General features: G+C 60.5%; 112 protein-coding genes, 1 tRNA gene and 2 pseudogenes (2 of these 115 running past the window's edge). 58 read left to right on the forward strand and 57 right to left on the reverse strand.

Annotated elements, in window-relative coordinates; translation table 11 throughout:
• A protein-coding gene (katG, locus tag ACZ5C7_RS05320) for a catalase/peroxidase HPI (RefSeq protein WP_464375314.1) crosses the window boundary here: on the reverse strand, positions 1-507 show its start. Its footprint begins 1,632 nt before the window's first position; 507 of the gene's 2,139 nt are visible here — the first part of the coding sequence; the start codon lies at positions 505-507; its stop codon lies off the left edge, out of view.
• 293 nt (positions 508-800) lie between these two features.
• Here katG and ACZ5C7_RS05325 point away from each other — a divergent pair, with 293 nt between their 5' ends.
• The 5 genes from ACZ5C7_RS05325 to argS all read left to right on the forward strand — a co-directional run bounded on the left by ACZ5C7_RS05325 (position 801) and on the right by argS (position 6,322).
• Entirely contained in the window at positions 801-1,076 is a 276-nt protein-coding gene (locus ACZ5C7_RS05325; protein ID WP_464375315.1) for a hypothetical protein, read from the forward strand.
• 384 nt (positions 1,077-1,460) lie between these two features.
• Complete coding sequence (locus ACZ5C7_RS05330; RefSeq protein WP_464375316.1) at positions 1,461-2,420, forward strand: succinylglutamate desuccinylase/aspartoacylase family protein; 960 nt, start codon at positions 1,461-1,463, stop codon at positions 2,418-2,420.
• A gap of 1 nt (position 2,421) precedes the next feature.
• Positions 2,422-3,552: a pyridoxal-phosphate dependent enzyme gene (locus ACZ5C7_RS05335; RefSeq protein ID WP_464375317.1), complete on the forward strand. Its 1,131-nt coding sequence runs from the start codon at positions 2,422-2,424 to the stop codon at positions 3,550-3,552.
• A 128-nt stretch (positions 3,553-3,680) separates the two neighbouring features.
• Positions 3,681-4,403 (forward strand): DUF6517 family protein, encoded by a 723-nt coding sequence (locus ACZ5C7_RS05340; RefSeq protein ID WP_464375318.1) that lies wholly within the window; start codon positions 3,681-3,683, stop codon positions 4,401-4,403.
• A gap of 134 nt (positions 4,404-4,537) precedes the next feature.
• A complete protein-coding gene (gene argS / locus ACZ5C7_RS05345; protein WP_464375319.1) occupies positions 4,538-6,322 on the forward strand; it encodes an arginine--tRNA ligase in 1,785 nt (594 codons plus the stop codon).
• 228 nt (positions 6,323-6,550) lie between these two features.
• Here the strand turns inward: argS and ACZ5C7_RS05350 are convergent, their stop codons facing one another.
• On the reverse strand, positions 6,551-7,093 hold the full coding sequence (locus tag ACZ5C7_RS05350; protein ID WP_464375320.1) for a DUF8159 domain-containing protein: 543 nt from the start codon (positions 7,091-7,093) through the stop codon (positions 6,551-6,553).
• Between the two features lie 367 nt (positions 7,094-7,460).
• Entirely contained in the window at positions 7,461-8,327 is an 867-nt protein-coding gene (gene minD / locus ACZ5C7_RS05355; protein ID WP_464378404.1) for a cell division ATPase MinD, read from the reverse strand.
• A gap of 226 nt (positions 8,328-8,553) precedes the next feature.
• Here minD and prf1 point away from each other — a divergent pair, with 226 nt between their 5' ends.
• On the forward strand, positions 8,554-9,813 hold the full coding sequence (gene prf1, locus ACZ5C7_RS05360; RefSeq protein ID WP_464375321.1) for a peptide chain release factor aRF-1: 1,260 nt from the start codon (positions 8,554-8,556) through the stop codon (positions 9,811-9,813).
• Between the two features lie 72 nt (positions 9,814-9,885).
• Positions 9,886-10,680 carry a helix-turn-helix transcriptional regulator gene (locus tag ACZ5C7_RS05365; RefSeq protein ID WP_464375322.1) on the forward strand — a complete coding sequence of 265 codons (795 nt, stop codon included), beginning with the start codon at positions 9,886-9,888 and terminating at the stop codon, positions 10,678-10,680.
• Positions 10,681-10,692: 12 nt separating this feature from the next.
• Here ACZ5C7_RS05365 and ACZ5C7_RS05370 read toward each other — a convergent pair whose 3' ends face one another.
• Positions 10,693-10,935 carry a PRC-barrel domain containing protein gene (locus ACZ5C7_RS05370; protein ID WP_464375323.1) on the reverse strand — a complete coding sequence of 81 codons (243 nt, stop codon included), beginning with the start codon at positions 10,933-10,935 and terminating at the stop codon, positions 10,693-10,695.
• Between the two features lie 538 nt (positions 10,936-11,473).
• On the opposite strand from ACZ5C7_RS05370, the gene ACZ5C7_RS05375 reads away from it, so the two are divergent.
• Positions 11,474-12,217, forward strand: coding sequence for a hypothetical protein (locus ACZ5C7_RS05375; RefSeq protein ID WP_464375324.1), 744 nt, complete (start codon positions 11,474-11,476; stop codon positions 12,215-12,217).
• 116 nt (positions 12,218-12,333) lie between these two features.
• Here ACZ5C7_RS05375 and ACZ5C7_RS05380 read toward each other — a convergent pair whose 3' ends face one another.
• The 3 genes from ACZ5C7_RS05380 to ACZ5C7_RS05390 all read right to left on the reverse strand — a co-directional run bounded on the left by ACZ5C7_RS05380 (position 12,334) and on the right by ACZ5C7_RS05390 (position 13,987).
• Entirely contained in the window at positions 12,334-12,660 is a 327-nt protein-coding gene (locus tag ACZ5C7_RS05380; protein ID WP_464375325.1) for a DUF7577 domain-containing protein, read from the reverse strand.
• Positions 12,661-12,737: 77 nt separating this feature from the next.
• Positions 12,738-13,637, reverse strand: coding sequence for an acyltransferase (locus ACZ5C7_RS05385; RefSeq protein ID WP_464375326.1), 900 nt, complete (start codon positions 13,635-13,637; stop codon positions 12,738-12,740).
• Between the two features lie 110 nt (positions 13,638-13,747).
• Entirely contained in the window at positions 13,748-13,987 is a 240-nt protein-coding gene (locus ACZ5C7_RS05390; protein WP_464375327.1) for a hypothetical protein, read from the reverse strand.
• 273 nt (positions 13,988-14,260) lie between these two features.
• On the opposite strand from ACZ5C7_RS05390, the gene ACZ5C7_RS05395 reads away from it, so the two are divergent.
• From ACZ5C7_RS05395 to ACZ5C7_RS05405, 3 genes are all read left to right on the forward strand, one after another.
• Positions 14,261-15,334: an aldo/keto reductase gene (locus tag ACZ5C7_RS05395; RefSeq protein ID WP_464375328.1), complete on the forward strand. Its 1,074-nt coding sequence runs from the start codon at positions 14,261-14,263 to the stop codon at positions 15,332-15,334.
• 160 nt (positions 15,335-15,494) lie between these two features.
• Positions 15,495-16,481 (forward strand): bile acid:sodium symporter family protein, encoded by a 987-nt coding sequence (locus ACZ5C7_RS05400; RefSeq protein ID WP_464375329.1) that lies wholly within the window; start codon positions 15,495-15,497, stop codon positions 16,479-16,481.
• A gap of 149 nt (positions 16,482-16,630) precedes the next feature.
• Complete coding sequence (locus ACZ5C7_RS05405; protein ID WP_464375330.1) at positions 16,631-17,110, forward strand: NUDIX hydrolase; 480 nt, start codon at positions 16,631-16,633, stop codon at positions 17,108-17,110.
• 54 nt (positions 17,111-17,164) lie between these two features.
• On the opposite strand, the gene ACZ5C7_RS05410 is transcribed toward ACZ5C7_RS05405, so the two are convergent.
• Positions 17,165-18,667, reverse strand: coding sequence for a ribonuclease FAU-1 family protein (locus ACZ5C7_RS05410; RefSeq protein WP_464375331.1), 1,503 nt, complete (start codon positions 18,665-18,667; stop codon positions 17,165-17,167).
• Positions 18,664-19,041 (reverse strand): DUF7532 family protein, encoded by a 378-nt coding sequence (locus ACZ5C7_RS05415; protein ID WP_464375332.1) that lies wholly within the window; start codon positions 19,039-19,041, stop codon positions 18,664-18,666. Before ACZ5C7_RS05415 ends, ACZ5C7_RS05410 begins: the two co-directional genes overlap by 4 nt.
• A gap of 86 nt (positions 19,042-19,127) precedes the next feature.
• Here ACZ5C7_RS05415 and ACZ5C7_RS05420 point away from each other — a divergent pair, with 86 nt between their 5' ends.
• On the forward strand, positions 19,128-20,144 hold the full coding sequence (locus ACZ5C7_RS05420) for a PrsW family intramembrane metalloprotease (RefSeq protein ID WP_464375333.1): 1,017 nt from the start codon (positions 19,128-19,130) through the stop codon (positions 20,142-20,144).
• 27 nt (positions 20,145-20,171) lie between these two features.
• Here ACZ5C7_RS05420 and ACZ5C7_RS05425 read toward each other — a convergent pair whose 3' ends face one another.
• Together ACZ5C7_RS05425 and ACZ5C7_RS05430 are read right to left on the reverse strand one after the other, a co-directional pair.
• Positions 20,172-20,615 (reverse strand): hypothetical protein, encoded by a 444-nt coding sequence (locus ACZ5C7_RS05425; RefSeq protein ID WP_464375334.1) that lies wholly within the window; start codon positions 20,613-20,615, stop codon positions 20,172-20,174.
• Between the two features lie 168 nt (positions 20,616-20,783).
• Positions 20,784-21,386 carry a riboflavin synthase gene (locus tag ACZ5C7_RS05430; protein ID WP_464375335.1) on the reverse strand — a complete coding sequence of 201 codons (603 nt, stop codon included), beginning with the start codon at positions 21,384-21,386 and terminating at the stop codon, positions 20,784-20,786.
• A gap of 99 nt (positions 21,387-21,485) precedes the next feature.
• Here ACZ5C7_RS05430 and ACZ5C7_RS05435 point away from each other — a divergent pair, with 99 nt between their 5' ends.
• A complete protein-coding gene (locus ACZ5C7_RS05435) occupies positions 21,486-21,749 on the forward strand; it encodes a DUF7533 family protein (RefSeq protein ID WP_464375336.1) in 264 nt (87 codons plus the stop codon).
• Positions 21,750-21,797: 48 nt separating this feature from the next.
• On the opposite strand, the gene ACZ5C7_RS05440 is transcribed toward ACZ5C7_RS05435, so the two are convergent.
• Together ACZ5C7_RS05440 and ACZ5C7_RS05445 are read right to left on the reverse strand one after the other, a co-directional pair.
• Complete coding sequence (locus ACZ5C7_RS05440; RefSeq protein ID WP_464375337.1) at positions 21,798-22,718, reverse strand: LLM class oxidoreductase; 921 nt, start codon at positions 22,716-22,718, stop codon at positions 21,798-21,800.
• A gap of 282 nt (positions 22,719-23,000) precedes the next feature.
• Positions 23,001-24,971, reverse strand: a complete 1,971-nt coding sequence (locus tag ACZ5C7_RS05445; protein ID WP_464375338.1) for an aconitate hydratase — start codon at positions 24,969-24,971, stop codon at positions 23,001-23,003.
• 267 nt (positions 24,972-25,238) lie between these two features.
• Between ACZ5C7_RS05445 and ACZ5C7_RS05450 the strand changes: the two genes are divergently transcribed.
• The 5 genes from ACZ5C7_RS05450 to ACZ5C7_RS05470 all read left to right on the forward strand — a co-directional run bounded on the left by ACZ5C7_RS05450 (position 25,239) and on the right by ACZ5C7_RS05470 (position 27,974).
• The gene (locus tag ACZ5C7_RS05450) at positions 25,239-25,724 is read left to right on the forward strand and encodes a deoxyuridine 5'-triphosphate nucleotidohydrolase (RefSeq protein ID WP_464375339.1); all 486 of its coding nucleotides are present in this window, start codon (positions 25,239-25,241) and stop codon (positions 25,722-25,724) included.
• A gap of 229 nt (positions 25,725-25,953) precedes the next feature.
• Positions 25,954-26,364: a hypothetical protein gene (locus ACZ5C7_RS05455; RefSeq protein ID WP_464375340.1), complete on the forward strand. Its 411-nt coding sequence runs from the start codon at positions 25,954-25,956 to the stop codon at positions 26,362-26,364.
• Between the two features lie 66 nt (positions 26,365-26,430).
• On the forward strand, positions 26,431-26,898 hold the full coding sequence (locus tag ACZ5C7_RS05460) for a VOC family protein (RefSeq protein WP_464375341.1): 468 nt from the start codon (positions 26,431-26,433) through the stop codon (positions 26,896-26,898).
• A gap of 57 nt (positions 26,899-26,955) precedes the next feature.
• The gene (locus ACZ5C7_RS05465) at positions 26,956-27,510 is read left to right on the forward strand and encodes a metal-dependent hydrolase (protein WP_464375342.1); all 555 of its coding nucleotides are present in this window, start codon (positions 26,956-26,958) and stop codon (positions 27,508-27,510) included.
• An 86-nt stretch (positions 27,511-27,596) separates the two neighbouring features.
• Entirely contained in the window at positions 27,597-27,974 is a 378-nt protein-coding gene (locus tag ACZ5C7_RS05470) for a hypothetical protein (protein ID WP_464375343.1), read from the forward strand.
• Positions 27,975-27,997: 23 nt separating this feature from the next.
• Here the strand turns inward: ACZ5C7_RS05470 and ACZ5C7_RS05475 are convergent, their stop codons facing one another.
• Positions 27,998-28,381, reverse strand: a complete 384-nt coding sequence (locus tag ACZ5C7_RS05475; protein ID WP_464375344.1) for an HIT family protein — start codon at positions 28,379-28,381, stop codon at positions 27,998-28,000.
• Between the two features lie 76 nt (positions 28,382-28,457).
• Positions 28,458-29,450, reverse strand: a complete 993-nt coding sequence (locus ACZ5C7_RS05480) for a DMT family transporter (RefSeq protein ID WP_464375345.1) — start codon at positions 29,448-29,450, stop codon at positions 28,458-28,460.
• A gap of 231 nt (positions 29,451-29,681) precedes the next feature.
• Here ACZ5C7_RS05480 and ACZ5C7_RS05485 point away from each other — a divergent pair, with 231 nt between their 5' ends.
• The 3 genes from ACZ5C7_RS05485 to ACZ5C7_RS05495 all read left to right on the forward strand — a co-directional run bounded on the left by ACZ5C7_RS05485 (position 29,682) and on the right by ACZ5C7_RS05495 (position 31,406).
• The gene (locus tag ACZ5C7_RS05485; protein WP_464375346.1) at positions 29,682-30,476 is read left to right on the forward strand and encodes a helix-turn-helix transcriptional regulator; all 795 of its coding nucleotides are present in this window, start codon (positions 29,682-29,684) and stop codon (positions 30,474-30,476) included.
• An 87-nt stretch (positions 30,477-30,563) separates the two neighbouring features.
• Positions 30,564-30,881 (forward strand): hypothetical protein, encoded by a 318-nt coding sequence (locus tag ACZ5C7_RS05490; protein ID WP_464375347.1) that lies wholly within the window; start codon positions 30,564-30,566, stop codon positions 30,879-30,881.
• Entirely contained in the window at positions 30,882-31,406 is a 525-nt protein-coding gene (locus tag ACZ5C7_RS05495) for a PIN domain-containing protein (RefSeq protein WP_464375348.1), read from the forward strand.
• A 16-nt stretch (positions 31,407-31,422) separates the two neighbouring features.
• Here ACZ5C7_RS05495 and ACZ5C7_RS05500 read toward each other — a convergent pair whose 3' ends face one another.
• Complete coding sequence (locus tag ACZ5C7_RS05500) at positions 31,423-31,914, reverse strand: hypothetical protein (protein WP_464375349.1); 492 nt, start codon at positions 31,912-31,914, stop codon at positions 31,423-31,425.
• A 99-nt stretch (positions 31,915-32,013) separates the two neighbouring features.
• Positions 32,014-33,171, reverse strand: a complete 1,158-nt coding sequence (locus ACZ5C7_RS05505; RefSeq protein ID WP_464375350.1) for a thiamine pyrophosphate-dependent dehydrogenase E1 component subunit alpha — start codon at positions 33,169-33,171, stop codon at positions 32,014-32,016.
• A 194-nt stretch (positions 33,172-33,365) separates the two neighbouring features.
• Between ACZ5C7_RS05505 and ACZ5C7_RS05510 the strand changes: the two genes are divergently transcribed.
• The 3 genes from ACZ5C7_RS05510 (at position 33,366) to ACZ5C7_RS05520 (ending at position 35,643) form a co-directional block, all read left to right on the forward strand.
• Entirely contained in the window at positions 33,366-33,779 is a 414-nt protein-coding gene (locus ACZ5C7_RS05510; RefSeq protein WP_464375351.1) for a universal stress protein, read from the forward strand.
• 237 nt (positions 33,780-34,016) lie between these two features.
• Complete coding sequence (locus ACZ5C7_RS05515) at positions 34,017-34,628, forward strand: VOC family protein (RefSeq protein WP_464375352.1); 612 nt, start codon at positions 34,017-34,019, stop codon at positions 34,626-34,628.
• A gap of 151 nt (positions 34,629-34,779) precedes the next feature.
• On the forward strand, positions 34,780-35,643 hold the full coding sequence (locus ACZ5C7_RS05520; RefSeq protein WP_464375353.1) for an SDR family oxidoreductase: 864 nt from the start codon (positions 34,780-34,782) through the stop codon (positions 35,641-35,643).
• 368 nt (positions 35,644-36,011) lie between these two features.
• On the opposite strand, the gene gltB is transcribed toward ACZ5C7_RS05520, so the two are convergent.
• Both gltB and ACZ5C7_RS05530 read right to left on the reverse strand, forming a co-directional pair.
• Entirely contained in the window at positions 36,012-40,562 is a 4,551-nt protein-coding gene (gene gltB / locus ACZ5C7_RS05525; protein ID WP_464375354.1) for a glutamate synthase large subunit, read from the reverse strand.
• 317 nt (positions 40,563-40,879) lie between these two features.
• Positions 40,880-41,146, reverse strand: a pseudogene (locus ACZ5C7_RS05530) (zinc ribbon domain-containing protein); the annotation flags it as partial.
• A gap of 81 nt (positions 41,147-41,227) precedes the next feature.
• Here ACZ5C7_RS05530 and ACZ5C7_RS05535 point away from each other — a divergent pair.
• Positions 41,228-42,556 (forward strand): IS4 family transposase, encoded by a 1,329-nt coding sequence (locus tag ACZ5C7_RS05535; RefSeq protein WP_285253032.1) that lies wholly within the window; start codon positions 41,228-41,230, stop codon positions 42,554-42,556.
• Between the two features lie 220 nt (positions 42,557-42,776).
• Here ACZ5C7_RS05535 and ACZ5C7_RS05540 read toward each other — a convergent pair.
• Positions 42,777-43,760, reverse strand: a pseudogene (locus tag ACZ5C7_RS05540) (RNA-guided endonuclease InsQ/TnpB family protein); the annotation flags it as partial.
• Between the two features lie 246 nt (positions 43,761-44,006).
• Entirely contained in the window at positions 44,007-45,494 is a 1,488-nt protein-coding gene (gene proS / locus ACZ5C7_RS05545) for a proline--tRNA ligase (protein ID WP_464375355.1), read from the reverse strand.
• Between the two features lie 174 nt (positions 45,495-45,668).
• On the opposite strand from proS, the gene ACZ5C7_RS05550 reads away from it, so the two are divergent.
• Entirely contained in the window at positions 45,669-47,978 is a 2,310-nt protein-coding gene (locus ACZ5C7_RS05550) for an alpha-amylase domain-containing protein (protein WP_464375356.1), read from the forward strand.
• Positions 47,960-48,931: a quinone oxidoreductase family protein gene (locus ACZ5C7_RS05555; protein WP_464375357.1), complete on the forward strand. Its 972-nt coding sequence runs from the start codon at positions 47,960-47,962 to the stop codon at positions 48,929-48,931. The genes ACZ5C7_RS05550 and ACZ5C7_RS05555 overlap by 19 nt, the downstream gene beginning before the upstream one ends.
• A gap of 103 nt (positions 48,932-49,034) precedes the next feature.
• Here the strand turns inward: ACZ5C7_RS05555 and ACZ5C7_RS05560 are convergent, their stop codons facing one another.
• The 5 genes from ACZ5C7_RS05560 to ACZ5C7_RS05580 all read right to left on the reverse strand — a co-directional run bounded on the left by ACZ5C7_RS05560 (position 49,035) and on the right by ACZ5C7_RS05580 (position 57,635).
• Positions 49,035-49,562 carry a polymer-forming cytoskeletal protein gene (locus tag ACZ5C7_RS05560; protein WP_464375358.1) on the reverse strand — a complete coding sequence of 176 codons (528 nt, stop codon included), beginning with the start codon at positions 49,560-49,562 and terminating at the stop codon, positions 49,035-49,037.
• 251 nt (positions 49,563-49,813) lie between these two features.
• Positions 49,814-50,302 carry an 8-oxo-dGTP diphosphatase gene (locus tag ACZ5C7_RS05565; protein ID WP_464375359.1) on the reverse strand — a complete coding sequence of 163 codons (489 nt, stop codon included), beginning with the start codon at positions 50,300-50,302 and terminating at the stop codon, positions 49,814-49,816.
• Positions 50,303-50,382: 80 nt separating this feature from the next.
• Entirely contained in the window at positions 50,383-54,225 is a 3,843-nt protein-coding gene (locus tag ACZ5C7_RS05570; RefSeq protein ID WP_464375360.1) for a UvrD-helicase domain-containing protein, read from the reverse strand.
• A complete protein-coding gene (locus ACZ5C7_RS05575) occupies positions 54,218-55,261 on the reverse strand; it encodes a hypothetical protein (protein WP_464375361.1) in 1,044 nt (347 codons plus the stop codon). The genes ACZ5C7_RS05570 and ACZ5C7_RS05575 overlap by 8 nt, the downstream gene beginning before the upstream one ends.
• Positions 55,254-57,635, reverse strand: a complete 2,382-nt coding sequence (locus ACZ5C7_RS05580; protein ID WP_464375362.1) for a PD-(D/E)XK nuclease family protein — start codon at positions 57,633-57,635, stop codon at positions 55,254-55,256. The genes ACZ5C7_RS05575 and ACZ5C7_RS05580 overlap by 8 nt, the downstream gene beginning before the upstream one ends.
• A gap of 199 nt (positions 57,636-57,834) precedes the next feature.
• Between ACZ5C7_RS05580 and ACZ5C7_RS05585 the strand changes: the two genes are divergently transcribed.
• Together ACZ5C7_RS05585 and ACZ5C7_RS05590 are read left to right on the forward strand one after the other, a co-directional pair.
• Positions 57,835-58,245, forward strand: a complete 411-nt coding sequence (locus ACZ5C7_RS05585) for a CBS domain-containing protein (RefSeq protein ID WP_464375363.1) — start codon at positions 57,835-57,837, stop codon at positions 58,243-58,245.
• Positions 58,246-58,494: 249 nt separating this feature from the next.
• Positions 58,495-59,133 (forward strand): NAD(P)-dependent oxidoreductase, encoded by a 639-nt coding sequence (locus tag ACZ5C7_RS05590; RefSeq protein ID WP_464375364.1) that lies wholly within the window; start codon positions 58,495-58,497, stop codon positions 59,131-59,133.
• A gap of 219 nt (positions 59,134-59,352) precedes the next feature.
• On the opposite strand, the gene ACZ5C7_RS05595 is transcribed toward ACZ5C7_RS05590, so the two are convergent.
• Entirely contained in the window at positions 59,353-60,801 is a 1,449-nt protein-coding gene (locus ACZ5C7_RS05595) for an APC family permease (protein WP_464375365.1), read from the reverse strand.
• Between the two features lie 176 nt (positions 60,802-60,977).
• On the opposite strand from ACZ5C7_RS05595, the gene ACZ5C7_RS05600 reads away from it, so the two are divergent.
• Positions 60,978-61,133, forward strand: coding sequence for a hypothetical protein (locus ACZ5C7_RS05600; RefSeq protein WP_464375366.1), 156 nt, complete (start codon positions 60,978-60,980; stop codon positions 61,131-61,133).
• 136 nt (positions 61,134-61,269) lie between these two features.
• Here ACZ5C7_RS05600 and ACZ5C7_RS05605 read toward each other — a convergent pair whose 3' ends face one another.
• The 7 genes from ACZ5C7_RS05605 to ACZ5C7_RS05635 all read right to left on the reverse strand — a co-directional run bounded on the left by ACZ5C7_RS05605 (position 61,270) and on the right by ACZ5C7_RS05635 (position 69,403).
• A complete protein-coding gene (locus tag ACZ5C7_RS05605; protein WP_464375367.1) occupies positions 61,270-65,097 on the reverse strand; it encodes a S8 family serine peptidase in 3,828 nt (1,275 codons plus the stop codon).
• Positions 65,098-65,488: 391 nt separating this feature from the next.
• On the reverse strand, positions 65,489-65,899 hold the full coding sequence (locus ACZ5C7_RS05610) for a VOC family protein (protein WP_464375368.1): 411 nt from the start codon (positions 65,897-65,899) through the stop codon (positions 65,489-65,491).
• A gap of 523 nt (positions 65,900-66,422) precedes the next feature.
• The gene (locus tag ACZ5C7_RS05615) at positions 66,423-66,638 is read right to left on the reverse strand and encodes a hypothetical protein (RefSeq protein ID WP_464375369.1); all 216 of its coding nucleotides are present in this window, start codon (positions 66,636-66,638) and stop codon (positions 66,423-66,425) included.
• Positions 66,639-67,064: 426 nt separating this feature from the next.
• The gene (locus ACZ5C7_RS05620; protein WP_464375370.1) at positions 67,065-67,490 is read right to left on the reverse strand and encodes a type II toxin-antitoxin system VapC family toxin; all 426 of its coding nucleotides are present in this window, start codon (positions 67,488-67,490) and stop codon (positions 67,065-67,067) included.
• On the reverse strand, positions 67,490-67,714 hold the full coding sequence (locus tag ACZ5C7_RS05625; RefSeq protein WP_283835926.1) for a hypothetical protein: 225 nt from the start codon (positions 67,712-67,714) through the stop codon (positions 67,490-67,492). The genes ACZ5C7_RS05620 and ACZ5C7_RS05625 overlap by 1 nt, the downstream gene beginning before the upstream one ends.
• A 427-nt stretch (positions 67,715-68,141) precedes the next feature.
• Positions 68,142-69,155 carry a tyrosine-type recombinase/integrase gene (locus ACZ5C7_RS05630; RefSeq protein WP_464375371.1) on the reverse strand — a complete coding sequence of 338 codons (1,014 nt, stop codon included), beginning with the start codon at positions 69,153-69,155 and terminating at the stop codon, positions 68,142-68,144.
• On the reverse strand, positions 69,152-69,403 hold the full coding sequence (locus ACZ5C7_RS05635; protein ID WP_464375372.1) for a hypothetical protein: 252 nt from the start codon (positions 69,401-69,403) through the stop codon (positions 69,152-69,154). Before ACZ5C7_RS05635 ends, ACZ5C7_RS05630 begins: the two co-directional genes overlap by 4 nt.
• 395 nt (positions 69,404-69,798) lie before the next feature.
• On the opposite strand from ACZ5C7_RS05635, the gene ACZ5C7_RS05640 reads away from it, so the two are divergent.
• Both ACZ5C7_RS05640 and ACZ5C7_RS05645 read left to right on the forward strand, forming a co-directional pair.
• Positions 69,799-70,053, forward strand: coding sequence for an ArsR family transcriptional regulator (locus tag ACZ5C7_RS05640; protein ID WP_464375373.1), 255 nt, complete (start codon positions 69,799-69,801; stop codon positions 70,051-70,053).
• A 235-nt stretch (positions 70,054-70,288) separates the two neighbouring features.
• The gene (locus tag ACZ5C7_RS05645) at positions 70,289-70,513 is read left to right on the forward strand and encodes a hypothetical protein (protein WP_464375374.1); all 225 of its coding nucleotides are present in this window, start codon (positions 70,289-70,291) and stop codon (positions 70,511-70,513) included.
• Here ACZ5C7_RS05645 and ACZ5C7_RS05650 read toward each other — a convergent pair.
• Positions 70,510-70,695 carry a hypothetical protein gene (locus ACZ5C7_RS05650; RefSeq protein ID WP_464375375.1) on the reverse strand — a complete coding sequence of 62 codons (186 nt, stop codon included), beginning with the start codon at positions 70,693-70,695 and terminating at the stop codon, positions 70,510-70,512. The genes ACZ5C7_RS05645 and ACZ5C7_RS05650 overlap by 4 nt on opposite strands.
• Before the next feature lie 113 nt (positions 70,696-70,808).
• Here ACZ5C7_RS05650 and ACZ5C7_RS05655 point away from each other — a divergent pair, with 113 nt between their 5' ends.
• The 7 genes from ACZ5C7_RS05655 to ACZ5C7_RS05685 all read left to right on the forward strand — a co-directional run bounded on the left by ACZ5C7_RS05655 (position 70,809) and on the right by ACZ5C7_RS05685 (position 77,350).
• Complete coding sequence (locus tag ACZ5C7_RS05655; protein ID WP_464375376.1) at positions 70,809-71,243, forward strand: hypothetical protein; 435 nt, start codon at positions 70,809-70,811, stop codon at positions 71,241-71,243.
• Positions 71,244-71,265: 22 nt separating this feature from the next.
• On the forward strand, positions 71,266-71,397 hold the full coding sequence (locus ACZ5C7_RS05660; RefSeq protein WP_464375377.1) for a hypothetical protein: 132 nt from the start codon (positions 71,266-71,268) through the stop codon (positions 71,395-71,397).
• Entirely contained in the window at positions 71,397-74,120 is a 2,724-nt protein-coding gene (locus tag ACZ5C7_RS05665) for an outer membrane protein assembly factor BamB family protein (RefSeq protein WP_464375378.1), read from the forward strand. The genes ACZ5C7_RS05660 and ACZ5C7_RS05665 overlap by 1 nt, the downstream gene beginning before the upstream one ends.
• A 71-nt stretch (positions 74,121-74,191) precedes the next feature.
• Positions 74,192-74,734 (forward strand): hypothetical protein, encoded by a 543-nt coding sequence (locus ACZ5C7_RS05670; protein ID WP_464375379.1) that lies wholly within the window; start codon positions 74,192-74,194, stop codon positions 74,732-74,734.
• Entirely contained in the window at positions 74,731-75,543 is an 813-nt protein-coding gene (locus ACZ5C7_RS05675) for a hypothetical protein (RefSeq protein WP_464375380.1), read from the forward strand. Before ACZ5C7_RS05670 ends, ACZ5C7_RS05675 begins: the two co-directional genes overlap by 4 nt.
• Entirely contained in the window at positions 75,536-76,714 is a 1,179-nt protein-coding gene (locus ACZ5C7_RS05680; RefSeq protein WP_464375381.1) for a hypothetical protein, read from the forward strand. Before ACZ5C7_RS05675 ends, ACZ5C7_RS05680 begins: the two co-directional genes overlap by 8 nt.
• Positions 76,715-76,954: 240 nt before the next feature.
• Positions 76,955-77,350: a hypothetical protein gene (locus ACZ5C7_RS05685; protein ID WP_464375382.1), complete on the forward strand. Its 396-nt coding sequence runs from the start codon at positions 76,955-76,957 to the stop codon at positions 77,348-77,350.
• Here the strand turns inward: ACZ5C7_RS05685 and ACZ5C7_RS05690 are convergent.
• From ACZ5C7_RS05690 to tuf, 13 genes are all read right to left on the reverse strand, one after another.
• Positions 77,347-77,601 (reverse strand): DUF7692 domain-containing protein, encoded by a 255-nt coding sequence (locus ACZ5C7_RS05690; RefSeq protein WP_464375383.1) that lies wholly within the window; start codon positions 77,599-77,601, stop codon positions 77,347-77,349. The two genes, ACZ5C7_RS05685 and ACZ5C7_RS05690, sit on opposite strands and share 4 nt — an antisense overlap.
• Positions 77,602-78,265: 664 nt before the next feature.
• Complete coding sequence (locus ACZ5C7_RS05695; protein ID WP_464375384.1) at positions 78,266-79,891, reverse strand: DUF7845 domain-containing protein; 1,626 nt, start codon at positions 79,889-79,891, stop codon at positions 78,266-78,268.
• Positions 79,891-80,409 carry a DUF488 family protein, N3 subclade gene (locus tag ACZ5C7_RS05700; RefSeq protein WP_464375385.1) on the reverse strand — a complete coding sequence of 173 codons (519 nt, stop codon included), beginning with the start codon at positions 80,407-80,409 and terminating at the stop codon, positions 79,891-79,893. The genes ACZ5C7_RS05695 and ACZ5C7_RS05700 overlap by 1 nt, the downstream gene beginning before the upstream one ends.
• A complete protein-coding gene (locus tag ACZ5C7_RS05705; protein WP_464375386.1) occupies positions 80,406-80,897 on the reverse strand; it encodes a hypothetical protein in 492 nt (163 codons plus the stop codon). Before ACZ5C7_RS05705 ends, ACZ5C7_RS05700 begins: the two co-directional genes overlap by 4 nt.
• Complete coding sequence (locus ACZ5C7_RS05710) at positions 80,894-81,106, reverse strand: hypothetical protein (protein ID WP_464375387.1); 213 nt, start codon at positions 81,104-81,106, stop codon at positions 80,894-80,896. The genes ACZ5C7_RS05705 and ACZ5C7_RS05710 overlap by 4 nt, the downstream gene beginning before the upstream one ends.
• Positions 81,106-81,498, reverse strand: coding sequence for a hypothetical protein (locus ACZ5C7_RS05715; RefSeq protein WP_464375388.1), 393 nt, complete (start codon positions 81,496-81,498; stop codon positions 81,106-81,108). The genes ACZ5C7_RS05710 and ACZ5C7_RS05715 overlap by 1 nt, the downstream gene beginning before the upstream one ends.
• Positions 81,495-81,779, reverse strand: coding sequence for a nucleoside triphosphate pyrophosphohydrolase family protein (locus ACZ5C7_RS05720; RefSeq protein ID WP_464375389.1), 285 nt, complete (start codon positions 81,777-81,779; stop codon positions 81,495-81,497). The genes ACZ5C7_RS05715 and ACZ5C7_RS05720 overlap by 4 nt, the downstream gene beginning before the upstream one ends.
• The gene (locus ACZ5C7_RS05725; RefSeq protein WP_464375390.1) at positions 81,769-82,128 is read right to left on the reverse strand and encodes a hypothetical protein; all 360 of its coding nucleotides are present in this window, start codon (positions 82,126-82,128) and stop codon (positions 81,769-81,771) included. The genes ACZ5C7_RS05720 and ACZ5C7_RS05725 overlap by 11 nt, the downstream gene beginning before the upstream one ends.
• A gap of 292 nt (positions 82,129-82,420) precedes the next feature.
• Positions 82,421-82,645 carry a DUF7563 family protein gene (locus tag ACZ5C7_RS05730; RefSeq protein ID WP_464375391.1) on the reverse strand — a complete coding sequence of 75 codons (225 nt, stop codon included), beginning with the start codon at positions 82,643-82,645 and terminating at the stop codon, positions 82,421-82,423.
• Between the two features lie 168 nt (positions 82,646-82,813).
• Positions 82,814-82,885 (reverse strand) — tRNA-Ala (locus tag ACZ5C7_RS05735).
• A gap of 88 nt (positions 82,886-82,973) precedes the next feature.
• Positions 82,974-83,609, reverse strand: coding sequence for a rhomboid family intramembrane serine protease (locus ACZ5C7_RS05740; protein WP_464375392.1), 636 nt, complete (start codon positions 83,607-83,609; stop codon positions 82,974-82,976).
• 90 nt (positions 83,610-83,699) lie between these two features.
• Positions 83,700-84,008 carry a 30S ribosomal protein S10 gene (gene rpsJ / locus ACZ5C7_RS05745; protein WP_049953579.1) on the reverse strand — a complete coding sequence of 103 codons (309 nt, stop codon included), beginning with the start codon at positions 84,006-84,008 and terminating at the stop codon, positions 83,700-83,702.
• Between the two features lie 4 nt (positions 84,009-84,012).
• Complete coding sequence (gene tuf, locus ACZ5C7_RS05750; RefSeq protein ID WP_464375393.1) at positions 84,013-85,281, reverse strand: translation elongation factor EF-1 subunit alpha; 1,269 nt, start codon at positions 85,279-85,281, stop codon at positions 84,013-84,015.
• A 420-nt stretch (positions 85,282-85,701) separates the two neighbouring features.
• On the opposite strand from tuf, the gene ACZ5C7_RS05755 reads away from it, so the two are divergent.
• Positions 85,702-86,223, forward strand: coding sequence for a DedA family protein (locus tag ACZ5C7_RS05755; RefSeq protein ID WP_464375394.1), 522 nt, complete (start codon positions 85,702-85,704; stop codon positions 86,221-86,223).
• 42 nt (positions 86,224-86,265) lie between these two features.
• Here the strand turns inward: ACZ5C7_RS05755 and ACZ5C7_RS05760 are convergent, their stop codons facing one another.
• The 5 genes from ACZ5C7_RS05760 to ACZ5C7_RS05780 form a co-directional block, all read right to left on the reverse strand.
• Positions 86,266-87,213, reverse strand: a complete 948-nt coding sequence (locus tag ACZ5C7_RS05760) for a homoserine dehydrogenase (protein ID WP_464375395.1) — start codon at positions 87,211-87,213, stop codon at positions 86,266-86,268.
• Positions 87,213-87,806 carry an amino acid-binding protein gene (locus ACZ5C7_RS05765; RefSeq protein WP_464375396.1) on the reverse strand — a complete coding sequence of 198 codons (594 nt, stop codon included), beginning with the start codon at positions 87,804-87,806 and terminating at the stop codon, positions 87,213-87,215. Before ACZ5C7_RS05765 ends, ACZ5C7_RS05760 begins: the two co-directional genes overlap by 1 nt.
• A gap of 251 nt (positions 87,807-88,057) precedes the next feature.
• The gene (locus tag ACZ5C7_RS05770) at positions 88,058-88,423 is read right to left on the reverse strand and encodes a NifU family protein (protein WP_464375397.1); all 366 of its coding nucleotides are present in this window, start codon (positions 88,421-88,423) and stop codon (positions 88,058-88,060) included.
• Between the two features lie 162 nt (positions 88,424-88,585).
• The gene (locus ACZ5C7_RS05775) at positions 88,586-89,974 is read right to left on the reverse strand and encodes an LVIVD repeat-containing protein (protein ID WP_464375398.1); all 1,389 of its coding nucleotides are present in this window, start codon (positions 89,972-89,974) and stop codon (positions 88,586-88,588) included.
• A gap of 199 nt (positions 89,975-90,173) precedes the next feature.
• Complete coding sequence (locus tag ACZ5C7_RS05780) at positions 90,174-91,154, reverse strand: ROK family protein (RefSeq protein WP_464375399.1); 981 nt, start codon at positions 91,152-91,154, stop codon at positions 90,174-90,176.
• 146 nt (positions 91,155-91,300) lie between these two features.
• Here ACZ5C7_RS05780 and ACZ5C7_RS05785 point away from each other — a divergent pair, with 146 nt between their 5' ends.
• Positions 91,301-91,714, forward strand: a complete 414-nt coding sequence (locus ACZ5C7_RS05785; RefSeq protein WP_464375400.1) for a hypothetical protein — start codon at positions 91,301-91,303, stop codon at positions 91,712-91,714.
• Between the two features lie 144 nt (positions 91,715-91,858).
• Here the strand turns inward: ACZ5C7_RS05785 and ACZ5C7_RS05790 are convergent, their stop codons facing one another.
• The gene (locus ACZ5C7_RS05790; protein WP_464375401.1) at positions 91,859-92,314 is read right to left on the reverse strand and encodes a universal stress protein; all 456 of its coding nucleotides are present in this window, start codon (positions 92,312-92,314) and stop codon (positions 91,859-91,861) included.
• Between the two features lie 296 nt (positions 92,315-92,610).
• Between ACZ5C7_RS05790 and ACZ5C7_RS05795 the strand changes: the two genes are divergently transcribed.
• From ACZ5C7_RS05795 to ACZ5C7_RS05815, 5 genes are all read left to right on the forward strand, one after another.
• The gene (locus ACZ5C7_RS05795) at positions 92,611-93,351 is read left to right on the forward strand and encodes an SDR family NAD(P)-dependent oxidoreductase (RefSeq protein ID WP_464375402.1); all 741 of its coding nucleotides are present in this window, start codon (positions 92,611-92,613) and stop codon (positions 93,349-93,351) included.
• Positions 93,352-93,455: 104 nt separating this feature from the next.
• The gene (locus tag ACZ5C7_RS05800) at positions 93,456-94,175 is read left to right on the forward strand and encodes a TetR/AcrR family transcriptional regulator (protein ID WP_464375403.1); all 720 of its coding nucleotides are present in this window, start codon (positions 93,456-93,458) and stop codon (positions 94,173-94,175) included.
• Positions 94,176-94,374: 199 nt separating this feature from the next.
• Positions 94,375-95,346, forward strand: a complete 972-nt coding sequence (locus ACZ5C7_RS05805; RefSeq protein ID WP_464375404.1) for an ABC transporter ATP-binding protein — start codon at positions 94,375-94,377, stop codon at positions 95,344-95,346.
• On the forward strand, positions 95,343-96,194 hold the full coding sequence (locus ACZ5C7_RS05810; protein ID WP_464375405.1) for an ABC transporter permease: 852 nt from the start codon (positions 95,343-95,345) through the stop codon (positions 96,192-96,194). The genes ACZ5C7_RS05805 and ACZ5C7_RS05810 overlap by 4 nt, the downstream gene beginning before the upstream one ends.
• Before the next feature lie 208 nt (positions 96,195-96,402).
• Complete coding sequence (locus ACZ5C7_RS05815) at positions 96,403-97,293, forward strand: lysostaphin resistance A-like protein (RefSeq protein WP_464375406.1); 891 nt, start codon at positions 96,403-96,405, stop codon at positions 97,291-97,293.
• A gap of 61 nt (positions 97,294-97,354) precedes the next feature.
• On the opposite strand, the gene ACZ5C7_RS05820 is transcribed toward ACZ5C7_RS05815, so the two are convergent.
• The gene (locus tag ACZ5C7_RS05820; RefSeq protein WP_464375407.1) at positions 97,355-98,587 is read right to left on the reverse strand and encodes a digeranylgeranylglycerophospholipid reductase; all 1,233 of its coding nucleotides are present in this window, start codon (positions 98,585-98,587) and stop codon (positions 97,355-97,357) included.
• A 336-nt stretch (positions 98,588-98,923) separates the two neighbouring features.
• Here ACZ5C7_RS05820 and ACZ5C7_RS05825 point away from each other — a divergent pair, with 336 nt between their 5' ends.
• The 12 genes from ACZ5C7_RS05825 (at position 98,924) to ACZ5C7_RS05880 (ending at position 109,043) form a co-directional block, all read left to right on the forward strand.
• Positions 98,924-99,328 carry a DUF2267 domain-containing protein gene (locus tag ACZ5C7_RS05825; RefSeq protein WP_464375408.1) on the forward strand — a complete coding sequence of 135 codons (405 nt, stop codon included), beginning with the start codon at positions 98,924-98,926 and terminating at the stop codon, positions 99,326-99,328.
• A 69-nt stretch (positions 99,329-99,397) separates the two neighbouring features.
• Positions 99,398-99,835, forward strand: coding sequence for a universal stress protein (locus tag ACZ5C7_RS05830; RefSeq protein WP_464375409.1), 438 nt, complete (start codon positions 99,398-99,400; stop codon positions 99,833-99,835).
• A gap of 145 nt (positions 99,836-99,980) precedes the next feature.
• Positions 99,981-100,220: a hypothetical protein gene (locus ACZ5C7_RS05835; RefSeq protein ID WP_464375410.1), complete on the forward strand. Its 240-nt coding sequence runs from the start codon at positions 99,981-99,983 to the stop codon at positions 100,218-100,220.
• Between the two features lie 64 nt (positions 100,221-100,284).
• On the forward strand, positions 100,285-100,791 hold the full coding sequence (locus tag ACZ5C7_RS05840; RefSeq protein ID WP_464375411.1) for an Lrp/AsnC family transcriptional regulator: 507 nt from the start codon (positions 100,285-100,287) through the stop codon (positions 100,789-100,791).
• 125 nt (positions 100,792-100,916) lie between these two features.
• Positions 100,917-101,219 (forward strand): HalOD1 output domain-containing protein, encoded by a 303-nt coding sequence (locus ACZ5C7_RS05845; protein ID WP_464375412.1) that lies wholly within the window; start codon positions 100,917-100,919, stop codon positions 101,217-101,219.
• Positions 101,203-101,403: a hypothetical protein gene (locus tag ACZ5C7_RS05850; protein WP_464375413.1), complete on the forward strand. Its 201-nt coding sequence runs from the start codon at positions 101,203-101,205 to the stop codon at positions 101,401-101,403. Before ACZ5C7_RS05845 ends, ACZ5C7_RS05850 begins: the two co-directional genes overlap by 17 nt.
• A gap of 158 nt (positions 101,404-101,561) precedes the next feature.
• Positions 101,562-104,519: an excinuclease ABC subunit UvrA gene (gene uvrA, locus ACZ5C7_RS05855; RefSeq protein ID WP_464375414.1), complete on the forward strand. Its 2,958-nt coding sequence runs from the start codon at positions 101,562-101,564 to the stop codon at positions 104,517-104,519.
• Between the two features lie 230 nt (positions 104,520-104,749).
• Positions 104,750-105,454, forward strand: coding sequence for a helix-turn-helix domain-containing protein (locus ACZ5C7_RS05860; protein WP_464375415.1), 705 nt, complete (start codon positions 104,750-104,752; stop codon positions 105,452-105,454).
• Positions 105,455-105,562: 108 nt separating this feature from the next.
• Complete coding sequence (locus ACZ5C7_RS05865; protein WP_464375416.1) at positions 105,563-106,660, forward strand: WD40/YVTN/BNR-like repeat-containing protein; 1,098 nt, start codon at positions 105,563-105,565, stop codon at positions 106,658-106,660.
• 142 nt (positions 106,661-106,802) lie between these two features.
• Positions 106,803-107,129, forward strand: coding sequence for a 30S ribosomal protein S24e (locus ACZ5C7_RS05870; protein ID WP_464375417.1), 327 nt, complete (start codon positions 106,803-106,805; stop codon positions 107,127-107,129).
• Positions 107,130-107,264, forward strand: a complete 135-nt coding sequence (locus ACZ5C7_RS05875; protein WP_464375418.1) for a 30S ribosomal protein S27ae — start codon at positions 107,130-107,132, stop codon at positions 107,262-107,264. It abuts the gene before it with no gap.
• A 3-nt stretch (positions 107,265-107,267) separates the two neighbouring features.
• Positions 107,268-109,043: a bifunctional N(6)-L-threonylcarbamoyladenine synthase/serine/threonine protein kinase gene (locus ACZ5C7_RS05880; protein WP_464375419.1), complete on the forward strand. Its 1,776-nt coding sequence runs from the start codon at positions 107,268-107,270 to the stop codon at positions 109,041-109,043.
• 21 nt (positions 109,044-109,064) lie between these two features.
• Here the strand turns inward: ACZ5C7_RS05880 and ACZ5C7_RS05885 are convergent, their stop codons facing one another.
• Together ACZ5C7_RS05885 and ACZ5C7_RS05890 are read right to left on the reverse strand one after the other, a co-directional pair.
• Positions 109,065-109,406: a hypothetical protein gene (locus ACZ5C7_RS05885; protein ID WP_464375420.1), complete on the reverse strand. Its 342-nt coding sequence runs from the start codon at positions 109,404-109,406 to the stop codon at positions 109,065-109,067.
• On the reverse strand, positions 109,403-109,756 hold the 3' portion of the coding sequence (locus ACZ5C7_RS05890) for a MarR family transcriptional regulator (RefSeq protein ID WP_464375421.1). It continues 6 nt past the right edge of the window; the window shows 354 of its 360 coding nt (coding positions 7-360); the start codon falls outside the window, past its right edge; it ends in the stop codon at positions 109,403-109,405. The genes ACZ5C7_RS05885 and ACZ5C7_RS05890 overlap by 4 nt, the downstream gene beginning before the upstream one ends.

Raw genomic sequence — 109,756 nt, forward strand, 5'->3', positions numbered from 1 at the left:
CCAGTAGACGGCCTCGTCTGGAGCGTAGGCGTCTTCGCGTCCGCCGGCGAAGCCGTACGTCTCGAATCCCATCGACTCGAGGGCGACGTTCCCGGTCAGGACGATCAGGTCGGCCCACGAGAGTTTGCGGCCGTACTTTTGCTTGACGGGCCAGAGCAGACGACGCGCCTTGTCGAGGTTGACGTTGTCCGGCCAGCTGTTGAGGGGCGCAAAGCGCTGTCGGCCGCCGGAGGCACCGCCGCGGCCGTCGGTGGTACGGTAGGTGCCCGCGCTGTGCCAGGCCATTCGGATCATCAACGGCCCGTAGTGTCCGTAATCCGCCGGCCACCACTCCTGAGACGTCGTCAGCACGTCTTCGATGTCCGCCTTCACTTCGTCGAGGTCGAGTTTTTCGAACTCCTCGGCGTAATCGAAGTCCTCGCCCATCGGGTCGTCGTCACGAGCGTTCTGGTCGAGGAGCTTCAGATTCAACTTCTCCGGCCACCAGTCTTGGTTAGACCTAGTCATCATCGGGGTATTGCTACTTTCGCATATTAAGATTTTCTATCCACTAACGAAGTCTTCGCTGTGGGACAAGGGATTTTTTGAATCCGTGAATTTTTTCTCAGTGATGGAGTCATCGCCGCGTACTCAGTACGATCATTTTCGAGACACGAGGACAAACTCGGTCGAATCTGCTCGAGTTGCCCCAAGTTTGCCCGGCTCTGCCCGAGGAAGCGACGCCTCATCGCGAGGTCGTCAGCCCGCGCCATCGTGTTCGAAGACGAAATCACTACATACGCCTACTGTGAATCGCGAGTATGTCACTCGTCAAGTATCTCTCGTCGCTGTTGATGATCGTCATCGGAATCGCCGTCATGGTGCTGCTCGCAACGGTCGTCTTTTTCATCACGATCTTCGTCGTTTCGACGGGATCGGACCTCGCGGGGTACAATCCCGGCGACGATTACGTGGTTCTCTCCTCGACGCTGATCGTCGTCGCGGTCATCCTCACCGGCGGCTTCACGCCCCGTCTCTCCGGTAGCAGCGACGACGATGCAGCGGACGACGAATTCGGCGACCGAACGTTCCGATAGACTCTTGCTGAGGGCGCTTCCGTCGATATCGTAGCGGAAGGGAGATTTTTCGCGAACCCACGACGCTGGAGACACAGGTCTCCTCGAGGAGAGAGTATTTGATACGGTCTGCTGATTTGATACAGTCTGCTGAAACGATTTACCGGTGGTGAGTCGAGCCGTGTGAGACGAGCCTCGGCGGAGGAGCGAAGCGAGTCAACCGTTGCAACCGCAGGAAGGGACGCGGTTGTGCCGACAATGAATTACAGCAGTCCGCATGAGAGCCCAACGGATGGGTCTTTGAGAGAGCAGATATCGATTCCCAGCGGACAGCGATCGGAGGAATGCGCGATCGGGGACCAGAAGACCGAACCAGTAAAGGCGAGCGCTCTCGTCGTCGGTGATATGACGACGACGCTCGGAACCGCAAGCGCGGGGCCCGGCGAGATCGACACGGGCCGTCTCGAGGTCGGGGAGACGAGAGACGGCAGCCCGTTCGGATTACCCGTCGCCGTGGTAAACGGCGCGAAACCCGGGAAAACGCTGTACATGCAGGCGGCGAGCGACGGTGACGAATTGAACGGTGTCGGGGTGCTCACGCGAGTCGTTCCTCGGCTCGATCCCGCCGAAATTTCGGGAACGATTCTCATCGTCGGGATCGTCAACTATCACGCGTTTCAGGTCGCCGAACATCGAAATCCGATCGACGATACCAAGATGAATCGAGCCTTTCCCGGCTCGGAAAACGGCACCTCGAGCGAGCGGATCGCCCACACCGTCTTCGACGTGGCACAGACCGCCGATCTGATCCTCGACCTCCACCAGGGGTCGACGAGTCGGATGATCGACGAGGTTCGGGTTCGCTGTGGAAAGCGCCACCGCATGCACGAGGATTGTCTCGAGCTCGCGAAGGCGTTCGGCTGTGGCTACGTGCTCGACCAGAAAGGACCGGAGGGACAACTCGCACGGGCGGCACCCGACAAGGGGATTCCGACCGTCGATCCGGAACTCGGCGGCTGCGTTGGTTGGGACGAGAGTAGTATTCAGAAAGGTGTTGAAGGCGTCTTCAACGTGCTCCGGTACTACGACTTCCTCACGACGGGCCACGATCTCAATCGACAAATTCGCGCGAGCAGCTTCGAGCAATACGGCTCGCCCGTCGGCGGACTTGTCAGGATTCAAAAGGAACTCGGCCAGCAGGTTCGATCCGGCGAGACCCTGTTCGAAGTAACGAGCGTCTTCGGCGAGACGAAAGCGGAGGTTACGGCAGACAGTGACGGCGTCCTCTGGCGGACGCGACGACTCCCGCAGGTCGCGACCGGAGAGTACGTCTGCTCGGTCGGAACCGACGTCGACTCCTACTGATATGCCGGCGGATCTCGTTTGTCCGGACTGTAACACCGTTTGCGAAGCGGGTCCCGACGAGCCCTGGCGCTGTTCCTGTGGGCGCGCACTCGAGTTTATCGAAGACGCACCGCTCGCAGAGACCGTGAACGCGCGGCCGGAGTTGGACGTCGAGACGTCGAACGACGGGCTCTGGGCGTTCGCCGACTTGCTTCCGATCGACAAACGCGTCTCGCTTCACGAAGGATTCACGCCGCTGGTCGAGACACCGCAGTGGGACGCCTCGTTCAAACTCGAGTACGTCTTCCCGACGGGATCGTTCAAGGATCGCGGCGCGACGACGACGCTCTCTCGAGCGGCCGGCCTCGGCGTCGAGAAAGTGATCGAAGATTCGTCGGGGAACGCGGGTGCCGCGATCGCTACCTACGCTGCTCGCGCCGGCCTCGAGGCGGACATCTACGTTCCGTCGGACGTCAAACGCTCCAAACTGCGGGCCATCGAACGCGTCGGCGCCCGACCCGTGCAGGTCGAGGGGACGCGAAAAGACGTGACCGACGCTTGCATCGACGCCGTGGAGGACGGGGGAGCGGGATGGTACGCGAGTCACGCGTGGAACCCGGCGTTTTACGCGGGGACGATGACGTTCGCGTTCGAGCTCGCGGCCCAGCGCGGGTGGGACGTGCCGGACGCCGTCGTCCTACCGATCGGCCACGGAACGCTCTTTCTCGGGACCTACCGGGGGTTTACCCGCCTCGAGAAAGCGGGGATCACCGACGACTGTCCGCGACTGCTCGGTGTCCAGGCGACGAGCCACGCGCCGATCGTTCGACGACTCGAGGGGGAAACTGACGCGAGAGCGTCGGACGAAGACGGCGAAACACAGACGACGGTCGCCGACGGCATTCAGATCGCCGAACCGGCCCGCGAAGCGGAACTCCTCGAGGCGATCGAGGCGAGCGATGGGGATGCGATCGCAATCGAGGACGGGCCGATCGAAACCGCGCTGGACCGACTACACCGGAGCGGTTTCTACGTCGAACCGACCAGCGCGATCGCGCCGGCAGCAGTTTCTCGATACCGCGAATTGGGGATACTCGGAGACGATGACGATATCGTCGTCCCGTTGACCGGAAGCGGCCTTAAAATCTCGTAGACGGGCTGGAGTCTGGGACGTCCCCACGATCCACAGCGGGCGTAGACGTCGATCGAAGAGCTGTTAGGCCGGCGACAGTCCCTCACGTATCCAACAAACACTTATAAACCGGACAGTAATTCTCACGTATGAATCGTCGAAGCCTGCTCGCCGGCGCGGCCGTCCTCGGGATATCGAGCGTCGCCGGTTGTCTCGGGACGATCGGGATGGACGAACACGAAGCGTCGCCCGCGAGCGTCGACGAAGTCGCACGCGAAGAGACCGGATACGAACAGAGTGCGGTCGTCGAAGACACCGTTGAGGAGTCGGTCGACCTCCTGTTGTTCTCGGAAGACGTCTCCGTAACCAACTACATCACCGAACACGAGAAGCCGGTGTCGGTCGGGCCCCTCACGCTGGACGACGGCGGCGTCTTCCTCGTCGTTTCGACGCCCCAGGCCAGCGTCCTCGGCCAGCAGTTCAACCCAGTCGAAGAGATGTCGGCCGAAGAGTTAATCGAAGAGATCGAAGGTAACTACGACGGCATGGACGACGTTACCCACGAATCGGACGACACCGTGACGATTCTCGATCAAGAAACGACCCAGTCCAGATTCACGGCCGAATCGAGCTACGACGGCTCGAGCGTCGAAGTCTCGATCCACATCAGCGAAGCGGTCGAAACGGACGAGGACCTTATCCTGACCATCGGCGTGTATCCGAACGAACTCCGAGACGAAGAGGAATCGAACATCGTCTCGCTCATGGAAGACGTTTCGGGCGCCCCGCCCGAAGGCGACGATGAAAACGAGAGTGGATCTGACGAAGGCGAAAGCGACGACGACGAGGACGGCAGCATTTTGGAGCTATAACCGGTTCGAGGCGAAATTCGGACCGATCGTCCGATCCGATGGGATCCCCACATCCGAATCGGTCGGCCCGTGATCACGACGTGAGATCGTTCGAACCCGACACCCCTTTACTCGAGCCCTGAATACGGATCCGTATGTTCCTCACCTTACGCGAATCGGTCGAAGACGCCCTCGAGGGGGCGCTCTCGGCCCTCGAGTTCCCGACCGGGGATCTCGGGATCGAAAAGCCGCCCGAAGACGTCGACAGCGTGATCGCCTCGAGCGTCGCCTTCCGACTGGCGAGCGAAGCGGGCGCACCGCCGCCGCAGGTCGCCCAGCAACTCGCAGACGAAATCGATACCGACGAACTGACGTCCGTCGCTCGAGTCGAAACGCAGGGGCCGTACCTCAACTTTCTGCCGAGCGACGCGTACTTCGAGGCGACCCTAGACCGGGCCACTGACGAGCGCTACGGCCACCTCGAGGATCGGGACGAATCCGTCGTCGTCGAGCACACGAGCGCGAACCCGACGGGGCCGGTCCACGTCGGTCGCGCCCGGAATCCGATCATCGGCGACGCCGTCTCGAACCTGCTGGATACGGCGGGCTACGACGTCGATCGCCACTACTACGTCAACGACGCGGGACGGCAGATGGCCGTCTTCACGTGGGCCTACGAGACCTTCGACGAAGCGGCCCTCGAGGACGAGCCCGAACGCGACCGCATCGAGTACGATCTGGTTCGATACTACCGCAAAGGAAACGCCTACCTCGAGAACGCGTCCGAATCCGAGGTCGAGGAAGCCGAGGCCGAGATCGAGTCGATCATGCAGGGACTCGAGGCCGGCGACGAGGAGGCCTACGAGCGCGTCACGGAGGTCGTCGACCAGGTGCTCTCGGGGATGAAAACCTGTCTCGCTCGACTCCCCGCCGAGTTCGACGAGTTCGTCAAGGAAACGCGGTTCATGAAAGATGGCTCGACCGACGACGTCGTCTCGCGACTCAAGGAACTCGACGGCGCGGTCTACGAGGAAGACGCCTGGCAACTCGAACTCGAGGAGCAAGGAATCGACAAGAACCTCGTCTTCTTACGCTCCGATGGCACCTCGCTGTATCCCACTCGAGATCTCGCCCACCACGAGTGGAAACTCGAGAACTACGACCGCGCGGTGACGGTGCTTGGCGAGGATCACAAACTGCAGGCCAAACAGATTCGAACGACGCTCGAGTTACTCGGCGACGACACGGACGGCCTTCAGCAGGTGCTTTACTCCTACGTCAACCTCCCCGAGGGGAAGATGTCGACTCGCCGCGGAACGGGCGTCGACCTCGACGACCTCCTCGACGAAGCGATTTCTCGCGCACGCGACGAAGTCGAAACGCGTCTCGACGACCGCATCCGCGACGACGACCTCGAGGAGGACGACATCGAGCGCATCGCCCACCAGGTCGGTATCGGCGCGGTTCGGTACGATATCGTCTCGAAACAGCCGACGAAGGCGATCACCTTCGAGTGGGAGCAAGCACTCGATTTCGAGGCCCAGTCCGCGCCGTACGTCCAGTACGTCCACGCGCGCTGTTGTGGGATCTTAGAAGAAAGCGACGCTGCGGACGACGCCGACGCGGCCGTCGAAAACCTGTCGGCGGCTGCGGACGCGGATCTCCTCGAGACCGAGGCCGAACGAAACCTTCTCGAGACCATCGCGCGATTCCCGTCGGTGATCGACGAGGCGGCCGAAGACCTCCAGCCACACCAGGTGGCGACGTACACCCGCGAATTCGCGGACGCGTTCAACACGTTCTACCGCGAGTGCCCGGTCCTCGCCGACGACGTCGACCCCGAGGTTCGCGAGGCGCGACTCGCGCTCGTCGCCGCGTCGCGACACACCGTCGCGAACGCGCTGTCGGTGCTCGGCGTCGCCGCGCCGCGCTCGATGTGAAAAACGGGCGTCACAATCTCTTCGCGAGATGATCCGATAGCGGTGGCGGCGGAGACCTCCCTTGCGGAACCGGTCCGGTGACGTGGAATGGTGTCCCTTGAGAAGCGGCGGGATACTTCGAAATAGTGGATCGGCCTCGGTGTAGCCGGTAACGCTCGGTCCAGACGGTGAAACGGCGACTCTGGGCACTCATCGCGTTCCGTTTCTCCGAAAAAAGTCGGTGTCCGACTACGCGGTTGCGAGCGCTTTATGTTTGAACTCTTCTTCGGACATGTTGTTCTGGACGAACGCGACCGCCCACGCGACATCGACGTAGAAGCTCAACACCGTGTTTCCGTCCGCGTTGAAGATCGTAAACTCGATGGTTTCGACCGATTCCACGAACGTTTCCGGATCGTCGATCGCCTCCGCGGCGACGATGCCGAGCTCTTCGACGACCGCGTAGAGTTCGTCTTGGCTCAACGTGTCCTCGAGGGTCACCTCGACTTCGACGTGGTAGCCGTCGCGTTTGATGTCGTCGACTTTCACGTCCGTGTGACCCAGATCGAGCTTGTCTTTGTCGAACCCGGGGACTTCGTCCGATTCCTCGTCGTCGGAATCGTCGTCGCTTTCGTTTCCATTACTGTCATCGATACCGTCGGAGCCGTCATCGCCACCGCCACCACCGTCGTCGTCATCACCGCCGTTCTCTTCGCTTGTACTGTCTGAACAACCCGCGAGTGCGGTTGCGAACACGGCACCACTGCCGAGGAGGATCTTTCTTCGCTCCATATTCACCCACTCCAGACCACCCCTGATTAGTAATCAGATCATTCTTTCTGGAATGGATTGCTATCCGGAACGTTCACGTGTAGTCCCTCGCTATCGGGTTGTTGACCGCGAATAACCGTTCAGAAGCTGTGATGGTGTGTCGTGCAACTGTTCAGGTACCGGTTTACCCGGGATCGCTTCCGAAAGAATCGGTATTCGGCTATCGGCCGCTATGGGACTGTCCCCGCCAAAAAGTAGAAAGGCGGAGTGGTAGCAAACAGCTACCCGACGAAAGTCGGCGAACGTAGAAGAAACGGCGGTGAACGTCCAAACTACCTTCGCGGTAGCGGAAGACGGAATACTGGTCAACGCACGAGGCAGTCGTCGATCAGGAATCGGTCTCGACTTCCGTTGTACTCTTCGAGCGGTTTTCCCTGGAATCTGAATCCCCACCGGAAGAATCCGACGAGCTGGACGCCTCACCGCCGGTGATATCTTGCTCGGTGTTCGGGTCGTCGGACGGATCCGCAGTATCCATCTCCGCAACGATCTCGGAAAACTCGGCTGCCAACTGTTTGTACGCGACCGCGGCAGGCTGCTGGCTGTCGTAGACGACGAGCGGCGTCCCCGCATAGAGGCTTTCGCGGACGGCGGGATCGTCCGGAATCGCACTCACCAGCGGAATGTCGAGTCGGGCGGCGATATCCTCGGGAGAGACGTTGCTCCCTGATCGGGTCCGGGTAACGATCAATCCGCCAGCCTTTCCGCTGGCGTGGTCGGTCAACTCGAGGGTCTTTTTCGTGTCGTGAACCGACGCGGGTTCCGGCGTCGAAACGAGCAAGACGGCGTCTGCGAGTCCGAGCGGGAGAACGGTTTCGTGGCTGACGCCAGCGCCGACATCGAGAAAGACGTACGAGAATTTATCGCGCAGTTCATCGACGACCTCCCGGAGTCCCTCGGGCGAGGTCTCGGCGTACTCCTCAAGTCCGGTTCCGCTCGGAACGGCCACGATATTGTCCGTCAACGGATACGTGGCGTCCGCTACCGACGCGTTTCCGGCCAACACGTCGTGGAGGGTGGTCGAATCCGTACTCAAACTGACGAACCCCGCGAGGTTCGCCATGCCGAGGTCGGTGTCGACGATCGCCACGCGTTCACCCGTCTGAGCGAGCGCAGTACCGAGGTTTACCGTCGTCGTCGTCTTCCCAACACCGCCCTTTCCACTCCCGATGGCGAATACCGTCTTGTCGGACATATTGATTATACCGCCACAGTGTAGCGGGAACACCTTAAATCGTGACATATATCCGTACGGTACCGGTCCGAAATATAACGTTTCGAGGACGACCGAACCGAATTTGCAGATCCGAGCCCCACCGACGACGGAAAAAGCGCGTTGACGGCGACGACGAGCCCCCCGTCTACGCGCGCACTCGGGCAGGTCAACAAATACTTACCCGCAGCAGTGCTTTGTACGACCAATGAGTCAGGAGGGCGAGCAGGAACACTCCGACCGGAAGAAATACGAATTCCGGAAGGTTATCGAGGATCTCAAGAATTTCGAGGGGTCGGGAACACAACTCGTGACGATCTACGTTCCCGACGACCGCCAGATCAGTGACGTCGTCGCACACGTCACCCAGGAACACTCCGAAGCGGCCAACATCAAGTCAAAACAGACACGGACCAACGTTCAGGACGCGTTAACGTCCATCAAAGATCGCCTTCGGTACTACGATACGTTTCCGCCGGACAACGGTCTCGTCCTGTTCTCGGGGGCCGTCGATTCCGGCGGCGGCAGGACAGAGATGGTCACGAACGTCCTCGAGAGCCCGCCCCAGCCCGTCGAATCCTTCCGCTATCACTGCGATTCGGACTTTCTCACCGAACCGCTCGAGCACATGCTCGCGGACAACGGCCTGTACGGCCTGATCGTGCTCGACCGGCGCGAGGCCAACGTCGGCTGGCTTCGGGGCAAACGCATCGAGCCGGTCAAATCCGCCTCGTCGCTGGTTCCCGGCAAACAGCGAAAAGGTGGCCAGTCCGCTCAGCGATTCGCTCGGCTCCGTCTCGAGGCGATCGACAACTTCTATCAGGAGGTCGCCGAGATGGGCAACGACCTGTTCGTCCCCAAACGACACGAGATGGACGGCATCCTCGTCGGCGGCCCCTCGCCGACCAAAGACGAATTTCTCGACGGTGACTACCTCCACCACGAGATTCAGGACAACGTCATCGGCAAATTTGACGTCTCCTACACCGACGAGTCCGGTCTAAAGGAACTCGTCGACAACGCCGAGGACGCCCTCGCCGACGCGGAAGTGATGAAAGAGAAGAAGGAGATGGAGCAGTTCTTCGAGGAACTCCACGCCGGCGAGAAGGCGACCTACGGCTTCGAGCAGACGCGAGATAATCTCATCATGGGGTCGGTCGAGACGTTGTTAATTAGCGAGGATCTTCGGTCCGATGTCGTCATCTTCGACTGTCCGGAGTGTTCGAACACCGATTACGAAGTGATCGACCGGCGCAAATCGATACCGAACCACGAGTGCTCGGAGTGTGGAACGGCCCTCGAGGCCGACGAGGAAGATCGGGAAGACGCGATCGATCACCTCATCGAAATCGCCGAACAGCGCGGGACCGAAACGAAATTCATCTCGACTGACTTCGAGAAAGGCGAGCAGCTCTACAACGCCTTCGGCGGCTTCGCAGGTATCTTGCGCTACAGTACGGGCGTCTAACGATAGCGGTTCCAGGAGGGAGTCAGCCGGACCGGGAACTTTTTAGCCGTTCCTCCGCGTCCAATAGGTGAGATGGGGAATCCGAGCGCTGATCCCGATATTCTTCAAACGGTCGCCAAGCGCTCGCCACTCCTCGAGCGACTCGAGGAGGGGCCGGCCGCCAAGCCCGAACTCATCGAGGTCCTCGATTGCTCCCGATCGACGATCGATCGAGCCATCCGCGAACTCGAGTGGTTAGACTGTATTCGGCGCACCGACGACGGCTTTCGACTGACTGTCGCGGGTCGACTCGCATTGTCCGAGCACCGCCGGAGTTTAGAAACCTTCGAGTCGGTTTCGCAACTGAGCGATCTGCTGCGAGAGTTGCCAGCAGAAACGCCGATAACCGTCGATATGGTTCGTAATGCAACATTACTCGAGATCCCACCCCACGCCCCGAGCGAACCGCTCGAGGAAATCGTCGACCTGATCGGTCGAGCCGATCGGGTCCGAGGAATGGCCGCAGCCGACAGGATGCCACAGTTTCGACGGCAGTTCTACGAGCGGTCCGTGAACGGTGATCTCGACGTCGAATTGATTCTCACGGAGGATCTCGCGAGGCATACGCTAACGGAATACACCCAGCGGCTCCGCGAAGTACTCGTCGACGGTGAGGGTGATTTCTACGCAGTCCAAACGGTCCCCTACGAGCTATCGATCGTCGAAACGCCGACGGAATCGGTGGTCTACGTCATCCTGCTCAATTCGGACCTGACACATCGGGGAGTGATCCGAAACGACTCGACAGAGGCACTCGAGTGGGCTCACGACGTGTTTCGGCGGTATCGAGCGAGTGCAACCTCGTTGTCTCCGTTCGACGATCAGTAATCCACTACTCGCTCACAGCGTCCCGCGTAAATAGACCGCATTCTCGGTGATCTTCTCGATACTTCCCGCGTCGAGAGGGTGTGCTTCTTCGGTAACGGACCCCCAGCCGAGTTTCGCTTTGATCGTCTCGGTGAGGCCGGGATCGAGAACGACGTATCCGCGACCGTTTTCGACATCGGCGATGCGTCCGACTGCAGTTCCGTCGGCGTTCAGTACGCGTTTTCCCGTGTCCGAAGGTTCGAGATTCTCCCGCATGGTGTGATTCAGTTTTCGACGTCGCTGGATTCGAGTGACGCGCTCGAGAACGCGCCGTCTTTCGTCTCCCCCAATGGACCGCACCGAACAACGATTGACGCTCCTTGAGGAGGCCGAGCGCCCGATACTGTTGCTTCGTTCGGCAAGCGACTGGTTCTTCGTTCGGCGAATGGTCGCTTCTCAGTTCGACACGCGTCTGGTCGCCCGACGTGCAAACGATTCGTCCGTAACCGCGGGACGGTTTTCGCTACCGAGTATCCACCGTCATGGAGGGACCCAGACCAGATAAACCACCGAAACCGTTGTCATAGCTCACAGAATGTTACCTGCCGGAACGAGCCCGAACAGCGGGCGCGGCTCCGAGAAGGCCATCTCAGCCACTTGAGTACGGATAGGGCGGAACTGACACTCAAGCAAGACTCTCCCGGTAACAAGTAACTAGTGTCACGCCGAGCGATCGTTTCACGAAAGAAACGAGCGACTTCCGCGAATAACAGAAGGGTTATGGTCGCCCTACCGTAGTACTATTCGTCTCCACATGGCTGCGTCTTCGATCGCGACCGCCGTCGATGATCCCCGAGTTACCTCCCAGTTCTGTCGCTCCGTCGGGCGTCCCGATGACGATATCGTTCTCCTCGGTGTCGTCCACGACCACCCCGCGAGCGTCGGCCGCGTCCGGGCCGTCCTCGAACGGACCGAACCCGATATCCTCGCCCTCGAGTTGCCTTCGGCCGCCGTGGCGTTGTACCGAGCCTACGCTCGAGACGAGCGGTCACCACCCCGGTTTGGTGGCGAAATGAGCGCCGCGATCGGAGCCGTTTCGAACGCAGAAATCACTGGTATCGACGCGCCGAACTGGCCGTTCTTCCGCCGCCTCGTCGCTCGACTCGTCGCCGATCGCGTCTCGCCCTCGACCGCTCGGCGCGTGGTCTCGAGTCTCGGCGGGGCGACGCGGGACGCGCTCGCCTGTCGCGTCGCCGCAACGCTTACTGACGTGACCTCGATGACCGTCGCCTGTGACGAACCGATCGAGTACTCCTGTGGGCACGACGACGAGCCGGAAACGCAGGCCGCCCACGAACGGGCACACGTCGCCGGCGTCCAGGCGCTCCTCGGCGGAACGGACGGGGCGTCCTCGAGTTCGCTCGCGTATCGCGACGAGACCCGCGAACGGTGCATGATCGAGAAGCTTCGGGAACGGGGGGAAGAAGGGTCCGTCGTCGCCGTCGTCGGCGTTGACCACCTCGACGCGCTCGAGGCCGGGTTACCCGATTCAACGTAGGTCACTCGCCGTCGTATCCGCGATTCTTCGATCTCGAGAGTTGGTCCCGCTCGGTCCAGAAGCGTGCGTTCTTCGACGCGCCCGACGGTCTTCGAAAGAATAGATTACCGACGACGCTATCGGTGAATCGATGAGACGCAGTTCCAACAGTACGTGAACGTCTGGTCGGACTCGTTTCGAGCGCCACAGTGGGGACACTGCATCGTTTCGCCGTCGAATTCGAGGCTCTCTTCAAGTTCTGACGGGTCGTCGAACTCCTCCTGAGTAGGATAGCGATCGTACGGCGTCTGGGGTGAGGATTTCGGACGACCCTGATCCGGCTCCGAAAACGACGGCGACGACGTCGTGTCGTCGCTCGCTCGACGGACGTAGAAATAATACAGTAACAGGTGGAGGAGGGCGAACAGGACCACGTAACCGGCGAGCCACCCCCAGGGGTCCATGTGTGAACATAACGCACTCCACACACTTGGCTATTCCCTGCGTTCAAGCAACGAGAGAGTCAGTACCGGCGGACAGTTCAGCTCGACGGCTCGAGATCGCGCTGGAACTCGTCGAAGTCCTCGAGGTCGTCTTCGAGATCGTACTCGAGGTGACGCTGTTCCTGTCGGTTGACGCCGGCGTCCTCGATCGGCGTGGCGACGGACTCCCAGCCGGGCTTGATTTTGACGCTTTTTGCGGGCATTCCGACGGCGATGTGGTGGGCGGGGATATCGTGCTGGACGATCCCACGCGCGCCAACGATGGCGTTCTCGCCGACCTTGTTACCCGCACGCACCATCGAATCGTACGTGAGACGAACGTCGTCTTCGACGATCGTGTGGAAGTTTCGAACCGCCGTCTGGTCGACGACATCGTGATCGTGACTGTAGACGTGGACGCCGTCGGAAACGGAGACGCGATCACCGATCGTCAGTTTCCCCCGGTCGTCGAGGTGGGCATCGTCGTGGACGACCGTGTTGTCGCCGATCGTGATGTTGTGGCCGTAGGTGAACGAGATGCCCTTGAAAAATCGGCAGTTCTCCCCGCAGTCCTCGAAGAGGTGGTTCGCGAGCATTCGGCGGAACCGAAGCGCGAACTCGACGTTGTCCGCGATCGGGAGACTGTCGAACTGCCGCCAGAGCCACTGGAGGTGTTTCGACCTGCGAAACTTCTCCTCGTCCTTTTCGGCGTAGTACTCGCTCTCGAGGGTCGTGTGACACGGGTCGTAGCTCTGCAACCGGACGCGTTCTGCCGTCGACACCGATTCGCCGGCCTGCCATCGATCGTAGGCCTCTCTGTCCCCTGAAAGGTCGATGAGAACGTCTTCGACGACGCTGCACGTGTCTTCGTCGCTCGAGAGTCGTTCGTCGACCTCCGCTACGAACTCCCGCATACCCGCCTCTGCCTCCTCGGGAAGCGAGACGTGCCGCTTTGTCATATAGACGTATTACTGGCGGGGAGGTCATAGGGGTTCGGTTGTCCGATCGACTTGCCGGACAGTCGCGGTTCTATCCGATGAGATCGGGTACTCGGCCTCGAGTACCAGTTTCAGGAAAACAGCAGTGATGCGAGACGAGCAAGCGCGAACGCACACAACGCCCCGGCGAGCAGAACCGCCACGATGATCGCCAGAAATCCGGCGACGCTTCCGAGGACGACCCCCACCATTCCCAGCGGATCGGGGAAAGATACCGTCCCGGACTGGAGGAGAAAAATGCCGACGAGCGCGACGATGACGGCGATCGATGTGAGGATCCAGTGTCCCTTCCGGGAGCGGAGCTCGGCCATACGCATCTCTAGTACACAAATTACCGTAAGGGGTTCGATCTCTCTCCGGTCGATCACCTCTGACCGACGACGGTGACGACGTGATCGGTTGGGCACTAACACACTAACCGCCTCGAGAGACTGTTACAGTGACCGCCTCGAGACGGTGAGACGCCGACGGCCTCGAGAGAGTTCCGATTCGTCCGAGTTGAAAGGCCACCGTATAACGGGTGAGTTCCCACCGGATGGGCACGTTCCGTACACCCTAAGTCCCCTCGCTTCGAACGACCGCGTATGCACTACAGCGAACTCGGCGACTCCGGCCTCGAGGTCAGCGAGGTCGGCTTCGGCGCGTGGGTCGTCGGCACCGACTGGTGGGGCGACCGTTCCGAGGAAGACGCGATCGAAATGGTTCGGTACGCCGTCGATCAGGGCGTCACCTACATCGATACGGGCGATGTCTACGGACACGGGCGAAGCGAGGAACTCATCGGCGATGCGCTCGCCGACGTTCGCGAGGACGTGACCCTCGCCACAAAGGTCGGCTACGACTTCTACAACAACCCCCAGGCGGGCCACGGCGAACTCCCCAAGGAGATGGACCCCGAGTATCTCCGCGAGGCCGTCGAGAAGAGCCTCGATCGCCTGCAGGTGGACACGATCGACGTGCTCCAGCTCCACAACGCCGACGTCTCCGAGATCACGCCGGACGTCCTCGAACTGCTGGACGAACTCGAGGAAGAAGGCAAGATCGACGCGACGGGGCTCGCGCTCGGCCCCTCGATCGGCTGGCTCGCGGAGGGCGACCTCGCCATCGAGGAGGAATTCGACTCCGTCCAGCTCGTCTGGAACATGCTCGAACAGGAGGTCGGCAATCACTTCCTCGAGACGATCGAACGAACGGATTCGTCGACGAGTCTCATCCCGCGCGTTCCCCATTCCTCGGGCATCCTCAACGAGCAGGTCACCCCCGAGACGGAACTCGGCGAGGGTGACCACCGCGGCTTTCGCCCCGACGAGTGGTACGAAACGGGCTGGGAGAAACTCGAGTCGCTGCGGTTCTTAGAGCGCGCGGAATCCGACGCCGCGGAGGGAGAGCGAACGATGGGCCAGGCCTCGATCGCGTGGCTGCTCTCCCACGACTCCGTCGCGACCGTGACGCCGACGTTCCGGACGAAGGCGGATATCGACGAGTGGGCGGCCGCCAGTGACGTGCCCAAACTCACCGACGAGGAGATGGCTCGCGTCGAGGAACTGTACCAGAACGACTTCGACATCGACCGCGACGACGGCATGGACTCGCTTCGCTCGTCGGTCGACGGATCGGATATCGAGTCGGCGGGACTCGACAAGCTCGCGGCCGACTGAGACTTCGGTGAGCGGGCTCGAGCCCCGGCGGACCGTGGACCGGTTCCCATTTTGACGCGGTTTTCACCCTCGAGAGAGTGACTGTCGGTCGACCACCGATTCGTTTATCAGCCGCCACACTCCCATGAAAGAGTATGGCAGGGTCCGAGGAGGCGAGCCGATGCGCCTGATACGACACCTCGAACGCGTCGGGGCGTTTACGAGCACGTACTTCGTCGTCTGGATTCTCCTCGGGTCGGCACTCGCGTTGTATTCGCCGTCGACGTTCACGCCGCTGGGGGCGTATATTTCGGTGATGCTCGGCATCATCATGCTCGGAATGGGGCTCACGCTCACGCCGGCGGATTTTCGCCGAATTCTCGAGCGACCTCGAGACGTGTTCATCGGTGCGGCGGCCCAGTGGGTGTTCATGCCGATATTCGCCTATCTACTCGTCGTGCTTCTCGGCCTTCCGTGGGAGATCGGCGTCGGGCTGATTCTGCTCGGTGCCGCACCGGGCGGAACGGCCTCGAACGTGATGACCTACCTCGGCCGCGGCGACGTCGCGCTCTCGGTGACGATCACGTCGGTGACGACCCTCGCCGCGCCGCTGGTCATGCCCGCGTGGATCGTCCTGCTCGCGGGCGAAGAGATCACCGTCACCTTCGGCGCGATGGCCGAGGAGATCGTCCTTATCGTCTTGATTCCGGTCGTCGCGGGCCTCCTCTTGCGCGTCCTACTCGACAGGTACGCGCCGACAGTTGCGAACGCCGGGCTCTCTATTTTTCCCGCGATCAGCGTACTCGCCATCGTCCTCATCGTCGCGGCGATCGTCGGCCTCAACGTCGAGGAGATCCTCACCGCGAGCGCAATCGTCTTCCTCGCGGTGATCGTCCACAACGCGCTCGGGCTCGGCGCGGGCTACGGCGTCGGCTCTTTAACGGGAATGAGCACGGATCGAGCACGCGCCTGCGCGTTCGAGGTCGGCCTCCAAAACAGCGGACTCGCGGTCGCGCTCGCGGTTGCGTTTTTCGATCCGATCGCCGCGCTGATCCCGGCGTTGTTCAGCGTCTGGCACAACATCTCCGGACCTGCCCTCGCGACGGTTTTCACACGGCGAGACGACGAGTCGGTCACAGAACGCGACGCGACATCGACCGCGGATTGAATCGAATCCGTATCGGTCCGCCATCGGCGAAGGCGGGTTGCCCACACTGTAATTACGGAACTGACTCCCGTTTCACCCGAATTCCCTTAATCACATTTAATCCCCTTGAGGATACGCTTTTCACTCCGGTCGTTGTGCTACTTGGCATCATGTCTGAGATTACGTACGTCCAAAAGGCGTGCGCCTACATTACGCGCGCTACGGGCGAGTTGTTGGTGTTCGAAGGGCCGGGACACGACGGCTTACAGATCCCGAAGGGGACCCTTGAGCAGGGCGAAACCCCACGAGACGCGCTGTTCAGGGAAGTCATCGAGGAGAGCGGACTCGGAACGCTCAACGCGACCCGACACCTCTCGACCGACGTTTGGACGCGACGAGAATCTCCCCCAAAGCGGTACGTCCGCCACTTCTTCCACTCGAGCGTCCACGAACCGCGCGACGAGTGGACCCACACGGTGACCGATGGCGGCGAAGAACACGGCGCAGAATTCGACCTCTACTGGGTCAACCCGGAAACCGCCCGCGAATTCGCACTCGACCTCGACGACTACGTTCATCTTCTCCCGACAGCCGATCTTCCCGGCGAGCCAGTCGAATCCGTCGGCGACATCGCAGCGGCCTCGGACTAACGACGGATTCTCCGCGTTCAGACCGGAAATCTCCCGACGACTCGTCCGCCACCGCTACTTCGAAAGCGCCCGCTCGACCGCGCCGGCGACGCTTCGTGCCTTCTCCGCTAACGCCGCGGAAACGACGCCGTCTTCGAGCGCGGCCTCGAGTTCCGCCTCGTCGACGATTTCGACGTCCCCGGCGGGCGTCCGAATCACGTCCACGTAGAGATCGACGTACCGAACCGTGTCAGGGAACAGTTCGACCGGCGTACAGACGTTGACGTAGGTTCCCTTCGTCGAGCCGTCGTCGGCTTTGTACGTCGTCGGATACCACCAGCGTCCCTCGCGGAACTTCGTGACGGCCGCGTCGCCGTCCTCCTTCGGCGTTCCCAGCGCGTCGTAGCTGCCGCCCCCGCGCATCGACCGCTCGAGCGTGAGCCGCCCGTCGGATTCCCAGTCGACGACGTCGCCGTAGCCGAGCGAGATCAACCTCCCGTCGGGTTTTCCGTGCCCGATCTCGAGACGGTCGCCCGGTTCAGGGCCGAACTGGCCAGCGACGGCGGCGAACGGGAACGAGCCGTTCGCATCCGCGTCCGAACCGGAGTTTGCGTCTAGATCGGAGTTCGCGCCCGAACCGAAAAGAGCGCCTGACCCCATCTCACCCGCGAGAGAGTCACAGACGGCTTCCGCAAAGTCCACCGCAGAGCTCGCCGTCCTGTCCGCGGCCTTCGTTCGGTGGTGACCCGGCATCGTCGTCTCGACGGCGCGTCTGGCCTCGTCGAGTGCGAACCGCGACTTGCGGCCGAACCAGAGCCAGATGGTCGCCCTGGGCACGGCGACCTGTGCTGGTTCGTCAGGCTCCGAATCGGACATCGAAACCGCCTCCTCGAGCGTCTCGGCTCGGTCGACCGCACGCTCTACGGCCTCTCCCATCGCCTCGAGATCCGCGTCGGCGGCGGTGTGGTGCCAGCGGAGTCCCCAGTCGTCGGGCACGTCCGTCGAAAGCAGGTCCGTCATGCCGACGAGTTCGTTGGCGCGTTCGCCCGATAGCGCCGCCGAGATCCCGTTACGGTCACGTGAGACGGTACAGAGGCCGCTTCGGACCTCGAGTGTTGGCGCGACCCGCGGCCGGTCGTCGGCCCACGGTGGCGTCGACTCGCGAACCTGCACGCGATACCGATCGCCCGAGTCGACGTAGCCGTCAGCGTCGTCGTAGTTGAGAGAGCCCCGACGGCCGTCGCCGAGATCGACGACCGCGCCGCTTCCGCCCGACGCCTCGAGTACCTCGGCGTCGAACACGGCTCCGACGGGGACGTCGCTCTCCCAGCGGAAGGCGTCGATCGCGACGGATTCGAGTTCACTCGCAACGGTTTCGACGGCCTCCGGCGGGCCGGAGATCCCGACACCCTGTCTGTCTCGAGTCGTGTCGACGCTCACGGCCGCGGGAGCGACCGCGAACTCGGCGTCGAACCGTTCCCGGATCGGCTCGGAGGCCTGAACGACCTCGAGCCCTGCGTTCCGTAGCAACTTGGTAATGGCAGTCGTGTAAATACCGCGGACGCGGACCCCGGTCATCGCAGCGTGTCTCGGTCCGGCGCGAATCTGACCCGGCCGTCGACCGTCGGGCCCAGCGTCAACTCGACATACTCGTCCTCGAGGAGCCGCCCGTCCTCGACGTAGACGCCCCAGCTATCGAATCGAAGCCAGCCGCGCATCTCGTCGGCGTGGGTCATCAGATCGAGGTACTCGACGGCGTGTTCGGGGTACTCCTCGCTCGAGTGGGCCATGTCCATGTCCGAGTAGACCGTCTCATACTCGTCGAAAAAGGACTCGAGCGCGTCGGCGTCGGCCTCGACGGCCTCGACGACGGCCGTCGACGCCTCGCGGAGATCCTCGGTCTCGAGGCCAACGTCTCGAAGCGCGCGTTGGGTTCGCTGATCGAAGTGCATACGACCTTATACGAAGGGGAGGCCTTTGTGGATTCCGTGTTCACCGGGCGGAAACGTCTTTCCGAACGGGCGGTGATTTGGGTGATATGTCACGGCGACGCGATCCGATCGAACGGGCCGCAGACGACTCGATGGACTTACAGGAGGTATCGACGTGGGAGCCGCGCTCGCTGCTCGACCGGTTCGCTTACAGCGTCTATACCGCTCTCAGTTACGGATTCCCCGTAATCGTTCTCCTGGTCGCACTGGGGATCACGGCCTCGATTTTGCTCTCACCTGCGATCATCGTCGCCGAGGAACCGCTCATCAGCGTCTTCTTCCTGCTGTCGGTCGTTCCCGCGGCGTTACTCGCTGCCTACATTTGGTACGCGGATATCACGACCAGAGAGCCCCTCGGCTTGCTCGTCGCGACGTTCGTTTTGGTCGTTTTATTCGCCCCCTTCGCAGCAGTTATCAACACGGTCGGCGGCGAATTCCTCAATAGAGCGACCGTCCTCGGGAGTCTCCTGTTTTTCTTCCTGATCGTCGGCCCGGTCGAGGAAGTCGTCAAACTGCTCGCCGTTCGCGTCTACGCCTACCGAAGCGACAGTTTCGACGCGGTGATCGACGGGGCGGTCTACGGTGCCGTCGCGGGGCTCGGGTTCGCCTCCATCGAGAACGCGATCTACATCGGCGGCTATCTAACCGATCTCGAGGCCGGCACCGGCCTGCTCGTCGGGGCGACTGAAATCGCGACGACTCGAGCGCTCGCGGGCCCTGGTCACGTCATCTACTCTGCGATCGCTGGCTTCTATCTCGGCCTTGCGAAATTCAACCCGCAAAACGCCGGCCCGCTGATCGTCAAAGGACTGCTCGTCGCTGCGTTCGTTCACGGGTTGTACAACTCCACCGTGCAGTTCGTTCCGGCAACGGCCGCCGAGCTGTTGGCGATCAGCCCAGATGCCGCCTTCGTCGGCTTCATCGTCGTGTTCAATGCCATCTTCGGTTACTACCTCTACCGGAAAATCGCCCGCTACCGTCGAACATACCGCGAGGTTCGAGAGGATATCGATGGAACGGACCTGACGCCCGAACGGACGGAGTTCGAGCCGGCACAGCGATAGCAGTCGGTAGTGGTTTTCGTCGCCCGATCAGAAAAGCCACGTCGTCGGAGAGGATCGACCGAGCAAAAAGACGACGACGAACAGTAGTATCCCCGTGAACGATCCGGTCGCGCGGCGGGACGGTGGAGTGAGCAAAACCGAGGAGATGATAACGATCAGACCGCCGAGCCAGTATCCCGCATGTATCCCGATGAACCCCCATCCAACTACCAGCAGCGAAACGACGTACGAGAGACGATCGTAGCCCGTTGACGGCACTATCGCACCAACAACGGCCGCAACCGGAAACAACAGCCTGGATCCGCTCGAGTCCTGTACACGTTCTGAGTCGCCGTCTCTCGATTGATCGCGAAGGCGCGTGTAGGTGCCGAAGGAGTCTAGCTCCCGGAGAGGCGTCAACTGTGTTCTACAATCGGTACACTCCGTTCGCTCGGACTCGAACTCTCGGCCGCACGCCTCACAGATATACATTAGCTTCCCCCTGTAGCGCGTCGTATTCGGTGATCCTTGGATTCCAACTCAAAGGTACCCACCCATACCGTCGAATAGTTTGTCTCGAATTATAAATACTTTGATATATACTATCGCGAACGAGAGAAAGAGGCGATAACACCATATCGATACGGTCGAGGCCCGTCGCTACTCGAGGTGGGACTCGACCAATCGTTCGACGTACTTCGCGAGCACGTCGACCTCGAGGTGGACCGGATCGCCGGGCGACTTCTCGGAGAGGGCGGTTTCGTCGTACGTGGTCGGGATAATCGCGACCGTCACGTTCCCGTCGTCGGTCAGCTCCGCGACCGTGAGACTGATTCCGTCGAGGGTGATCGACCCCTTCTCGACGACGTAGCGGTCGTAGCCCTCGGGGAGCGCGAACTCGAAGTACCAGTCCTCGCCGACGGGTTCGACGGCCTCGACCGTCGCCACGGCGTCGACGTGACCCTGGACCACGTGGCCGTCGAAGCGCCCGTCGGCGGGCATCGCTCGCTCGAGATTGACGGCGTCCCCTTCGTCCAGTTCGCCGAGGTAGGTCCGCTCGACCGTCTCGCTCGCCAGAAAGACCTCGAACCACGATCGGCCCTCGAAGCGCTCGACGGTGAGACAGGCACCGCTGACGCTGATGCTCTGGCCGTGCTCGAGACCCGTCGCAACCTCCTCGGCCGCGATCCGGAATCGAAGCCCGTCCTCGGTCTCTTCGCGCGAGACGATTTCGCCGGTTTCCTCGACGATTCCCGTGAACATAGTTGACTTTCGAGTGGAGATGACGGGCGGCGAGCCAAAGCCGTTCCGGGTCGGCCGACGTCGGCGTCTTTTTGAGGCTGTCGTTCGTAGCCCGACCCAATGGCCGGCATCATCGACACGATCAAGCTCGCGGGCGTGCTCATCCTCGCGATTCCCGCCGCCCTCGCGGGGCTCGAGTTCCTCTTCGTTCGGGGCGATCCGTTCGTCGGCGGGACGTTGCTCGTTCTCTCGGCCGGGCTCGTTCTCATCCAGCGCCGGCTCACGATGCCCTCCGACGTTCCCTCGGTGGTCGCCAAACGCGTCGCCGGGTCGGTCACGAGCGATCCCGGGGGAGAGTCCGACGAATCGGCCGACAGGGAGTGAGACGAGCGAAGAACCGTCCGCGGTGAACGCTTTTCCACGACGACCGCGTCAGGACAATTCCGCGAGTATTTCGGCTTCGAACGTCTCGAGCGCTCGCTCTCGGTCGTCGCCGCCGAGCCCGACGATAACGTGATCGACACCCAACCGCTCTATGTCCCGGAAGTACTCTACGAACCACTCGGGATCGGCTCGCATTCCCTGGTGAATGGGCGTCGGTTCGGTCCCCACCTCGTCGGCGAACTCGACACCCATCGCCATGGAGAAGGGCTTCTCGCCCGCGTGCTCGCGCCAATCCGTGAGGAAGCTCTCGAGGGTCGACTCCGGGAGGTGATAGAACAGCCAGCCGTCGCCGTTTTCTGCGATCCACTCGAGATCCTGTCGGGCGTGGCCCGTCGGAAGCAAGGGAAGCGTCTCCGTCGTCGGCTTCGGAACGAGTTCGAGTTCGCCCGAAAGCGTTCCCCAGCGGGTCTCAAGTTCGGGTGCCGATTCCCGCCAGACTGTCCGAAGGACCTCGACGGCGTCCCGAAAACGGGCACCGCGACTCGAGGGGTCGACGTCGAACGCCGGAAATTCGGGGTCTCGATCGCCGGTCGCGACGCCGAGGACGAGTCGCCCGTCCGAGAGTCGATCGATGCTCGCCGCGGACTTGGCGACGTGAAGCGGATGGCGAAGCGAGAGGACGATACTGGCCGTCCCGAGCGCGATGTCGTCGGTGTGGGCGGCGACCTGTGAGAGCCACGTCCACGGGTCGAACGTCTGGCCCGCATCGCCGAACGACGGCCAGTAGGTCGGCACGTCGCGACACCAGAGCGCGTCGAAGCCCAACGATTCGGCTCGGCGTACGAGGCGCATCTCCTCGTCGACGTTCGGCCTCGAGCGGTTCGAATCCGTAAGAGGAAAACTCAAACCGAACGTGAGTTCCTCACCTTCGAACAGCCGCCGATACCCCGCGTTTTCGTATCCAGGCATTCGAATATCAGCAGTAGCGGACCGGGTCGGATATGTCTTCTCAGACGAGCGGACTCCGCCGGCGGATACGGAGCCATAGTTGTCCGTCCGAAGGGCCGTCGGCCTATCGTCATCGCGAGAATCGTCGACCTGCGTACGAGCCGAGACACTCGACTGCTCCGCTCGTAGAGACCGCACAACCGCGTGGCCCGTCGAAATCGACGAGCGACTGGTGGGACAGTATCAGACAAAAAAGATAGAAAAGCGCAAACCTGTAAGCTCGGAACCTCGAGTTGGTTCCGATCAGTCGTCGGCGGGCGCGGCGCCGGTTCCCTCTGCCTGTTCTTTCGTCCAGGAGAGCTTGCCACCGGCTGCGAGAATGTCGCGTTCGCGCTGGGAGGCGTCGAGCGTCGCCGTGACTTCGTAATCGCCGTTGACGCGGACGGTGAACTCCTCCTGTCCGCTCGCGACTGCCTCGTAGACGTCGTCGACGACTTCGATCTCGTCGCCCTGATCGATGTTCTCGTAGGTTTCCTCGTCGATCGTCAGCGGGACGATACCGAAGTTAAAGAGGTTCGCGCGGTGGATCCGGGCGAAGCTCTGTGCGAGGACGCCCTCGATACCGAGGTACATCGGACAGAGTGCCGCGTGTTCTCGCGAGGAGCCCTGGCCGTAGTTCTCGCCGGCGACGAGGAAGCCGCCGTCGGCGTCGAGTGCGCGTTCCGCGAAGGTCTCGTCGACGCGGCTAAGCGTGAACTCCGAGAGCTTCGGCACGTTCGACCGGTACATCAGGATGTCCTGGGTCGCAGGGATGATGTGGTCGGTCGTGATGTTGTCTTCCATCTTCAGGAGCGCTTCGCCGGAGACGTCCGAGCCGAGCTGGTCTCGGATCGGGACGTCGCCGATGTTCGGTCCTTTGATGAGTTCGTCGTCGACCGCCTCGTCGGGTGCGATGAGGTCGGTCTTGGAGCCGTCGTACTCCTCGGGGAGTTCGACGCCGGGTGCCTCGAGGTTGTCGAGTTCGTCCTCGAGGTCCCGTGGATCGACGATTTCGCCTTTGATCGCCGCGGCGGCGGCGACCTCAGGGGAGCAGAGGAAGACGTTGTCGTCTTCGATTCCGGAGCGACCCTCGAAGTTTCGGTTGAAGGTTCGCATGGAGACCGAATCGGAGGCCGGCACGTGGCCGATCCCGATACAGGCACCGCAGGTCGCCTCGGAGAAGTTGACGCCAGCGGCCATCATCTCGGCAACCCAGCCCTGACGGGCGAGCATCTCGGAGGCCTGCTTGGAACCGGGTGCGACGATCGTCTCGGTTTCCATCGCGACCTCGCGGTCTTCGAGCATCTTGGCGACGGGGAGGATGTCCTCGTAGCCGCCGTTGGTACAGGAGCCGACGATAACCTGCTCGACGTCCTGACCGGCGACTTCGCTGACGGGAACGACCTTGTCGGGCATCGAGGGCTTTGAAACCAGCGGCTCGAGGTCCGAGAGATCGACGACGATCTCGTCGTCGTACTCCGCGTCGTCGTCGGGCTGAAGCTCGACGTACTCGTCTCCGCGGCCGAGGCGTTCGAGGTAGTCCTCGGTCTGGTGGTCGGTCGGGAAGATCGACGTCGTCGCGCCGAGTTCCGTTCCCATGTTGGTGATCGTCATCCGCTCGGGAGCGGTGAGCGTTTCGACACCTGGGCCGGTGTATTCGAGAATCTTGCCGACGCCACCTTTGACGGTGAGACGACGGAGCATCTCGAGGATGACATCCTTCGCGGTCGCCCAGTCGGGAAGTTCGCCTTCGAGTCGAACGTTGACGACTTCGGGCATCTCGACGTAGTAGGGTGCACCGCCCATCGCGACGGTGATGTCGATTCCACCCGCGCCGATTGCGAGCTCGCCGAGCCCGCCGGGCGTCGGGGTGTGGCTGTCGGAACCGAGCAGCGTCTTGCCGGGCGCTGCGAAGTTCTCGCGGTGAACGTTGTGACAGATACCGTTTCCGGGTCGGGAGAAATGAGCGCCGAATGTACCGGCCGCAGAACGCAGGAAGCGGTGGTCGTCCGTGTTCTTAAAGTCGAACTGGTACGTCTGGTGGTCGCAGTACTGGGCGGCGATTTCGGTCTGGACTTCGTCCAGTCCCATCGCTTCGAACTGCAGCCAGACCATCGTACCGGTCGTGTCCTGTGTAAGTACCTGATCGATCTCGATGCCGATCTCCTCGCCAGTTTCGAGTTCGCCCTCGACGAGGTGATCCTCGAGAATCTTTTCGGTGAGAGTCTGTCCCATAGCGTCCGAATCTCGGCTTTCCGTCCTGATAAATCCAGCGTGTTTCCGTCCGGGTCGACCATGCTAGTTCCTGAAAAATCGGTATCAATGGCGCAAATGTTGCGCCGAAAGTACACGGATGTACACACCCAAAATTAACTGCCCACGAGCCACGTACACTAATAGCATACTCGACACTATGACTGAAACCACCGTGAGAATGAGACACCTCCGCGAATCGGGGAGAACGCGATACGCTTTTCCCGGTTCCGTCCCGTTTTCGAGGATATGTTCCGTTCCGGTGCCTTCGTCGCCGACTACGTTTCCCCGGCGACCGACGAGCAGATTCAACCCAACGGCGTCGATCTCACGCTCGAGATCGTCTTCGAGCAGCTCGAGCCAGGCCGCATCACGAAAGACGGCAAGTCCGTCGGCGAGCGCGTCGCCCGACCGCTCGAGGAACTCGAGGAGAAGATGCCCCAGACGTACTACCTCCCGGAGGGAGCCTACGTGGCTCGCTACGGCGAACAGATCGAGATTCCGGAGGGCCACATCGGGTTCGTCTACCCGCGCTCCTCGCTCATGCGCAACTCCTGCATGCTCAACACGGCCGTCTGGGACGCCGGCTACGAGGGCCGCGGCGAAGGGCTGTTGCAGGTCCACCACGACATCGAAATCCAACGCGGTGCCCGGATCGCTCAGCTCGTTCTGGTCAAAGCCGATCACGAGGACTTCTACGACGGAAGTTATCAGGGGGAGAACCTCAAGGGGTAGCGACGATATCTCGCGCCGAGCGATCCGTTCTGCACGTTTGACGCCGCCTACTCCTCAATGGTTGAGGCCATTAGTGATGCTGCCAGAGGAGCGAAATAAGTGGTTAGACAGACGAGATCGACAGTACCGAGACTATGTAGGGGTACTCTGTCTGCTTTTATTATATATTTGAGAGAGAGTCCACCCTTATTAACGGTGAGAATAAGACGAGGATGTGAGACGCAGACACGTGCTAACCGCAGCTAGCTTCCCAGTAGTAGGTGGGTGCATCTCCTCGGACAGCGAGGTACAACTTGGCGGGGTTCGAGTAGAAAATTTTCACGATGAGGAGATGACTGTTGAGATTCGGATAGACGAGGACGAAAAAACGATTCAGCAAACAACGATCACGGCCTCATCTGCTTCAGAGTCTCCGTCAACGCAAATCGTCGACTGTGAATGGGACACTGAAGCGGAACACGAATACAGTGTTGCGGCGAGAACTGACGAGTCTGCAGAGTGGAGTGATGTTATTCTCGGCACCGATACTAGCGATACCAGTTGTCAGTGGATCGGGGTGCAACTCGAAGCAGACGCTCCGTATCTGGTTGAACGGGATTGCGAGAACTATCCTGAAACCCCCTGCGAAAAAACGCTGTAGTGAGTGCGGACTCGAGGACGAAAGTTGTCCCTATCGTTATTGGCATCAACGACGTTCAGCCGAACGATGACCGACTCATCCGCCGATGCGGTCCGTCCCGTCGGAATCAACCACGTCGCCCTCGAGGTCGGCGACATCGACGACGCCCTCGAGTTCTACGGCGACCTCTTCGAGTTCGACCTGCGCGGACGAGGCGACACGAGCGCCTTTATCGACATGGGCGACCAGTTCATCGCGTTATCAGAACACGAGACGCCGAACGAAGACGAGCACCGCCACTTCGGGCTGGTGGTTGATGATACCGAACCCCTCGAGCGGCGACTCGAGGAGTTCGACGTCGACGTGCTCGATACGCGCGGACTCGACTTCCGAGATCCGTGGGGCAATCGCGTGCAGGTCGTCGATTACGAGGAGATCCAGTTCACGAAAGCCGAATCCGTTCGCGAGGGGATGGGAATCGACCACCTCGAGAAGACCGATGAAGCGCTCGAGGAGTTAGCCGAGAAGGGGATGGCTCCCGAGGACATCGAATGATGGCTAGTTGAGCGCGATTCGCGTACAGTTTTCCCGCTCGCCCGCGTACTGAGGCGTATGATGGCGACGACGCACGTGTTCGCGGGCCTCGCAGTCGTCGCCCCCGTCGCTTACGCCGTTCCCGAACTCGCTGTGCCCCTCGCCGTCGGTGCGATCTGTGGCGGTCTCTTTCCAGACTTCGACCTCGTGCTCGAGCACCGGCGAACGCTTCACGCACCGGTGCTGGGAAGCGTCGTCGCGGGCGTTGCAGTCGCCGTTTCACTCTTCGTTCCGACCGCCGTAACCGCCGCGGTCGCCGCGTTCGCCGTCGCCGCGTGGCTCCACGCGATGAGCGATGCCCTCGGCGGCGGCCCCGAGATGGACCCGTGGAACGACCGGAGCGAGCGAGCGGTGTACGACCACCTCCGCTCCCGATGGATCCGTCCGCGGCGGTGGGTCAGATACGACGGCGCGCCCGAGGACGCCGCGCTCGCTATCGCACTCGCGGTGCCGGGCTTGCTCGTCTTCGACGGCTGGATCAGCGCCGTCATCGTCGGCGGCCTCGTCCTTTCGGTGGGGTACGCACTGGTTCGTCGACGGATCGTGGACTGGACGCCGGAGTGGCTCGAGTAGGCCGAGTCGAACTCCGCTCGAGTCCTCGCCCGATCGAATCTCGGCTCGAGCGAGAGTTTTTACGTGAAAACGAGGCCAGCGAGCCCATGGCGAACAGCTGCCTGAACTGCGGGAAACCGCTGGGAAGCCGGACGACGCTCTGTTACGACTGTGAATCCGAGGACGAGAAACCGACATCGCTAGAGGGGATCGACGATTCGGTCGTCGAACGCCTCGAGCAGTACTTCGTCATCGCCTCGACGCGGTGCTCGAACTGTGGCGATATTCACGGTACCGTCACCGTCGACGGCGACACCTACACCGCCGCGGATTTCGGTATCGACTCTCACGAAGAGTGGTCGGACAGACTCGACGAGGAAGAGGCGTGGATGCGAGAGAATCGAACCGACGTCGAGGCCGCGTTGGTCGAACTCGAGGACGACTGGCCGCACTCGGTTGCGGCCCTTCGAAACCACGTCCTTTGAGGACGACAGTGGTTTCCCCGGCCTCAGTAGGTTCGCTCTTCGGGGATCACGCCTCGCACGCCGCCCGTCGGGTCGTCCATATCGCCCTCGTACCGAGGGATGATATGCCAGTGGAGGTGCGGGATCGTCTGCCCGGCAGCCGGCCCGTTGTTGATCCCGACGTTGGTCGAGTCCGGTTCGTACCGCCGGTTCACCTCAGCTAGCGTCTCTCGCAGGAACTCGTAGAGTCCCGGATCCTCGAGGTCCTCGAGGTAGCGAACGTGCGTTTTCGGGACGACGAGCGCGTGACCCTCGTTCACGGGATAGGCGTCGAGAAAACAGCAGTAGTCCGCCGATTCGAGAAGCACCTCCGATTCTCGTTCGCCGCGAACGATCTCGCAAAACGGACACTCGTCGGATTCGGTCATCGAGAGCAGAGTCGGCGCCGGCCACTATAATCGTTTTCCGTCGGACGGTCGAGCCATCGACTCCGTCAGGAGGTCGTTAGTCGCCGTCGGTCTCGAATCTCGAGTCTCGGCGGTCGTCCCCCCGCAGGTGAATCGGCGGAAGACGGCGAATCGCCCGGAGTATCGGTTCCTCGAGCGAGGTGACGATCGTTCGGTAGCCGATGATCGTAAAGCCGGCGACGATGACCGCGAATCCGGCGACGGCGAGTCCCGAAAGCTGTTCGCCCAGGAAGAGCCAGCCGCCGAGCGTTGCGAAGACCGGGCTGGCGTAGAAGGTTAGGCTCGAGCGGATCGCCCCGACCTCGTCGATGAGTTCGAAGTAGGCGATGTAGGCGATGGCGCCGGCGAAGACGCTGACGTAGACGAGCGCGACGATCGCCCCGGTCGTCCACTCGATCGCACTGAACGATTCGCCCGCGCCGAAGCTCATCGCGTGGAGCATCAGCGCGCTCACCGGGAGCGCCCAGGCGGTCCGGACGGTACTCGAGGTCGTCACGTTCGCGCGGCGAATTAGGACGCCGCCGAGCGCGCCGCTAATCGCGCCGAAGAGGACGATTGCGGTGCCGCCGTTCGCGGCTCCGAGGAGGTTCCCCGGCTCGATGCCGATCACCATCGCGACGCCGACCAGCCCGACGGCGGTGCCGACAGCACCCGTTGCCGTCAGGCGCTCGTCGGTGAGCAACACGCCGGCGAGCAACGGCGAGAAGATCGGGACCAGGCTGAAGACGATCGAACCGACCGCGCTCGTGACGTAGCCCTGCCCGACGAACAGGAGCCCGTTCGCCAGTCCGATGGCGAAGACGCCTGCGGCGAGGATGCCCGCGATATCGCCTCGAGTTTCGGGGACGAGATCTTCGCGAGGCGTCGTCAAGACGGCGTAGCCGATCAGCAGGACCGCGGCGATATCAAAGCGAAGCGCGACGAACAGTAGCGGCGGGATGAACTCCTGTCCGGCTCTGGCCGCGACGAAGGTCCCGCCGAAGAAGACGCTCGCGAGGGCGAATAGAACAAGAGTTCGAACTCGAGACACGTTAGGTCGACACCTCCATGGCGTCTCGTTCGAACCGACCGAATGTCAGCAGTTCCGTGATCATCTCTTATGAGAACGGAAGAGCGTGAGCCACATAAATTAATTCAGTAAAAATTACACGGTAAGAAACTATGTAGTGGCGTGCTATTCTTTCGAGCGCTGCAGTCGTTCACGGAGTGAAATCTATTCACGGCCCGAAACACACTTTTCGGAACGGTTCGAACGACGGGTATGGACCTCGCGCTCGAGGAGATCGAGTTTCTCGCGCTCTCTCCGAACCGGGTCGCAGTGTTGAACGCGTTACGCGAGTCGCCGTCGACGAGGCGCGAACTCGAGGACGCGACGGGTGCCTCACAGCCGACGCTCGGGCGCATCCTTCGGGATTTCGACGAGCGAAACTGGATCATCCGAACGAGCGACGGCTACGACGTGACGGCGACGGGGCGGCTCATCGCGGCCGGATTTACGGACCTCCGGAAGATCGTCGAGACGGAACTCACGCTCCGGGACGTCGTCGAATGGTTGCCGACCGACGAGATGGCATTCGATCTCCTCGCGCTCCGAGACGCGACGATTACAACGCCGTCACAGACGAGGCCGGGGGCACCGGTTGGGCGAGTAACCGAAACGATTCGGGGTGCAAGCAGCGTTCGAATCGTCTCCTACGCGTTCAACGAGCGGAGTCTCGAGACGGTGTGGCGCCACGTGCTCGAGGACGACCAAACCTTCGAGGGCGTGTTTTCGGCGGCTGCGATCGATGCACTCGCGGACGATTCGGCGCTCCGGGAGCGGCTTCGAGAGTTGCTCGAGAGCGATAACGCCGCGATTCGGGTCTTCGACGGCGACGTTCCCCACGCCGTGACCGTCGCCGACGACGTGGTGAGTCTGATGGTTCGCGACGACGACGGCGTGTTACAAGCGGCGCTCGACACTGACAATCAGCACGTCCGCATGTGGGGCGAAGACCTCCACGAGCGATACTGGGAAGAATCGAATCCGCTCGAGGCAGATGCGCTCGAGGGATAAGCAACCCCCCAGTCCATCCCGGACGAAAACTATCATCGGATCCAATCCACAGCAAGAGCTATTTATTTACGCTCACAATGTACACACATGAGTTCCAAAAACAAGAAACGAGTGCAGTTTCGGGCTCCCCAGGGAATGATAAACCGAGCAGATGCGCTCGCGACTGTCTTCGAAACCGACCGGACAGACATCCTCACCGATGCACTGCGTGAGTACCTCCGTGACGCAGCCCACGACGACGACATTACACAGGAGATCGCCGGTGCGTACTACGACGACGAGATCACTTTCGAACAGTTAAAGGAACTCGTCGGACACGAAGAAGCCGCGAACTTCCGGGTCCTCAAGGACCAGCTAAGCGACGAGTTCATCGACGATGCCGCGGCGGAACTCACCGACTCGTAAATGGGACGTATCATTGCAGATACGTCCGCCCTAGTTAGTTTCGGGACTGTACGAAACCACGAGCAGAATCCACTCGTGCTCCTCTTCGACGAATATCAAGTCATCGTTCCGGAACAAGTCGTCTCGGAACTCCGTGAAACCGCTTCATACGAGGATCAGTCGGGAGACGCAGCACAAGCCGTCCTCGATCATCGGTCAGGTTTCGACGTTCGTTGCACGGAACTCGACGAGACGTTTCCACTCGACGACGGCGAAAATGCAGCTGTCACGTTAGCAAACGACCTCGATGCAGCGCAATTCCTCTGTGACGAATTTAATCGACTCGCGCTTATCCACGCATCCTTAGCCGACACTCGTCTCGTGACGACGCCGAGCTTTCTCACGCTGTTGGTCCGAAACGATCTCCTTTCGCCGTCGGAAGCCGAGAACCTCGTGTCAATTATGAGTGGTGCTCGGAGTTGGGACACAAACTCCTATGTCGCACGGGCAACGGCGACTCTTCGACGGGAGCAAGATTCACGATAAGAATAGTAGACCCGGGTTATTGTATTTCGAATATCTCTCGATACAGTCCGTTCGCGAGCGTCTCGAGGTCGTCTTCGGCTTCGTCCGCCGACATCGAGTCGCTGATTCCGTTCCGTTCAATAGACAGCCGCGACATCGGAGCGAGTGCGAGGCCGCCGATGGTTACCTCGCCGTCGACGGTGTGGAGCGTCCACTCGGTTCGCATCCCGCTCGAGGAGCGGGTAACCTCTTCGATCGTGACACCCTTCGCGCTCCAGCGCTCCGCGAGACCGTCGGTGATCCGGCGCAATTTTCGCTCGCCGAGGACGTGACCGACGACGCCGATGACGGTGAGCGTCGCGAACGCGACGCCCGCCATCGGGAAGCCGCCGTAGGGGAAATTGACCGAAGCTGCCAGTGCGGCGAGGACCACGACGATCCCGAGAACCCTGGCGTCGAATGCGTTCGGAATGGTGTCGGTCCAGTCAGTGTCGGTTCCTGTCTCTGTCGCTGGTTGCTCGAGTTGCATGGAGAGCTATGAAAGAGTGTTCTTGGGAGGCACCCAAAGCGATTGGCCTGTCCCAGTTGCCGTTTTAAGAGTGAGCCTGCAGTAGCCGGGAAGTGTCCGCTATTCGTCCTCGAGAAGCGCGTCGTCACCGTGGGTCGAGCGGAGCGACTCGAGGTGTTCGCGCTGTTGCTCGAGTCGCGGCGTCGGCTCGTCGTAGGTGTACTCGAACATCGCCCGGGGATCCGCCTCGTAGTCTTCCGCCCGCTCGAGGAGCTCCGCGAGGGTCTCCTCGACGTCGGCTTCGACGGCCTCGATGTGACCGTTGTCGATGAGTCCCTGATTCCGGAGGTAGAGTTCGAACCGGTCGATCGGATCCCGTTCGCGCCACTGCTTGACCTCCTCGTCGTCCCGGTAGACGCTCGGATCGTCCGCGGTCGTGTGTGCGCCGAAGCGGTACTGAACCGCCTCGATGAGCGTCGGTCGCAACTGCTCGCTCGAGCCGTCCTCATCTTCGGCTCCCCGTCCGTCTGGTGCGTCCGAAGGCGAGCCGAGCGCTTTCTCTCGAGCGGCCTTCGTCACGACGTAGGTCGCGAGCGGATCCATCCCGTCGACCTGCACGCCGTCGAAGCCGTAGGCGTTGGCCTTCTGGGCGATCGTCTTCGAGGCCGTCTGGCGCTCTCGAGGAACCGAAATCGCCCACTGGTTGTTGTGACACAGAAAAACGGTCGGGGTGTCGAAGACGCCCGCGAAGTTCATCGCCTCGTGGAAGTCGCCCTCGGAGGTCGACCCGTCGCCGAAGTGGACGACTCCAACGCGTTCGTCGCCCTTGAGTTTGGCCGCCCAGGACCAGCCGACGGCGTGGGGGATGTGTCCAGCAATAGAGATGTTCAGCGGGAAGACGTTCACGTCGGTCAGGGCGGCGTTTCCGTCCTCGTGGCCCATCCAGTACAGCAGGTACTCCCAGGGGAGCTCCCGCGAGACGATCGCTCCGTGCTCGCGGTACTGAAAGGAGAGCATATCCTCGTCGGAGAGGGCGTACGTCGACCCGATCTGAGAGCCCTCCTGGCCTGCGAGCGAGGCGTAGGTTCCCAGCCGACCCTGTCGCTGGAGGCTGATCATCCGCTCGTCGAACCGCCGGCAGAACTTCATATCTCGGTACATCGAGTAGAGCGTCTCCGCCTCGAGATCGGGCATGAGATTCGGGGCGATCACCTCGCCGGTCGGGTCGAGGATCTGCACGCGGTCGTCGGGGTCCCGATCGAGCACGTCACGTGACATCTGATACTTCCACGGTGGCAGTGAACCACCTTAAAATCGAGTGACGAACGGTGACCGTCAGTACCACTGACCGGTCGAACGGGAGTTCGTCGATCAGTCCACGAGAGCGGGTCGGGCTACGCGGGGTCGAACCCTCTCGAGCGGGTTCGAAACCCGGAGTCGATTTTATAGTTGCCGAAACCGAACCTATTCTCATGTATCAGGTTCTGGTGCCCGTCGATACGAACGAAGACCGCGCGAGAGCACAGGCGAGGTACGTCGCTTCGCTTCCACACGAAACGGACGACATCGAAGCGACCCTGCTGTTCGTCTTCGGCGAGGACGACGAAATTCCCGAAGAGTACAGCCAGTACAAGACCGCGACTCGAATCGCGTCGGTCCGACGCGCGAAAGAGATCCTCGAGGAGGCGGATATCGAGACCGTCGTTGCGGAAGAAAGCGGCGACGCAACCGAGGATATCCTCGTCGAAGCCGACGACCTCGACGTCGACCTGATCGTCCTCGGCGGCCGAAAACGGTCGCCGGTCGGTAAAGCGGTCTTCGGGAGCGTAACCCAGTCGACGATCCTCAACGCGGAACGGCCGGTCGTCGTCACCGGCAGTGCGTAGCACAGGCGCACCGGTACGTAACACAGGCGCTCCGTTCCGATCGTGTGTCCGTTCGACGGTGTCCTCGAAAGGGTTCGTTGTTCCTCGCCCTCTGGCCCTCACACGTTTCCGACGGTGGTCATCCTTCCGACGGTGTCCGTCGTTCAGACGCGTGAAAGGCCAGCAGAGGCGTGAAAGCCGGGACGGGCGGAAGGGATCACAGGTATACGGATGGCGACCGTAGACCGAAAACGAACGATGACTGACGAACCCGAGATCACCGCGACGCCGCCGGAAAGTCCGATCAGTGTCACCGGAACCGACCACATCACGCTGATCGGAAGCAACGAGGAGGACACGATCGAGTACTACCGCGATCTGCTCGGCATGCCGCTGGTGCTCAGACAACCAAACCTGGACGACCCGGACTCGACGCACCTGTTTTTCGACACGGGCGACGGGCGAATCCTCACCTTCTTCGTGACCGACGACCGCCAGTCGGATCACCGACCGCTTCGCAATCAGGTCGGGTCCGTTCATCACCTCTCGTTTTCGATCGACGCCGAGGACTTCGTCGAGATCCGCGACGAACTCGAGGAGTCACGCTACGGCTACAACGAGTTCGATCGCGGCATCTTCCACTCGCTGTACACGCGCGACCACAACGGACTCACGATCGAACTCTCGGCCGACAAGTACGACATTCCGGACGACCGCCGCGCCGAAGTGCTCGCGACGACCCAGCGCATCCGCGAGGAGGACGGCTCCGAGTTCGCCGAAGACGAGCATCTCGCCGCCGCGCTCGAGGAACTCGGCCTCGACGCCGAGCCGGCTGACCTGCCGGACGCGCCGACCGGCGCGGGAATCTGAGCACCCCATCGCGTCTTCGCCGTCGTCCCCGACGCGAGAATTTGAGTCGTCCCGTCACCTTGCGTCTCTGCGACCTCGTCACCACCACTGACGACAGAGACAATTCTCCACTAGGTTGAAGTTTTATAGTCGTGCTGAGCAATAGTGTACCATGGCACTCGAGAAGCCGGACCTGACCGGACAGACCGCTTTTATCACCGGAACGACGCGAGGAATCGGCAAGGAAATCGCACTGGCGCTCGCCGAGCAGGGCTGTAACATCGTCTCGACCGGAAAGACGAGCGAGGAAGACGATTACGGCGAGGACCGAGACCTCGAGGGGACCATCGAGCAAACCGCTCGGGAGGCTCGCGAGCGGGGCGTCGAAGCCCTGCCGATTCAGGTGAACGTCCGCGACGAAGAGGAGGTCGAGGCCGCCGCCGAACGCGCGATCGACGAGTTCGGCGAGGTCAACATCGTCATCAACAACGCGAGCGCGATTCAGATCGCCAACGTCGAAGATATCCCCGCAGACCGCTTCGACCTGCTGACCGACGTGAACGTGCGCGGAACCCACCTCACTTCTCGAGCGTTCCTCGACCACCTCAAAGAAGTGGACGACTCGTGGCTGTTGACCAATGCGCCGCCCGTGACCGTCGACCGAGCGCCCGGCGAGGCACCCTACGCCTGGTCGAAACTCGGCATGACCTTCCTGACGCTCTCGCTGGCGAGCGAACTCGGAAACCACGACGTGGGGTGTAACGCCTTCTGGCCCGTCACCGCGATCGACACCCGCGCGACGCGGTACTTCGGGCTCGGCACCGAAGACGACTGGCGAACGCCCGAGATCGTCTCCGACACCGTCCTCGAGATTCTCAGTCGCGACCCCGCAGCGTACACCGGGAACGCGGTTTACGACGAGGAACTGCTTCGAGAAGCGGGGCTCGAGGACTTCTCTGCATACAACCTCACCGAGGGCGATCCGGCGCCGATGTCGGCCCAGATGTTCGACCCCGAGTTCAGTCGTTCGGAGTGACCTGTTAAATCCGTTCGTCAATGTGAGCGGCCACGTATCCGAAAGAGAAGACGAGGGTCGTGACGATTCCCGCATAGAGCGCGAATTCAACGAGTTCGGAGTCGACGGGGAAAACGAAAACCCTAATCGCAGATCCGACAAAAACGGCTAATAGGCAGCTCGAGAGGAGGAGCCAGCCGTGATTCCATGCTTTTCTCGTGAGTAGCTTCCTTTTTATGCTCGACATTATTATTAGCTATACTATATTGTTTGTTGAAATATATACGGGTTCGTATCCTCGATTGCGAGAATCGTCGACACGAGTGGACCAAATTCACACGACAACGAGCCGATTCAACTGACGGTCAATTCAAGAACAAAAATGCCGATCAGTCGTCGCTCGCCGCGTAGCCCGCCGATTCGGCTTCGGTCGGGCTCTCGGGCGTGGCCGGGAGTTCGGCGCGAACGTCGTCGCGGCCGTCCTCGGTGATCGCCTCGTGGTAGGCGTCGGGCATAATTTTCACGAACGACTCGAGGGCGCGCTCCCAGTTCTCGAGGAGCTCCTGCCCGCGCTCGGAGCCGGTGTAGGCGACGTGGTTCTCGACGAGTCGGCGGAGCATCGCTTCGTCCTCGTCGTCGAGCGTTTCGTGGAGGGTCACCATACCGGTGTTCGCGCGGTCGTCGAAATCCTCGTCTGGGTCGTAGACGTAGGCGACGCCGCCGGACATCCCGGCGGCGAAGTTCTTGCCCGTCTCGCCCAGCACGGCGACGACGCCGCCGGTCATGTACTCACAGCCGTGGTCGCCGACGCCTTCGACGACCGCCTTGGCCGCGGAGTTTCGCACGGCGAATCGCTCGCCTGCGACGCCGTTGACGTAGAGTTCGCCGCCCGTCGCGCCGTAGAGTGCGACGTTACCGATGGCAACGTTCTGAGCCGGGTCGTAACTCGCGGAGTCGGGCGTTCGGATCGTCACCTTGCCGCCGGAAAGTCCCTTGCCGACGTAGTCGTTCGCGCTGCCGTTCAGGTGCATCGAGACGCCGCTGGCGAGGAACGCGCCGAAACTCTGTCCGGCGGTTCCCTCGAGGTCGACGGTCAGCGTGTCCTCGGGCAGCCCCGCTTCGCCGTAGCGGTCGGTAACGCGGTTCGAGAGCATCGCACCGACGGCGCGGTCGACGTTCGACACGTCGGTCGCGAGCGTGACCGGCTTCTCGTTCTCGATCGCCTGCTCGCCCGCGTCGATGAGTTTGCGGTCGAGTTGCTCCTCGAGTTCGTGATCCTGTTCGCGGATCTTCCGGCGGACATCGCCCTCGGGGTTGGCAAGCAGTGCGGAGAGATCGAGCTTTCGAGCTTTCGGATGCTCGACGTCGGTTCGTTGCTCGAGCATTTCGACGTGACCGATCATCTCGTCGACGGTCTCGAAGCCAAGTTCGGCCATGATCTCGCGCAGTTCCTGGGCGATGAACGTCATGTAGTTGATGACGTGTTCCGGTTCGCCGGGGAACCGTTTTCGGAGGTCCTCGCGCTGGGTGGCGACGCCGACCGGACAGGTGTTCTTGTGACACTGTCGAGCCATCACGCAGCCGCTAGTGACCAGCGATCCGGTGCCGAAGATGTACTCCTCGGCTCCAAGCAGGGCGGCGACGGCGACGTCCCGGCCGGTCTTCATCCCGCCGTCGGTCGAGACGCGAATCCGGTCGCGCAGTCCCGTCTCCCGGAGCATCTGGTTGGCTTCCGCGAGGCCGAGCTCCCAGGGGAGACCGGCGCTCTTGATCGAAGTTCGGGGCGACGCACCCGTTCCGCCCGAGTGGCCCGAAATGTGGACCACGTCGGCGTTCGCCTTCGCGACGCCCGCGGCGACCGTGCCGATACCGGCTTCGCTCACGAGTTTGACGTTGATGTCGGCGTCCTCGTTCGCCGTCTTCAAGTCGAAGATCAGCTGTTTGAGGTCCTCGATGGAGTAAATGTCGTGCAGCGGCGGCGGCGAGATGAGGCCGACGCCCGGCGTGGACTTGCGGACGTGGGCGATCATCTCGTTGACCTTCGCGCCCGGGAGGTGTCCGCCCTCTCCGGGCTTGGATCCCTGGGCCATCTTGATCTGGAGTTCGTCCGCGCTCGAGAGGTACGTCGAGGTGACGCCGAATCGGCCGCTGGCGACCTGCTTGACGTTGCACTCGCGTTCGGTGTCGAACCGTTCCGGCGGTTCGCCACCCTCTCCGGAGTTCGACTTCGCGCCTAAACGATTCATCGCGATGGAGTTGTTCTCGTGGGCTTCCGGCGAGAGGCTCCCAAGACTCATCGCGGCCGTCGAGAATCGCTGGACGATATCCTTGATGGGTTCGACGTCTTCGACCGGGATCGACTCTCGATCGGAATCGAACTCGAGCAACCCGCGGAGGGTCTGAAGCTCCGTCTGTTGGTCGTTGATCAGTTCGGCGAACTCTTGGTAGCGCTCGTAGTCGTTCGAGCGGACCGATTGTTGGAGCGCGCCGACGGTCTCGGGGTTCCACTGGTGGTGGATCCCGTTCGATCGGTGTTCGAACTCACCTTGACGGTCGAGTTTGGACTCGTCGTCGCCGAAGGCCGTCTCGTGACGTTCGCGGACATCGGATTCGATCTCGGCGAGTCCGATCCCTTCGGTTCGGTTCTCGGTGCCCGCGAAGTACTCCGTGACGAGCTCCGAGTCGAGTCCGACCGCCTCAAAGATCTGGGCACCCTGATAGCTCTCGACGGTCGAGATGCCCATCTTGGCCATGATCTTGAGCAGGCCGTCTTCGACCGCGCCGACGTAGGCGTCGATCGCGACGTCGGTGTCCGCGCCGTCGGGACCGGACGTGATGTCCTCGATGGTCTGGTAGGCGAGGTACGGGTTGATCGCGCCCGCACCGTAGCCAACGAGCGTCGCGAAGTGGTGGACGGTCCGCGGATCCGCGGACTCGACGACGAGGCCGACGTGGTTTCGAAGGCCGTTGCGAACGAGGTGATGGTGAACCGCACCCGTCGCGAGCAAGCTTGGAATCGCCGCCGAGTCCGCATCGACCCCGCGGTCGGAGAGGACGAGAATTTCGGAGCCGTCCTCGATGGCCGCGACGGCGTCCTCGCGAACGCGTTCGATCGCCGCCTCGAGATCCGGGCCGGGTTCGTCGCTTGCGGGTTCGTACGTGATGTCGATCGTCGTCGAGGTGATTCCGTTGGCCTCGCAGTCTCGAACCGACTCGAGTTCCGCGTCGGTCAGAATCGGCGAGTCGAGCACGAGCTGTCGGGCGTGTTCGGGCGACTCGTCGAGCAAGTTCCGCTGGTAGCCGAGCCGGGATTCCATCGAGGTAACGAGCTCCTCGCGGATGTAATCCAGCGGCGGGTTGGTGACCTGTGCGAATAGCTGTTTGAAGTACGAAAACAGCGGACGGTTGAACTCGGTGAGCACCGACAGCGGGGTGTCGTCTCCCATCGAGCCGACCGGATCCTTGCCCTTCTTGGTCATTGGCTCGATCAGGTTCTCGAGTTCGTCGTGCGTGTAGCCGAAGGTGGCCTGGAAGTTTCGAAGCTCCGAAACCTGCTGTTGGGGCGTCTTATCCCCCGTCGAAACGATATCGTCGAGCGAGACCTGCTCCTCGGCGACCCACTCGCCGTAGCGGTCGTCGACGAGGTCCTCGAACACTTCGTCGTCGGGAATCACGCGGCCCTCCTCGGGGTCGGCGAGAAACAGCTGACCGGGCTGGAGCCGGCCGCGCTCGGAGATGTTTTCGGGCTTGGTCTCGAGCGCGCCGGCCTCGCTGGCCATAATGAGCCGGTTATCGGTGGTCACGTCGTAGCGACACGGGCGGAGGCCGTTACGATCGAGGACGGCACCGACGCGTTCGCCGTCGGTCGCCGCGACGAGCGCGGGCCCGTCCCACGGTTCGACGAGCGAGGCGTGAAAATCGTAGAAGTCCTTCCGATCCTGATCCATCGAGTCGTCGCCGCGCCAGGCTTCCGGAACGAGCATCCGGAGCGCGTGTTCCAGATCGCGGCCGTCCTGCATGAGCAGTTCGAGCGCGTTGTCGACGCTCGCGGTGTCGGACTGGTCGGGATCGTCGATGATCGGCTTGACGGCATCAATGTCGGAAATCACGTCGCTCTCGATGTCCGTCTCGCGGGCGCGCATCCAGTTGATATTGCCTTGAATCGTGTTGAACTCCCCGTTGTGGATGATGTTCCGGTAGGGGTGTGCGAGGTGCCAGGCCCCGAGCGTGTTCGTCGAGAACCGCTCGTGGACCATGACGAAGTTCGATTCGAGGCGGTCGTCGCTGAGATCCGGATAGTAAGATTCGACCTGTTCGCCCTTCAATAGTCCCTTGTAGACGATGGTCTTCGAATCGAGCGAGCAGACGTAGAAGCGCTCGGCGTTTTCGATCGAGGCGGACTCGATAGAATTCTCGAGCGCGCGTCGAACGACGTAGAGTCGACGGTCGAACGATTCCTGAGAAATATCGTCTGCAGGGGCAAGAACGACCTGCCAGACGTCTGGTTCGGACGCGACTGCCGTCTCGCCGAGTCCGTCGTTGTTCGTCGGAACGTCCCGCCACTCGAGAGTCTCGAGATCGTAGCTTGCAAACGTCTCTTCTGCAATATCGACGAGGGCGTCACGTGCGTCGTCGTCCTGGGGCAAAAAGAGCGAACCGACGGCGTAGGTTTCGGGAAGCGCAGTATCGAGAACGGCGTCGAAGAACGCATCGGGGCGCTGTAACATGATTCCAGCACCGTCGCCGGTGTTTTCCTCGGCGCCGGTCGTGCCGCGATGTTCGAGATTGACGAGTAATTCGAGTCCGTCGGCGACGACATCGTGATCGACTGCACCGTTGAGGTCCATCACGACGCCGACACCGCAGTTCGACCGCTCGTCCGCAGGGTCCGCGAGGCCCTGTGAACGGTCGGTGGATGATGCTCTTTGTGGCTGTGGCATACCCCTACTGTGAGCGTCTTCCATAAGAGGCTGACCCATAATGACTAGGTGTATTATAGACACATATAATCAGATATAAGGTGTCATTTTCCACACCCAGAACTACCCAAGTTATAGGAAAAGTGTCAGAGGCACGTAGTGATCGCTTGGGCAAGCGAACACCACGTATTCGAGTTAGTTTCCGATGGTAAGGAGTTGCGGGCTAAGTGATTAGGTGTGCTGATTATTAACAAATATCAATTAACAATGGTACTGACGGGGTGGTTCTCCGTTCCTGTCCAGTTCCCCGTAGCCTTCAGTGGTGAATCACCCCGCCCTCAAGGGGCGGGGCTTCCCGTTTCTACGACATGACTTGCAGCTACTCGCTGAAAGCCAGCGGCATCCACAGCGGCCACAGTCTCCACGGGCGTTGATTCGGGCCATCCCAGCCCTAATTCAGAAAAGCCTCTCTGCAACACGTTCATCGATGCATTCGCATCCCTATCCGTTTCAAACCCACACGCCGGACACGAGTGTTCACGAACCCAGATAGGCTTCGCCGTCTCCACTCCACAACACGCACACTCTTTCGTCGTTCCACGAGCAGCATCCGTTCTAGTTTAGCAGATCGGGGTATCCAGAGACGCCAAGCTAGAATCGTCAGTAACTAGGAATGTGAGAATCCGGTGGGAAGTGTGTACAAACCACCGGATTCAGTAGTTGTGAATCGGATTCAAAGAGCGTTTCCATCTGATGAGTTGCGCGAGCGTGCTCGCGCAACGAATCTCATCCAGCGAGAGCGGAAACTCGACGTCGTCGCCCTGTTTTACACGCTTTCACTCGGCTTCGCTGCCGGATCTGATCGATCCATTCAGGCGTTTCTCGAACGCTACGTCGAGATGGCTGACTGTGACGAACTCTCGTATGCAACGTTTCACGGCTGGTTCAAACCGGGATTCGTTGCACTCCTTCGAGAGATTCTCGATGACGCCATCGAGAATCTCGATACGGGCCAAACCGAGCTTACCGGACGTCTCGAACGATTTCGAGACGTCCTCATCGTCGATGCTACGGTCATCTCGCTCTACCAAGACGCCAGAGACGTCTATGCACTCGATGACGACCGAGCCGGGGCGAAACTTCACCTCACCGAATCGCTCTCGGCGGGGCTTCCGACACGATTCCAGACAACCGATGCAACCACCCACGAACGGAGCCAGCTACCCACCGGTGAGTGGGTAGCTGGCGCCCTCATCCTGTTCGATCTCGGCTACTACGATTTTTGGCTGTTCGACCGCATTGACGCCAATGACGGCTGGTTCGTCTCCCGTGTCAAAGACAACGCTGACTTCGAGATCGTCGAAGAACTCCGGACGTGTCGCGGGAACAGCATTCCGCTGGAGGGGCAGTCGCTGCAGGCCGTCTTGGACGACCTGCAGCGACAGGAAATCGACGTACAGATCACGCTCTCGTTCGACCGCAAACGAGGGTCGGGCGCCAGCGCGACCCGAACCTTCCGATTAGTCGGCGTTCGCAACGACGACAGCGGCGAGTATCATCTGTACCTGACAAATCTGGACAGAGACGACTACCGCGCGCCCGATATCGCACAGCTCTATCGGGCGCGCTGGGAGATCGAACTGCTGTTCAAAGAACTGAAATCGCGGTTCGGTTTGGACGAGATCAACACGACGGACGCCTACATCATCGAGGCGCTGATCATCATGGCAGCACTCTCGTTGCTGATGAGCCGAGTTATTGTCGACGAACTCCAGAAACTGGACGCAAAACAGCGAGACTGCGCCGACGACGCCGAGGCGTCGTCGACGCGCCTCCCTCGACGACGCTGTTCACACGCCGTCGAACGGCACGCGCACCTGATCCAGTTGTACCTGATGCTGGATCTGGGGTACGAACTACCGGATCTTGATTCGTTGTTGCTGTGGTCGTCACGAGATCCAAATCCACATCGTCCGAGGTTACGTGAACAAGTAGAGTCAGGCGAGTTCTGGTAGAGAACTCGCCTGACGAGACGGTCTGGATCGCCCGGCCTGATCAGCGACGGCTTTGGAACGGCGGCGCACTCACGACCGCGAGTGCGCCGCCTTCGACGGGAGAGAAGGTCGAACAGTAGCTGGTCTGCCGGAACAGCAGTGATCTCGGTGTGATTGTGGTCAGACTCGACGTAATTTCGGCGTGATCTTCGTCTCAGTCGGTCACTAAGCTAGAACGGATGCCACGAGCAGGTACTTTCACAACGTGGGTGCCGTACAAGTCACCCTTGTATTCAAGCAAGGTGATGAACTGCCGCCACGCGGCATCCTGCTTGTTCCGAGCGTTCCCGTCGCCCTGAAGCATGCCAGCCACGTTGAGGTCTTCCACGAACACGGCGTCGTACTCTGTGACGAGCCACGTCGTCAGCTTGTGCTGGTAATCCAGCACTTTCCGACGAATCTTCCGCTTCACCTTGGCGACTTTCCGACGCTGTTTCTCGTAGTTCTGGCTGCTGTGTTCTTTCCGCGAAAGTTTGCGTTGCTCGCGGCGCAGTCGCTCGTACTCGGTTTCGAGGTTGAGCCACTCCACTGTTTTACCGTCTGATGTGTGGATGTAGTTGAGAATTCCAAGGTCGATTCCCACGCTGTTGCTCGCATCGAGCGAGTCCAGTGCGGGTTTCTCTGGAACGTGTTTTTCATTGGTTTTGAGGCTGAACGAGACGAACCACTCACCAGTCACTTCCTTTTTGAGCGTGACTTCTTTGATAGTCGCGTGTTCTGGAATCTTACGGTGGTAGCGGATTTTCACCCAGCCAATTTTGCTGAAGCGCACGTACGCATACCCGTCGCGGCCCCTCTTGTTATCGAGGTCAAAGCCTGACTGGTTGTACGTAACGCTTCGGTACTCGGCGGATGATTGTCGCTTGAGCCACCCGACGTTGTATCCCTTCTCTTTCTTCTTGCGAAGGTTCGAGAGGTTGTCGTGGAAGCGTGCTACAGTGGCTTGTGCGGCTTTCGAGTGCAGTTCCGCGAATACAGGCCACTGTCGTTTCCACTGGGTGAGCTTCTTGTTTTGCGTGTACTCGCTCGGCTTGTCGTCGTCGGGACTGTTCGTGTAGTCCCAACGGACGTGGTTGTAGAGTTGGCGATGAACGTCGGTGTGATGTTCGGCAGCCATCGCTACTTCGTCGCTTGGGTAAGCGCGGTAACGGTGGCTGTGTTCCATCGCGGTCTACTGGTTAGAAATGTGTCTATTTAATGGTTAGCTTCGCTCTGCCTATCGGATTCATCCCCGACCTCAAGGGTCGGGGTATTCTCCTGTGCCGCTGATAAACGATGTTCTACTCGATTTCGAGGAACGGAGCGGTAAATAGCTATGGGCCCGACCAGCGAGAAACGGGTTCACCGGACATCTAACAGACCGGAAAAAGCGACCGAATAGGGCCCTGTCACCGGTCAGAGACGGGCGATTTTAGTAGGATTTTGCGAAGTAGGCGATCTGATCCGCGGGTTCCCCACAAACCGCACACGCCGCGTCATCGTCGTCGGGGGTTTCCGGGACGCCCGTCGTCGAGCCGCCTTCTTCAGCCAGCGGCTGCATAACAATTTCCGCGGAGACCTTCTCCTTGATCGCCTCCTCGCAAGCCGGGTCGCCACACCACGGCACTCGAACGTAGCCGCCGTGTTTGCCGATCGTCCCCATGATTTCTTCAGGGCTGTCTGCCTCGCGAACGTTGTTCTCGAGAGTCTCTTCTGCGGCGGCGTAGAGTTTGTCGTAGACCGCATCGAGGTTCGACTCGACGGTATCGACGATGCCGGATCGATCCTCAAAGACCTTCTCGTTGTCCGGTCGGTGAACCAGCGTGACCTCCTCGTCGTCGACCTCGTTCGGACCGATCTCGAGTCGAAGCGGAACGCCGTTGAGTTCGTGTTCGTTGAACTTGAAGCCGGGATTGCGTTCGTCCCGGTCGTCGAGTTCGACGCGAACGCCGGCGTCCTCGAGTTCCGCGGCGATCTCCGCGGAGTACTGTAGGACCTTGTCTTTGGTATCTTCCTGCCAGATCGGGACGATGACGACCTGCGTCGGGGCGATCGTCGGCGGAAGCACGAGCCCCTGATCGTCGGAGTGGGTCATGATGAGCGCGCCGAGTGCGCGCCAGGAGAGCCCCCACGAGGTCGTGTAGGCCGTCTGCTCTTCCTCGTCTTCGTCGACGAACGTGATGTCGAACGCCTCGGCGAAGCTCTGTCCGAGGTGGTGGCTCGTGGCGCCCTGGACGGATTTCCCGTCGGGCATCAGGGCCTCGACGGTCGTCGTCGTATCCGCGCCGGGGAACTTGTCGTGTTCGGGCTTTTTCCCGCGAAGCACGGGAATCGCGAGCACGTCCTCGAACACTCGCTCGTACTGGCCGAGTCGGGTCCAGACCTCGTCCCACGCACCTTCGTTGGTCGCGTGGGCGGTGTGGCCCTCCTGCCACATGAACTCCTTCGTTCGGAAGAACGGCTTCGTCTCCGTGGCTTCCCACCGAACGACCGAACACCACTGGTTGAGCCGAAGCGGCAGGTCCCGGTGGCTTCGGGTCCAGTCGGCCATGAACGGGGCGATGATCGACTCGCTCGTCGGCCGCACCGCCAGTCGCTCCTCGAGTTCGTCGTGACCGCCGTGGGTGACCCAGGCGACTTCGGGGTCGAAGCCTTCGACGACGTCCTTCTCGCGCTCCAAGAAGGACTCGGGGATGAACATCGGGAAGTAGACGTTGTCGACGCCGGTCTCTTTGAACCAGCCGTCGAGTTCGTCCTGCAGGCGTTCCCAGAGGGCGTACCCGCGGGGCTTCGTCACGATGAAGCCGCCCATCGGCGCGTAGTCGGCGATGTCGGCCTTCTGAACGACTTCGGCGTACCACTCGCCGGGTTTGTGCGATTTAGACTCGGTGATCCCGAGTTCCTGACTCTCGTTGCTCATACCACGACATGCAGTCAGCGCGGCCTTAAACGATGCGAAGGTGGGTCGGGGAGTGTCACGGTCACTCGAGGATTCGGCCCGGACGACCAGTGTCAGATCCTCGAATGATGGAGTTTCGAACTGTCGTTAAAAACATTATGTATTATTACTTCCCACGTTATTGACCCTGTTGCCATGGGAGATGACCACAGGCAAAACAGGGAGCGACGACAGGGCGGTATCGACCGACGGACCAGTCTCGATCGACGAACGGTCATGAAAGCCAGCGCGGCGCTCGGAACGCTCGCGGTCTCCGGTTCCATGCTCGGAACGGCCGGTGCACAGTCGCTGCCGGAGCAGCCCGAAGCCGACGAAGACACCGTTGCCCTGCAGTTTTTCCATCGGGAGTGGAACGAAATCGAAGCACAAATTCCGGACATCGCCGAAACGGGATTCGACGCCATCTGGGTTCAACAGCCGGCCGAAGGAAAGCTGGATTGGGACGACCTCACCTACGACGGAAGCACGGGCCACTACGACGAGGTCGGCCCCTTCGGCCACCGCGATCCCCATCCCCCGCTCGGCTACCAGCCCGTCGACCTCGAGAACTTCGACTCCTCGCTCGGAACGGAAGCCGAACTCGAGTCGCTGATCGAGACCGCTCACGAGCACGATATCGAGGTCATCGTCGACGTCGTCCTCAACCACATGGCCAACCCCGACGGCCCCGACGGAACCGTCGACTGGCCGCAGTTCGACGAGGACGAACACTTCCACGACAACGGGACGCTCGGCGACGACTGCGAGCTCGACGGCGAGGCGGCAGACTACGAGTGCGATCTGCTCGGTCTGCCGTCGCTGGACGTGGACCACCCGGAGGTCCAGTCCGCCCACGAGGCCTACCTCGAGAAGGTCGCCGAGTTGGGTGCCGACGGGCTCCGCTACGACGCGGCCGCCCACGTCTGGCCGTGGTACATGGAAGAGCACGTCAATCCGCTCGCCGACGACCTCGGCCTCTGGCGGGTCGCCGAAGTCTGGGACGAAGGCGACGTCGACGGCCTGCTCGAGTGGGCCGACACGGGGATGACCGTCTTCGATTTCCCATTGTACTCGGCCATCGCGGACGCGTTCGATAACGGCAGCATGGAGAACCTCTCCCAGAACGCCGCACCCGGCGTCGTCCATCAAGATTCGAGCGCGGCCGTTACGTTCGTCCAGAATCACGACACCGTCGGCCCGAACGTCCAGGAGACCGACGACGCACAGACCGTCCCCGAAGGTCGCGAGGTCGAACTCGCCGAAGCGTTCGTCCTCGCCTACGCCGGCATGCCGATACTCTATCGCTCCGGGCCCGGCGATTACCACGAACTCGAGGACGACGATCTGTCGACGCTCGTCGGAGTCTCGAACGAGTACGCGCGCGGCGATGTCCTCGACCGCGACGTCGGCATCGACCACTACGTCTTCGAGCGGGAAGGTAACCTCCTCGCGGGAATCAACAAAGGGAACCAGCCCGAATCGGTCGCGGTCGAAACGTCCTGGAGCGAGACCATCCTCGTCGACGCCACCGGCAACGGCGATGACCTCGAGGTCGGCGAAAGCGGCGAGGTCACGCTCGAGATCCCCGGCGAGGGATACGTTATGTATGTCCCCGACGACGCCGGTCCGAACCCGGACGCAGACGCAGTTTCGTTCGACTCGAACGAGTACGTGGTCGACGAGGGTGAAACAGCCGAAGTCAACGTTACTGTCAGTGCCGGTGAAGAAGACCTCGAGGACGAGGTGGTGCTCGCGGTCGACGGAACCGACGCGGCGAGCGAGAGCGTCTGCGTCGATGCCGAATCGTCTACCTCGGTCGTCTTTGACGTGGAGACGGACGACCTCGAGAAAGGCGAGTACAACCAGATAGTCACAATTTCGGACGATTCCGACACCGCCTCGCTCGTCGTCGGCGATGACGAAGACGGTGAACTCACGTTGCGGACGACGGTCGAGGTCGAGTACGGCGAGTCCGTCTACTTCACCGGGAGTACCGACGAACTCACCGACTGGGGCGGCGGGGTCAAAGAACCTGGTCGGAAGGTAACGTCTGGGAGGTCACCGTCGACGACCCCGGCGAGTTCGAGTGGAAGACCCGACGCGGGCCGTCCGGCGAAACGGGAGACACCTGGGAGGATGGCGACAATCACGACCACACCGACCTCGAGCCCGTTCATCAGGGGTGGGACGACGGCCCCACGTGATCGTCGGTTCATCCCGCGATTGACGAGTGTACGATCGGATCGCCCTTCGGACGTGGTCAGTTCCGCCGGTCGGAGTTCGGTTGGATCCGCCGTCGGAAGTTCAGTTTGGTCCGCCGTTCGGAACCGATCGGATCGCCCATCCGGAGCCCGGCTGAAACCCTTTCCGAGCGCTCGAGTAGAAACGGTCGCCCGGTTCCTATCAGTTCTCACCCTTTTATGCGACTGCGTTACGAATGGTAACTTATGCGAGCTATCGAGATAACAGCGTACGGAGACAGTGACGAACTCGAGGTCGTCGACGAGGAGAAACCCGATCCCGATCCCGGCGAGGTTCGAATCGAGGTCGAAGCCGCGGGAATCAACTTCGCGGACATCATGCAACGTCGCGGGGTCTACCCGGGCGGTCCTGACGCGCCCTACACGCCTGGCATGGAAGCCGCCGGAACGATCGACGCGACAAGCGAAGGCGTCGACCTCGAGGAAGGCGACCGCGTCGTCGCGATGCTCAACACGGGCGGCTACGCCGAGTACGCGACCGCGAACGCGCAGATGCTGTTTCCGATTCCCGAAGGCATGAGCTTCGAAGAAGCCGCCGGATTTCCCGTCCAATTCCTCACCGCACACTCCTGTCTGTTCGAGTGGGGCGGCCTCGAGGAGGGCGAATCGGTCCTGATCCAGGCCGCGGCGGGCGGCGTCGGCACGGCCGCCGTACAGCTCGCCTCCCAGGCCGGTGCCGAGGTCTTCGGAACCGCGAGCACGCAGGAAAAGCTCGAACTCGCCGAAGAACTGGGATGTGATCATCCGATCCAGTATACGGAGGTCGACTTCAGAGAACCGATCGAGGAGGAAACCGACGGCGACGGCGTCGACCTCGTTCTCGAGAGCGTCGGCGACGACGTGTTCGATCGCAGTCTCGACTCACTCGCCCACTTCGGTCGGCTCGTCACCTTCGGCGTCGCCAGCGGCGTTCCGGCCGAAGCGCAGAATCGACGGCTCCTCTTCGAGAACAAGACCGTTTCCGGCTTTCACCTCGGGCAGGCGTCCTACCACGACCCGAGCAAGATCATGAAAGCCGTTCCGGAACTCACCGAGGGGCTAACGTCGGGCGATCTCGAGGTTATCGTCGGCGAGTCGTTCCCGCTCGAGGAGGCGGCGAACGCACACCAGTATATCGAGGACCGCAAGAGTTCGGGGAAAGTCGTTCTCAAACCATAGCGAGCGGTGCCAGACAACTGATCGCGAGGGGCCGGCGGCCGTGGCGCTGATCCGGGCGACACCGTCTAAAAAGATTTGTGAACTGATTCCGCGAGCAGGGACGTTATTCGGTCTCGGTAACCTCGCCGTCGATTTCCGTTTCGCTCCCCTGCTCGACGGTCGCGCCGGTTACGTCACCGCTGACGTCGTTTTCAGCGCCGAGCGTAACGTCACCGTCGGCTTCGATATTGCCGTCAATGTCGACATCTTCGCCCGTCTGGACGTCGCCCGTCGTGGTGACATCTCCGTCCACGTCGGTGTCGTCTCCGAGATCGACGGTACCATCAGCGTCGATACCGCCGTCGATGTCGACGTCTGCGTGGGCAGTTACGCCACCGTCCGAGTTGACATCACCGTCGACTTCCGAATCTTCGGCGAGTTCGACGTCACCGTCCGCATCGATCGATCCGTCGATAGAGACATCCGTAGCGATACCGACCGAGCCGTCTTCGTCGACAGCGTCGGTATCTTCGTCGATCACGACATCGAGTTCTCCAACCAGTCCGAGCTCGCCGCCACCGTTGTCCTCGGACTGATTGCCGTTTCCGTTGGATTCGTTTCCGGGATCGTCTCCATTGTCATCGTCATCCATACAACCGGCAAGTCCGGCTACAGCAACGCCTACAACTGTTCCGATGAACGTTCGACGTCGCGTCTGGTTCGATGACATAGCATTTGCCCTATGAAAAAGTCGTCACATAAATCCCTTCTGAAAAGTCCTAATTCGGCGAGATTATACAACAGAATCAAATCGCACGAGGGCGAGGCGATTACTCTGCTCAACGGGTTTTGACCTGCCGAACAGGCGAACTGAGCGATCGCGACACGCGGTTTGGTGACCGATCATCGGTGCGCTTCCGAAAACGAGACGGACCACTCGAGATCGTGATCGACGAACTTGGCCTCGTCGAGCGGTTCACCGCCCGCAAAGCGGAACTCGCCTCGAACCGTTTTCCCTTCGAGGACGCCGGGGAGCCAGTATCGATCGTCTTCCCACATTCGATCGTACGGGACGTCCTCGATAGCGAACCACTCCGGGCACGCCTCCGCGGTCGTCGTCGGCTCGCCCTCGAACGAATCCGTACGAAAGACGTGACAGTCCGTGTGGACGGTCCCGTCGAGAACGAACTGTAACTCACCGACTTTCTCGGGCTCGGAGACCTCGATACCCACCTCCTCGCGTGTTTCCCGAATCGCACACGCCCGAGGCGTTTCGCCGTCCTCGAGTTTTCCGCCGGGGCCGTTGTACAGTCCGTCGCCGAGCCCGCGGCGTTTCTCGATCAGCAGTACACGGCCGTTCCGAACGACGAAACAGAGCGTCGCCTCGATCATACTCGACTAGTGGATACGCCACTGCCAAATGTGTCTCGTTGATCAGGCACAAACTTGACTACTCGAGAATCGCGGGTAGGTCACTCTCCGGTACTGCCACCGTCCGCTTCGAGCGAGCTGATCTCTTCGATTTCGTCGGCTTCGTTGGGCATGTGCTCGTCGGGACCACAGCCCAGCGAGCGGTGGGCACAGAACTGACAATGAGAACCCGGCGTCGTCTCAGTAAACGCCGGTTCGTCGACGGATTCGAGCGAATCTCGAACTGCCGACCACACCGGGAGGTCGTCCGGGTCGATGAGCTCCACCCGCGGTTCGTCGACCTCGCCGACGTACACGTAGCCCACTGCGGCAATTGGCTCCTCAAACACCCGCTCGCACGCTCGAGCGTACAGCGACAGTTGGACGGCGTCGTCGGAACTGATCCGCTCGACCGTCGCCTTGTAATCGAGGACGACCAGTTCACCCGAAGGCGTCCGTCGCACCGAATCGGCGTAGCCGACGACATCGCCCGCAACGCCGGAAACGTCCTCGAGGACGAACGGGAGTTCGGCCGCGACGGAGTTCCAGTCGGCGACCGGAACGTCGAACTCGGGCGATTCGGCCTCGAAATACCGTCCGATGCAGCCGAGGACGGCCTCGCGGTGCTCGAGGGAATTTCGCGCGGTGAGCTGTCTGGTGGCCGCTTCACGCCAGGCGTCCTCGGTATCGTAGCCGCGGTGGAACGCCTCTTCGGCAACGTCGTGGAAGATTGAACCGACGAGACGGCTGTTTTCCCGTCCGTTCGTCGTCGACTGATCCGCGTCCGACAACGACGCCTCGAGGTCTCGAGCGAGCGTTCGATCCGGATCGTCGAACGCCCGAACGACGTGATCGAGGTAGTGCTTTCGCGGACACGTCTCGTGGGTTTCGAGCGCGCTGTAGCTGTGTCGGATCGTCGCCTCGAGTTCGGAGACGCTCTCGAGCGTCTCGACTGGAAACCGAACCGTCTCCGCCGTCAGCGCGCTCGCCTGCCGGTCCGTCGGGATGTCGAATCGGTCCTCGACTTCGAGCACGCTCGAGGCGTCGGCGGCCGGAAGCAATCGGTTTTCCCGAAGCAGTCTACCGAGCTGGTGGACCGTCTCGATGGCCTGTCGCGTCTCGAGCGGTTCGATCCGCCGATCGTCGTAGTCCTGGTAGTACGTGATCGTTCCTGGGTTCGTGCGTGCGGTGTCCGAAAGCGTCTCTGTACAGTCGACGACCGTTTCCGGGTACTGCTCACGAACGGTTTCGAAGCTCTCGATCACCGTCGTCCAGAGGTCCATCCGTTTCCCTGCCACGGACCACTCGATTTCGTCGGCGAGACAACTCTCGGCCGTGGAAACGGACAACTGCGTCTCGTCGCCGTCGTACTCGTAGGCCGACCCGAACACGAACAGGTGGTTTTCGGCTCGAGTGAGCGCGACGTGTAACACGCGCCACTCCTCGCCGAGCGGGTCGGCTGCGAGGTTCTCGAGCAGGGGCGAGTCGATTTCGTCGGCGAGCGTCGCCTCGAGGAGCCGGTACCGATCTCTTCGGGCGTAATCACCGTCGACACACCATTCTTCGTCCGAGAGGAAGGGGACGAGGACGGTGTCGAACTGGAGCCCTTTCGCCTGATGGACCGTCATCACGTCGACGCTATCCGCCGATCGCGATCCGCGACTGAACGACGACTCGCTCCCGCGGAACGTTCGCTCGATGGCATCGACGAACCGCGGCGTGAGGCGGTCCAGCACCGAGTCCCCGTTATACCCCTCGATGAACCGATCGATCCGCTCGAGTTCCGTTCGCTCGTCGGCAGTCAGGAACCACTCGAGGTTCGTTTGTTCTCGGAAGCGCCGAACGAACTCCGAGAGCGGGTAGACATCCTGAATCGACTCGAGGGCCTCGAGGTCGTCGCGGGCCCGCTCGAGTCGGTTGACGGCGTCGATCGATCCGTACTCGCCGCCATCGTCCTCACTGCGACCGGTGAGATCGAGGTCGAACAACGCCTCGTACAGCGAGCCGTCGCGGCGAGCGAGCGCCTCGAGGTCCGATTCGGGGATTCGATACCGGTAGAGCAACACGCGACGGAGGTGCACATCTGCGTCCTGATCGACCAGTACGCGGAGATACGAGAGGACCGTCCGGATACCGGGTGAAATCTCACCTCGCGGCGACCCGGAAACTTCGTAAGGAATCCGAAGGTTCTCGAGTTCGTTGGCGACGGCCTGTGCCTGCCGGTTCGTTCGAACGATGATCGCGACGTCCTCGAGCGAGCGCTGCGGGACGTTCTCGAACTGGTCGTTGAGCAGTCGGGAAACCGCTGCGCCGACCTGTTCGGATGGCGACCGGGGGAGTTCGTCGCTTTCGACTTTCAAGAGTCGATGCGGCGGGTCGGGCTCGTTGTACTCGCCGGCCGTCCGATCGTTCTCTCGAAGCGTCTTCGAGTCCTGGGGACCGTACGAACAGTGGTTCGTCAAGTCGAGGATCTCCTGACGCGAGCGGAAGTTTAACTCGAGTTCGATCGACTCGTGGTCGTTATCGGTGTTGGCAAGTCGGTCGAGACCCTTCCGATCGGTGCCCCGCCAGCCGTAGATCGCCTGATCCTTGTCGCCGATTGCGAGTAAGTCGGGACGTGTCGCCCCCTCGGTGAGCGCTCGAATGAGTCGGAACTGCGTCTCGTCGGTATCCTGAAACTCGTCGCAGTAAACGTGGTCCCAACGACCCGCAATTTCGTCGGCGACGGAATTCGGTTCTGTCTTGCCGGCTGTACTGGTGGCCGTGTCGTCGCCCGTGGACGGCCCATCATCTCCCTCGGTGAGTAGCCCGGTCGCGGTCCGAACGAGTTCGTCGAAGTCGACGGCGTGATCGTGCGCTAAGGTCTCCCGGTAATCCGCGTAGACGTCGGTATAGTGTCGGGCGAGCCGCAGAAACTCGACATAATGTTTCAGCCGGCCGAACGGCGTCTGTTCGAGTCGACCGGTCGAATCGCCCCAGATTTCGTTTCCGAACAGAGCTCTCGGCAGGTGCTTCGTCGTCGGTTCCTCGAGCGAGAGCGTCTCGAGCGTGTTGGTGACGCAGGTCTGGAGCGCCCGGAGATACTGGTCGATCGTCCGAACGACCGGCTCCGCTCGAAACTCGCTCGGCGCTTCCGCGATTTTCTCACGACAGAATCCGACCAGCTTGCCGTATTCGATCAGCGATTCGCGGGCCGCCTCGAGGTGGTCGGGATCGTTGAAGAACCGAAATGCCTCGTTGTCGAAGGAAAATTCCTCGCTCGCGGTCTCCTCGAGCCAGAGGACGAACTCGGTACACAACTCGAGCGTGCGAACCGGGGGGAGTTGTGACTCGAGTCTCTCGGGATCGACGTTCTCCTGGCTCATCGTCGCAATGAACCAGTCGATGGCGTCGGCGAGGTCCTCGGGGGAGCCGTCGCCGCGGGCGGGGGCCGCCGCGAAGTCGTACTCGGTTTCGGCGAGCAGGCGGCCCACGATCCGCCGTCGCTTGCGTTCGGTCACGACCTCGAAATCGGGCGAGAGCCCGAGATAGTAGGCGTACTCGCGAACGAGCTGGTAACAGAACGAGTGGTAGGTGTAGACGTCGATGGCCGCGGCGGCTTCGGGGTCGAGCCGGTCCGTTACCGCCTCGCGAATGTTCGAGGCGGCCTCGTTCGCGAAGGTGAGGACTAGCACGTTCTCGGGGTCGACCTCTCCGCGTTCGATCGCGCGTTCGATCCGCATGAGCATCGTCGTCGTTTTGCCGGTTCCAGCACCCGCGTCGACGGAGGTCGAGGCGCTCTCGCTTTCGATAACCGCTCGCTGATTCCCCTTCGGCTCGAGCGGATCTGACTCGGTCGGATCAGCCCGCTCTGATCCGACCGACCCGGAGAAATCATCGAGCCTCGGTTCGTGTGGATCACCCATCGAAACGCACCTCCTGAGAGAGGTACTCGGGACAACAGACCGCGTACCCACAGCCTGGACACGATTCGGATTCGATCTGGTCCCACTGTCTCGAGGGATCGAACGACTCGGAAATGAGCCGTTCAACGACGGTTGCGAGGCGACTCTCGATCGTTTCGTTTCGGTGTTCGTGTGTCATGCCGAACGTGTGGTGATCGATGAAGACGTTTGTCAGGTCGATTCCTTCGAGGCTCGTCTCGACGGTTTCGCTGACCCAATTGACCGAGTTCTGCGAGCGGTCTGCCAGCGGAATCAGAACGTACCGGCAGGTTCGACCCTCGAGACCGAGTCGATCGCACAGGTCGCGGAGCCCGTCGAGAACAACAGCTGTCTCGAGGAGCGTGCCGACCGGTCCGGGTTCGAACGTCGAATCGTCGGGCTCGAAGTGATCCGAAAACAGCGTCTCGACGTCTCCCTCCCACGACGACCGGTAGCGGAGAAGTCCGAGCGAGTCGATCGTCGGAACGAAGCGGACGCCCACGAGCGAGGATCCCTCGCCGTAAACGTAGTCGACGGCCGACTCGAGGGTGACGGAACGAAGCGATTCGGCGGAATCGGATGGAACCGAACTCGCCATCGAAACCGAAACGCTCGACGACAGCGAGAGCGCTGGACCAATCAGTTCTCCCGCAGCGTTCGTGTTTCGAAGGTCATCGAGACCCGACGCGTGGGCCGTCCCGACCGCATCGACGTACGCCCGCGCGGTCGCGTCGAGAACCCGGCGTTCGAATTCTCGCTGGGCTCGCGAGTGAAACCGTTCGTCGTACTCACTCCAGAGCGTCGAAAGTCGCTCGAGGATGACCTCCTCGAGGAGTTCCGAATCGGTTTCGCCGGTTCGAAGCCCGTCACAAATCGCTCGCCGAAGGAGGGCGACTCGGTCCGTCGACGGCGAGTCGGCCTCGTCCCTCTGTAGTTCCTGCACGTGGGCGAACTCGTACCGACGAGGACAGCGGAGGTACGACTCGAGCGCGTCGACTGAGAGCCGTCGGTCACTCACGGCGGCTCACCTCCCCGGCGGCGAACTCGAACTGAGAGTACACCGCGTTTTCGAGTTCCTCGTCGATATCGCTCTCGGCGAGAACGAGCGCGATCTCCTCGAACAGCGCCTCGGTCTCCGCGAGGTCGGCGTCGCCGCCGGTGCTCGCCTCTCGCAAGAGCCGATCGAGTTCGCCGCGGGGCTGGTCGAGCAGCGCCTCGAGTGCGTTCGACTCGCCGTAAATAGCCGCCTCTCGGCCCGTTGTGTCGACGTCCTCGAGCGAACAGTTCGGTTCCCGCTCGAGGAGTTTCAGGTATCGTGATTCGTCGTGGGTCCGGCGGAGTCCGTCCGATTCTCGTTCGTACGAACAGCAGTAGAGGCGCTCGGTCGCCGCTCGCGTGCCGATTGCCAGCCGTCTACGAGCGCGCTGGGCGTGATAGGTTTCGAAGGGATCCGTGACGGATTCCCCGTCAGTAATCGGCTCGAAGGTTCGCTCGAGATCCCGCGGATCGGGATCGGTGACGGCCGGGTAGTGGGACATCTCGCGGAGCCAGGCCGTCGGAAACAGTTGCGTTAGCGCCGGGTCGCCGGGATAGTTCGATTCCGTCACGTCGAGCAGGAAGACGACGGCGTGTGGATCGGACGCCAGTTCGTCGATCGCACAGACCGTCACTCCGCCCGCCTGCGCCTGGGTGTCGACCGCGTGGACGTGCGGGGCGTCGTATCTGATCGTCCGCTCGAGCATCCGTCGCAGGCCTTCCCAGTCGGGACCGACGAGGTCCGTTTCCTCGACGAAGCGAGCGATTTCGAGCACCCGTCGAACACCCTCGAACTGCTCTCTGGCGTCGATCCACGCCTCCTCGTTCGAGATGCGACCTTTCAGGTCCGTCCGAACGATCCAGCGTTCGACCGATCGCGAGACGCTCGCACCAGTACACTGATCCAGAAGATCCACGGAAAATTCGTCGACGCGAGCCTCGAGGCGATCGTGCGCAACGATTCGTTGTTCACTTCGGCGCGTATCACGGCGGGCTTGCGTTGGCTCCGCCTCGTCCAGACCTGCGGGGAGCGTCCCGTCCTCGCGAGCACACTGGAGCGTAACGAACGCGTAAAGTTCGTTGACCGCGGGATCCTCCGCGAGCGAGGGAACGCCGATCGTGGCCGTCGGGATGGACGCGTCTCGGAGTCGGGTTCGGGTTTCGGGAACCTGTTCGACTCGAGGGACGGCGACCGCGATGTCATCGTATCGCAGGGAGTCCCGTCGATCACGGATCGATTGGACCTCCGTCGCGACCGCATCGACTTGCTCGCGGCGCGTTCGAGCACGGATGCGTCGGGCGGTCCCCGTGTTGGTTCGCTCACCGTCCGAACCAGTCGTTCGTCCCGTGGCGAGAAATTCCGTGATCGGACGGTGTGGAGGACGAGAGTCGAGACCGGGGTCGGAGTCCGAACGCGTCCGGCCATCGCCCGCAGATCGGCCCTCGGCGACGTGTTCGATTTCGAGGCCGTCAGCGATTTCCTCGATCGAACCGGGTTCGACGCGCGTTCGCTCGGTGCTCGCGTGCGGTTCGCCGAGACAGACGAGGGTCGCATCCTGAGAGAGCGCCGCGAGGTACCGTCGATCGAGGTGGCGAAACTCCTCGAATTCGAGCGCGAATACGGCATCGAACGAGGATGCGACGCGGCTTCTAACGCCATCTCTGTCCGCCTCGAGGAGGTCGACCGCCCGCGGGACCACGTCGGCCCGTTCGACGTACCCCCGCGATTCGAGTTCCTCGTGGAACCGGTCGTTCATCGCGTAGAGGAACTCGAGGCAGTCGTGGAGCGCTGCAGTTCGGACGCGAGTATCGGGATGAGAAGGAGGAGACTCGACATCGTCGTCCGCTAGCCGGATGCGCTGTCTGGTCGCCTCGAGCAACAACTGTCCGACGTCACGGACGAAGCTCTCGTGGTCGGCCGCCCGCTCGAGATACGGCGGCACGTCTCGGCTCGCGCCGTCGATCACCAGCGAGATGAGTTCGATCCGCTCTTCGTACTCGAGGCGGTCGAGCGTCGGATCGTACTCCTCGAGAACCTTCGAGGCGTGTTCGGGAAGCGACTCGAGGCGCGGCGACTGGGGACCGGCAGTCGCGGTGTTCTCGCTCGGAGCCGTCCCTGAATCCGAAACCGGCTCCGTACCTGCAGTCGGTTCCGTGCCCGCGGTCGTGTACTCGCCCGCGAGCGCCTCGCGGACGCGTTCCAGTCCAGACGGATGTCGTTTCAGGACGAGGACGTTTTCGGACCCGTACTCGTCACAGAGGGTGTCGTACTCGGCTGCGACGAACTCGAGGATGTCACTGGGAAGCGTCGGCAAGACTTTGAGCGTCCCCTCGAGGGTGGGCGTGGTTCCGACCATCTGTTCGTATAGTCTCGTCTATGGGGCCGTCTCGTACTTAAACGCAAGCACGCGAGATTATCGCCGTCTGTGATAGATCGACCGCGTTCGGTGACAGCGAATCGGAACGTTCCAGAGAATAAACTGAAGACGGTTACATTTGCCGTTGGGCGAATCCGGCTTCGATACACATTATAGTGTTCACGCATAACACAGTCGTATGGACGATATTTTTGTCGCGAGACTGATGTCCACCACTCTGCACACGGTCAGCCCCGACACGCTGGTCGAGGAGGCGGGACAACAGATGCTCGAGAACGAAATCGGCTCGGTCGTCGTCGTCGACGACCAGAACCAACTCGAGGGAATCCTGACATCGACGGATTTCATCACGATCGTCGCCGAGAGCTACCCGAAAGCAGAGACAGAGGTTTCGCGGTACATGACGACGGACGTTATCACCGCGTCGGCACAAGATAGCATTCGCGAGGTCGCAGACATGATGGTCGAGCACGGCTTCCATCACGTCCCGGTGGTCAACGGCGACGAGGGAGTCATCGGGATCGTCACAAGTTCGGACCTCACAGCCTACCTCTCACACGTCGAGACGCCGAGTCCCGGCGGAGAGTAGCTACGTTCCGGCCGAGGGTAGCCAATTCCGGCGGAGAGCAGGGCAGTTCGTCTCTTCTCGCGTGTCCCGTCTCGGCGAGCGTGGATACCCGTCTTCCGCCGTGAACAGGCTTTCTCGACGATGTGTCCATTCGTTTCGAAACTATCACCAGCAGTCTCGAGGGTGAACGAACGGACGAACGCGACACGAATTGACAGAAGTCGTGGTGAGACTTACCACAGAGGAGAACCAACGTGGGAACCCACCACGATGAACGTACTCGTATTCGGCGCGAGCGGACGAATCGGACGGCGGATCACGGACGAGCTCCTCGAGCGAGGCCACGAGGTGACCGGCGTCTCCCGAGACGGGGAGATCGACGGGATCGCCGATCCCAATCTCGAGACGGTCGCCGGCGACGCGACCGACGCCGACGAGGTCGCCGATTTCGTCGCGGGACACGATGCGGTCGCATCGGCGCTCGGCCCGACGGGAGACGAGGCGGTCGACATCCTCCTCGAGATGGCGGAGGCCCTCATCGACGGGCTGGGGCAAACGACCGTCGACCGCCTCGTCTGGACCGGCGGTGCGGGAGGGTTGGGTGTCGACCCGGACACGAAACTCATCGAGACCGACGAGTTTCCGGACGATCTCGTTCCCCTCGCACAGGCTCACATCGACGCCCTCGAGGTGATCCGCGAAGCCGACGACCTCGAGTGGTCGTACATCGCGCCGGCGGCCCAGATCGAACCCGGCGAGCGGACGGGAGAGTACCGAACCGCCGAGGGACGGCTCGTGGCTACCGATGACGGCGAGAGCCACATCTCGATGGCAGACTTTGCGGTCGCGTTCGTCGACGAACTCGAATCCGGAGACGCGATCCACACCCAACTCGGCGTCGGTTACTGACTCCGGCCCGAAGTCGGATACTGATCCTGACTCGGCGTCGGTTATTGATCTCAGATTAGCGTCGACTTCTGACAACCGGTTTCTTCGACCGCAGAACGAGCGAGCGGGACGCGTCATATCCGGTCTACTGTAACGATTTTCCGGAGCGGCCGCGGCCCTCCTGCGGTCGCTCCGGAAACACGGACAGCAGTCCCTACCAGAGAACTCGGTGCTCGAGAGTCAATCGTCGCCGTCGCTACTCCCGCCACCGATCGTTTCGTGTTTGTGTAGCAGGGCCATCCGTTCGCGGAGGTCCTCCCCGTTCTTTTCGGCCGCCCGAATGCGGTAGACGTACAGTCCCGAAACGAGAGCGATCCAGGTGAATACGAAGACGAGCGCGGAGGGCGCGCTGGCGGCGACCAGCACCATAAATAGTCCAGAAGCGACGATGTTACCGACTGCGACGACCTTGAGCACCGGCATCGGGAGTTTGTAAAACGAGTACTCGTAGCGCTGTGGGAACACCTTCGGCAGGTTCCAGAGCGCGACGCCGCTGATCATGAAGGCGACGAAGATTCCCGTCACCGTCACCGTCACCAGCCAGTCGAGAATATCGACGGTGAGAATCCCGTCGAGCGGACCGGTAAAGGGTGCGACGAGCAACGGCGGGAGTCCGAGCAGGAGGAGCGCTCGATGGGGCGTGTTAAACCGGTCGTGGATCCCCGCGAAAAACTCCGGAACGACGTCGTCGCGAGCCGCACGCATGATCGTCCGAGAGTAGGAGGTCAACAGGGTGTTGACCGTCGTGGCCGCCGCGACGAGCGCGCCGAAGGCGATGAAGGCGATCGCCCATCCCGGAAGGATTCCCTCGCTGACCGCCGCGAGGCCGCCGTCGACTGCCTCGCCGTCCTGGGCGACCTGTTCCCACGGCACCGCACCCACGAGCGCGACGATGACACCGATTGTCAACACCGCGACGAGGGACATGCCGACCGCGAGCACTCGAGGAATGTTCTTCGCCGGATTCTCGATTTCCTCGCCGATTTCGATGATCATCGCGAATCCCTGAAAGGGGATATACAGCGTGACGATAGCCAAGAAGAAGGGGCCGAGACCCTCGGCGAACGGTTCGCCCTCGCCGTCGGGGAACATCGGCGTGAAGTTCGCGGTGTCCATCGAGGCGAAGCCGCCGGCGATGAAGGTGATCATCGCGGCGATCAGGACACAGACCAGCCCGATCTGGATCTTCGCGGCCATCTGGATACCGACGTAATTGAGCGCCAGAAACGCCGCGAGAAGGAGCCAGACGGCGACGACGACGGGTGTCTCGACGAAGACGGGCAAGTACTCGGCAAAACCGAGCGCCGCGAACAGGAGGTACGACCAGACGGCCATGACGGGGACCGCGATCCCCAGAAACCCCCAATAGGGCCCGACGAGCCTCGAGGCGTAGACGTAGGTTCCCCCGGCGACCGGAATCGAGCCCCCCAACTGTAAGAGCAACAGGACGCCGAGGATCATCGGGACGACGGACGCGAGAATCGCGAGCGTGATCGACGGCCCCGCGGACGCGGCCATCTGCGTCGGTACGATAAAAATACTCATCCCCACCGCCGTTCCGATCAGTAACGCGACCGCCGCGATCGGTCCCACCCGTTCGTTAATCAATTTGTAGTCCTCAGCGGGCATCAACTATCACGATAGAGCATGACACCCAAGGAAACATCAATGTGTCCCTTGTGATGAATAGTTTCCAGGGTAAAAAAATTAGGCCTCTAGTTAACCGTCGTTAACTCCTCCTCAGAAACGGGTTGGATTCCATGTGGTAAGGTTTATCGTGAGCAATGATAATGTAACACACGACCATGGATCTCTATCCAGGGGTAACTAAAGTAACGGGTGTCTGTGGGAACTGTGGCGACGACCTGGTGATGTTTCTCTCACCGTACGCCGGGATTCTGGAAAACGGAGCGAACGAATGCAGTGACTGCGAGACGACCGACTTCCAGCGCGCCGTGTGAGATGGCGCTCTCTCGACAACTCGATCGAAAGCGAAGGCTTGAGGTGTAGTTCCCAGCGTAAAAATCTACTCCGCCGATCGTTTCCCCGCTAAGTCACCGCCAGTGACGGAGAGCGAACCGAAGTGTCGTATTACCGTCAGAGCGGAGCGGTCATCACGACCGTCGTTCCGACGAACGGCGTCCCGTCCTCGAGTTCGCCCACAACTGTGAGCGGAAGTGGAACCTCCGACTCGAATCCGTCAACCGACGCAAATCGTTTCAACGACGCTCTAACGAAATCGTTGGAAATAATCGCATCTGAGTTGACACACACGTGAATAGCATTTCCATCGTCGATCCGCTGTGGGCGTTCGGCTTCGGCGCCCGTTCCCCTGTGGATGGCTTCGGTGGACCCGAACCGAAGACTGTCGGTCTCAATCCGGTTGAGATCTAACTCGTCAGTCGATCGAATCGTAACCGGGATCAACCGGTTCGAATCGGGAGAAATCCGACCCGCAAGAACGGTGATTTCGATGGAAACCGTCTCGTCCGTCCGAACATCCAACGCCGCAAAGCTAGTAGTTTCGACGCGATTATCGTCGCGGTCGGTCGCGGCGAACGCCAGATCAATCCCGTTCTCGTACGCACTCGCGTCGACGCCGAGGACGAACCACCGAGAAGCGGCGTGGAGTACGTCGAGTTCCGTCCAGTCGCTCTCGTCTACGAACGGAGTCTCCTCAACCTGGTCGGTCTCCGCAACGAACGCTTCGAACTCACTCGTCGGCTTCGATACCTCGACGAAGATGGGCACGGATCCGGGTGAAAGTTCGTTGGAGAGATTCAGACCGGCGGCATGGACGGTGTCGATCCGTGGCGGCTTTACTCCCTCCTCGTAGCTCACCTCGTAGTCCGTGACCGTGGTCGTTTCGCGTTCGTTGTCACTTTCGTAGGACAGTTCACCGCCGCGCATCGAAAGCTCGATCGTACTCCCCGCATCGATATCTGAGACCGTCGTCGAAAAGCCAGGTTCAGAGGAGACGGCACCCATATCGACCTCTTCTCCGTCGACGAAGACTTCGTACCAGTTTGCCCCGTGGACGTTTACGACGTTTGGCGTAAACGTTCGCTGAGACTGGTCGCCGTACCAATATCCGCGACACTCGAGGTCGCCGTCGGTCGCGTTCCACGAGTCGAGTTTGCTCACGATTGGGTCGCGGTTGAACGATTGATAATATGTCGCCCCTCGTTCGGGTCGGAGTTCGGGTGCGCGAAAGATGTCGTACGTGTAGGGCGGTCCGCCCCAGTCGATCGAAGCAGTCCACTCGCCGCCGTACCGGCCGTCGGTATTGAGATACCACGTCTGTTCGATACGATCCTCGCCGATGGCGTAACGATTTTCTGGAACCGAGGAAACCGGGAAGCGGTCCTCGTCGGGATGGGTCGCCAGCGGCATTACCTCGTACGCTACGTCCTCGTCCGCCCGATGGTACAGGAACTGTTCTCTGGCGAGCGTGTCGGGGTCGATCGAGACGACGTTCTCATCCGGGCTGATCGAACGGTCACCGTAAAATAGGTGATACACCGTTGACGTGTCGAGATTCAGTTCTCCGTCGTCCTCGTCGGCGGGGACCATGACGTACTCGGACGTGAGATTCGTTGGATCGTCCTCGTCGATCGGGCTAACGTAGATCGTATTCTGCTCGTACTCACCTTGCAACATCGTCGCAAAGTGGTGGGTGCCACCGTCGTCGGACGTTCCGTGTAATCCTGTCCGAATCCGTTTTCCCACGAGCGACTCGGCTTCGAGCCGCTCCGTCTCGAGTTCGCGAAGAACCGTTTCGGTTTCGTCAAGCGTAACGTGGGTCCGCTCTCCGTCTACGACCTCCGTTCGATCGACAGTTAACGCGATATCGGTGCCGGTAGAGCCGCGGTCGAGAGAACCGCTGCTCCAGAAGACGAACTCGCCGTCTCCGGGGGTCCGGAACGTACACGTTCCGTCGTCGTCGAACCCGTACATATCGAGTTCGGAGAACTCCCCGTCACGCGACCAGACGTAGAGCGAATCGTCGCCAAAATCATCGTTGTGCTCGTGCGGTATCTTCTCGACGATCACTTCAGTTTCGTTGATGAATCCGAAAAGAGCTCGGTAGCTATTTCCCCCGTATTCCGCCGCAGATAGATCGGCACGATCGATGGTGAGGACACCGCCGTTTACTCCACTCGCGCCTTCCGGATCGATCTCGAGCACGAATTCGGCGCGCTCGCCGGAATCAAGCGACAGTGTCGATGGCTCTACGGTCGCGGTTTCCGGATGATTCGTCCCATCGTCGTTGTTAAACACCGTCGCCTCGGCCTCGAGATCGAGGGACTCTTCTCCGACGTTCTCGACAGGAATCGTCGCGGTATCCGTAACCCCAGTCGGACGAACGCCAAAGTTCGTCATCGTGTTTTCGACGCGAAGGTCGGCCTCGAGCGCCGCCCTCGCGTTCACCCGACCGCTTCCCTGTGAAAAGACGTTCTCGCCGTCGATCGGTCGTGCCGTCGACCGAACGATGTCAGCAATATCCGCAGGATCGCGGTCCGGATCCTGCTCGAGCAAGAGCGCCGCGATTCCGGAGACCATCGCCGCAGCTACGCTCGTTCCGGAATCGGTTGCGTACGGAAACTCCTCCGTATTGTCGCTTCCCGTAGCGGTGATCCGGTAGCCGGGTGCGACGACATCCGGCTTGACTCGCCTGTCGTACGGTGTCGGACCGCTATAGGAGACAGCAGAAACCTCGCTTTCATCATCGGTTGCACCCACGGTGATCGCGCGCTCGGCGTACGCGGGCGAGCTGAACGTGCCGTATCCCGGCCGTCCTGAAGATGCCGGCTCGTGGCCGACCGAAACGACAACGACGACGCCGGCATCGACGGCGGCATTAACGGCGTCCTCGACCGGATCGTCTTCCATTGGCGGAGCCCCGAGGCTCATGTTGATAACGTCGGCTCCCTCCGCAACGGCGTATTCGATACCTTCTACGAGCCACGACGAAGGCCCCACGCCGGAACTCGGCATCACTCGCACGTCCATGAGGTCGGCACCCGGTGCGACCCCGACGTACGTCCCGTCATCGGCGGAACCGTCACCGGCCACGACTCCCGCGATGTGCGTCCCGTGACTACCGCGACGATCGGGACCGGACGGTCCGAAATCTACTTCGTCGACGATGCGATCCCCGAAGTCAGGATGGTTTGCGTCGATGCCCGTATCGAGAACAGCAACCGAAACCCCCGAGCCGTCGACGTCGAACGATTCGCGAGCGTCGGGAGCCTCGACCTCCGCGGACGCTTCATCAACCATCGGCTCGTGGATCACGGAAAGACAAATCCGTTCGACGTGCGACGCGGTGAACAGCGGTTCGTCGGCGGAGCGCGCTGCCTCCTTCGAAATCTCTCCGGCGACGCCGTCGATGATATCGAACGACGTCGACGTGGTGACCGCGTCGACCGTCTCGAGGCGCGTTTCGCTCGGCGCGTCCACCTCGTCGTCGACCATGACGATGACCGGAATCGTATCGGTCTCCTCGTCTGTTAGCCCCTGATCGATGAGGTACTCGATATGAAAGCACTCTCGACCGTACCGATCGATGTCGACCGCCTTCGGGAGAACGTACGTTCCCTCAGCCGTTTCGACGACGTCGAGCGATTCCAATCCCGGCTCGGCGATGAGCTCGAAACCATCGTCTTCGCACTCGCAGACGGTTATTTTGTGTCCGGTAACGAGTGTAATGTCTATACCGCTCGAAGAACGAGTCCCCGAGGCACTGTATGCGTCTTCGTCTCGAGTCTCGTCGCTCGCGTCACCGTCAACGCCGGTTTCGTCCGCGTCCGTTCGGTGCGACGATGCTCCGGCCGCCGTCCCACTCAACACGCCGATACTCGCGGCGGACTGAAGGATGCGTCGACGAAGGTAGCCAGATCGATCAAGAGGGTTTGGAGCCATTCAAATAAGCCAATACAAAGATTCAATAAAATCTTTTCTCCATTCAATGAACGGCGTATTCTGATAATAACCATATTCTATCGGCAAGCATAAAAGTTCCGTGCCCAGCAAACTCGAGAACTCGTGTCCACGGTATCGTAACCGTTCGGGCAACTCGAGGGCGGTCATGCTGAATTACTCGCGCAACCACCTCGACTACTCGAGCGACGGATTCCGGACGCGGCAGCCACAGGGTCGGGCCTGATTGGCCATCGACCCGGCGCTGGTGACTAGCACAACCGACACCTACAGTGCGGACAGTTCGGTAACGAGAGTCCGTCGGAAAACGCACGAAAACCGAGGCGCTCACGCCGAACCGAAAGCACTCTCGAAAAGAAAGACGTATCGGACGTTATTCCTCGGATACCAGTCCGACCCGGTTCCCCTCAGAATCCGTAATAACCGCGTAGTGGCCGCCCATCTCGGGGATCGGTTCTTTCGAAATGAGGGTCTCGCCACCGTTCGATTCGACTCGAGCGATCGCGTCGTCAAGATCGTCGTCGACGGTCAGATAGATCACGAGTCCGTCGTCCATCGGATGATAGCCGATCGTATCGCCACGTTCTGTCGTATACTCGTCGATTTCGACGATCATGCCACCGACTTCTCCGTCCTCGGTATCGAACATGCCGGCCCGTCCGACGGGATCGCCGTCCTCGGGCGAGTGAACCTCGATATCGCGCTCGAGAACGATCGAATAAAAGTCGACTGCCCTGTCGAAGTCAATGCTGGGGAGTTCGAACCAATTGAGTACGTGCGTCATATTGTAAATCTCCGTGGAGGGGTATTTCCCCGACAGATTCTACGCGGTCTGATACGATATAGGGGCGAGTCTGCAGGCGAAAGGTGGACGAAAGGAGTTCGCTCGAGAGATACTGCGAACAATCGACTGGAACTACCACTCGTCGAAACGCCACAATCGGAAACGAAACCCGTCGGTACCTAACTCGGTGCAATCGAGCGGGCGATACCGAACGAATCGCCCAGGAGCTCGCGAGAAAACACAGCGTCGGCTACCGGGTCGTCGGCTTCCGTCGCCGCGGAAACGAGGTGTCTCCGCGAAAAACGCGCGTCCGCGACCGGTGACGAGCTCGCCATCAACGAGGTCTGCCTCGACGGCTGACTCCCCAAAATCGGTACCGTCTGGACGGGTCGCGACCTCGAGGAGTGGCTCGCCCACCACCGGTACTGCCTCGAGTGGGACCATCCCGATCTCGGTCTCGAGCGATAGACGGGCAACAGCCATCGCAACCTCACGGAGACGACAATCGATTCGAGTCCCTGCCTCAGTCCAGATCGATCCGCTCCCAGCCCTCCGCCTCGAGCTTCCGCCTGACCGGATCCGGTAACTGTCCATCCTCGTCAGTCGCGAACGCGGCCGCATCCGTCTTTGCGTCGAGGCGATCGTCGTCGAGCACCTGAAACGACCAGATGCTCCCGCCTCGCTTTATCTGTACGATCCGCTCGCCGTCGCTCGAGAATTCCTGATATTCGGTCGCCATCTGCTACTCGAGTGATGGAGCCGATGCGAACTTATAGCTTGCAGTATGCTCATCGCACGCCTGCTCCGTTCGCGTATTTTCGGCTGGCTCACTCCGTCGGGAGCAACCAGAAACGCGACACTATCCTCTCGGAATACGGTTCAATACATCTTCTCTCTTACTAGGCACCACACAGCACCGCTTCCTAATTGAAGCGGATAGGCGAAACGGTACAATATAGCGAGGTTATTCGAGTTCATGTTATACTGATGCGCAAAACCGTTTAATAACGAGTGAATTCACTGGGATTGAGCAAACCGAAGGTTTGCGATGTTCAGCGAGTCCATGACTGAACGAGCGAAAGCGACGTGAAGGAAATGGACTCACCTAGAGTAGATCAATGCACTCTCTCGTCCCGTTCCCGACTGTCAGATTGGAAAGTGAGAACTATAGTGAGCTATCCGTACGCACGCTATCTACTGGAATCTCTTGCTCACGTGCAGCCTTTCGAAGCGCGCTATCTTCAGTTACCAAGGTGAGATCATTACGCTCTGTGGTTGCAAGATACGCCGCGTCATAGAACGTGAGTCCGTTTGATTGGGCGAGGTCCATCGTTGTAGAGAGGTTTTCGTTACTTACGGTCTCGAGTTGAACCTCTGTACCAAGTCGTGAGAGAATAGTAACAGCGTCTTCTAATTCAGAATCAGTTAGATTATCGTGGGCAAGGCCGGTTTTCCAAAGTGCATTCGCCGCCTCATACATCGTCAAATCGAGCATATACTCATCGAACAAGATACTAACGTCTACATCGGCTCCGTTTTCACCAATGATAATGTCTACCACTGAGCTTGCGTCGAAGAGATATTCAGACATTAGTTCTCTTGACGGGTTTCACGAACTGCTTCAACAATCTCGTCAGTTTCAACACCGTCACCTACCTTCTCTCGAAGGGAATCTACATCCCGTCTAAGTTTCTCGCGCCGGCGCTCGGTGATTTCCTCCTTGAGCGCGTTACGGATAACCTCGCTAACGTTGATATCTTCCTTTTCGAGTTCTTCCTTCATGTCATCGGGGATCTTTGCTGATACGGTAGTCATACGTGCGAGTATTACGTGACAGAATTACTAAAAAGTTCCCTGGAGAGTTAATAAGGCCGTCTCGAGCGGATTGTTCTAGAACGGACCGACGCAACCAGCGACCGCCAGGGAGCCGTGAGTGAACCAATCCCCGAAGGCAACCACCGCAAGGAGCAAAGAAACGGAGCTGCACCCCTCTCCGAAAAAGTAAAGTACAGAGTAATGACGTGTAATTGTAGCTACCCCCGGACGGAAGCCATGACGAAGCGAAGAACGACTCAACTCAAGCGGAGAACGTTGCTGGAGAGTCCCACCGATGGGCGATTCTGTACTTAAAGAAGTGTGTGGAATCGTCCGCCGTGTTGGGATTGTTGGCGAGGCAAAAGCCGAGTGGACTCGCGGGGATGGTGAAATCTCGTTGAGTCGCGTGGTTTTGCAAATCATGATCTTATTCTGGTAGGTTCTGACGGCGGACCGCCATCTTCTCGCGTTCTGTTCTCGCGTCGTAATGCTGGTACAGCACATCGAGCGAGACATCCATCCGCTCGCTCACCGTCTCCGGTGCCGTTTCCTCGTTCAGGTGGTTCGTGATCGCTCCCCGGCGAATCGCATGGGGAGACCGCGCCGATGGACACTTCGACGGGACCGCACCACTGCCAAGAGCTTCACAGCCGCTCGGCTGTCGGTCATGTGGGCATTCAGCGTACCGACAGGGGTGTAACGCCCGGATCACCCACTTGTAGATTGAGTGGCCGGTAGGGCGGGTATCCTGCTGAGTCGTGAACAGCGGTCGGCGACCGTGCTCGTCGCGAACGGTCTTCCGGTCGGGATTCGAAACGAAATCCTCGAGAATCTTGAACCAACGAGGACCGAGATAGACCCAGCGACTCCCTCCATCGCCGTTTTTGAGCGGCGTATCCGTATCGGGGCGGTGCTCGACTCGAATCGCTTGGTCATCGTCATCGAGATCGTCAACATCGAGCCCACGTACCGCACCTCGTCGCATCCCCGTTCGCCAAATCAAAGCGAGCAGTGCGTGATCTCGACTCGCGTAGTGATGGCGATCGTAGTACCGAAGCGCCTGCTTCGCGCGGTCGGCCTCGAGGAACACATCTTTCGACTCGGCTCCGTCCGGTAGGTCCGGTGAGTGGAGCTTTTCGGAAAGACCCTCCTCGACGCCCTCGATATCGGCCCACCACCGGAGCGCCATCCGGACGCTACTCAACTGCTTTTGCAACGTGATCGCGGCAACCTCACCCCGACGCCAAGCCACGAACGCCGACAGATCACGACCGGTGAGGTCGTTCAAGTCGTCGATCTCGGCTTCTTCACACCACTCGAGAAACACAGAGAGACGATGCCGCGCGTTCTGCATCGAGGACTCGCGAATACTCGGTGCTCGGTGTTCGAGGAAGCGATCGACGCCTTCCTTCGGTTCGAGAGGCTGGAGGTCCTTGCTCACGCCTCCCCCCGGACCTCGAGTGTGTTCCCCTGGTGGAGAACGAGCTCGTCGCGATGGATTTCTTCCTCGGTTTTCAGATCGTGGAGCGTCTCGAACTCCGGTTCAACATCGTTGTCGTAGGAGCGAGCGCACTGCTGGCACCAGAAGTGGTTGTTCGTGGGCTCCCAGGATCGATGGCCGTTCGGACACATGAACCGCCAGCGATCCGTTCGGTTCGACAGTCGAATCTCTTCTTTCGTTGCAGGCATCACCTCGGGCGTCTCGCCGGGATATAAAAACGAGAGGCCAAAGGCGCACCGCGAAAGTAAAACTAAACCTGATTCTCGTCGGAGGCTATACGTCCGTCCTTCGAGGGATTTATCCCCCGTTGCGTTGCGCGATATCATGCTTCCGTAGTCTGGTTACGGAGGCCAGCGGGCCGGTGCCTCTACACCGGGTCCGCGTTTTCGCGAGGACCCGACCGGGCAGCGGCGGGTCCGTCTGGCTTCCGTTGCACTGGCTGAAACACCCCGTTTACTTATAATTAACTAAGCGTTCTATTAGCTACAACTATGAGATTGGATGTGTATGAGATGAACACCGGACAGATTTTCATGGTGTACTGTGCAGAAAAGCTAAGATGCGACGACCTCGGGTGGTCTGGATGACGAACGCGGATGATCGGATTTTGGAATTTCTCGAAAACGATCCTAATCCAGATATTGTTGCAACACCGAGAATTATTGCTGAAAATATTGACTTCAATCGAGGATACGTCACTCAGAGAATGAGTAAACTTCTCGAAAACGATCTTGTCGAATATTATGAGGAATCAAGTGGAATTTATCAAATAACCGAACGGGGTCGTAAATATCTCAATGGGGATTTGGATAAGGACGACCTCGAGAACGGCCAGTAGTTACAAACCAGTGTCGTGACTGAGAGTTAATATGTACTCTCGAAGGTCGGTGATTGGTGGGGTCACACTGCTGATAACTACGTTAGCAGGGTGCTCAGGAGACATTTCGAACACTGGTGATGGTGGTGAAGCCGGAAACGATAACGGTGGTAATGACGACGATTCAGATCCTGAACCAGAACCGGAACCGGAACCAGATCCGGAAGTTACCGATATCAACGTGGACTCAGACTTCATGGGTTCCTTGACCGGAACTGCGGACGTTCAGGTGTTAGTTCAGAACGACGGTGACGAGGGAGATGTCGAGGCGACCGCGATCATTCTTGACGAGAACGGTAACACTCTGAAACGGGAATCGGAAAGAGCGTATGTCGATGAGGGAGAAAGCCGTCGAATCGATATTGAGATGAGTGGGCCGGATGGCTCAGATCGCGTTACTGCGGAAGCTGAACCAGCTTAAGCTTCAATTCCGTCGATGAGTTCGAGCGAATATTCACCTTCACCTGTACGCTGAATGTGAAAGAGATGGTCGTCGTCGAGATCGCCGTTTTCGTCGAGCAATCCGTCAATGCGCAGGTCGTCTTTTGGAACCGTCACTCCGTAGGAATAGTTGTCTAATTCCCTGAGTTTGTTCAATGCCATAACATCGCTCGCAACTTCCCCCGGTATAAAGGTTGGTGTCACTGGGGGGTACACCAATGCGTCACCTTGGTTTTCCTTAGCTTTTCGACCCCCCGTGCTGACGGAATTTGAGTATGGCAACTTCAGCCTTGCCGGATACGCTTCCGACAAATATCCGATCGAAAGAAGGAATCGACTTAATTGACTCACTCCTGGCTCCGCTGTTCGTCGCGTGCACGCTCGTCGTCAGCGGCCTCGCGACAGTCGGGATCGACGCGCCCATCACGTGGTATCTCGGGGACGCGTTCTATGCCGCCCACGGGACCGAATTCACCTGGGCGTTCATCTTTTCGATGATCGTCATCGGAACGGCGTGGATCACGAACGAGCAAGTGGACTTGTCTGACTATACTGACGAAGAACTGGCAGTGATGCTCTCGATGTTCATACTGAATATCTTAGCCGCTCTCGTGCCCGCCATTCAGGTCGCTATTGCCGCTTACTGGTGGTTGGGGATGTTCGTGGTCATGCTGAACGGAGCCGGTTTCTACCTGCTCGCTTACAAATAACGAAACTCAAGGGGAAGGAAACATGATAACGCAATTTTTCGACGGGATGGACGTTGAGACGGTCGAACTACTGGCAGCCTTCGGCGTCGTTTCGCTCGTTGGCTGTCTGCTAATAATGGCATCGCTGTTCGGACAGATCGCGGGGTTACTATAATGTCAACAGAGAGCCCACAGCCCACGGATTCGGACACGGTAGAGGAACAGGCATTTCACGAGATGGTCGAACACTCGGCAACACGGCGCGGAGTGCTGCGCGGGATCGGCGCGACGGGAACGGCGGCGATCGGCGTCGGCGTTGTCGGTGCGGACGAGGAAGAAGATTCGTCGTTTGGAGACGATATCGAGGAAGACGATTACGAACTCGTTGATCCACAGGTCCGTCCAGCGTACGACCCCGATGATCCAGATACATCGACGTTCGCGACGGCTCGGAACCTGATCGATTATGTCGATCGGATCTTGCAACCGGAGGGGCTGCCCGAAGACGAGATCCAGTTGCATTCGATGGGCATCTCTGAATCAGAGGGGTTCGATATCCATCTCAATCAAATCGAGAACGACCTCGAGCGGACCTCTGGGTTAGCGTCTGATGAGGCCCGTCACGCGATCGCGACTGCGTGGGAGGACGGGTTGACCGAAATTCAGGCGCATCAGAATGCAATGCAGGCCATTCGGGATTATTATTCAAAGATTGAATGGAATCATTTGGAGGTCCTAAACAAATCGATCTTACAACTGCGCGTCATCATGACGCACGCGGTCGAATCGGATGATGTTCGAGACCACTTTATTCAGATCTCCGGAACTGCCGTAGCCGAAGAAGAGGAGGTTCAACTCTATGTGTTCGATGAGACGACTGAATCTAAATTCGAGCTAACAAATGGAGACGAAGTTACCGTCGAGATACCAGCAATGGAATATGATGGATTCGGGTCCGAATCTGAAGTTGGCGGAACGATCCCCATCGACCAAGATCTTTTTGATCTTTATGATGATGAGAATGAAGAGTTCGTCTTTGAGCATCCAGATGAGGAAGAAGAGGACGTAACAACGAGTCTTGACGTGATTATCCAGAGCGTGCAGGTCGGTGATGATCCGTCCGACCAACTCGATTCGGCATTCTTGCTGAATATGAATCGATGGATGGAGGCATATTACGAAATCGAATATCAGAGCGACCGAATCACTGCTAACTTTGACGAGCAACTCGTCGAGGATATGTATGAATTGATGGACGCGGATCAACTGTCCCCGTCAGATGTTCGGGGAATTAATGGTCTATTCAATGAGTATTCGGGCGATTCTGAGGTTACATCAAGTTCGCTCAATTTGGCAATCTACAACCGTCTTGACATGGAGCAACCGAACCTCGAAACGACCGCATCAATGGAGGTGACGTATACCGGACCAACTGAGAGAGAGGTAACTATTCAGGATGGTGATAGGAACATGTCTAACTCCGGTTTCGTTGAAGATCAATCCTATACTGGACTGCTCTACGCGGAGGAGACTCCAGAAGATGGGCTCCGCCCTGGACACTCGTACCAGATCGGTGAAACATCTCTATATACGTTGACAGATGACGGCATCCATCTTGCGGATGCCGGAGCGGACTCGAATCAGTGGAGCAACACAGAGATTGGATCAAGAGATTCGGATATTGATTCAGAAGGGGAGACCTTGTATGTAACTGAGGGTGAAGAATCATTATATGCATTTAACGCGGAGACTGGTCGTGAACTCTGGGAGTACACGCATCCGGATATCCGTAGGGCGAATGGGGTCGCACTATCTCATGACGATCAAATAGTGTTCCTCACTGGATCAACGGATCAAGGTGAGCCCTTATTACAGGCGATAGATCCGGAGGATCAATCTCTCTTATGGGATGACAATGATCGGGCAAATGAAGCTTTGTATTCGTTAATCGCGCATCCGTCTGAGGACATGGTGTTCTATCCTGGGGATGGATATGTGTATGGCTTGGATTCCCAGACCGGGGACCTGCTCGAAGGCTGGCCATATGAGGGACTTGAGGGTCGAAGTGACGCGATCAACCTAACCGATGATGGGACTCTAATCGTATCGGACTGGAGCTCGAACCTTCACGGAATTGACATCAATGATCCATCAGAAACGTGGACCCAGTCGTATCCTGATGATATCAATGATTTAGCTATGGTATCTGATAACCGTATCTTACTGGCTGGAGGTGATGGAGTGGTTCGTCTCTTCGATCTTGAGAACGGCGAACCAACAAATGAGATATGGACCTACAGCGGCCCATCAGAGAATGCCTACGCCGTCGAAGAGTCTCTCACAGGAGACGAATTCTATGCGGGTTACAATGATGGAGAGCTTCACACGATTGAGTCTGAACAGGGGTTAGAACTGTCTGTCTATGACTATGAGAGTACGATAAGGGATATAAGGGTGCAACCTGTCGGGGTTGACTTATCAGGGATCCTCTCTGAAAGTATATTCTATGATGCCCCGACTGGTGATGAGATCTCCTTAATCGGTGGCCATCTAACAATCGACTCAATGCAAGATGCTGATGGGAATGAGATATCGGAGGATGACGCTCAACACTGGGAAGGAGGGACGGAGTACGATGTGTATGATTCGTCGGAGTTTGCAGAGTACACGCAACAGCAAACCGAGTTAATCGAACAAATCGAGAACAACTATGTCTATGAGGACGGAAATGGCGGGACTGACGTTGATGTTGATCTTGGTTGGCCCGACTGGATGGAAGATCCAAGGCCAGACATCCCAGAAGGGTCAGCACTTGTCGGCGTCGCGATCGTGGGGCTCGTCGTCGTCAGTATAGCGTGGTCGGTCGTCAGCGATCTGATCCCTGGCCTGGGTAACTGACGATGAGACGTTTTTGCATTTTTGCACTGGTGGTAGCGATTGTCTTGTCTGGCGTAGTGGGCTCTATGGGCATGGGCTCCGCGATCGCGCAGGAGAGCGAGAGCGATGACGACCAGGACGAGCTCGAGTCCGACGAGATCGACGGGAACGAAACGGACGCGCTCGAGCAAGCATCGATAATCGAAGAACGGAACGAGACGGTCCAATTCGGCGAGATCGGAGAGTTAGCCGGTTGGGGATTCGATGACGGTACCGTTCAAGTCGCAATCTCCGCCGAAAGACCGCTCGATATCGTTATTGTGGACAGTATCGCAGGCGTCGGCGACGAAGGCGCGGTACAACCGCCGACGCACGAGGTATCGATCGATGAGGGTATCCACGTCGTCACGATGCCCGTGGAGTCGCTGAACGGCGGCCACTCGGTGACGGTCAACGTCGGAGGCGCGCAGGTCCGACTCTCGAGTGAGATGGTCGAGAGCGATCCAGACGACCCGCTGAGCTACTTCGGCGGGCTTAGTGGACTGTTCTGGGGGATCGGCATGACGACCGGATTGGCGGCGACAGCGGCCGGATACGTCGTCTATCGCGAAGACAGCGGAGTGATGAAAGCATGAGCGAGACAAGCAACACGTACGGAGGCTGGAGCGACCGATTAACGCATATCGCGGCTGAGGGGCAGTTAGTCGTTCTCGGGTTGATGTTTTCCGTGGGCGTGGGCTTGTTCCTCTGGCGGCCGTCTTTACCGAGCGTTCCGCCCGTCACTCAGGGGATTCTCGCGGCGCTCTTGCTGTTCGGCCCGCCCCTGTTCGGGATTTTCGTGACCGGCGTCCGATGGCTTCGGAAACGCCGTATGGTGGAGGTTCACCACATCAACGGCGTAACTGACGTGAGAGAGAAATACTACGTCGAACCGTCGGTGTGGAGTAATAAGAAAATCGAAGGACCGAGCCCGTACTCAGTCAACGACGGAGGGGCGTTCGAGGTTCGAGAGTTCGAGAATCACGAGGATATTGACCAGTTGATCGTTCGAGGATGCTATTTTAGCGAACTATCGGACTCGAAACTCATCACGATTAAAGCGATGCTCGAGGACGTTCACGGCGATCTCGTCGAGGAGTTCCTGGCGTCGAATCGGCTCCGCGGTCGAATCTCGAAAATGGGGCTTCAGATCCAGAAAGACCTCATCAACGAGGAAGCAGAAGCCGACGAACGCGGTCTAATGAATCCACGAACGGCAGTGAAAGAACGGTTCGAATCGGCACGCGAAGACGCGGAGAACAATTCGACAGACGACATTCAGAACGTCTCTCGCTACGTCGATCAGTATGCCGACGAGCACGGAATCGAGACAACCAGCGGCCCGCCAGCGACCCAAGAGCAGGCACAGCAGGCGGCCACAGACGGAGGGAGCGGATATGAGTGACGAACAAGACAACTACACAGTCGGCGGCTTTCGAGAGTTTCAGGACGGAAAACTGGCACGTGACCCCGATGAGGTGCTCCCTCACACCGGATTTGTGAGAGACGACCAGATAGACCGTCAAATGACGATGCGCGCGCTCCATCACGATCCGGACCGATGGGACGGCAAAGCGGCGGCCACGTACATGGACGTGGCGAAGAACCGAGATATCCTGAAAGGAGAGGGAAGCCATACAGCGCGGAACGCGCTCGATAACGGCGATACGCTCACGCTGAAGCACTATCTCGGCGACCCGGCTCAAGAAGCCGACCTCTCCGGAATCAAGGCCATCACGCGCTTGCAGGAGATCGTGGCCGGACCGGCCCCGGTGATCGTGTTGCTCGGCGAGATGGGTGCCGGGAAAACGAACTTTGCGTGCCTCCTGGCGCAGCTGCGCGATCGCTGGGTTGACGGCAATATGCAGATCGCTTCAAACATTCGCACGCTCCCGCGAAATACCGACTGGGTACGTGACAATGGCGAACTCGAGGACGGCTGGATACCGAACTATCCGCTGCTCGAGGAATGGGTCGGACAGGATGGAAATCCAGTTGAGCATTCGCAGAAGCCAAAGCTGTTCATCGGCGACGAGTTTTCGACGAACGCGAGTGGGTCCGGCGAGGACGGCCAGTTAGTCCGCAAACTGATGGGTCCGTTAGTGTTCAAAATCCGAAAGTACAACGGCGCTCTGATCTATATCGGTCACGACGAGAGTTCGATTCATCCGCTTCTCTGGCGCGTCGGGACGATTATCAAAAAGCCCGATCGGAACGACCAGGGCAAGGCGATCGTCGCGGATCGCATCTCCGGTGGGAAACTGAAGGATGTTGATCCACGGCCACTGAAAGGCATCCCTCCGGCCGATTTTGAGCCTCACACGCACGATGAAGCCGACTGGTCGTGGCGCGCTCCCTCCGGAGACGAGAAGGACGGCCCGGCGATCGCGGAGGACGACGTGAAAACGGTCGCTGCATGGACGATGGAAGCCTGTCGAGAGCAAGGTATGTCGGCCCGCGAAACCTCCGTATACGTGCCGTATAGCCACGCTACCGTCTCAAACTGGTGGAAAGAGATTGATGAAGGCGGCGAGAAAGCGGAGTGGGTTGACAACGTGGAGAAGGTGATCGCATGAGGGCGTCGGGTTGCCAAGCTGTAAAGCGCAACCGACCCCCCTTTAGTAACTGTCAAGCCCAAAGCCCACCGCGCTTGCTCCCTACTGGGAGCGAAGCGGGCCGTGGGCGTAGCGTATCTGAGCGAGCGGAGTTTTATATATATCTGCGCGTGGCGTGTGCGTTACCTATCCGATACCTGTCATTTTTTGAGAGTCGATTTTTGAAAAATCGCGGCGCGCGCGTTGTGGGGATGGACTGATATGCCGTCGCACAAGGCCAACAAGCACGGAACAGCGTGTGAATACCATCTCGCAGAAAAGTATCGCGTCGATCTCGTCGACGAGAACGGAAAGCGAGTCGATACCAGTTGGTACGACGGTCTCAAAAACGGCGTTCCGTGGGAGTTCAAGGCCACGAAATACAAACACGCTGACGGCCAGCCCGGCAATTTCAAGGTGTACAAGCAGTATCACGGCCGATTACAGCGGAACGGTGGGAGGTACGGATTTGCGGTCTATCGCAAGCGAGGGACCGGAACGCAGATTTTGAAAACGACGTCCATTCCTGCATCCAGGCTGCCCACGTTGCGCTGGCACGGGGGCGGCGATCACCGCGACACCAAGCAAGCGAAGATCTCGATCGAGGACGTGTTCTAATCTCGATCGACGGTCACCGACTGTTCTGCTTCGAAGCTGACGACTCGAGTACTGAGTGTTTCCGCGATCTCCTGACGTTGCTCGTTCGTAAGGTCGTCGCGCTCGAGGACCTGGCGTGCAGCTGCAACGAGTTTCGGCACATCGTCACACGCACTGACGACGGCTTTCGTCTTGTTACAGTCGTAGAAGTCCGCTGCTCGGTTGATCGGATCCAGCCGGTAATCGTACTTGCCGTCGGTTCGGATTCGCATACTCGTACACACGACCCCCCGAATCCTAGTTTTTTCGACTCACTGAACCCGGCCCAAAGCCCATAATCGGGGTGTTTCTATCAGTTCGCCAGAGTGGTTTCGAGGTTCGTCGCGGCGATCGTCGCTCGATATGCACACGGCGTTCTCGATCTCGTGTGCATATTCGGGAAACCGTTTTTCGCGACGTGCAACCCCCAGCGGTGGCGGAGAATAGTGGCTACGCGCTTCGTCGAGATGACTCCCACAAGAAATAGAGAATAACCATACCAATGAGAACAACAATCGCACCCAGAATACTCAGGAACTGTCCAAGGGTGATAGCCACAATCACGTTCATAATGTCATGAACGGACCAATCAGATAAAAAATGCACCGCTAACTTCGAAACTGTCTAACCCCCGTTTCGTGTGCTTCAACTGGAGATCTCCGTGCGGAGGCGGAGGGGGTGCGCTGTAATTTTTTGGCTCTGTCCCCTTGGGGACACACGCCAAGGGGGCTTTCGCGCGCAGCGCGAAACGACCCCGCATGCGGTCCGGAGCGATCGCCGTGCGACCCACGGGCTCGAGAGACGGAACACAAACTAACTTGTGAAGTTCGTCAAAAACAGAAAGTGTACTTGTAGAAAACAAGTGCCAAAACGGCGTTACCACTCAAGAAGGTCGTTCTACCAGTCGGGATCGAGCTTCCCGAGCAAACGCGAGTGCGAACCTCCCTCTGGTGAGTTCCACACCATCGGGATCCCAGCGAACACCGCCGGATCGTTCCCTGAATGCCGCCACTTCTCGATCGCCTCTCGAGCGACCGCCTGGGCGTTTTCGAAACTACTCCCCTTCAGTTCGGAGAGGATCGTATCGATCCGCATTCGCTTCGGGTTCCCATCGTCGTCGAACTTGAGCTCGGCACCGTTCTCGGCAAGCCACTGTTGGAACGGCGACGACTCGGCAACGTGGTCGGCAAGGCCCATCACGTGCTGCATCCGATCGGCGTAGCTCTCGATCGCGTACTCGGCACTCTCGACGAGCCCGCGAAGTTCCTCCTGGTACTTACGAGCTCGAAACGACACGTCACCACTGTCGAGATCGATGATGTCGCCAAGATCGTTGATCGCTCGGTAGATCGTCGCGGGGTGCTTCCCGAGATCGTCGGTGAGGTCGTCGACAGTTGATCCGCCGTCAGTCGCGACGGTCTCGGTCACGTCCCGTGCGGTCTCGCCCATGTCTCGTAGCGTCGTCATTAACAGGTGGTTCGACTCGGCCTCGAGCCGCGGCGTCGGATCCGCGTAGATCTCGACGGGATCGTCTCTCGCGACGGCTTCGAAGTGGTAGTCATCAACGTAAACACCACTCCCGTCGGGTCCGAGCGGGATATCTTCCCAGGCGAGGAAATTCAAGAGTGTTTCCTCGATTTCCTCCGTTACCTCGTCGCGTTCGGACCACGACCACGCCTCACCGTCGTTCATCGCTTTGTTCACCAGAACCTCCACCTTCGGGTGGTAGGATGGATTGTCCTTCGCGACGGCGTCGGCGTTTTTCAACTGATAGATTTCGAACTTTCGCCCGTACGTGTGGCCGGGAAGCAACTCGCTAACCGATGCCGGGTCGAGTTCCATTCGGTTCTGGTGGTTAATCACCTCCTTGTTATCGAGCGACAGTTCGGCTTTCACGCCCTCGAGCTCGGCGAGGTGTAGCATCACTTTGTGCATCACGCCCGACTGTGCGAGCCGTTCAGCCCATGATCGGCGGGCACGAACATACCGCTCGTACGCCCACTCGCGACTGTACTCCGGGTGCGGGGGCTCGCGAAAGTAGGTCGGGTGAACTCGCTCGCCTGCCTTCTCGAAAATCGCGCTGAAGAACTCCGGAAGCAACTCGAGCGCGCGGGTTGCTTCGATGTGAGACGGTTCGTACTCAACGTCGACGCCTTCGACCTGACCGAACTGCGATTCCCAGGGTAACTGAACCGGCTCACCCGTTTCCCAGTGACGCATATCGGGGAATCGCGGCGAGATATTGTACGACGCTTTCGACTCACCAGGGCCACTACCGACGATATCCCATTCGTAGAGCCGTTCGGCGTTGATACCATCGCTTAATCGAGGTGCAAATCCGGATTTGCTGTAACTCACGACGATGTGCCACGGTTCCCCGTCGATCTCGACATCTAATTCGGTGTGTCCCTCGAACGGTTCACCGAGCATGACCGACGAGAGCGCGTCATACGGCCCGCGTCCCCAGTTATCCCATTTCCAGCGCCCGTGAATTTCGTGAGGCGTCGTTTCGACCTGCGCCATCACGCATCACCGGCGAAGTCCGCGAGGGTGGCGTCGGCGTTGCCCTCCTGGTCGCCGACCTCGAGCGGGATCGTGGTCGGATCTGGATGGTGAAACAGCTCGATATCCTCGAGCTCGGCGACGATCGTCTCCGCGAGCAACCGCCGGTGACACCATCGCGGATCCTTCTCCCAACAGACCAACCAGATATCACGCTCGCGAGCGCGATCGCGTAATTCATTCACGACCACAGCCGGACCCGCCCGCGCAAGATGCGCGCGATATCGCTGTTCGTAGTCGACGTTATCCCACGCGACAGCCGCCGGTATCGGATCGTCATTCAGTTCGGCGGCTTTCTCGACCGTCTTGAACGCCTCGAGGAGCGGTTCGGGCGGTGCGACAGCTGGGATATTTCGATCAACCAGCTTATCAATGAAGTCTCGAGGTCGTCGGACCACTCCGAAAACGTCGTCATCGTCCTTCGGTTCGAACGGTGACGACGGCGAGAGCCCGGTGAAGTACGTCGTTCGAACCGTCACGCCGACGCACCTCCCTTCCGCTGAATTTCGGACGGATCGAATATACGGCTCCACGCGATTTGCGCGTAATCGGCTCGATCACCGGCATCGATCCACGACGAAACGAGGTCGTTGACGACAGTCGCAGGAACGAGCTTCAGCGCGAGAATGGGCCGGTCGGGCATCGGTGCACAGACAGCGAACAGGTAGATCGCTCCCTTCTCGAGCAAGTGCTGGTGTTGCTGTTCTCGCAGGTAGTAGCGGCCTCGAGTCTGTCCTTCACCGTAGACGACCATCACCGATTTAATCTCGATGAGCGTCCCGATCTCCACGACCGGGAGCGCGACCGTGGGCAGCTGGGCGTCCGGTACGATCACGGTGGTGGCGCGGGCGTCGGCGTGAACGTCTTCGGTATCGGTGAGGTGTTCGATCTCGGGGACGGTTTGGATAACGGCGGCTTCTGCGTTCTCCCCGCCGTGTTTCGCAGAGATGCGCGCTTGAGAACTCACCGCTCGTCACCTCCCGATCGGCAAGTGTCCGTGTCCGTGTACTGCTTGAGTTCATCTATCGCGATGCCGAGTTGCTTCGCCTGGTATCGGTAGGATCGGGCATTTTCGGCGTTCTCCTCCCAACGAGCAGCCGATTCGAGAGTGTGCTTCGCTTCCGAGATTTTTGATTTGACTGTTCGAAGCTCGCGCTCAGTATCGTTTGAGGACATCACGAATCGCCTCCGTTCTGCTGCTTTCCCGTCTCACGTTGCCGCCCGTCGTCGTTGACGAGCGTCGTCTGAACCGGTCCGATATCGGACTCGCCGACCCAAAGGTCATCGGAAGGGTGGAGTGGTGGACGATCGCCGCGGATGTTGTCGCAGTGCGGGGAGATCCGCGCGATGACGCTTTCGACGTTCGAACAGATCCACTGCCGGACAACGTCATCGAAATCGTGCGTGTACCAGCCCCTAACGTCCGCAGGGTCATAGCGGTGAGCGCACATGGCGAGCGCGGAGAGATCTCCGGTCGTGACTCGCTGGGCGTCTTTGACTGCGGCAGGCTTCCGCGTATCCCCGACATCGAGACGGGCCTGTTCAGTCCCGCTCGAGGCGGCGCTCATAGGGATTCCTCCGTTCCCGTACCTACAGACCGCTCGTTTAGCGCCCACTGGAGTTGGAAGCAAAGGGCACCGAGGTCGGCGAGTTCGTCGCCGACACGTTCCGGATCGCCGCCCTCGTGCATGGCTTCGAGATGCGCCTGAGAGAGTTCGCCGAGTTCTTCCTGCAACGCCAGAAGCAGGGTCTCAACCTCTTGGATACCCCACTTCTCGACGTTCTCCTCGGCCTTCTCTCCCCAACGCTTGCCGATGTACAGGTAGTGCTCCGTACCGTCACTCGACATTGCGCTCACCTCCCTCGCTGTAACGTTCACCGCACGCCGTACAGATCCACCTTACCCGCCGCAAATTCACAACACGCTGTTTCCGTCCGTCGGCCTCACAATTCGGGCAAATCGGCGAAAACGCCCGTTCAATAGCGTCCACAGAGTTGCCGCCGTCGGCCCGAATCTCGCGATCGCCTTCGTGCTCCTGGAAGACAGCCGACTCGAGGACGGTATCACAGTCCGAATCGACGACGTGATTCGATCCGGCGGCGATCATCCGATTGTACCCGTTCTCGCAGTTCTCGAAGGACCATGTTTCCGAACAGTCCAAACACTCGAGAACCAGCATTTTGGCAGCTTCAGACATCGAAACCACCCCGAACTAACCGCCCATTGCAGAACGGACACCGATCACCCTCACGGCCCGAAACCTCGAAAAGCGTCTTTTCGCAGGTGTGTCGCACGGGCAAGCGCAATCGCTGGATACGGCGCTCTACTCCCTTCATAGCGACCACTCCGATTTAATCGAAAATTCAGCACCACACGTCTGACACTGCTTCGGCTCTTTGACGTTACAGATCGTATCACAGTAGTCGCAAATGACGGCTGGAACGCCATCGACAACGAGCAGACTATTCGACGGGTACGCACTCGCTTGCTCACCCATCGATTCCACCTCCGTTCTCGCGATCGGGAGCGCGAACGGCGAGGCCAGCTCCGGATCCGCGGCTCAGTCGTCGGTACGAATCGCAGTTTCCACAGCGATGGGCTCGGTCATCGTCGTCGCCGAACACCCGACCGAACTTGTCGGTCACGTGGGTTCCGCAATTCTGACAAGTCGAATCGTTAACAGACGGCCAAGGTGCAACCGTCATGCCGAACACCCCGAATTTCCTTCGGTGAAATCGACAGCCTGCACGGGGGTGGATCCCGTACCGTTAATCAATCGATTTTCAAAGGGGTTTTCTACGCTCGAAGAGCGGTTGCATAATTCAGGGTTAGTCGCTAAGGACGCAACTATCCGGACAATTCGAAACGTGACAACAATCCGATGGACTCGCGGGGATTTGAACCCCGGGCCTCTTCCTTGCGAAGGAAGCGATCTACCACTGATCTACGAGCCCTCGAGCAAACCTAACTCTGGTTTCTATTTGAGGCTTGTGTTTCGGGGACGCCTCGAAAGCCCACAGCAACCGACCTCGAGCGCGCAGACTAAATCGTCGGCTGATCCAGCCGCGTCGACGACTCGGTCCGCAACACTCGAGCGCGTCCGGCGAGCAAGCCGACCAGAAATCCGGTAAAGTGTGCGATCAATGCGACGCCCGGTGCGAGTGTGGTGAGCGTCACGATCACGGCGAGTGCGAAGAAGACGACGTAGGTCACCCAGTTCGGGACGTCGATCACCGAGGCAAACCCGCTCGAGAGGCGGTTCCCAGCAACGAGATATCCGAGCAAGGCGAACACGGCACCGCTCGCACCCAGCACACCCGGAGCCGACCCGCCGATTCCCGCAATCGACATGATCCCGGACATCACCAGAACCTGTGAGATCCCCGCGATAGCGCCCGTGACGAGGAAAAAGGCGTGGAAACGAAGCCTGGTCGTCGCTCGAGCGATCGGCCAGCCGAAGAGCACGAGCGCGATCGAGTTCGATACCAGATGCCCGATACCGTTGTGGGCGTAGACGCTCGTCACGATCGTCCACGGATCGTTCGATATCGGCGGGGAGAGAACGAACAGTCCGCTCATCATGCCGAGAAGTTCCGTCACGAACTTCGCGGCGAGAACGATGAGAAAGACGACTAACAACTCAAAGATCGGACTCCCGTTCCCGGAGCGAGTCGACATACCTGTACTCCGAGGGCGAAATACAAAAGTCTGCACTCCGTACGCGGCTCGGTTTGAAGGTGAAAAAACGCGATCGGGATCGGCTTCGAGTTAGTCCTCGAGGACGATCTCGATCGAAACGTCGTTCGGCACCTGAATGCGCATGAGCTGACGGAGTGCGCGTTCGTCGGCGTCCAGATCGATCAGGCGCTTGTGGACGCGCATCTCCCAGTGCTCCCACGTCGCAGTCCCTTCGCCGTCTGGGGACTTCCGGGTTGGGATTTCGAGGGTTTTCGTTGGCAGTGGAATCGGTCCACTGAGGTTGACGCCGGTGTTGTTCGCAATCTCGCGGACGTCGTCACAGATGTCGTCGAGGTCTTCTGGACTCGTGCCCGCGAGTCGAACGCGTGCCTGTTGCATCTATTTACTTCTCGTTGACGTCGAGGACCTTTCCTGCCGCGATGGTCTGACCCATGTCGCGGATGGCGAAGCTCCCGAGTTCTGGTATTTCGCTCGATGGCTCGATGCTGAGTGGCTTTTGTGGTCGGATGGTGACCACAGCAGCGTCACCCGACTGGATGAAGTCGGGGTTCTCCTCGGCGACTTCGCCCGAGGCTGGGTCCATCTTCTTGTCGATGGATTCGATCGTACACGCGACCTGTGCGGTGTGTGCGTGGAAGACCGGGGTGTAACCCGCCGTGATCACGGAGGGGTGTTGCATGACGACGACCTGCGCCTGGAACGTCTCGGCGACGCTCGGTGGGTCGTCAGCCGGGCCACAGACGTCACCGCGGCGGATGTCGTCCTTGCCGAGGCCGCGAACGTTGAATCCGACGTTGTCACCGGGACCAGCTTCTGGCACTTCTTCGTGGTGCATTTCGATCGTCTTCACTTCGCCGCCCACGTCGCTGGGCTGGAAGGAGACGTTGTCGCCGATGTTCATGACACCGGTCTCGAGGCGTCCGACTGGGACGGTACCGATTCCGGAGATGGTGTAAACGTCCTGGATTGGGAGTCGAAGCGGCGCGTCCGTTGGCGGCTCGGACTCCGGCAGATCGTTAAGCGTCTCGAGGAGGGATCGGCCGTCGTACCACGGCGTGTTGTCCGACGTTTCGGCGATGTTGTCGCCTTCGAACGCCGAAATTGGGATGAACGAGTCGTCGTCGACCTGGAAGTTAACCTGATCGAGGAGCTGGTTGACTTCTTCGACGACATCGTTGTAGTCGTCCTCGGAGTAGTCGACGATGTCCATCTTGTTGATACCGACGATCAGTTTCTCGATACCGAGCGTTCGCGACAGGAAGACGTGCTCCTGAGTCTGTGGAGCGACGCCGTCGTCTGCCGCGACGACGAGAACTGCGTGGTCTGCCTGGGACGCGCCAGTGATCATGTTCTTGACGAAGTCCCGGTGGCCAGGCGTATCGACGATCGTGAAGTAATACTGATCGGTGTCGAACTCCTGGTGTGCGATGTCGATGGTGACACCACGTTCTCGCTCTTCGGCGAGGTTGTCCATGACGTAGGCGAACTCGAAGCCACCCTTGCCTTTCTCTTCTGCTTCTTCGCGGTGCTGTTCGATGACGTGCTCGGGTACGCTCCCCGTCTCGTAGAGGAGTCGCCCCACGAGCGTACTCTTCCCGTGGTCAACGTGGCCGATAATGGCCAAGTTCTGGTGTGGTTTGTCTTCGCTCATTGTTGTAGCTCACGCGCAAGGCGCTTATATCGGTCTCTTTTGGCAGTAGCGGTTAAAACCATTTCGAAAGCGTATTCGAACGAGCCCGGCTACGTCTGCCGGTTTGCGCCACGTTCACACGAACGAACGTGTCGGCGAAACCCCTTGAAGCAACCGTCGGCGTTCGCCAGTCCATCGAACTCGCGTCCGCCAATTGCCCTGGTTCCCACGGTATCGATGAACCCCGTGTAACAACCAGTTTCGGACCAATCAGCGTTTTCCAAACCTGAAACTGCGAATCTCGTTTTATATCGTCCGGCATCGTTCAAACATATGAAAGGAGTCGTAGAACGCACGGATCGTCTGGAGACGATTCGGTAGAGCCCGAGACCCGCCATCCGAACGAATCCCCCCTGACCGCACACGAATCCGCGAAATCCAATGTTCGAAATCCTCCACCCGCCATCGACGTTCACCGATGGATCGATCGCGCTCCTCGGACTCCCCGTCCTGTTCGTGATCTTCACCTTGAAGGGGGCCTTCATCGGGAAGGTGTTTCCGACGAGCGTCTTCCTCCCTGGGTACGTCATCGCAAGCGGCGCGACGTATCTCCAGATCGGGATCATCACCGTCGTCGTCTCCATCGGGTACATGGTCGGCCAGTTCGCCATCTTCGTCGGGAGCAGACGCTACGGACCGCTGTTCGTGACTCGAGTGCCATATACGACCCTGGAGCCGGAGTCCACGCAGTTCGAGCGCTTCGATAGTTGGTTCGACAAATACGGCGGCCCGTCGATCTTCGTGACGAACTTCATCCCCTGGGTTCGGGGGCTGCTCACCATCCCCGCCGGCGCGAGCTCGTATTCGATGACCAGATACACGGTCCACATGGGAACGTCGACGCTGCTCTATCACGTCCTGTACGTCGGGATCGCACTCGTCGGGTTCCACTTCGTGTCGTGATCGGCGACTAATCACTACGAGAAAGCAGCCTACCGACCGCAACTACAGTTCCGGCAGACGACCAACGTCCGAGAGCACAGCCGTTGCCGTCTCGGGGCCGCCCGCACCGCGACCGCTCGAGGCCAGCGACCCCGCGTGTCGCGTCTCGATCTGGACGATGTTCTGCGTACCGGTCACCGCGAGTGCGCCGTGTTCGGGGACCAATCGTGGCCCGACGCGCACGCTGTCACGAGTCGCCTCGCCGATGAGTCGGATCGTTCGGCCGTCTTCTGCGGCCAACTCGAGTGCGCTTCCGGGGATGTTTTCGATTCCGTCGACGGTAGCGTCCTCGAGCGAAAAGCCCCCGTCGTTCAGGACGTTCGCGAGGATGACGAACTTAAGCGCCGCGTCGGTGCCGTCGACGTCGAACGACGGGTCGGCTTCGGCGACGCCCAGATCCTGCGCTTCGGTGAGCACGTGTTCGTAGTCCAGTCCTTCCGCGGCCATCCGGGTGAGGATGAAGTTTGCGGTACCGTTGAGGACGCCGCGAACGGCGGTGACCGCCTCTGGTGTGCAGTCTTCGATGGTCGAGAGGACGGGGATCGCGCCGCCGACCGTCGCTTCGAACCGGATCGAACCGGCGCTCGCGGAGACGAGTTCCTGCAGTTCTTCGTACCGTTCTGCGACGGGGCCTTTGTTCGCTAGGACGACGTGTCGGTCGGCCTCTAATGCACGTTTCGTGTGCGTGAATCCGGGCTCCGCATCGCCGAGTGTCGTCGGTGTGACCTCGACGAGGACATCGTAGTCGGTCTCGAAGACGACCTCCGGATCGTGATCACCGACGGGGTTACCCCCGGCTTTCCGCTCGAGGACGCTCTCGACGTCGATACCGCTCTCGTCGACCGCCGCGGTACTCGAGTCGGCAAGCGCGACGACGTCGTGCCCGTACTCGCCCGCGAGGTTGACGACGGACGTACCGACGGAGCCGGCACCCAAGACGGCGAGTCGCATCAGGCCTCACCTCCGGGAAGCGGTTCGACGACGGTGAGATCCTTCGTCGCGCCGATGGATCGAATCGACTCGAGCACCTCGTCGGCTCGGCCGGTATCGATCGCGAGTCGGAGTCGCGCGCTGGCGGTCCCTTTCGTTCCGTCGGGAGCCGCCAGCGAAAGGTCGAGGACGACGGCGTTCGCTTCGGTTTCGATCGCAGAGAGCGTATCCGAAAGATCGGTATCGACGACGTGGCCGATGAGGACGACAGAGACCTCTCCCCCGTAGCGTTCGGCACCAGCCTGGATGACGTTGACGCCGCCCTCGCGGAGCGATTCGACGACATCTTCGAACCGATCCGGCGGGCACTCGAGGTCGACTTCGACGGGGATGTGTCCGCGCGGAGTGATGTTCCCGCGCTCGTGGTGAATACTGAGAAGATTGCCGCCGTTTTTCGAAATCGGCTCGAGCGCGCGAAGCAACTCGCCGGGTTCGTCGACGAGCTCGAGGCGGACGGTGTAGGCACGAAGGCCGCCGTCGGCGCTCGGTTCGGCGGACGCTGCCCCGTCTACTGTGCTGGATTCGGTGTCGTCGGGGACGGACGAATCACCCATCGTCGGCACCTCCCCGAAGGCGTCTACACGTCGTCATAGTCAGTATCTGAGTAATGGGCGGGTAAAAACGTATAGTCGTTCCCAAAACTGTCCGGCCTCGCTAACGCCTACCACACACTGTCCGACGGTTGGCCGATAGCGTCATCGCAGTGGGTCGAAGCGACAGCAATCGGATCTCGAGTGCAACAACGGATAGCACCGAGAACGCCAATCGGCGACTCGAGTCCGGCTACCTCGTCTCGTCCGATTACCTACAGATGGTCCTCGCCGGGGTTCGACGACCCCCAGTCACCGCGGCCGCCCTCCGTTCGGTCGATTCCCATGATCGATTCTGCCTGGTCGGGGCCGCCGAGTTGGTCTCGAGCGTCGGGAACCCGAACGGTGATATCCTCGATTTCGTCCCATTTGAGGAGTTCCGCTTCGATGTTACCCGTCGTCACGTCGCTCACCGAACAGCCGCTACAGCCGCCGCCGAGTTCGATGATCACTTCGCCGGTGTCCGGGTCCGCCGCCCGAACCGCGCTGGTCCCACCGTGCATCTGGATGATCGGCATTTCCCGAGCGAGCCACTTTTCGACGCGCTCGTGGAGCGACGATTCCTCCTGGGATTCACTCATTGGTCCCACTAGTGTCTCGAGGAAAGAATACGTTCCGCTGCGTCCGAACGATAGTGAAGGTTTCGGCGGCTGATTCGTTCGAGCCGTCGAATCGACCATCGTTCGTCCGATCGACGGCCACTCTCGTCCGAATCGACGGTCACTCGTCGTCCGAATCGACGGTCACTCGTCGTCCGAATCGAAGACGTCCGAGTCGGTTAGCGACGGGGGATCGGCCTGTTCACCGGACTCGATCGGAAACGTGTACAGCCCGCTCTCCGGCCCGTCCGTGTTCGTGTAGGCAGTGGTGCTCGCGACGAACGACTCGCCGGGCTCGAGCACGCGAGCAGTCCAGAAAGAGGCGTCCATCGGCTCGCGCCACCAGGCGACTTCCTCGGGGGACTCGAGATCCGAGAGGTCGTGGATCTTCACGCCGCCTTCGTACCACGACGAGTAGAGCTCCCCGTCCCGCAACTCGAAGTTGTGCGAGGTCGTCCACGGTTCGCCGTCGTACGATTCGTCGTACCCCTCTGGGGCGTCGATCGTCGACCGATAAATCGGATCGGTCGGATCGGACAGATCGTAGAGATCGATACCGCCTGCGCCCGTCGCCCCCTCGAGACCGGTCTCCCAGCTCTCTCGGCCGATCGCGAGTATCTCGCCGGTGTCGTCGACTGCGGAGTAGTGGTCGTTTCCGGGCAGTCCGAGCTGCGCGTCGCTGATCTCCGATCGGGTATCGTACTCGAGTTGCGTCTCGAGGTCGGTATCGAGGAGCCTCGAGACGAACTGCGGGTCGGCGGGGTCGCTCACGTCGAGCAAGAACGTTCCCGCGTTCCAGTATGCGAGCACCGCGAGGTCGTCGCGGACGTACACGTCGTGGAGATAACGGAGGATCCAGTCGACGTCCGCCCACTCCGGGTCGTACTCGAGCAGGGACCAGCGCCCGATCTCCTCGATGCTGTCTCCCGAAATGTCGAAGACGACGAGCGGGTTCGTCGGCGCGTCAGCGATGCTGTCGTCGAGAGTCGAACCGCCGCCGGCGCTCGAGTCGTCGGTAACGTAGTTCGCGACCACGTAGAGGAGGTCGCCGTCGACGAAGCAGTTGTGGATGTGATAGCCGGTTTCGTACGGTTCGGCCGCGAGAGCCGGCTCCGCGGGATCGCTCACGTCGTAGACCAGAAAGCCGTGAAAGACGTTTCCCATCCCCTCGTTCGCCGGGCCGGGAACCACGAGTCGTTCGTTGCCGACTTTCACGTCGAGGATGTCCAAGAACGGTTCGCCCTCGAACTCGCCCGCGTTTTCGTCCTCGAGGAGGTTCTTCGGCTCGACCAGCACCGTTAGATCTTCCGGGTCGGTCACGTCGACGGTTGCGAACCCGTCGACGCTTGCTACGTAGGCGGTCTCGCCGTCGTCGCCGACCACGGCTTCCGCGGCACCCTCGAGCGAGGTGCTATCGAGGGGCTCGTAGAGGGGTTCAGAAACGTCCTCAGGGCCGGTGTCGAACAGACAGCCGGCGACCGAGAAGGACAGTCCCGCGCCGCCGGTCGCCCGCAGGACGGTTCGTCTTCGCATACTGTCAAAGCCGGGCGCTGCGACCAATAATGCACCGCCTCGCAAACGCGGTCATTGACTCGCGAACCTCGACGGATACCCCGAGTGGAAAAAGGGTGTCGTCGCGCACCCAGCGTTCTCACCCTAGTTCCGCGCCATCATCAGTTCTGCCGTCCTCGTCTCAGTCCCGCACGCTCATCTCAGTTCCGCTGTCCTCGTCTCAATCGCTCTCGAGCCGGCGCCGGTCTCCGGTTCCGGCCGTCAGCGCGCTCGCGATGGCACCTTCGACGACGACGTCGTCGCCGTGATCGGTGACCCGAATCTCGGGAACGTTCGTCATCACCATCTCCGAGACGCGTTCGCGAATCGGGTCGACGACGAGTTCCTCGTTGTGCAACGCGACGGCGCCGCCGAAGGAGACGAGGATGGGTGCGAACGAGTGGATGATGTTCGTCACGCCCATGGCGTTCCAGTGGGCGAGTTGCTCGATAGTGTAGTCGGCCAGTTCGTCCTCGCCGGCCAGATCGAAGACGTCTTTCGCGGAAAAATCGGGGTCCTCAAGCGGGAGATCGGTCGAAATCGTCGGGTCGTCTTCGGCGAGCAGTCGGGTGTAGTCCGGGATCGCGTTCCCCGAACAGTAGGCTTCCCAGTGGCCGTCCCGGCCGCAACCGCAGGTGAGGCGCTCCCGCGGATCGATAACGCAGTGGCCGATCTCGCCGACGTTGCCGTCCCACCCGTCGAGGACTTTCCCGTCGCAGCAGACGCCGGCCCCGATCCCCGACGAGAGCGTGACGTAGACCATGTCGTCCGGATTTCGATCCGCGTGAAAGCGCTCGCCGATGACTCCCGCCGCGGTGTCGTTATGGAGATACACCTCCTCGGTCTCGAGGAGCTTCGAAATCGGACCCGTCAACGGGATGCGATCGATGGTGTTCGGAAGGTTCGCCGGGTCGATGACGGTCCCTTCGGCGAGGTCGAACGGACCGATCGAACCGATGCCGGCGGCGACGACCTGTTCTGGGTCGATCCCCGCTTCGTCACACGCGTTTCGTACCGTCGCTAGAATCCCTTCGGTGACGTCGATCCCGGTCGGGCCCCGCGGTGTCGCGCCCTGACTCCGACCGATGATCGTTCCGTCATCCGTAGCGACGACCGCACGCACGTTCGTCGCGCCGAGATCGACGCCCGCGTAGTAGACCATTCCTATCGTATTGACAGCCGCGGCGTTACTTAAGTTACCAGTTTACTCGTGAGCGAGTGAGTCAATCTCACGAATCGAGTGCTCGAACGCGTCGTTTCGGAGCGCCTACCGCCAGACCCATGGTAACAAACAACAAATATACACACATGGCCACAGACGATACACCGAGCGATCGAGCCACGAGCTGCACCGACGCGGAACTCGAGGCGCTCCACGAGGTCGAACTCGGTTTGGAATGGGTTCAGCGGGGCCAGGGGTACCTAATCGAGTTCCATCACGCGACGGGACACGGAATGGATCACCTCCGCCGTGCGGAGATCCTTCTCAGGGAATCCGGCAACGAGACGCTCGCGGACACGATCCGCGACGAACTGTTACACCGGGGCGTCGTCGACGACGAGCGCTGGTCGTACGACGTCCTCGAGGACTTTCAGGGAACCTTGCTCGCGGAGACCGTCGACTTCGAGCGACGAGTGCGGCGCGAACTCGTCGACGGGAAGCGACACGTCCCCGAGCGGGTTCAAGAACGGGAGTGGAAACGCAGAGCTGGACGGTGGTAAGGAGTCATACGGTTTACTGTCAGTCATTTCCGACACAACCGCAGGACTGGACGCGGTTGCGCCGGTGGACTCGCTCCGCTCCTCCACCGAGGCTCGTCTCACACGGTTCGACTCACCGCCGGTAAATCGGTACAGTAATCCGTATCAGTCGTCGCCGCGGACGAACGTGACCGGAGCCGGCGAGGACAGCAGGATGTCCTGTGCGGTCGAGCCGAACACCGCCTTGCCGGCCGGGGATCGTTTCCGCCCGCCGACGACGACTCGATCGGCGTCGACGGTCTCCGCTAGGTTGACGATCGTCTCGCCGTGGTCGCCGACCGCACCGCGGACGTCGTAGGAAACGTTGTGATCCGAGAGCACGCTCTCGAGATCGCGGATCGTTGCGTGGTGGCTTGCGACATCGTCAGCGCTGAAGTCTTCGCGCGACTGATCGAAGTCGAGTCGACTACAGACTTCTTCGTACTCGTCTTGCGTGAAAACGTGTGCGAGAACGACCGTTGCATCCGCTGGTGCAGCGACATCGACGACAGTCTGTGCGAGCGCATCGATTCGGTCGGAGTCGGTCGGACCGACGGCTAATAAAATCGTATCGAGCGACATACAACCGAAAACTCACCCCACCCGCTTAAACGTTAACTGACTATCGAGTACTGAGGGTCGCGAGCGCCGACGGCGCGCGCTCGAGACACGAAGTCAACTCGTGACGCGGTTCAATACTCGAGACGCGGCGCTCTGAATTCCCAGACCCGGTAACTGGGTCCGAGACTCGAGAAGCGGACCGAAAACGGCGAACGGACCGAAAACGGCGAACGGATCGAGAACGCAGTTACTCGCCGCCCCCGTTTCCCAGTAGCCGAATGCAATACTTCTAACCCACCAGCGAGCGGACGAGGCGTATGAACGGACCGGATCTCACGGACCAGGTCGTCCTCGTCACCGGCAGCGGGCGAGGTGTCGGACGGGAACTTCTGCTAGCGACTGCCGAATGCGGCGCGAAAACTGCCGTTCACTACCACACGAGCGCCGACGAGGCTCGAGGCGTTGCGGCCGCCGCCAGCGAACGCGGCGCGGCCGAGTCGATGACGGTGCAGGGAGACGTCACCGACCCCGATTCCGTCGACGGACTCGTCTCGGCCGTCGAATCGGAACTCGGCTCGGTCGATGTGTTGGTGAACAACGTCGGCGACTTCGCGCCATCCCACTGGGAAGAGATCGACCTCGAGACGTGGAATCGGGTGCTCGAGACGAACCTCAACGGCACTGCCCTCTGTTCGAAGCGGGTCCTCCCCGAAATGCGCGAGGCCGGCTACGGCCGAATCGTCAACGTCGGCTACGCCTCGAGCGATCGGGCCATGGTGAATCCGAAGAACTTCCCGTACTTCGTCGCCAAAACCGGCGTCCTCCAGTTCACGAGAATGCTCGCCGCCGACACGCAGGACGACGGGATCACCGTCAACGCCATCTCGCCGTACGTCGTCGAAAATTCGGACGAATTTCCCGAGAAGTTGCCTCGAGGGCGGCCCGCGAGCTTCGAGGACCTGATCCGACCGCTGTATTTCTTCCTCGATCCCGAAAACGAGTACGTGAGCGGCGAGAACGTCGAAGTCGACGGCGGATGGTTGCCCGAGCAGGTGTAGCCGTGCGAGACGCCGCGGTTCGTCGGCGGCGATTCGACCGGAGCGGACTCGAGGTCTCCGGGAGCACTCAATAGAGGTGTGGCGGGGTGAAATCGTCCTCTCGCGTGGCGAGCGCGTCTATCGCGACGGTTTCGCCGGACGACGAGTCAGGTGAACCGTTCAAGTCGCTTCAGCAGTTACCTCCCGGTACTACCGACCACGAAATGACGACCTCACACTCTCCGTCGATTCCGGACGACACGTACGAAGAACTCATCGAAGCGACGGTCGCCGCGCTGTACAAAAAAGGCTACGCGGATCTCGGAGTTCGAGATATCGACGCCGAGTTCAGCAAAAGTCGACAGCTCATCAACCACTATTTCGACGGAAAAGACGAACTGATAACGGAGCTCTTGTTGTACCTCCTCGAGTTCGACGAAGAGCCGCTCGAATCGTCGGACAGCGATCCGGTGGCGAAATTGAGCGAAGAGATCGACAATATACTGCTCGGGTCGAACATGAACGACGACGAATTTTGGATGTTCATGACCGTAATCTACGATATCCAATCTCAGGCCCACCACAACCCAGATCATCGAGAACTCATCAACCAGATATCCGACGAATACATCGAGCACGTGACCGAGATCATACGGGACGGAATCGATCGGGGAGTCTTTACCGACGTAGATCCCGTTCGAACGGCGAGAATTATCGACGACCTGATCACCGGCGCACACATTAGGAAGATCAATCTGGGCCAGGACGACGCGCCCGCGGAGACTCGAGAGACGATCGACGAAATTGTGATCTCTCGAGTGTTGCTGGACTCGTCGGCGGAGTGACCGAGCGGTCGTTCGTTTCCGTCGATTACGTTCGAGACACAGACGGAGATTTTTTACCCACCTCCGTGGAAGTGAGTGGGACCTCTCGAGTCGAGAGCGGCGTTCTCGAAGTGGCTGCGAACGAGAAATTCCGCCGTCTGAGGAAGATGCAGAGGGGAAGTAGCAACCTATTTGCCGATCGGAAAACTACCGGTGGAATATGCAGGCAATTCACACAAAAGCACTCGCTCGAGAGTTCGGGACCATAACGGCGGTCGACTCCCTGGATCTGGAGGTCCACGAAGGGGAGATTTACGGCTTCCTCGGGCCGAACGGTGCCGGGAAGTCGACGACGATCAACATGCTTCTCGGATTCACGCCGCCGTCGTCGGGATCCGGAACGGTACTCGGGCACGACATCGAGGGCGAATCGCTCGCCGTTCGGCAGTCGATCGGCGTGCTTCCCGAAGATTTCGGGATGTACGAGCGCCTGACCGCTCGAAAGCACGTCCAGTTCGCCGTCGACACGAAAGGAGCCGACGACGATCCCGACTCCCTTCTCGAGCGCGTCGGGCTCGCCGACGCGGCCGACCGAAAAGCCGGCGGGTTCTCCACCGGGATGAAACAACGCGTCGCGCTCGCGATGGCGCTCGTCGGCGATCCCGACCTGCTCGTCCTCGACGAACCGTCCTCCGGACTCGATCCAAACGGCGCCCGAGAGATGCGCGAGATCATCCGGTCGGAGAACGAACGCGGAACGACGGTCTTCTTCTCGAGCCACATCATGGAGCAGGTCGAGGCGATCTGCGATCGCGTGGGGATCATGCGCGACGGACGGCTCGTCGCCGAAGACACCATCGATGCGCTCAAAGACCAGTTCGCGGCCGACTCTCGATTGATCGTGACCGTCGACGCCGTCGAGAACGGCGTCGTCCCCGCGCTCGAGTCGCTGGAGGGAGTCACGGACGTGTCCGTCGACGGCACGGCGATCTCCGCCGCACTGACCGACTCGAGGCGGAAGGCGCCGGTCATCAACACCGTCGAAGAAACCGGGGCCGTCGTCACGGACATCACGAGTGAGGAGGCGTCGCTCGAGGACCTGTTCGCGGCGTTCACGAACGATTCCCACTCACCGGCCGATAGCCCGCCGCGCGAGCAGACCGTCGTCACCGAGGAGGAAAGCAGCGCATGAGCTGGATCCACGTCGCCCGCAAGGACTTCGAGGACGCGATTCGATCGATGATGCTGTGGGCGCTGTCCGTCCTCATGATTCTGACCGTCGCGGGAATCTCGGCGATACCGCACCTCCTTCACATCCCGGGCGAGGGACCGGCACCCGGATTCGACGAAGCGATGAGCTTCATGTTCACGTGGATGACCTTGATGATCTCGGTTATCGGACTCGTCGTCGGCTATCAGGCGATCGTCAAAGAACGCGAGTCCGGAAGTATCCGATTCCTTCTCGGGCTTCCGAACACCCGCCGAGACGTCGTCGTCGGAAAGGTTCTGGGACGGGCCGCCGTCGTCGCCGTCCCGACGGCGATCGGCTTTCTCGTCGGCGCGGTCGTGATCGGTCTCCTCTACGACGGCTTCGTTGTCGCCGACTACGTCGGACTATTCGCCTTCTCGATCCTCATGGGACTCGTGTACGTTTCGGTGGCGGTCGGCGTCTCCGCGGCCGTCAGCACGCGTGCGAAGGCCGTCGCCGGAGTCCTCGGCATCTACGTCGTCTTCGATTGGATCTGGTGGGCCGTTCCGATGGGGATCTACTGGCTCCTAGAGCGCGAGCTTCCGGGTGCCACCGACCTTCCCGCGTGGTACCTTCTCATCGAACGATTCGGCGTCTGGGAGCCCTTGGGCGCGATTTCGAGCGCACTCGTTGACATCCCGGGCGTCGAAGCCGTTTCGACGGCCGATCGAATCGCCGGCGACGTCCCGTTTTACCTCGAGACCTGGTTCGCCTGGGTGTTCGTCGCAGCGTGGATCATCGTCCCGCTCGGAATCGGCTACTACCGATTCAATCGAGCGGTGTTGAGCTAACCCCAAAACCCAAATGCGCGTTTCACGATTACACCGCCGAATCGCCCCGGGCCGAACGAAGGGCTCGACCGGGAACGTCGAAGAGCGGAAACGGCCAAGGACGAGAACGGCCGAGAGCGGAAACAACCCGTCGGATCCGTTGGGAGGTCTGCTCGAACGGATCCGAACGACTCGTTGCAGAGCCGATATCGAACGAAAGTGATTCGAGATGACTGATTCGCGTCACGTCCGAACGGATGGTTCCGGCGGAGACCGACCCCAGGATGTTGCCGGTCACCGCCTCTCGCTGTTCTGGCGAATTACGGCCATGTTCGTCGCCGTAACGGTGATCTGGCTCGTCATCCAGTACGTGAGCCGAGCGGCCTTCGGCGCGGGCTACGATCGTGCCGGACACGTCGTGTCGGCCGTCCTCGCCACCGTCCTAACCGTTCCGGTGGTCGTACTGGCCCGCCGCGCTCTCGACCGACGCCCGTGGGCCGGGCTGGGACTCTCCCCGCTTCGTTCCGGTTGGCGGTCGTTCCTGATCGGCACGGCGTGTTACCTGCTCCCCGCGACCGTCGGGTTGACGGCAGTCGTGGCGCTCGGATGGGTCGAAATTACCCTCGGGACATCCCTCAGCGAGCTACTCCTGCTCGTCGCCAGCCTGATGGTGCTCGTGTTTCTCTACGAGGCGTTTCCCGAAGAGCTGGTGTTCCGCGGATACCTCTATCGAAACCTCGCTATCGCGTTTCCACAGCGATTGGCAGTAGGCGGTCAGGCGGTCCTGTTTACCCTCTGGGCGGTCGCCATCGGGGCCGCGCCCACGGTCGAACGCGTCGTGATCTTCCTCGCAGTGGCCGCCGTGCTCGGGCTGATCCGAGCCATCACCGGCGACGTCTGGGCGTGTATCGGCTTTCACGTCGCCTTCCAGACCGTCCAGCAGTTGTTCGCCGGCGGGTGGGCAGGCGACGCGTTCGTCGTCACTAATCCGGGAACGCTCGAGATGATCGCGTTCGGAATCGTTCCCTTCACACTCTCGCTTCTGGTGCTCGAACTATTCGTGGAAGACGAAACGGACTGGGGTGAACCAGAAGTCGTCGACGGAGGCTCGATTGAGTGAGGATGTTGGGGAAGAACGGAGAATCAGCAGGAGAGAACCGCGAGTCGTTCGAACGGCGCGACTACCGGCCGAGACGCTGCCGGGCGAACGTCGCGAGCAACGGAAGATCGCCGGGAGTCAGCAGTTGTAGAATTGCGCGTTTGCTCCCTTTGTTAGCCTTCGCGAGCGTGTCCTCGTCCAGACTCGAGAGATCCGCCATCAGCTGATCGTAGCGATCGTTCGACGCGAGATAGAGCAGTTCCGTCATCAGAAGTCGCGAATCCATGTTAGGTGCGACGTCTCGATGCCAGAGGGTCTCGTAGACCTCGAGGTTCTCGGCGGTCGGCTCGAGTTCGCCGTGTTTGAGACAGGCGTCGGCCGCGGTCGCGGCGGCCCGGCCCGAGCGCATGCACTTGTTGATCCCCTCACCCCAGAGCGGGTCGACGGTCGGAACGGTATCGCCGATGGCCATGAATCGGTCCGTGTACAGTTGCCCCGGCATCTGGATGTGCGCCGAGCCGCGGTGTTGTTTCCCCTCGAGTCTCGAAGCGTTGGCGAACCGCGGGTCGGTGTCGAGCCAGTGTTGGAGGTAGTCGTCGATGCTGAAATCGTCCCGCGCGTAGTTCTGGTGGCTGTCGTTTTGGATGTAACAGAGGCCGACCTTGGCCGTGTCCTCGCCCGTGTGGAAGATCCACGAGTACCCTCCGGGTGCGAGGTCGTGGTCCAGTCGAAGCATCATCGCGTCCGTTAGATCCGCGTACCCCTGTCGGTCGATCTCGATCCCCTCGAGTTCGTACTCGATCCCGATGGCGTGGTTCTGACGCTCGAGTTCGCTGACCCCGAGTTTCTTCGCGAGCGGTGCGCTCGGCCCCGTCGCGTCGATCACGACGTCGGCGTACACCTCCTCGGAACCGTTGTATCGGACGCCGATCGGTGTCCCGTTCTCCGTGATCGGTTCCGTAACGTGGGCGTCGAAGATGTACTCGGCACCCTCCTCCTGACTGTCCGCGACCAGATAGCGTTTGAAGTCGGCGAACTCGAGGACCGCGCCCGGCTGCTGTCGGACGTAGTAGTCGTTGGGCGATTCGAGGACCACGTTCTCGGTGTAGTTCATCACGACGTCGTCGGGTATCCCGAACGCGGACATCATCGACGGGAAGGTGCCGGCGGTCGATTTGTTCGACTGTCGCGGGAACTCGTCTTCGACCTCCGTCTCGAGGACGGCTGTGTCGTAGCCCCGCGCCGCGAGATCGCGCGCACACTGGGCCCCAGCGGGGCCTGCGCCGGCGATCACCACATCGTACTCGTCGTTCATGTTATCCCGACTATCCCGAACGATAAAGAGTGTACCTTGTCCGGGATCGGTGAGGTATCCCCTCTCAGTGGGCGGTGCTCGACGACGGATTCCAGGGGTGGACCGGGTCCCCCCGCCGTCACGTCGGGAGTTTGTAGTTCGTAGCGACGAGTATAAATCACATCAAAAATCATACGATATCAACCCTTGTCCCAGTTTTCCCTGCATATCGCGTGCTCGAGCGAGCTACTCGAGTTTCGGTTCGGAGATGCAAGCGGCCGATCCGCGGGTCGAATCCAGCCAGTGGAGCCCGCCCCTGCGCTATATACCGCTTGGCGGTGTGACCACCAGCGACGGATGAACTACAAGGAATTCACCGGACAGGTCCAACACAGGCTCGAGCTCGCAGAGCTTGGCGAGGCGGTCCGCGCGATCCGGGCAACCCTGACGACGCTTGGCGAGCGACTCCACGAAGGCGAGGCGACCGATCTCGCCAGTCCGCTCCCGATGGAGATCGATCGGTACCTCACCGAAGCCGAGCACGGACAGCGCTTTGACTACTCGGAGTTCCTCGATCGAGTCGCCGAGCGCGAAGGCGTCGATCGCTCCGACGCCAACTACCACGCCCAACAGATCATGGCGGTCATCGCCGAGGACACGCCACCGGGGAACCTCGAGAAAGCGCGGAACCAGTTGCCCGAGGATTTCGACGGACTGTTCGAGGCGGTCGATCACGAAGCCGACGAAGCGAGCGAGGAGTAACCGAAGCGATAGAAGCGACATCGTTTATATCGGTTGACAAACGATAGACGGACAGCAGTCAGATCCACAATGTACGACCGCATTCTCGTCGCAATCGACGACAGCGATTCCGCGGAGAACGCCCTCGAGCACGCTATCGATCTCGCGAAGAGCACCGACGCGATCGTCAACGTGCTCACCGTCGTCGAAACGACGACGTCGCCGATGTCCTTCGGCGTCGACGAAGTCGGCGAACTCAACGAGGCCGCGAACCGGTTGGTCGAAGGGACGCGCGGGGCCTACGACGGTGACGACCTCGAGATTCGCGTCGACGTCTTGCGAGGGAAACCGACTGACACCATCCTCGAGTACGCCGAGGAGATCGACGCGGACCTGCTCGTCGTCGGCCAGCGCGGAACGAGCGGACTGACGGGGGCGATAATCGGCAGTACGACCGAACGACTTTCCAAACTGACGACAACCCCGATGACGATCGTTCCGGGCCCGGAATCGGCCGACGAAAGCTGACGTATCGAACCTCGAGGCGGAGCCAGCGTTCGGCGCTGAAACGACGCTGGATTGGAATGATACTGATTTGAAACGGTGCTATTGCTGAAACGATGCTGGAACACGACGGGTCCAGGCTTATCCGGATAGTTTCGTTACATCCAGTATGACCGCTCCACTCACCGACGACGATGTCGGCAAAGCAGTCGTCGACGCCGAGGGGAAGACGCTGGGAATCGTCTCGAGCGTCGAGGACGACACCGCGTTCGTCGATCCGAATCCGAGCATGCTCGAGCAACTGCTCTCGAAAATCGGAATGGAGGATACGGACGGAGAGGATTACACCGTGACCGAGGATATGCTCGAGTCGGTCGGCGAGGAGATCGTTCTCCGGGGGGAGATTTGAGAGTGATCGCTCAGGAACGGCGCGCTCGAGCGACTACGGAACGAGAAGTTGGAAAAAACCCAACATGGTAGCACTCGAACTGGATGCCATGGAACTCGATGAAACGGACCGAGCTATTCTCTACCTCCTGCAACAAGAGATGCGGACGAACCTCAGCCACGGGGATATCGCCGAAAAGATCGACGTTTCCTCGAGCACCGTCGGGAATCGGATCCGACAGCTCAAAGAAGAAGGGATCCTTCAGGACTGTCAACCGAAGATCAATTACGAGGAAGCGGGCGTTCCACACCACATTCTGTTCGTCTGTACGGCCCCGATCGCAGAACGTACGGAGTTCGCCAGGGAGGCGACCGAAATCGACGGAGTGGTCAACGTTCGAGAACTACTCACCGGACAACGAAACCTCCACGTGGAAATCGTCTGTCTCGATGCCAAGAGTATCGAAACGGTTGCAGAGGAGTTAGACGACCTCGGCCTCGAGATAGAAATGTCCGAAATCCTTCGAGAAGAGTACTCGCAACCGTTCAATCATTTCGGCTCGACGTTGGTAGATGGATCAGACGAATCGTAGGACGCCCCGACCGTCATAACCCCGATTTTTCACAGTGGTCGCTAACCAGAATTGATCTTCTCTGCTGGCATAACGAGATGGAATTGTTCACAGCCCTTATACGTCTATACGGCCTTATTCTGATGATGGTAACCCACCCTCCACAGGATGAAAATCCGCAAGATTCGGTGTCGGTACAAATCGTCAAGGAGGTCGCCGCTCACGAGGGGATCGATCCGGTCGACGTCTCGCCGCCGCTTCACACCGTCGTCAACACCAGTGCACTGGATTCACTGTTCGATCCGACGACCACTACACACCAGCGCACCGGACGAATCACGTTCGCCTATCGCGGTCACACGGTGGTCGTCGTGAACGACGAGGGCGTCGAAGTCGGCATTCGAGGGGGTAACCGACCCAACGACAATCACGATGAAGTACTGTCATAACTGCGAGTGGTCCGTCCACGAAACGGACGGCTACACCGCGCGAGAACGGTCAGAACAGGCGCTCGATCATCATCTCGAAACGGGTCACACGGTCGACTCGAGCGAATCCGCGATTCAGCCGCAGGTACCGTCGGTCTGTGAAGAGATTCTTCTCGAAGAGTTGCTGGAACCGACGACGTTTTAACGTATTTTGCAGGCCGACGAAACGAGGGGAAAGAGCGACGCGTGTCGCTACTTGATAGCTACAGCGACGGTCAGTACGGCCGGTTCAACGTTCACTTTCACTCCGGCCGATCCCGTAACCGACAGCCCTTCATTTCTGGGGCAGTTGCCAACGTCTAGATGAGCAAAGAGTACATCGAGGTGCGGGGTGCAGAGGAACACAACCTCAAGGACCTCGACGTCTCGATTCCCCGCGAGTCGTTTACCGTCGTCACCGGCCTTTCGGGGTCGGGCAAATCCTCGCTGGCGTTCGAAACCGTCTACGCCGAAGGCCAGCGTCGGTACATCGAGAGCCTCTCGGCGTACGCCCGAAACTTCCTCGGGCAGATGGACAAACCGCAGGTCGAGACCGTCGAAGGCCTCTCCCCTGCGATTTCGATCGACCAGAAAAACGCCGCGAACAACCCGCGATCGACGGTCGGGACCGTCACGGAGCTGCACGACTACCTCCGGCTGCTGTACGCCCGCGTGGGCACGCCACACTGTCCCGAATGCGGCCGCGAAGTCGGCGAGCAAAGCGCCCAGAACATGGTCGAACGCATCCTCGAGCTTCCCGAGGGAACGAAGGCGAAGCTCGCGGCACCCGTCGTTCGCGACCAGAAGGGTGCCTTCGAGGACTTATTCGACGAACTGGTCTCTGAGGGGTACGCCCGCGTCGAAGTCGACGGCGAGGAACACGATCTGAGCCTGGAGAACCCGGACCTCGACGAGAACTTCGACCACACGGTCGACGTGATCGTCGACCGAATCTCGGTCTCGACGGAGAATCGGCCACGGATCATCGACAGCGTCGAAACGGCGCTCGAGGAAGCCGACGGCGTCATGAAAGTGATTTTGCCGGATGCACCCGAAGACATCGAGCTCGGTTCCGAATCGCGCTCGACCGGCGCGCTCGGCGACGAAGCCGGCGACGACGACCGGCTTGTCGTCGAGTTCTCGAAGGATCTCGCCTGTACCCACTGCGGGATCGACGTTCCCGAGATCGAGACGCGGAGCTTTTCGTTTAACTCGCCCCACGGCGCCTGTCCCGAGTGCGAGGGCCTCGGCGAGGCCAAGGAGGTCGACGAGGATCTCGTGGTTCAGGACGAGACAAAGACCCTGAAAAACGTCTTCGAACCCTGGAGCTACAACCGCTCGTACTACCAGACCAGACTCGACGCCGTCTCCGAGCATTTCGACGTCTCGCTGTCGACGCCGTTCGAAGAACTCGACGAAGACGTCCAGCAAGCGTTTCTCTACGGCACGGACGAGCAGGTGCTGTTCAAGCGCCGGACGAAAAACGGCACCCGGCGCAAGCGAAAGCGCTTCGAAGGCGTTATCCCGAACCTCGATCGCCGATACCTCGAGACCGACTCGGACTCGACTCGAGAGCACATCGAGGACTACATGAGCGTCACCGAGTGTCCGGCCTGTGACGGAACGCGTCTCAAGCCGGCCTCGCGTGCCGTGCTGGTCGACGACACGACGATTACGGATATCAACGCCGCGAGCATCGGCGACGCGCTCGGCCACTTCGAATCGATGGAAGCCGACCTCTCCGAACGCGAGAAGGTCATCGCCGAGGAGATTTTAAAGGAGATCCGCGCCCGCCTCGGATTCATGTGCGAGGTCGGCCTCGAGTACCTTACGCTCGATCGGGAGGCCTCGACGCTTTCCGGCGGAGAGAACCAGCGCATTCGATTGGCAACGCAGATCGGCTCGGGGCTGGTGGGCGTACTCTACGTCCTCGACGAGCCCTCCATCGGGCTCCACCAGCGGGACAACGACCGACTGCTCGACACCTTAGAAGAGCTTCGGGACCTTGGGAACACCCTGATCGTCGTCGAACACGACGAGGAGACGATGCGCCGGGCCGACAACGTGATCGACATGGGGCCCGGCCCGGGCAAGCGCGGCGGCGAGGTCGTCGTCAACGGCCCCGTCGAGGAGCTCAAAGATTGCGAGGAGTCGATCACCGGGGACTACCTCTCCGGACGCAGGGCGATCCCGGTGCCCGAAGAACGACGCGATCCCGAGGGTGCGCTGACCATTCTCGGCGCTCGCCAGCACAATCTTGACAACCTCGACGTCGACATTCCACTCGGCTGTTTCACCGCGATCACGGGCGTCTCGGGCTCCGGAAAGTCGACGCTCATGCACGACGTTCTCTACAAGGGACTCGCCCGACAGATGAACGACAACACGAGCGTTATTCCGGGTGAGCACGACTCGCTCGAGGGGCTCGAGGAAATCGAGACCGTGCGGCTGATCGACCAGTCGCCGATCGGGCGAACGCCGCGGTCGAACCCGGCGACCTACACGAACGTCTTCGACTACGTCCGCGAGCTGTTCGCCGAGACCAAACTCTCGAAACAGCGCGGCTACGAGAAGGGGCGGTTCTCCTTTAACGTCAAAGGCGGCCGCTGCGAGGAGTGCGGCGGCCAGGGAACGGTGAAGATCGAGATGAACTTCCTCTCGGACGTCTACGTCCCCTGCGAGGAGTGTGGTGGAGCACGGTACAACGACGCCACGCTGGACGTCACCTACAAGGACAAGACGATCGCCGACGTCCTCGAGATGTCCGTCGAGGAGGCCCACGACTTCTTCGAGTCCTCGAGCCAGATCCGTCGTCGGCTCAAACTCCTGAAAGACGTCGGGCTGGACTACATGAAACTCGGCCAGCCCTCGACGACGCTTTCCGGCGGAGAGGCCCAGCGGATCAAACTCGCCGAGGAGCTCGGCAAGAAGGATTCGGGCGAGACGCTGTACCTGCTCGACGAGCCCACAACGGGGCTTCACTCGGAAGACGAGCGAAAGCTGATCGACGTGCTTCACCGCCTGACCGACAACGGCAACACGATCGCCGTCATCGAACACGAACTCGACCTCGTGAAAAACGCCGACCACGTCATCGACCTCGGCCCCGAAGGCGGCGAACACGGCGGCGAGATCGTCGCGACGGGAACGCCCGAAGAGATCGCTCGACTCGACGCCTCACACACGGGCCGATATCTCCGAGATCTGCTGCCAGCCGTGGATCTCGAGGGGCCTCGAGGCGAACGCGTCGATCCCGTTACGGCACCGACGGACGACGACTGATACGGTCTGGTGAACTATTTAGCCGCACCCGAAGGCGGGTCGCGGGTGTGCCGGTACTTGCCTACAGTCGTCGTATGAATCGGATCGCTACTTTGCGGGTTACCGTCCTTCCGGTACCGGAGCGGGAGCATTCCACCGTTAACGGAGCGGAAGTAGTACGGTGAAAGATCGTTTTTCGTTCAGTTGGGAATTCGTAATGGTTATCATTGGTAGCATTGTACGCTAATCGCATGCGGTATGTGACATACGTTCTCAAGCCACACCAGGGATACTTCGATCGGGGAGAACAGCGGTTGCGTGAGCGGGGAATTACGTTCGAGACGATTCAGGACATCGACCGGCTCACCGACGATACCGTCATCATGCGAAAGGAACTTCGCGGCGGTAAGGGGGATGTCCGGCGCTACCTCGAGAAGGGGGGTTCGAACGTCATCGACTTCCAACTCACGAGAGTCGGCACCGGGACGATCCTCCAACTGCACTACGAACCGAGCGATCTCACGCGAGAATTGCTCGACATCCACCGGCGGTACGCCGTGTTGTTGGATTATCCCCTCGAGTACACGGGACCCGAGAACCGGTGGCTCCGCGTCTCCGAGGTCGGCCCCGAGGAGGAGCTACGGGGACTGATCGAAGAAACGCGATCGACGATCGACGTCGAAATCGAGCGCCTCGGAAGCTACGAACCCACCGACCGACGCGCGTTCGCCGACCTCACGGATCGCCAGCGGGAAGTGTTGCGACTCGCCGTCGAAGCTGGATACTACGAGGAGCCACGACGGGTGACCTACGAAGATATCGCTGCCAAACTCGGCTGTTCGCCGGGAACCGTCGGACAACACCTCCGACGGATCGAAGCTCGACTCATGTCCACGATCGTCGCCGGGAGCGGTTCCGAGCGAGAAAGCGCCCCCGCGACGGGATCGTCGCGGTGACTCCCCCGGAAACCGTGGAATTCGACGGTTACGTCGACGAGTTCGAAGCGAACGGAGCGACAACGTGAGAGCCGAACACTTCTCACGCTCGCCGCCGTATCGACCGGCATGACTCGAGCGTACGCCGCGATGCGAGATCGACTGCTCGTCTGCGAACGGGCGGACAGTGACGGAACCGTCGAAATCCCGGACGAGGAGTGGCGCGTCACCGAACGACTCGAGGACTACGACCTCGAGTGCGTGGCCGCCTCGGCCGACGCGCCCGACCGCGTCTTCGTCGGGACGTTCGAAAACGGCCTCTTCCGGAGCACGGACGGCGGCGAGACATTCGACCGCCTTGAAACTGGGTTCGTGAGACACGACGGAAGCGAACCGGAACTCGGCGGAACCGACGGCAGTGACGGCGACGCCCACGGCGGCAACGAAGCCGTCATGTCGCTCGCGATCAGCCCCCACGACTCGGACGTGCTCTACGCGGGGACCGAACCCAGTCGCGTCTACCGGTCGGAAGACGGCGGAGACACGTGGGCGGAACTCGAGGGCGTCGACGACCTTCCCTCGGAGCCACAGTGGTTCTTCCCGCCGCGGCCGAGCACCCACCACGTTCGCTGGCTCGAGGTCGATCCGTTCGACCCGGACCGACTCTACGTCGGGATCGAAGCCGGGGCGTTCGTCTTCAGCACCGATGGCGGGGAAACGTGGCACGAACGGCCCGAGGGCTCGAAACGGGACAACCACACTTTGGCGGTCCACGCCGACGCGGAGGGACGCGTCTACACCGCCGCGGGCGACGGCTACGCCGAGAGCGAGAACGGCGGCCAATCGTGGTCGCAACCACAGGAGGGACTCGAGCACCGCTACTGCTGGGGACTGGCCGTCGATCCAGGCGACCCCGACTCGGTGCTCGTCTCGAGTGCGAGCGGCGCAACGACGGCCCACACCGCACATCGAGGCGACGCTCACGTCTACCGAAAGCGAGACGGAACGCCGTGGGAACGACTCGGCGGACGCGGCCTTCCATCAGGTGACGGCGTGGTCCGGACGGTCCTCGAGACGACCGGCGAGCCGGGCGTCGTCTACGGGGTGAACAACAAGGGACTGTTCGCAAGCGAGGACTTCGGCGACTCGTGGGAGCGATGTGAGCTCGAGTGGCCGGACGAACTCGAAACGCGGACGCCGCGAGGACTGGTCGTCTGGTCGCTTTAGCGCAGCCGGTTAGGGCATGGCTGCGACTGGAACGAACCAGTCACGGCGAAAACCTGTGAGAGAAGGGACCCACCCGTCTCGTCCCCCGCTTCGAAATCCTTTTAGGCGCTACACGGGGATACTAGAGCAACTGAGTGATATCATGGACGTCGACATCATCTCCGAAACGGAGAATCCCATGTTGCACCGAACGGACGTCACGTTCGAGTTGACCCACGACGAGGCCACGCCGTCTCGTCTCCAGGTCCGTGACAGTCTCGCAGCGAAACTGAACAAAGAGGCCGGCGAGGTCGTTATCCGCAAGCTCGACACCAAGTTCGGGATGCGAAAGACCGTCGGACAGGCGAAAGTCTACGAAACCGCAGACTTCGCTCGAGACGTCGAACAGGACCACATGCTCGAGCGCAACAAGATCGTCGCCGACGCGGAGGACGAGGAAGCCGCCGAAGCGGAAGCGGAGGAAGCATAAATGTCCCGACACGAAGTCTACAACGACGACGGCTCGGCCGATCGCGAAAGCTGCCCGCGCTGTGGCGATACCTTCCTCGCCGACCACGGTGACCGCCAGCACTGCGGCAAGTGCGGCTACACCGAGTGGGAATAACGAATGCGAATCCTCGGAATCGAGGGCACCGCCTGGGCGGCCAGTGCGGCCGTTTACGATTCCGACGCCGACGCGGACATTTCTTCGGATGGTCACCTGACGAGCGACGCGGCCGCCGCCGGTGCCGAAAACGCCACTTCTGACGGCGTCTTCATCGAGAGCGACGCCTACGAACCCGAAAGCGGCGGCATCCATCCTCGAGAAGCTGCAGAGCACATGCACGAGGCGATTCCGCGCGTGGTCGAGGCGGCCCTCGAGCACGCGCGGGAACTGCAGGAAACTGCGGACGAACGGGAGTCGACCGAAGGGCGATCGAATTCGCCGCCCGTGGATGCCGTCGCCTTCTCCCGCGGCCCCGGCCTCGGTCCCTGTCTTCGAATCGTCGGGACCGCGGCCCGCGCGTTGAGCCAGACGCTCGAGGTGCCGTTGATCGGCGTCAATCACATGGTCGCCCACCTCGAGATCGGCAGGCACACCTCCGGGTTCGACTCCCCGGTTTGCCTGAACGCGAGCGGGGCGAACGCTCACTTGCTAGCCTATCGGAACGGTCGATACCGCGTGCTCGGGGAAACGATGGACACCGGCGTCGGCAACGCCATCGACAAGTTCACCAGACACGTCGGTTGGAATCACCCCGGCGGGCCGAAGGTCGAGGCCGCGGCCAAAGACGGCGAGTATGTCGACCTCCCCTACGTCGTCAAAGGGATGGACTTCTCGTTTTCGGGAATCATGAGCGCCGCGAAACAGCGGTACGACGACGAGGCTGCCGTTGAGGACATCTGCTACTCCCTGCAGGAGAACATCTTCGCGATGCTCACCGAAGTCGCCGAGCGCGCGCTGTCTCTAACCGGTAGCGACGAACTCGTCCTCGGCGGCGGCGTCGGGCAGAACGCGCGCCTTCGGGAGATGCTCGAGGAGATGTGCGAGCAGCGCGGGGCTGATTTCCACGCGCCCGACCCGCGATTCCTGCAGGATAACGCCGGCATGATCGCCGTTCTCGGGGCGAAGATGTACGAGGCGGGCGACACGCTCGAACTCGAGGACTCGCACGTCGATCCGAACTTCCGTCCAGACCAGGTGCCGGTCACCTGGCGCGGGCCTTCCGACCGAATCGAGGGCTTCGCAGACGACGCCGGCGACGTTCGCGGTGCCGAGGCGCTCGTGACCCTCGAGCCCGATCGAGGCGATCTCGGTCGGGTGACCAAGAACCGCCGGTCGAAGTCTTACCGTCACCCGGAACTCGACGAACGACTGCGTCGCGAGCGGACGCGAATCGAAGCCCGGCTGACGAACCTGGCCCGACGCGAGGGAGTTCCGACGCCCGTTCTCACCGATGTCGATACCACGGAAGCAACGCTTGAGTTCGAGTACGTCGGCGAGTCGGACCTCCGGGAGTCTCTGACCGCTGAGCGCGTTCGCGACGTCGGTCGCCACCTCGCGACTATCCACCGGGCGGGATTCGTCCACGGCGACCCGACGACGCGAAACGTCCGCGTCGGGCGACAGACCGCGACGGCGAACGAGCGAACGGACGGAGACCGCGAGCGGCGACCGGATCGAACCTCTCTGATCGATTTCGGTCTCGGCTACCACACGGACCACGTCGAGGACTACGCGATGGACATCCACGTCTTCGATCAGAGTCTCGTCGGTACCGCAGACGACCCCGACCCGCTCCGGGAAGCGCTTCGGGCGGGGTATCGAGACGAGGGTGAAAAGCGAGTTCTCGAGCGACTCGAGGACGTCGAAGGACGCGGACGGTACGTTTCGGAGTCGTAGGTAGTCTCCAAAAAGCAGTCGTTACTGAATGTCTGTCGGTGGAGCGAGATACGCCTGCATGGACTCGATAACGGTCTGTACGAACGTCTCGCACAGACGACCCTGTCGACGAACGATCGCAGCGTGTTTCGGAGATGCAGTCGACCACGGCGACGCGTAACTCTGTTTAGGCATGCCACCAGTTATCCAGTCAGCAGAATCTATCGGAACGGTGCCATCGTGTGGCGTCGTTGTCAGTGTGACCGTCATGTATTGCTCCTCGCCGAACGGGTGTGTATCGTTGTTGATGAGCCACGGACGAGGGTTTTCTGTCGATTTGAACGGGTCAGGTCCCCAAACAACGTCCCCTCGTTGATAGCTCATTTCTGATCCTCGTCTTCGACGGCGTGTTCCAGCCACTCGTCCATGTCTTCCTCGCCAAAGCGATCGTTCGCAGTGCGGGTACTCTCGAGCGTACTCGCGTACGCTGCAATCTCTTCGTCTGCGCCAAGTGCCCAGTACTTGCCTTTGTGTCGAACGAGACCCCGGTCCTCAAGGCGAGAGAGGACGACACTGATACTACCAGCTTTCACACCGGTCGCGTCGCGGATCTCACTTTGCGTAAACGCCTGGTCTGGATGGGCCGCGAGAAACTGCATGACCCGCTCGGCATTCGTCTCGCCACCGTTGGCGAGTCGATCCTCGGCGGTAGATTCGAACGTCTCGATATCGAT

Source organism: Halostagnicola alkaliphila (genome assembly GCF_055379965.1).

What these genes read in the sequence shown, in the direction of transcription:
- ACZ5C7_RS05805 (WP_464375404.1), top strand. Translation starts at nt 94,375, where the DNA reads ATGCAGGCAATTCACACAAAAGCACTCGCTCGAGAGTTCGGGACCATA.
- ACZ5C7_RS05635 (WP_464375372.1), bottom strand. Translation starts at nt 69,403, where the DNA reads ATGCCTGCAACGAAAGAAGAGATTCGACTGTCGAACCGAACGGATCGC.
- ACZ5C7_RS05675 (WP_464375380.1), top strand. Translation starts at nt 74,731, where the DNA reads ATGAGCGAGACAAGCAACACGTACGGAGGCTGGAGCGACCGATTAACG.
- ACZ5C7_RS05475 (WP_464375344.1), bottom strand. Translation starts at nt 28,381, where the DNA reads ATGACCGAATCCGACGAGTGTCCGTTTTGCGAGATCGTTCGCGGCGAA.
- ACZ5C7_RS05720 (WP_464375389.1), bottom strand. Translation starts at nt 81,779, where the DNA reads ATGTCGAGTGACGGTACGGAGCACTACCTGTACATCGGCAAGCGTTGG.
- ACZ5C7_RS05865 (WP_464375416.1), top strand. Translation starts at nt 105,563, where the DNA reads ATGACTCGAGCGTACGCCGCGATGCGAGATCGACTGCTCGTCTGCGAA.
- ACZ5C7_RS05780 (WP_464375399.1), bottom strand. Translation starts at nt 91,154, where the DNA reads ATGGTCTACTACGCGGGCGTCGATCTCGGCGCGACGAACGTGCGTGCG.
- ACZ5C7_RS05600 (WP_464375366.1), top strand. Translation starts at nt 60,978, where the DNA reads ATGGATCTCTATCCAGGGGTAACTAAAGTAACGGGTGTCTGTGGGAAC.
- ACZ5C7_RS05470 (WP_464375343.1), top strand. Translation starts at nt 27,597, where the DNA reads ATGGCGAACAGCTGCCTGAACTGCGGGAAACCGCTGGGAAGCCGGACG.
- prf1 (WP_464375321.1), top strand. Translation starts at nt 8,554, where the DNA reads ATGAGTCAGGAGGGCGAGCAGGAACACTCCGACCGGAAGAAATACGAA.
- ACZ5C7_RS05450 (WP_464375339.1), top strand. Translation starts at nt 25,239, where the DNA reads ATGTTCCGTTCCGGTGCCTTCGTCGCCGACTACGTTTCCCCGGCGACC.
- ACZ5C7_RS05770 (WP_464375397.1), bottom strand. Translation starts at nt 88,423, where the DNA reads ATGAGTGAATCCCAGGAGGAATCGTCGCTCCACGAGCGCGTCGAAAAG.
- ACZ5C7_RS05605 (WP_464375367.1), bottom strand. Translation starts at nt 65,097, where the DNA reads ATGGCTCCAAACCCTCTTGATCGATCTGGCTACCTTCGTCGACGCATC.
- ACZ5C7_RS05755 (WP_464375394.1), top strand. Translation starts at nt 85,702, where the DNA reads ATGTTCGAAATCCTCCACCCGCCATCGACGTTCACCGATGGATCGATC.
- rpsJ (WP_049953579.1), bottom strand. Translation starts at nt 84,008, where the DNA reads ATGCAACAGGCACGCGTTCGACTCGCGGGCACGAGTCCAGAAGACCTC.
- ACZ5C7_RS05505 (WP_464375350.1), bottom strand. Translation starts at nt 33,171, where the DNA reads ATGTCACGTGACGTGCTCGATCGGGACCCCGACGACCGCGTGCAGATC.
- ACZ5C7_RS05375 (WP_464375324.1), top strand. Translation starts at nt 11,474, where the DNA reads ATGGCTGCGTCTTCGATCGCGACCGCCGTCGATGATCCCCGAGTTACC.
- uvrA (WP_464375414.1), top strand. Translation starts at nt 101,562, where the DNA reads ATGAGCAAAGAGTACATCGAGGTGCGGGGTGCAGAGGAACACAACCTC.
- ACZ5C7_RS05830 (WP_464375409.1), top strand. Translation starts at nt 99,398, where the DNA reads ATGTACGACCGCATTCTCGTCGCAATCGACGACAGCGATTCCGCGGAG.
- ACZ5C7_RS05610 (WP_464375368.1), bottom strand. Translation starts at nt 65,899, where the DNA reads ATGACGCACGTACTCAATTGGTTCGAACTCCCCAGCATTGACTTCGAC.
- ACZ5C7_RS05340 (WP_464375318.1), top strand. Translation starts at nt 3,681, where the DNA reads ATGAATCGTCGAAGCCTGCTCGCCGGCGCGGCCGTCCTCGGGATATCG.
- ACZ5C7_RS05445 (WP_464375338.1), bottom strand. Translation starts at nt 24,971, where the DNA reads ATGGGACAGACTCTCACCGAAAAGATTCTCGAGGATCACCTCGTCGAG.
- ACZ5C7_RS05625 (WP_283835926.1), bottom strand. Translation starts at nt 67,714, where the DNA reads ATGACTACCGTATCAGCAAAGATCCCCGATGACATGAAGGAAGAACTC.
- ACZ5C7_RS05840 (WP_464375411.1), top strand. Translation starts at nt 100,285, where the DNA reads ATGGTAGCACTCGAACTGGATGCCATGGAACTCGATGAAACGGACCGA.
- ACZ5C7_RS05425 (WP_464375334.1), bottom strand. Translation starts at nt 20,615, where the DNA reads ATGTATATCTGTGAGGCGTGCGGCCGAGAGTTCGAGTCCGAGCGAACG.
- ACZ5C7_RS05645 (WP_464375374.1), top strand. Translation starts at nt 70,289, where the DNA reads ATGGGTTCCTTGACCGGAACTGCGGACGTTCAGGTGTTAGTTCAGAAC.
- ACZ5C7_RS05410 (WP_464375331.1), bottom strand. Translation starts at nt 18,667, where the DNA reads ATGACCGGGGTCCGCGTCCGCGGTATTTACACGACTGCCATTACCAAG.
- ACZ5C7_RS05885 (WP_464375420.1), bottom strand. Translation starts at nt 109,406, where the DNA reads ATGAGCTATCAACGAGGGGACGTTGTTTGGGGACCTGACCCGTTCAAA.
- ACZ5C7_RS05380 (WP_464375325.1), bottom strand. Translation starts at nt 12,660, where the DNA reads ATGGACCCCTGGGGGTGGCTCGCCGGTTACGTGGTCCTGTTCGCCCTC.
- ACZ5C7_RS05335 (WP_464375317.1), top strand. Translation starts at nt 2,422, where the DNA reads ATGCCGGCGGATCTCGTTTGTCCGGACTGTAACACCGTTTGCGAAGCG.
- ACZ5C7_RS05395 (WP_464375328.1), top strand. Translation starts at nt 14,261, where the DNA reads ATGCACTACAGCGAACTCGGCGACTCCGGCCTCGAGGTCAGCGAGGTC.
- ACZ5C7_RS05875 (WP_464375418.1), top strand. Translation starts at nt 107,130, where the DNA reads ATGTCCCGACACGAAGTCTACAACGACGACGGCTCGGCCGATCGCGAA.
- ACZ5C7_RS05565 (WP_464375359.1), bottom strand. Translation starts at nt 50,302, where the DNA reads ATGATCGAGGCGACGCTCTGTTTCGTCGTTCGGAACGGCCGTGTACTG.
- ACZ5C7_RS05555 (WP_464375357.1), top strand. Translation starts at nt 47,960, where the DNA reads ATGCGAGCTATCGAGATAACAGCGTACGGAGACAGTGACGAACTCGAG.
- minD (WP_464378404.1), bottom strand. Translation starts at nt 8,327, where the DNA reads ATGTCCGACAAGACGGTATTCGCCATCGGGAGTGGAAAGGGCGGTGTT.
- ACZ5C7_RS05520 (WP_464375353.1), top strand. Translation starts at nt 34,780, where the DNA reads ATGGCACTCGAGAAGCCGGACCTGACCGGACAGACCGCTTTTATCACC.
- tuf (WP_464375393.1), bottom strand. Translation starts at nt 85,281, where the DNA reads ATGAGCGAAGACAAACCACACCAGAACTTGGCCATTATCGGCCACGTT.
- ACZ5C7_RS05785 (WP_464375400.1), top strand. Translation starts at nt 91,301, where the DNA reads ATGGCCACAGACGATACACCGAGCGATCGAGCCACGAGCTGCACCGAC.
- ACZ5C7_RS05685 (WP_464375382.1), top strand. Translation starts at nt 76,955, where the DNA reads ATGCCGTCGCACAAGGCCAACAAGCACGGAACAGCGTGTGAATACCAT.
- ACZ5C7_RS05880 (WP_464375419.1), top strand. Translation starts at nt 107,268, where the DNA reads ATGCGAATCCTCGGAATCGAGGGCACCGCCTGGGCGGCCAGTGCGGCC.
- ACZ5C7_RS05740 (WP_464375392.1), bottom strand. Translation starts at nt 83,609, where the DNA reads ATGTCGACTCGCTCCGGGAACGGGAGTCCGATCTTTGAGTTGTTAGTC.
- ACZ5C7_RS05590 (WP_464375364.1), top strand. Translation starts at nt 58,495, where the DNA reads ATGAACGTACTCGTATTCGGCGCGAGCGGACGAATCGGACGGCGGATC.
- ACZ5C7_RS05835 (WP_464375410.1), top strand. Translation starts at nt 99,981, where the DNA reads ATGACCGCTCCACTCACCGACGACGATGTCGGCAAAGCAGTCGTCGAC.
- ACZ5C7_RS05560 (WP_464375358.1), bottom strand. Translation starts at nt 49,562, where the DNA reads ATGGATGACGATGACAATGGAGACGATCCCGGAAACGAATCCAACGGA.
- ACZ5C7_RS05725 (WP_464375390.1), bottom strand. Translation starts at nt 82,128, where the DNA reads ATGTCTGAAGCTGCCAAAATGCTGGTTCTCGAGTGTTTGGACTGTTCG.
- ACZ5C7_RS05485 (WP_464375346.1), top strand. Translation starts at nt 29,682, where the DNA reads ATGGACCTCGCGCTCGAGGAGATCGAGTTTCTCGCGCTCTCTCCGAAC.
- ACZ5C7_RS05515 (WP_464375352.1), top strand. Translation starts at nt 34,017, where the DNA reads ATGACTGACGAACCCGAGATCACCGCGACGCCGCCGGAAAGTCCGATC.
- ACZ5C7_RS05695 (WP_464375384.1), bottom strand. Translation starts at nt 79,891, where the DNA reads ATGGCGCAGGTCGAAACGACGCCTCACGAAATTCACGGGCGCTGGAAA.
- ACZ5C7_RS05365 (WP_464375322.1), top strand. Translation starts at nt 9,886, where the DNA reads ATGGGGAATCCGAGCGCTGATCCCGATATTCTTCAAACGGTCGCCAAG.
- ACZ5C7_RS05510 (WP_464375351.1), top strand. Translation starts at nt 33,366, where the DNA reads ATGTATCAGGTTCTGGTGCCCGTCGATACGAACGAAGACCGCGCGAGA.
- ACZ5C7_RS05385 (WP_464375326.1), bottom strand. Translation starts at nt 13,637, where the DNA reads ATGACAAAGCGGCACGTCTCGCTTCCCGAGGAGGCAGAGGCGGGTATG.
- proS (WP_464375355.1), bottom strand. Translation starts at nt 45,494, where the DNA reads ATGAGCAACGAGAGTCAGGAACTCGGGATCACCGAGTCTAAATCGCAC.
- ACZ5C7_RS05465 (WP_464375342.1), top strand. Translation starts at nt 26,956, where the DNA reads ATGATGGCGACGACGCACGTGTTCGCGGGCCTCGCAGTCGTCGCCCCC.
- ACZ5C7_RS05715 (WP_464375388.1), bottom strand. Translation starts at nt 81,498, where the DNA reads ATGAGCGCCGCCTCGAGCGGGACTGAACAGGCCCGTCTCGATGTCGGG.
- ACZ5C7_RS05825 (WP_464375408.1), top strand. Translation starts at nt 98,924, where the DNA reads ATGAACTACAAGGAATTCACCGGACAGGTCCAACACAGGCTCGAGCTC.
- ACZ5C7_RS05765 (WP_464375396.1), bottom strand. Translation starts at nt 87,806, where the DNA reads ATGGGTGATTCGTCCGTCCCCGACGACACCGAATCCAGCACAGTAGAC.
- ACZ5C7_RS05775 (WP_464375398.1), bottom strand. Translation starts at nt 89,974, where the DNA reads ATGCGAAGACGAACCGTCCTGCGGGCGACCGGCGGCGCGGGACTGTCC.
- ACZ5C7_RS05595 (WP_464375365.1), bottom strand. Translation starts at nt 60,801, where the DNA reads ATGCCCGCTGAGGACTACAAATTGATTAACGAACGGGTGGGACCGATC.
- ACZ5C7_RS05640 (WP_464375373.1), top strand. Translation starts at nt 69,799, where the DNA reads ATGACGAACGCGGATGATCGGATTTTGGAATTTCTCGAAAACGATCCT.
- ACZ5C7_RS05655 (WP_464375376.1), top strand. Translation starts at nt 70,809, where the DNA reads ATGGCAACTTCAGCCTTGCCGGATACGCTTCCGACAAATATCCGATCG.
- ACZ5C7_RS05760 (WP_464375395.1), bottom strand. Translation starts at nt 87,213, where the DNA reads ATGCGACTCGCCGTCTTGGGTGCCGGCTCCGTCGGTACGTCCGTCGTC.
- ACZ5C7_RS05440 (WP_464375337.1), bottom strand. Translation starts at nt 22,718, where the DNA reads ATGCCTGGATACGAAAACGCGGGGTATCGGCGGCTGTTCGAAGGTGAG.
- ACZ5C7_RS05860 (WP_464375415.1), top strand. Translation starts at nt 104,750, where the DNA reads ATGCGGTATGTGACATACGTTCTCAAGCCACACCAGGGATACTTCGAT.
- ACZ5C7_RS05430 (WP_464375335.1), bottom strand. Translation starts at nt 21,386, where the DNA reads ATGTTCACGGGAATCGTCGAGGAAACCGGCGAAATCGTCTCGCGCGAA.
- ACZ5C7_RS05325 (WP_464375315.1), top strand. Translation starts at nt 801, where the DNA reads ATGTCACTCGTCAAGTATCTCTCGTCGCTGTTGATGATCGTCATCGGA.
- ACZ5C7_RS05370 (WP_464375323.1), bottom strand. Translation starts at nt 10,935, where the DNA reads ATGCGGGAGAATCTCGAACCTTCGGACACGGGAAAACGCGTACTGAAC.
- ACZ5C7_RS05810 (WP_464375405.1), top strand. Translation starts at nt 95,343, where the DNA reads ATGAGCTGGATCCACGTCGCCCGCAAGGACTTCGAGGACGCGATTCGA.
- ACZ5C7_RS05460 (WP_464375341.1), top strand. Translation starts at nt 26,431, where the DNA reads ATGACCGACTCATCCGCCGATGCGGTCCGTCCCGTCGGAATCAACCAC.
- ACZ5C7_RS05405 (WP_464375330.1), top strand. Translation starts at nt 16,631, where the DNA reads ATGTCTGAGATTACGTACGTCCAAAAGGCGTGCGCCTACATTACGCGC.
- ACZ5C7_RS05400 (WP_464375329.1), top strand. Translation starts at nt 15,495, where the DNA reads ATGCGCCTGATACGACACCTCGAACGCGTCGGGGCGTTTACGAGCACG.
- ACZ5C7_RS05585 (WP_464375363.1), top strand. Translation starts at nt 57,835, where the DNA reads ATGGACGATATTTTTGTCGCGAGACTGATGTCCACCACTCTGCACACG.
- ACZ5C7_RS05790 (WP_464375401.1), bottom strand. Translation starts at nt 92,314, where the DNA reads ATGTCGCTCGATACGATTTTATTAGCCGTCGGTCCGACCGACTCCGAC.
- argS (WP_464375319.1), top strand. Translation starts at nt 4,538, where the DNA reads ATGTTCCTCACCTTACGCGAATCGGTCGAAGACGCCCTCGAGGGGGCG.
- ACZ5C7_RS05490 (WP_464375347.1), top strand. Translation starts at nt 30,564, where the DNA reads ATGAGTTCCAAAAACAAGAAACGAGTGCAGTTTCGGGCTCCCCAGGGA.
- ACZ5C7_RS05495 (WP_464375348.1), top strand. Translation starts at nt 30,882, where the DNA reads ATGGGACGTATCATTGCAGATACGTCCGCCCTAGTTAGTTTCGGGACT.
- ACZ5C7_RS05435 (WP_464375336.1), top strand. Translation starts at nt 21,486, where the DNA reads ATGGCCGGCATCATCGACACGATCAAGCTCGCGGGCGTGCTCATCCTC.
- ACZ5C7_RS05580 (WP_464375362.1), bottom strand. Translation starts at nt 57,635, where the DNA reads ATGGTCGGAACCACGCCCACCCTCGAGGGGACGCTCAAAGTCTTGCCG.
- ACZ5C7_RS05420 (WP_464375333.1), top strand. Translation starts at nt 19,128, where the DNA reads ATGTCACGGCGACGCGATCCGATCGAACGGGCCGCAGACGACTCGATG.
- ACZ5C7_RS05620 (WP_464375370.1), bottom strand. Translation starts at nt 67,490, where the DNA reads ATGTCTGAATATCTCTTCGACGCAAGCTCAGTGGTAGACATTATCATT.
- ACZ5C7_RS05650 (WP_464375375.1), bottom strand. Translation starts at nt 70,695, where the DNA reads ATGGCATTGAACAAACTCAGGGAATTAGACAACTATTCCTACGGAGTG.
- ACZ5C7_RS05415 (WP_464375332.1), bottom strand. Translation starts at nt 19,041, where the DNA reads ATGCACTTCGATCAGCGAACCCAACGCGCGCTTCGAGACGTTGGCCTC.
- ACZ5C7_RS05570 (WP_464375360.1), bottom strand. Translation starts at nt 54,225, where the DNA reads ATGGGTGATCCACACGAACCGAGGCTCGATGATTTCTCCGGGTCGGTC.
- ACZ5C7_RS05550 (WP_464375356.1), top strand. Translation starts at nt 45,669, where the DNA reads ATGGGAGATGACCACAGGCAAAACAGGGAGCGACGACAGGGCGGTATC.
- ACZ5C7_RS05870 (WP_464375417.1), top strand. Translation starts at nt 106,803, where the DNA reads ATGGACGTCGACATCATCTCCGAAACGGAGAATCCCATGTTGCACCGA.
- ACZ5C7_RS05350 (WP_464375320.1), bottom strand. Translation starts at nt 7,093, where the DNA reads ATGGAGCGAAGAAAGATCCTCCTCGGCAGTGGTGCCGTGTTCGCAACC.
- ACZ5C7_RS05390 (WP_464375327.1), bottom strand. Translation starts at nt 13,987, where the DNA reads ATGGCCGAGCTCCGCTCCCGGAAGGGACACTGGATCCTCACATCGATC.
- ACZ5C7_RS05615 (WP_464375369.1), bottom strand. Translation starts at nt 66,638, where the DNA reads ATGGCGACCGAATATCAGGAATTCTCGAGCGACGGCGAGCGGATCGTA.
- ACZ5C7_RS05845 (WP_464375412.1), top strand. Translation starts at nt 100,917, where the DNA reads ATGGTAACCCACCCTCCACAGGATGAAAATCCGCAAGATTCGGTGTCG.
- gltB (WP_464375354.1), bottom strand. Translation starts at nt 40,562, where the DNA reads ATGCCACAGCCACAAAGAGCATCATCCACCGACCGTTCACAGGGCCTC.
- ACZ5C7_RS05795 (WP_464375402.1), top strand. Translation starts at nt 92,611, where the DNA reads ATGAACGGACCGGATCTCACGGACCAGGTCGTCCTCGTCACCGGCAGC.
- ACZ5C7_RS05665 (WP_464375378.1), top strand. Translation starts at nt 71,397, where the DNA reads ATGTCAACAGAGAGCCCACAGCCCACGGATTCGGACACGGTAGAGGAA.
- ACZ5C7_RS05330 (WP_464375316.1), top strand. Translation starts at nt 1,461, where the DNA reads ATGACGACGACGCTCGGAACCGCAAGCGCGGGGCCCGGCGAGATCGAC.
- ACZ5C7_RS05815 (WP_464375406.1), top strand. Translation starts at nt 96,403, where the DNA reads ATGACTGATTCGCGTCACGTCCGAACGGATGGTTCCGGCGGAGACCGA.
- ACZ5C7_RS05670 (WP_464375379.1), top strand. Translation starts at nt 74,192, where the DNA reads ATGGGCTCCGCGATCGCGCAGGAGAGCGAGAGCGATGACGACCAGGAC.
- ACZ5C7_RS05680 (WP_464375381.1), top strand. Translation starts at nt 75,536, where the DNA reads ATGAGTGACGAACAAGACAACTACACAGTCGGCGGCTTTCGAGAGTTT.
- ACZ5C7_RS05820 (WP_464375407.1), bottom strand. Translation starts at nt 98,587, where the DNA reads ATGAACGACGAGTACGATGTGGTGATCGCCGGCGCAGGCCCCGCTGGG.
- ACZ5C7_RS05690 (WP_464375383.1), bottom strand. Translation starts at nt 77,601, where the DNA reads ATGCGAATCCGAACCGACGGCAAGTACGATTACCGGCTGGATCCGATC.
- ACZ5C7_RS05660 (WP_464375377.1), top strand. Translation starts at nt 71,266, where the DNA reads ATGATAACGCAATTTTTCGACGGGATGGACGTTGAGACGGTCGAACTA.
- ACZ5C7_RS05710 (WP_464375387.1), bottom strand. Translation starts at nt 81,106, where the DNA reads ATGTCCTCAAACGATACTGAGCGCGAGCTTCGAACAGTCAAATCAAAA.
- ACZ5C7_RS05500 (WP_464375349.1), bottom strand. Translation starts at nt 31,914, where the DNA reads ATGCAACTCGAGCAACCAGCGACAGAGACAGGAACCGACACTGACTGG.
- ACZ5C7_RS05850 (WP_464375413.1), top strand. Translation starts at nt 101,203, where the DNA reads ATGAAGTACTGTCATAACTGCGAGTGGTCCGTCCACGAAACGGACGGC.